The organism is Morganella psychrotolerans, assembly GCF_965118875.1.
GTDB classification, from domain to species: domain Bacteria; phylum Pseudomonadota; class Gammaproteobacteria; order Enterobacterales; family Enterobacteriaceae; genus Morganella; species Morganella psychrotolerans_C.
The window spans coordinates 57,672-173,014 of the sequence record NZ_CBCPJD010000011.1 but is presented as its reverse complement, the minus strand read 5'-3'; the positions used below and the strand labels follow the sequence as shown (position 1 = coordinate 173,014).

96 protein-coding genes, 2 riboswitches and 1 other annotated feature (2 of these 99 cut by a window edge) are annotated in these 115,343 nt (G+C 50.1%); of the genes, 65 read left to right on the top strand and 31 right to left on the bottom strand.

The features are described from left to right. The 12 genes from ACMHKJ_RS12870 to crcB form a co-directional block, all read left to right on the top strand. Positions 1 to 114 carry the final stretch of an ATP-binding cassette domain-containing protein gene (locus ACMHKJ_RS12870; protein ID WP_413494443.1) on the top strand. Its footprint begins 687 nt before the window's first position, so the window shows 114 of its 801 coding nt (coding positions 688-801); the start codon falls outside the window, past its left edge; it ends in the stop codon at positions 112 to 114. A gap of 454 nt (positions 115 to 568) precedes the next feature. Then, positions 569 to 871, top strand: coding sequence for an urease subunit gamma (locus ACMHKJ_RS12865; protein ID WP_067369547.1), 303 nt, complete (start codon positions 569 to 571; stop codon positions 869 to 871). Between the two features lie 27 nt (positions 872 to 898). After that, positions 899 to 1,321, top strand: coding sequence for an urease subunit beta (locus ACMHKJ_RS12860; protein ID WP_067369545.1), 423 nt, complete (start codon positions 899 to 901; stop codon positions 1,319 to 1,321). Positions 1,322 to 1,385: 64 nt separating this feature from the next. Further along, positions 1,386 to 3,104, top strand: coding sequence for an urease subunit alpha (locus ACMHKJ_RS12855; protein ID WP_413494441.1), 1,719 nt, complete (start codon positions 1,386 to 1,388; stop codon positions 3,102 to 3,104). A 71-nt stretch (positions 3,105 to 3,175) separates the two neighbouring features. Next, positions 3,176 to 3,841, top strand: coding sequence for an urease accessory protein UreE (locus tag ACMHKJ_RS12850; RefSeq protein WP_413494439.1), 666 nt, complete (start codon positions 3,176 to 3,178; stop codon positions 3,839 to 3,841). Positions 3,842 to 3,866: 25 nt separating this feature from the next. Beyond that, complete coding sequence (locus tag ACMHKJ_RS12845; RefSeq protein ID WP_413494437.1) at positions 3,867 to 4,553, top strand: urease accessory protein UreF; 687 nt, start codon at positions 3,867 to 3,869, stop codon at positions 4,551 to 4,553. Positions 4,554 to 4,585: 32 nt separating this feature from the next. Beyond that, positions 4,586 to 5,224: an urease accessory protein UreG gene (ureG, locus tag ACMHKJ_RS12840; RefSeq protein WP_150385044.1), complete on the top strand. Its 639-nt coding sequence runs from the start codon at positions 4,586 to 4,588 to the stop codon at positions 5,222 to 5,224. Beyond that, positions 5,221 to 6,186: an urease accessory protein UreD gene (locus ACMHKJ_RS12835; protein WP_413494435.1), complete on the top strand. Its 966-nt coding sequence runs from the start codon at positions 5,221 to 5,223 to the stop codon at positions 6,184 to 6,186. Before ureG ends, ACMHKJ_RS12835 begins: the two co-directional genes overlap by 4 nt. Before the next feature lie 93 nt (positions 6,187 to 6,279). Next, positions 6,280 to 7,272, top strand: a complete 993-nt coding sequence (yut, locus tag ACMHKJ_RS12830; RefSeq protein WP_413494433.1) for an urea transporter — start codon at positions 6,280 to 6,282, stop codon at positions 7,270 to 7,272. Between the two features lie 12 nt (positions 7,273 to 7,284). Then, complete coding sequence (locus ACMHKJ_RS12825) at positions 7,285 to 8,451, top strand: NAD-binding protein (RefSeq protein ID WP_413494431.1); 1,167 nt, start codon at positions 7,285 to 7,287, stop codon at positions 8,449 to 8,451. A 12-nt stretch (positions 8,452 to 8,463) separates the two neighbouring features. Next, on the top strand, positions 8,464 to 9,549 hold the full coding sequence (locus ACMHKJ_RS12820) for an FUSC family protein (protein ID WP_413494429.1): 1,086 nt from the start codon (positions 8,464 to 8,466) through the stop codon (positions 9,547 to 9,549). 9 nt (positions 9,550 to 9,558) lie between these two features. Beyond that, positions 9,559 to 9,942, top strand: a complete 384-nt coding sequence (gene crcB / locus ACMHKJ_RS12815; RefSeq protein ID WP_067369525.1) for a fluoride efflux transporter CrcB — start codon at positions 9,559 to 9,561, stop codon at positions 9,940 to 9,942. Positions 9,943 to 9,944: 2 nt separating this feature from the next. On the opposite strand, the gene ACMHKJ_RS12810 is transcribed toward crcB, so the two are convergent. Continuing rightward, entirely contained in the window at positions 9,945 to 10,607 is a 663-nt protein-coding gene (locus ACMHKJ_RS12810; protein ID WP_067426168.1) for a YtjB family periplasmic protein, read from the bottom strand. Between the two features lie 125 nt (positions 10,608 to 10,732). Between ACMHKJ_RS12810 and serB the strand changes: the two genes are divergently transcribed. Genes serB through nadR form a run of 3 tightly spaced genes read left to right on the top strand, consistent with a single transcriptional unit; the run spans position 10,733 to position 14,403 of the window. Continuing rightward, entirely contained in the window at positions 10,733 to 11,710 is a 978-nt protein-coding gene (serB, locus tag ACMHKJ_RS12805; RefSeq protein WP_413494427.1) for a phosphoserine phosphatase, read from the top strand. A 25-nt stretch (positions 11,711 to 11,735) separates the two neighbouring features. After that, positions 11,736 to 13,127: a DNA repair protein RadA gene (radA, locus tag ACMHKJ_RS12800; protein WP_413494425.1), complete on the top strand. Its 1,392-nt coding sequence runs from the start codon at positions 11,736 to 11,738 to the stop codon at positions 13,125 to 13,127. A 10-nt stretch (positions 13,128 to 13,137) separates the two neighbouring features. Then, positions 13,138 to 14,403 (top strand): multifunctional transcriptional regulator/nicotinamide-nucleotide adenylyltransferase/ribosylnicotinamide kinase NadR, encoded by a 1,266-nt coding sequence (nadR, locus tag ACMHKJ_RS12795; protein WP_413494423.1) that lies wholly within the window; start codon positions 13,138 to 13,140, stop codon positions 14,401 to 14,403. A gap of 491 nt (positions 14,404 to 14,894) precedes the next feature. Here the strand turns inward: nadR and ettA are convergent, their stop codons facing one another. Beyond that, complete coding sequence (gene ettA / locus ACMHKJ_RS12790) at positions 14,895 to 16,562, bottom strand: energy-dependent translational throttle protein EttA (protein ID WP_413494421.1); 1,668 nt, start codon at positions 16,560 to 16,562, stop codon at positions 14,895 to 14,897. A 622-nt stretch (positions 16,563 to 17,184) separates the two neighbouring features. Between ettA and sltY the strand changes: the two genes are divergently transcribed. Together sltY and trpR are read left to right on the top strand one after the other, a co-directional pair. Continuing rightward, entirely contained in the window at positions 17,185 to 19,107 is a 1,923-nt protein-coding gene (gene sltY, locus ACMHKJ_RS12785) for a murein transglycosylase (protein WP_413494508.1), read from the top strand. A 110-nt stretch (positions 19,108 to 19,217) separates the two neighbouring features. Continuing rightward, on the top strand, positions 19,218 to 19,541 hold the full coding sequence (gene trpR / locus ACMHKJ_RS12780; protein ID WP_067398868.1) for a trp operon repressor: 324 nt from the start codon (positions 19,218 to 19,220) through the stop codon (positions 19,539 to 19,541). Between the two features lie 211 nt (positions 19,542 to 19,752). Here trpR and yjjX read toward each other — a convergent pair whose 3' ends face one another. Then, positions 19,753 to 20,292, bottom strand: a complete 540-nt coding sequence (yjjX, locus tag ACMHKJ_RS12775) for an inosine/xanthosine triphosphatase (protein WP_413494419.1) — start codon at positions 20,290 to 20,292, stop codon at positions 19,753 to 19,755. Between the two features lie 203 nt (positions 20,293 to 20,495). On the opposite strand from yjjX, the gene gpmB reads away from it, so the two are divergent. Beyond that, positions 20,496 to 21,143 carry a 2,3-diphosphoglycerate-dependent phosphoglycerate mutase GpmB gene (gene gpmB / locus ACMHKJ_RS12770; protein WP_413494418.1) on the top strand — a complete coding sequence of 216 codons (648 nt, stop codon included), beginning with the start codon at positions 20,496 to 20,498 and terminating at the stop codon, positions 21,141 to 21,143. Positions 21,144 to 21,227: 84 nt separating this feature from the next. Here gpmB and robA read toward each other — a convergent pair whose 3' ends face one another. After that, a complete protein-coding gene (robA, locus tag ACMHKJ_RS12765) occupies positions 21,228 to 22,142 on the bottom strand; it encodes an MDR efflux pump AcrAB transcriptional activator RobA (RefSeq protein ID WP_413494416.1) in 915 nt (304 codons plus the stop codon). Positions 22,143 to 22,478: 336 nt separating this feature from the next. Here robA and creA point away from each other — a divergent pair, with 336 nt between their 5' ends. Next, a complete protein-coding gene (creA, locus tag ACMHKJ_RS12760; RefSeq protein WP_413494414.1) occupies positions 22,479 to 22,970 on the top strand; it encodes a protein CreA in 492 nt (163 codons plus the stop codon). Positions 22,971 to 23,044: 74 nt separating this feature from the next. On the opposite strand, the gene arcA is transcribed toward creA, so the two are convergent. Continuing rightward, positions 23,045 to 23,761, bottom strand: a complete 717-nt coding sequence (arcA, locus tag ACMHKJ_RS12755; RefSeq protein ID WP_067369502.1) for a two-component system response regulator ArcA — start codon at positions 23,759 to 23,761, stop codon at positions 23,045 to 23,047. Between the two features lie 650 nt (positions 23,762 to 24,411). Further along, positions 24,412 to 24,526: a sequence feature (Thr leader region), on the top strand. Positions 24,527 to 24,555: 29 nt separating this feature from the next. Between arcA and thrA the strand changes: the two genes are divergently transcribed. From thrA to thrC, 3 genes are read left to right on the top strand one after another with little or no spacing between them, the layout of a single operon-like run. Then, positions 24,556 to 27,015: a bifunctional aspartate kinase/homoserine dehydrogenase I gene (gene thrA / locus ACMHKJ_RS12750; protein ID WP_413494412.1), complete on the top strand. Its 2,460-nt coding sequence runs from the start codon at positions 24,556 to 24,558 to the stop codon at positions 27,013 to 27,015. Positions 27,016 to 27,018: 3 nt separating this feature from the next. Then, a complete protein-coding gene (gene thrB, locus ACMHKJ_RS12745) occupies positions 27,019 to 27,951 on the top strand; it encodes a homoserine kinase (protein WP_413494410.1) in 933 nt (310 codons plus the stop codon). A 9-nt stretch (positions 27,952 to 27,960) separates the two neighbouring features. Further along, entirely contained in the window at positions 27,961 to 29,253 is a 1,293-nt protein-coding gene (gene thrC, locus ACMHKJ_RS12740; protein WP_413494408.1) for a threonine synthase, read from the top strand. A 170-nt stretch (positions 29,254 to 29,423) separates the two neighbouring features. Here the strand turns inward: thrC and yaaA are convergent, their stop codons facing one another. Continuing rightward, a complete protein-coding gene (gene yaaA, locus ACMHKJ_RS12735) occupies positions 29,424 to 30,197 on the bottom strand; it encodes a peroxide stress protein YaaA (RefSeq protein WP_413494406.1) in 774 nt (257 codons plus the stop codon). Positions 30,198 to 30,523: 326 nt separating this feature from the next. Between yaaA and tal the strand changes: the two genes are divergently transcribed. The 6 genes from tal to ACMHKJ_RS12705 all read left to right on the top strand — a co-directional run bounded on the left by tal (position 30,524) and on the right by ACMHKJ_RS12705 (position 37,911). Continuing rightward, positions 30,524 to 31,477 (top strand): transaldolase, encoded by a 954-nt coding sequence (gene tal / locus ACMHKJ_RS12730; RefSeq protein WP_413494405.1) that lies wholly within the window; start codon positions 30,524 to 30,526, stop codon positions 31,475 to 31,477. A 106-nt stretch (positions 31,478 to 31,583) separates the two neighbouring features. Continuing rightward, positions 31,584 to 32,168 carry a molybdopterin adenylyltransferase gene (gene mog, locus ACMHKJ_RS12725; protein ID WP_413494403.1) on the top strand — a complete coding sequence of 195 codons (585 nt, stop codon included), beginning with the start codon at positions 31,584 to 31,586 and terminating at the stop codon, positions 32,166 to 32,168. 121 nt (positions 32,169 to 32,289) lie between these two features. Then, positions 32,290 to 33,588 (top strand): MFS transporter, encoded by a 1,299-nt coding sequence (locus ACMHKJ_RS12720; RefSeq protein ID WP_413494401.1) that lies wholly within the window; start codon positions 32,290 to 32,292, stop codon positions 33,586 to 33,588. A gap of 427 nt (positions 33,589 to 34,015) precedes the next feature. After that, complete coding sequence (gene dnaK / locus ACMHKJ_RS12715; RefSeq protein WP_413494399.1) at positions 34,016 to 35,938, top strand: molecular chaperone DnaK; 1,923 nt, start codon at positions 34,016 to 34,018, stop codon at positions 35,936 to 35,938. A 104-nt stretch (positions 35,939 to 36,042) separates the two neighbouring features. After that, a complete protein-coding gene (gene dnaJ, locus ACMHKJ_RS12710; protein ID WP_413494397.1) occupies positions 36,043 to 37,182 on the top strand; it encodes a molecular chaperone DnaJ in 1,140 nt (379 codons plus the stop codon). A 129-nt stretch (positions 37,183 to 37,311) separates the two neighbouring features. Further along, positions 37,312 to 37,911: a hypothetical protein gene (locus ACMHKJ_RS12705; protein WP_413494396.1), complete on the top strand. Its 600-nt coding sequence runs from the start codon at positions 37,312 to 37,314 to the stop codon at positions 37,909 to 37,911. Here ACMHKJ_RS12705 and ACMHKJ_RS12700 read toward each other — a convergent pair. Next, positions 37,908 to 38,750 (bottom strand): EamA family transporter, encoded by an 843-nt coding sequence (locus ACMHKJ_RS12700; protein WP_413494394.1) that lies wholly within the window; start codon positions 38,748 to 38,750, stop codon positions 37,908 to 37,910. The genes ACMHKJ_RS12705 and ACMHKJ_RS12700 overlap by 4 nt on opposite strands. Before the next feature lie 268 nt (positions 38,751 to 39,018). On the opposite strand from ACMHKJ_RS12700, the gene nhaA reads away from it, so the two are divergent. Together nhaA and nhaR are read left to right on the top strand one after the other, a co-directional pair. Continuing rightward, positions 39,019 to 40,197, top strand: coding sequence for a Na+/H+ antiporter NhaA (nhaA, locus tag ACMHKJ_RS12695; RefSeq protein WP_413494392.1), 1,179 nt, complete (start codon positions 39,019 to 39,021; stop codon positions 40,195 to 40,197). A 90-nt stretch (positions 40,198 to 40,287) separates the two neighbouring features. Further along, positions 40,288 to 41,217, top strand: coding sequence for a transcriptional activator NhaR (gene nhaR, locus ACMHKJ_RS12690; protein ID WP_413494390.1), 930 nt, complete (start codon positions 40,288 to 40,290; stop codon positions 41,215 to 41,217). A gap of 58 nt (positions 41,218 to 41,275) precedes the next feature. On the opposite strand, the gene rpsT is transcribed toward nhaR, so the two are convergent. Next, positions 41,276 to 41,536, bottom strand: a complete 261-nt coding sequence (rpsT, locus tag ACMHKJ_RS12685) for a 30S ribosomal protein S20 (protein ID WP_067398952.1) — start codon at positions 41,534 to 41,536, stop codon at positions 41,276 to 41,278. A gap of 350 nt (positions 41,537 to 41,886) precedes the next feature. On the opposite strand from rpsT, the gene ribF reads away from it, so the two are divergent. The 9 genes from ribF to ACMHKJ_RS12640 all read left to right on the top strand — a co-directional run bounded on the left by ribF (position 41,887) and on the right by ACMHKJ_RS12640 (position 55,340). Continuing rightward, the gene (ribF, locus tag ACMHKJ_RS12680) at positions 41,887 to 42,831 is read left to right on the top strand and encodes a bifunctional riboflavin kinase/FAD synthetase (RefSeq protein ID WP_413494388.1); all 945 of its coding nucleotides are present in this window, start codon (positions 41,887 to 41,889) and stop codon (positions 42,829 to 42,831) included. Positions 42,832 to 42,858: 27 nt separating this feature from the next. Continuing rightward, positions 42,859 to 45,672, top strand: a complete 2,814-nt coding sequence (gene ileS / locus ACMHKJ_RS12675; protein ID WP_413494386.1) for an isoleucine--tRNA ligase — start codon at positions 42,859 to 42,861, stop codon at positions 45,670 to 45,672. 3 nt (positions 45,673 to 45,675) lie between these two features. Beyond that, on the top strand, positions 45,676 to 46,212 hold the full coding sequence (lspA, locus tag ACMHKJ_RS12670; RefSeq protein WP_413494385.1) for a signal peptidase II: 537 nt from the start codon (positions 45,676 to 45,678) through the stop codon (positions 46,210 to 46,212). A 58-nt stretch (positions 46,213 to 46,270) separates the two neighbouring features. Then, positions 46,271 to 46,702, top strand: a complete 432-nt coding sequence (gene fkpB / locus ACMHKJ_RS12665) for an FKBP-type peptidyl-prolyl cis-trans isomerase (protein WP_413494506.1) — start codon at positions 46,271 to 46,273, stop codon at positions 46,700 to 46,702. Positions 46,703 to 46,910: 208 nt separating this feature from the next. Next, positions 46,911 to 47,861, top strand: coding sequence for a 4-hydroxy-3-methylbut-2-enyl diphosphate reductase (ispH, locus tag ACMHKJ_RS12660; RefSeq protein ID WP_413494383.1), 951 nt, complete (start codon positions 46,911 to 46,913; stop codon positions 47,859 to 47,861). Between the two features lie 305 nt (positions 47,862 to 48,166). Further along, on the top strand, positions 48,167 to 48,982 hold the full coding sequence (gene dapB, locus ACMHKJ_RS12655) for a 4-hydroxy-tetrahydrodipicolinate reductase (protein ID WP_413494381.1): 816 nt from the start codon (positions 48,167 to 48,169) through the stop codon (positions 48,980 to 48,982). 430 nt (positions 48,983 to 49,412) lie between these two features. After that, positions 49,413 to 50,552 carry a glutamine-hydrolyzing carbamoyl-phosphate synthase small subunit gene (gene carA, locus ACMHKJ_RS12650; RefSeq protein ID WP_413494378.1) on the top strand — a complete coding sequence of 380 codons (1,140 nt, stop codon included), beginning with the start codon at positions 49,413 to 49,415 and terminating at the stop codon, positions 50,550 to 50,552. 15 nt (positions 50,553 to 50,567) lie between these two features. Then, on the top strand, positions 50,568 to 53,795 hold the full coding sequence (gene carB / locus ACMHKJ_RS12645; protein WP_413494376.1) for a carbamoyl-phosphate synthase large subunit: 3,228 nt from the start codon (positions 50,568 to 50,570) through the stop codon (positions 53,793 to 53,795). Between the two features lie 204 nt (positions 53,796 to 53,999). Beyond that, entirely contained in the window at positions 54,000 to 55,340 is a 1,341-nt protein-coding gene (locus tag ACMHKJ_RS12640; protein ID WP_413494374.1) for a YadA C-terminal domain-containing protein, read from the top strand. A gap of 348 nt (positions 55,341 to 55,688) precedes the next feature. Here ACMHKJ_RS12640 and dkgA read toward each other — a convergent pair whose 3' ends face one another. The 3 genes from dkgA to ACMHKJ_RS12625 form a co-directional block, all read right to left on the bottom strand. After that, entirely contained in the window at positions 55,689 to 56,513 is an 825-nt protein-coding gene (gene dkgA, locus ACMHKJ_RS12635) for a 2,5-didehydrogluconate reductase DkgA (RefSeq protein WP_413494372.1), read from the bottom strand. Between the two features lie 31 nt (positions 56,514 to 56,544). Next, positions 56,545 to 57,702: an alcohol dehydrogenase gene (gene yqhD / locus ACMHKJ_RS12630; RefSeq protein WP_413494370.1), complete on the bottom strand. Its 1,158-nt coding sequence runs from the start codon at positions 57,700 to 57,702 to the stop codon at positions 56,545 to 56,547. A 204-nt stretch (positions 57,703 to 57,906) separates the two neighbouring features. Then, complete coding sequence (locus ACMHKJ_RS12625) at positions 57,907 to 58,605, bottom strand: DedA family protein (RefSeq protein ID WP_413494368.1); 699 nt, start codon at positions 58,603 to 58,605, stop codon at positions 57,907 to 57,909. A 341-nt stretch (positions 58,606 to 58,946) separates the two neighbouring features. Here ACMHKJ_RS12625 and exbB point away from each other — a divergent pair, with 341 nt between their 5' ends. Beyond that, positions 58,947 to 59,888, top strand: a complete 942-nt coding sequence (gene exbB, locus ACMHKJ_RS12620; protein WP_413494366.1) for a tonB-system energizer ExbB — start codon at positions 58,947 to 58,949, stop codon at positions 59,886 to 59,888. A 6-nt stretch (positions 59,889 to 59,894) separates the two neighbouring features. Further along, a complete protein-coding gene (exbD, locus tag ACMHKJ_RS12615) occupies positions 59,895 to 60,317 on the top strand; it encodes a TonB system transport protein ExbD (protein WP_413494364.1) in 423 nt (140 codons plus the stop codon). Positions 60,318 to 60,347: 30 nt separating this feature from the next. On the opposite strand, the gene ACMHKJ_RS12610 is transcribed toward exbD, so the two are convergent. Together ACMHKJ_RS12610 and ACMHKJ_RS12605 are read right to left on the bottom strand one after the other, a co-directional pair. Next, positions 60,348 to 61,523 (bottom strand): multifunctional CCA addition/repair protein, encoded by a 1,176-nt coding sequence (locus tag ACMHKJ_RS12610; RefSeq protein ID WP_413494362.1) that lies wholly within the window; start codon positions 61,521 to 61,523, stop codon positions 60,348 to 60,350. A gap of 25 nt (positions 61,524 to 61,548) precedes the next feature. After that, positions 61,549 to 62,166 carry a TIGR04211 family SH3 domain-containing protein gene (locus tag ACMHKJ_RS12605; RefSeq protein WP_413494505.1) on the bottom strand — a complete coding sequence of 206 codons (618 nt, stop codon included), beginning with the start codon at positions 62,164 to 62,166 and terminating at the stop codon, positions 61,549 to 61,551. Positions 62,167 to 62,394: 228 nt separating this feature from the next. Between ACMHKJ_RS12605 and ACMHKJ_RS12600 the strand changes: the two genes are divergently transcribed. The 3 genes from ACMHKJ_RS12600 to hldE all read left to right on the top strand — a co-directional run bounded on the left by ACMHKJ_RS12600 (position 62,395) and on the right by hldE (position 67,772). After that, positions 62,395 to 63,360, top strand: a complete 966-nt coding sequence (locus ACMHKJ_RS12600) for a CYTH domain-containing protein (protein WP_413494360.1) — start codon at positions 62,395 to 62,397, stop codon at positions 63,358 to 63,360. A gap of 51 nt (positions 63,361 to 63,411) precedes the next feature. Further along, on the top strand, positions 63,412 to 66,240 hold the full coding sequence (gene glnE / locus ACMHKJ_RS12595; protein ID WP_413494503.1) for a bifunctional [glutamate--ammonia ligase]-adenylyl-L-tyrosine phosphorylase/[glutamate--ammonia-ligase] adenylyltransferase: 2,829 nt from the start codon (positions 63,412 to 63,414) through the stop codon (positions 66,238 to 66,240). A gap of 104 nt (positions 66,241 to 66,344) precedes the next feature. Continuing rightward, entirely contained in the window at positions 66,345 to 67,772 is a 1,428-nt protein-coding gene (gene hldE, locus ACMHKJ_RS12590) for a bifunctional D-glycero-beta-D-manno-heptose-7-phosphate kinase/D-glycero-beta-D-manno-heptose 1-phosphate adenylyltransferase HldE (protein WP_413494358.1), read from the top strand. 46 nt (positions 67,773 to 67,818) lie between these two features. Here hldE and ubiK read toward each other — a convergent pair whose 3' ends face one another. Next, complete coding sequence (gene ubiK, locus ACMHKJ_RS12585; protein WP_413494357.1) at positions 67,819 to 68,079, bottom strand: ubiquinone biosynthesis accessory factor UbiK; 261 nt, start codon at positions 68,077 to 68,079, stop codon at positions 67,819 to 67,821. A 141-nt stretch (positions 68,080 to 68,220) separates the two neighbouring features. After that, positions 68,221 to 68,369: riboswitch (FMN riboswitch) on the top strand. Between the two features lie 155 nt (positions 68,370 to 68,524). Here ubiK and ribB point away from each other — a divergent pair. Both ribB and ygiD read left to right on the top strand, forming a co-directional pair. Then, the gene (gene ribB, locus ACMHKJ_RS12580; RefSeq protein ID WP_067426231.1) at positions 68,525 to 69,178 is read left to right on the top strand and encodes a 3,4-dihydroxy-2-butanone-4-phosphate synthase; all 654 of its coding nucleotides are present in this window, start codon (positions 68,525 to 68,527) and stop codon (positions 69,176 to 69,178) included. 331 nt (positions 69,179 to 69,509) lie between these two features. Then, positions 69,510 to 70,289 carry a 4,5-DOPA-extradiol-dioxygenase gene (gene ygiD / locus ACMHKJ_RS12575; RefSeq protein ID WP_413494354.1) on the top strand — a complete coding sequence of 260 codons (780 nt, stop codon included), beginning with the start codon at positions 69,510 to 69,512 and terminating at the stop codon, positions 70,287 to 70,289. A 71-nt stretch (positions 70,290 to 70,360) separates the two neighbouring features. Here ygiD and ACMHKJ_RS12570 read toward each other — a convergent pair whose 3' ends face one another. The 3 genes from ACMHKJ_RS12570 to tolC all read right to left on the bottom strand — a co-directional run bounded on the left by ACMHKJ_RS12570 (position 70,361) and on the right by tolC (position 73,940). Then, positions 70,361 to 71,521 (bottom strand): glutathionylspermidine synthase family protein, encoded by a 1,161-nt coding sequence (locus ACMHKJ_RS12570; protein ID WP_413494352.1) that lies wholly within the window; start codon positions 71,519 to 71,521, stop codon positions 70,361 to 70,363. A gap of 6 nt (positions 71,522 to 71,527) precedes the next feature. Next, positions 71,528 to 72,211: a DUF1190 family protein gene (locus ACMHKJ_RS12565; protein ID WP_190973111.1), complete on the bottom strand. Its 684-nt coding sequence runs from the start codon at positions 72,209 to 72,211 to the stop codon at positions 71,528 to 71,530. Positions 72,212 to 72,578: 367 nt separating this feature from the next. Continuing rightward, a complete protein-coding gene (tolC, locus tag ACMHKJ_RS12560; RefSeq protein ID WP_413494350.1) occupies positions 72,579 to 73,940 on the bottom strand; it encodes an outer membrane channel protein TolC in 1,362 nt (453 codons plus the stop codon). Positions 73,941 to 74,158: 218 nt separating this feature from the next. Here tolC and nudF point away from each other — a divergent pair, with 218 nt between their 5' ends. From nudF to ftsP, 7 genes are all read left to right on the top strand, one after another. Continuing rightward, positions 74,159 to 74,797, top strand: coding sequence for an ADP-ribose diphosphatase (gene nudF / locus ACMHKJ_RS12555; RefSeq protein ID WP_413494349.1), 639 nt, complete (start codon positions 74,159 to 74,161; stop codon positions 74,795 to 74,797). Positions 74,798 to 74,905: 108 nt separating this feature from the next. Continuing rightward, on the top strand, positions 74,906 to 75,739 hold the full coding sequence (gene cpdA / locus ACMHKJ_RS12550; RefSeq protein WP_413494348.1) for a 3',5'-cyclic-AMP phosphodiesterase: 834 nt from the start codon (positions 74,906 to 74,908) through the stop codon (positions 75,737 to 75,739). Beyond that, positions 75,739 to 76,320, top strand: a complete 582-nt coding sequence (gene yqiA / locus ACMHKJ_RS12545; protein ID WP_413494346.1) for an esterase YqiA — start codon at positions 75,739 to 75,741, stop codon at positions 76,318 to 76,320. Before cpdA ends, yqiA begins: the two co-directional genes overlap by 1 nt. A gap of 91 nt (positions 76,321 to 76,411) precedes the next feature. Beyond that, entirely contained in the window at positions 76,412 to 78,307 is a 1,896-nt protein-coding gene (gene parE / locus ACMHKJ_RS12540; protein ID WP_413494344.1) for a DNA topoisomerase IV subunit B, read from the top strand. 42 nt (positions 78,308 to 78,349) lie between these two features. Continuing rightward, entirely contained in the window at positions 78,350 to 80,611 is a 2,262-nt protein-coding gene (parC, locus tag ACMHKJ_RS12535) for a DNA topoisomerase IV subunit A (RefSeq protein WP_413494342.1), read from the top strand. Between the two features lie 79 nt (positions 80,612 to 80,690). Further along, positions 80,691 to 81,437: a 1-acylglycerol-3-phosphate O-acyltransferase gene (locus tag ACMHKJ_RS12530; protein ID WP_413494341.1), complete on the top strand. Its 747-nt coding sequence runs from the start codon at positions 80,691 to 80,693 to the stop codon at positions 81,435 to 81,437. 227 nt (positions 81,438 to 81,664) lie between these two features. Continuing rightward, the gene (ftsP, locus tag ACMHKJ_RS12525) at positions 81,665 to 83,092 is read left to right on the top strand and encodes a cell division protein FtsP (RefSeq protein ID WP_413494339.1); all 1,428 of its coding nucleotides are present in this window, start codon (positions 81,665 to 81,667) and stop codon (positions 83,090 to 83,092) included. 64 nt (positions 83,093 to 83,156) lie between these two features. On the opposite strand, the gene ACMHKJ_RS12520 is transcribed toward ftsP, so the two are convergent. Further along, positions 83,157 to 83,912: a nucleotidyltransferase domain-containing protein gene (locus tag ACMHKJ_RS12520; RefSeq protein ID WP_413494337.1), complete on the bottom strand. Its 756-nt coding sequence runs from the start codon at positions 83,910 to 83,912 to the stop codon at positions 83,157 to 83,159. Between the two features lie 5 nt (positions 83,913 to 83,917). After that, on the bottom strand, positions 83,918 to 84,160 hold the full coding sequence (locus ACMHKJ_RS12515; RefSeq protein ID WP_413494335.1) for a hypothetical protein: 243 nt from the start codon (positions 84,158 to 84,160) through the stop codon (positions 83,918 to 83,920). 171 nt (positions 84,161 to 84,331) lie between these two features. Here ACMHKJ_RS12515 and folA point away from each other — a divergent pair, with 171 nt between their 5' ends. Then, positions 84,332 to 84,826 (top strand): type 3 dihydrofolate reductase, encoded by a 495-nt coding sequence (gene folA, locus ACMHKJ_RS12510; protein WP_067369388.1) that lies wholly within the window; start codon positions 84,332 to 84,334, stop codon positions 84,824 to 84,826. 93 nt (positions 84,827 to 84,919) lie between these two features. Here the strand turns inward: folA and apaH are convergent, their stop codons facing one another. From apaH to lptD, 6 genes are all read right to left on the bottom strand, one after another. Further along, the gene (gene apaH / locus ACMHKJ_RS12505) at positions 84,920 to 85,750 is read right to left on the bottom strand and encodes a bis(5'-nucleosyl)-tetraphosphatase (symmetrical) ApaH (RefSeq protein ID WP_413494333.1); all 831 of its coding nucleotides are present in this window, start codon (positions 85,748 to 85,750) and stop codon (positions 84,920 to 84,922) included. 6 nt (positions 85,751 to 85,756) lie between these two features. Beyond that, entirely contained in the window at positions 85,757 to 86,134 is a 378-nt protein-coding gene (gene apaG / locus ACMHKJ_RS12500; RefSeq protein WP_413494331.1) for a Co2+/Mg2+ efflux protein ApaG, read from the bottom strand. 10 nt (positions 86,135 to 86,144) lie between these two features. Continuing rightward, complete coding sequence (rsmA, locus tag ACMHKJ_RS12495; protein ID WP_413494329.1) at positions 86,145 to 86,957, bottom strand: 16S rRNA (adenine(1518)-N(6)/adenine(1519)-N(6))-dimethyltransferase RsmA; 813 nt, start codon at positions 86,955 to 86,957, stop codon at positions 86,145 to 86,147. Beyond that, positions 86,954 to 87,952: a 4-hydroxythreonine-4-phosphate dehydrogenase PdxA gene (gene pdxA / locus ACMHKJ_RS12490; protein ID WP_413494327.1), complete on the bottom strand. Its 999-nt coding sequence runs from the start codon at positions 87,950 to 87,952 to the stop codon at positions 86,954 to 86,956. Before pdxA ends, rsmA begins: the two co-directional genes overlap by 4 nt. Continuing rightward, positions 87,936 to 89,234 carry a peptidylprolyl isomerase SurA gene (surA, locus tag ACMHKJ_RS12485; protein ID WP_413494326.1) on the bottom strand — a complete coding sequence of 433 codons (1,299 nt, stop codon included), beginning with the start codon at positions 89,232 to 89,234 and terminating at the stop codon, positions 87,936 to 87,938. The genes pdxA and surA overlap by 17 nt, the downstream gene beginning before the upstream one ends. A gap of 191 nt (positions 89,235 to 89,425) precedes the next feature. After that, complete coding sequence (gene lptD, locus ACMHKJ_RS12480) at positions 89,426 to 91,795, bottom strand: LPS assembly protein LptD (protein ID WP_413494324.1); 2,370 nt, start codon at positions 91,793 to 91,795, stop codon at positions 89,426 to 89,428. A gap of 179 nt (positions 91,796 to 91,974) precedes the next feature. Between lptD and djlA the strand changes: the two genes are divergently transcribed. After that, positions 91,975 to 92,793, top strand: coding sequence for a co-chaperone DjlA (djlA, locus tag ACMHKJ_RS12475; RefSeq protein ID WP_150385053.1), 819 nt, complete (start codon positions 91,975 to 91,977; stop codon positions 92,791 to 92,793). Positions 92,794 to 93,049: 256 nt separating this feature from the next. On the opposite strand, the gene rluA is transcribed toward djlA, so the two are convergent. The 6 genes from rluA to thiB all read right to left on the bottom strand — a co-directional run bounded on the left by rluA (position 93,050) and on the right by thiB (position 102,617). Further along, positions 93,050 to 93,700 (bottom strand): bifunctional tRNA pseudouridine(32) synthase/23S rRNA pseudouridine(746) synthase RluA, encoded by a 651-nt coding sequence (gene rluA / locus ACMHKJ_RS12470; protein ID WP_413494501.1) that lies wholly within the window; start codon positions 93,698 to 93,700, stop codon positions 93,050 to 93,052. A 57-nt stretch (positions 93,701 to 93,757) separates the two neighbouring features. Then, on the bottom strand, positions 93,758 to 96,664 hold the full coding sequence (rapA, locus tag ACMHKJ_RS12465) for an RNA polymerase-associated protein RapA (RefSeq protein WP_413494499.1): 2,907 nt from the start codon (positions 96,662 to 96,664) through the stop codon (positions 93,758 to 93,760). Positions 96,665 to 96,877: 213 nt separating this feature from the next. Next, a complete protein-coding gene (locus ACMHKJ_RS12460) occupies positions 96,878 to 99,250 on the bottom strand; it encodes a DNA polymerase II (RefSeq protein ID WP_413494498.1) in 2,373 nt (790 codons plus the stop codon). 81 nt (positions 99,251 to 99,331) lie between these two features. Then, positions 99,332 to 100,030, bottom strand: coding sequence for a thiamine ABC transporter ATP-binding protein ThiQ (thiQ, locus tag ACMHKJ_RS12455; RefSeq protein WP_413494322.1), 699 nt, complete (start codon positions 100,028 to 100,030; stop codon positions 99,332 to 99,334). After that, positions 100,027 to 101,637 carry a thiamine/thiamine pyrophosphate ABC transporter permease ThiP gene (thiP, locus tag ACMHKJ_RS12450; RefSeq protein ID WP_413494320.1) on the bottom strand — a complete coding sequence of 537 codons (1,611 nt, stop codon included), beginning with the start codon at positions 101,635 to 101,637 and terminating at the stop codon, positions 100,027 to 100,029. Before thiP ends, thiQ begins: the two co-directional genes overlap by 4 nt. Further along, positions 101,613 to 102,617 carry a thiamine ABC transporter substrate binding subunit gene (gene thiB / locus ACMHKJ_RS12445; protein WP_413494497.1) on the bottom strand — a complete coding sequence of 335 codons (1,005 nt, stop codon included), beginning with the start codon at positions 102,615 to 102,617 and terminating at the stop codon, positions 101,613 to 101,615. The genes thiP and thiB overlap by 25 nt, the downstream gene beginning before the upstream one ends. 81 nt (positions 102,618 to 102,698) lie before the next feature. Next, positions 102,699 to 102,806: riboswitch (TPP riboswitch) on the bottom strand. A gap of 524 nt (positions 102,807 to 103,330) precedes the next feature. Between thiB and rppH the strand changes: the two genes are divergently transcribed. The 10 genes from rppH to ptrA form a co-directional block, all read left to right on the top strand. Then, the gene (gene rppH / locus ACMHKJ_RS12440) at positions 103,331 to 103,864 is read left to right on the top strand and encodes an RNA pyrophosphohydrolase (protein WP_150385055.1); all 534 of its coding nucleotides are present in this window, start codon (positions 103,331 to 103,333) and stop codon (positions 103,862 to 103,864) included. A gap of 9 nt (positions 103,865 to 103,873) precedes the next feature. Beyond that, positions 103,874 to 106,120, top strand: coding sequence for a phosphoenolpyruvate--protein phosphotransferase (gene ptsP / locus ACMHKJ_RS12435; RefSeq protein WP_413494317.1), 2,247 nt, complete (start codon positions 103,874 to 103,876; stop codon positions 106,118 to 106,120). A 100-nt stretch (positions 106,121 to 106,220) separates the two neighbouring features. Further along, positions 106,221 to 107,102 (top strand): prolipoprotein diacylglyceryl transferase, encoded by an 882-nt coding sequence (gene lgt / locus ACMHKJ_RS12430; protein WP_413494315.1) that lies wholly within the window; start codon positions 106,221 to 106,223, stop codon positions 107,100 to 107,102. Further along, positions 107,099 to 107,893 (top strand): thymidylate synthase, encoded by a 795-nt coding sequence (thyA, locus tag ACMHKJ_RS12425; protein ID WP_067369361.1) that lies wholly within the window; start codon positions 107,099 to 107,101, stop codon positions 107,891 to 107,893. Before lgt ends, thyA begins: the two co-directional genes overlap by 4 nt. Positions 107,894 to 108,031: 138 nt before the next feature. After that, the gene (locus ACMHKJ_RS12420; protein WP_413494313.1) at positions 108,032 to 108,622 is read left to right on the top strand and encodes a peptidase; all 591 of its coding nucleotides are present in this window, start codon (positions 108,032 to 108,034) and stop codon (positions 108,620 to 108,622) included. Between the two features lie 2 nt (positions 108,623 to 108,624). Next, positions 108,625 to 109,206 carry a prepilin peptidase-dependent protein gene (locus ACMHKJ_RS12415; protein ID WP_413494311.1) on the top strand — a complete coding sequence of 194 codons (582 nt, stop codon included), beginning with the start codon at positions 108,625 to 108,627 and terminating at the stop codon, positions 109,204 to 109,206. Further along, the gene (locus tag ACMHKJ_RS12410; RefSeq protein WP_413494309.1) at positions 109,181 to 109,696 is read left to right on the top strand and encodes a YgdB family protein; all 516 of its coding nucleotides are present in this window, start codon (positions 109,181 to 109,183) and stop codon (positions 109,694 to 109,696) included. Before ACMHKJ_RS12415 ends, ACMHKJ_RS12410 begins: the two co-directional genes overlap by 26 nt. Beyond that, the gene (locus ACMHKJ_RS12405; protein WP_413494308.1) at positions 109,689 to 110,057 is read left to right on the top strand and encodes a prepilin-type N-terminal cleavage/methylation domain-containing protein; all 369 of its coding nucleotides are present in this window, start codon (positions 109,689 to 109,691) and stop codon (positions 110,055 to 110,057) included. The genes ACMHKJ_RS12410 and ACMHKJ_RS12405 overlap by 8 nt, the downstream gene beginning before the upstream one ends. Continuing rightward, positions 110,032 to 113,433, top strand: coding sequence for an exodeoxyribonuclease V subunit gamma (gene recC / locus ACMHKJ_RS12400; protein WP_413494307.1), 3,402 nt, complete (start codon positions 110,032 to 110,034; stop codon positions 113,431 to 113,433). Before ACMHKJ_RS12405 ends, recC begins: the two co-directional genes overlap by 26 nt. Beyond that, positions 113,426 to 115,343, top strand: the 5' portion of a protein-coding gene (gene ptrA, locus ACMHKJ_RS12395) for a pitrilysin (protein ID WP_413494305.1). The gene runs 965 nt beyond the window's last position; the window shows 1,918 of its 2,883 coding nt (coding positions 1-1,918); it begins with the start codon at positions 113,426 to 113,428; its stop codon lies beyond the right edge, outside the window. The genes recC and ptrA overlap by 8 nt, the downstream gene beginning before the upstream one ends.

The window sequence follows — 115,343 nt, the reverse complement described above, 5'->3', positions numbered from 1 at the left end:
TCACAGGCATTACTCAGCGGAGAAGGCAGTCCCTGGCTGCAATCCTTATGGGATGCATTACCGGAGCACCGTTTTCTGAATGGTGCAAAACAGAACCGGCAGTGGCACCAATAATAATGACCGGCGATCCGGATGCAATAATATGCTTTATTTTATCCGGATATGAGTATTGCTGTTTTATTCGCTGAAAATCAGCGGAACGTAAAATTTTACATTTAAATACAGTAACAAATATTTATTCTCTTATATGCGGTCACGGATGCGCCGTATAATCTGAAAAGGAATCAAAACCTCGTTTTCTTATAAGGAGAACAGCGGTGAATGATTTATTTTTATTATTAATTAAGTAGTTACATATTTCACTATCTGTATTTCCGGTTGTGCGTACGCGCATGTCCGGCGGTCAGTGATGTGTTACGCCTGAAAGGTAAGATATTTTTATTTCCGGCGGATATACACTGAAACAAAAAACGGAAACTACGGTGATACGGAGAAATCAATCATTCCGCTCCCGTGTTTTTATGGCGTTGTTTTTAATAGCCGGTTTTCAATCCATTGTGGAGGCACTATGCAATTAACCCCGAGAGAAGTTGAAAAACTAATGATTTATACCCTGGCCGATGTCGCACAGCGACGCCGGGACCGGGGCGTAAAACTGAATTACCCGGAAGCCGTCGCGATTATTACGGTGACTGCCCTGGAAGGCGCCCGTGATGGCAAAACAGTGGAAGATGTGATGAAGGAAGCTGCCACGGTTCTGACCAGAGCCGATGTGATGGAAGGCGTTGATGATTTGATCCCGAATGTTCAGGTTGAGGCCATTTTTACAGACGGCAGCCGCCTGGTCACTGTTCATAACCCAATCAAGTAAACGCATAAAAAAGTGAGGTTTCTGATTATGAGCAATACAAAACAACCGACGCCATTAGGCGGAGTCATTTTTGCGGATACCCCGATTGAATTTAATACCGGCAAACCGGAAACAAAAATTAAGGTTCGCAATACCGGTGACCGCCCTATCCAGATTGGCTCACATTTTCACTTTTTTGAAGTCAACCATGCACTGGAATTTGATCGCGAAGCGGCTTACGGCAAGCGTCTGAATATTTCATCAACGACGGCTATCCGTTTTGAACCGGGCGATGAAACCGAAGTGTCACTGATTCCTTACGGCGGCAAACAGACGGTTTACGGGTTTAACAACCTGGTGGACGGCTGGACCGGAACAAATGTCAACAGCAGCGAACGTCCGGCAAAAGTGATTGCACTGAACAATGCGGTTGCCCGGGGTTTCAGCCATAAAGCGCAAGAGAAAAAGTAATTCTCCGTACTTATGATTTCCCGGCTGTGATGCGAAAGCATCCTGAATAGAAAAGGAACATGTTATGCCACAGATCTCCAGACAAGAATATTGCGGTTTGTTCGGACCGACAACAGGGGACAAAATCCGCCTGGGTGATACCGATCTCTATATCGAAATTGAAAAAGACTTACGCGGCTACGGCGAAGAATCTGTCTATGGCGGGGGGAAATCCCTGCGTGACGGGATGGGCGCAAACAACACCCTGACCAGTGACAATGGTGTACTCGATCTGGTTATCACTAACGTGACAATTGTTGATGCCAAATTAGGTGTTATCAAAGCAGACGTTGGTGTGAAAGACGGCAAAATAGTCGGTATCGGTAAGAGCGGAAACCCGAATCTCCAGGACGGTATTACCCCGGGCATGGTTGCCGGTGTGTCGACAGATGCAATCTCCGGCGAGCATCTGATCCTGACGGCTGCGGGTATTGATACGCACATCCACCTGATTTCACCACAGCAGGCGTATGCAGCGCTGTCCAACGGCGTTACCACCTTCTTCGGCGGTGGTATCGGGCCGACAGACGGCACCAACGGGACAACCGTTACCGCAGGGCCGTGGAATATCCGCGCCATGCTGCGCTCACTGGAAGGTCTGCCGGTCAACGTCGGGATGCTCGGCAAAGGTAACTCGTTTGCCCGTGATCCGCTGGTTGAACAGATTATTGCCGGTGTTGCCGGTCTGAAAGTTCACGAAGACTGGGGTGCGACGTCCAACTCACTGCGTCATGCCCTGCGCGTGGCTGATGACTATGATATCCAGGTCTCCGTCCACACCGACAGCCTGAACGAAGGCGGCTATGTGGAAGATACCATCGAGGCCTTTGAAGGCCGTACTATCCACACATACCACACCGAAGGCGCAGGCGGCGGTCACGCCCCTGACATTATCAAAGTGGTCAGCCAGCCGAACGTGCTGCCTAGCTCAACGAACCCTACACTGCCGTACGGGGTCAACAGCCAGGCAGAACTTTTCGACATGATTATGGTGTGCCATAACCTGAACCCGAACGTGCCTGCGGATGTCTCTTTTGCAGAAAGCCGTGTGCGTCCGGAAACTATCGCTGCAGAAAACGTCCTGCACGATATGGGGGCAATCTCCATGTTCTCCAGTGACTCTCAGGCGATGGGACGTGTTGGTGAGAACTGGCTGCGCATTGTCCAGACTGCAAATGCGATGAAAGCATCTCGCGGTAAACTGCCGGAAGATGCGGCGGGGAATGATAACTTCCGTGTACTGCGCTATGTGGCAAAAATTACGATCAATCCGGCTATTGCGCAGGGGATCAGTCATGTGCTCGGATCGATTGAAGTGGGCAAAATGGCAGATCTGGTGCTGTGGGATCCGCGTTTCTTTGGCGCCAAACCAAAACTGGTTATCAAAGGCGGCATGATCAACTGGGCGGCAATGGGTGATCCGAATGCCTCTCTGCCGACTCCGCAGCCGGTCTTCTATCGTCCGATGTTCGGTGCGATGGGTAAAACCCTGCAGGATACCTGTGTGACCTTTGTATCTCAGGCGGCGCTGGATGACGGCGTGAAAGAGAAAGCAGGTCTGGAGCGTCAGGTTATGGCGGTTCAGGGATGCCGGACAACCTCTAAACGTGACCTGGTCCGTAACGGTGAAATGCCGGATATTGAAGTAGACCCGGAAACGTTTGCCGTGAAAGTGAACGGGGAGCATGCAACTTGTCAGCCGATTTCGGTGGCAGCGATGAACCAGCGCTATTTCTTCGGTTAACAACGTCAGGCTTGATTGACACCCCCGGCAGGCAGATATCTGCCTGCCGGGCATAATAAAAAGGTAATTTCATGATCCTCATTGAGCACATTCTCGGTAACGTCAGAAAAGAAACGGCGTGGGCTGAAAAAGCGAATGATATGACGGTGGATATGCTGATTCTTGATCAGCGGGAAGCTCAGAAAAGCCGCTGCCGTAAACATACCCAAAACGGGCTGGATCTCGGGATCGCATTAGATCGCAATGTTCTGCTGTCTGACGGCGATGTTATCTATACCGATGATGCAACAAATACCATGGTGGTGGTTCAGATTGATCTGCGCGATGTGATGGTTATTGACCTTCAGCGCCTGCAGGGCAGTACGCCGTCAGAGCAAATCCGCATCAGTTTCGAACTGGGACATGCGCTCGGCAACCAGCACTGGAAAGCCGTGATTAAAGAAAACAAAGTCTATGTTCCGCTGACCGTCAGTGAAAAAGTGATGGAGTCGGTCATGCGCACTCATAATTTTGGCAATGACACATTTGCATTTGTAAAAGGCGAAACCATTCTGCCGATTCTGACAAATTCAGAGTCCCGTCTGCTGTTCGGCGGGGCCGAAGAAACAGATATCCATGTGCATGTTGCTCATCATCCGCGTCACGATCACAACCATGATCACGGGGACGGGCACAGTCACGATCATAATCACGATCATGGTCACGGGCATGACCACGATCATGACCATAAGCACTGATCAATCAGACGGGAGGGTAAGTAAGATGAAAGCGTCTGATCTTATCCGGATCATGCAGTTCGGTGATTCTGCACTTCCTGTCGGTGCCTTTACCTTCTCAAACGGGGTGGAATCGGCGATCCAGACAGGCGTTGTGCACAATGCAGAAACGCTGAAAGGCTTTGTCCGCACAGCACTGAAACAAGCAGCAAATGGTGACGGCATTGCCGTTGTCGCGGCACACCGCGCAGTAATGGCAGAGGATAACGAGGCTATTATGCAGGTGGACAGGGCGGTAAATAACCGCAAACTAAATGAAGAAGCCCGCCTGATGGCAACGCGGATGGGCAAAAAACTGGCAGAAATATCTATCCATATTTTTGATAATCCGACTATTTCCTGGTGGCTGGCACAGATTAAAAGTGGTGCTACGCCGGGAACGCTGCCGGTCACCCAGGCGATGGTGATGGCCGTGCAGGGGATCGGTGAGCGAGAAGTGGTGGTGATGCACCAGTACGGAATTGCGATGACTATCCTCAGTGCGGCAATGCGCCTGATGCGGATCACTCACTTTGAAACACAGCATATTTTATTCGAACTGAACAACGACATTGAGGCGTTTTGTGATATCGCAGCCTGCGGAGACATTGAACAGATGTCCTCGTATGTGCCGGTCATTGATGTCCTTGCAGCGGTTCATACCAAATCTTTTGTCCGCCTGTTTATGAACTAACAGGCGGCTGACTTATTTTTAGGGAGTTATTCATGAAAAAAATGACACGGATCGGAATCGGTGGCCCGGTAGGATCAGGCAAAACAGCAATTATTGAAGTGATCACTCCGATCCTTATTGAACGCGGGATCAAACCCTTAATCATCACTAACGACATTGTGACCACAGAAGATGCAAAACAGGTTAAACGCACACTGAAGGGGATCCTCGACGAAGAAAAAATCCTCGGCGTGGAAACCGGCGCTTGTCCGCACACTGCGGTGCGCGAAGATCCGAGTATGAACATTGCCGCTGTGGAAGATATGGAAGAACGCTTCCCGGACAGTGATGTCATCATGATTGAGAGCGGCGGCGACAACCTGACGCTGACCTTCAGCCCGGCGCTGGCGGACTTTTACATCTATGTTATCGATGTGGCTGAAGGTGAGAAAATTCCGCGTAAAAACGGTCCGGGACTGGTACAGGCGGATATCCTCGTCATCAATAAAATCGACCTTGCGCCATATGTCGGTGCAAGTCTTGATGTGATGGAAAGCGACACTAAAGTGGTGCGCGGCAACCGTCCTTATATCCTGACCAACTGCAAAACCGGTGAGGGTATTGTTGAGCTGGTGGATATGATCATGGATAAATTCCTGTTTACACATCAGGTGGCAGGAGCAAAAGCATGACACAACTGAGGGCTGAGATTACCGGGACGCCAACACGTCTGCGGGCTCATCTCTTAGGGGAAAAGGCGCCGGAAATGGGGCCTTACCAGGATGAGCCGAAGCAGATGCAAAGTGGTGCGATCGGAAAGAGCGGTTATCTGAAACTGCGGTTTGCCAAACGCGAATACCGCAGCGAACTGGCGGAAATGGAACGCCGGGTCCCGTCTCTGGTACAGCGGGCGCTGTACTGGGACGAACTGATGCCGCAAATGCCGTGTGTAACCATGATTTCAACCTCCGGTTGCCTGTTACAGGGCGACCGGCAGGCGCTGGATCTGATTGTGGAGGAGGGCGCGTGTGCGCATGTCACTACGCAATCCGCCACTAAAATCCACATGATGGAAGCGAACTACGCCACCCAATATCAGAATGTGGTGGTGGAAGCGGGCGGCTATCTGGAGTTTCTGCCGGATCCGATAATTCCGCACCGTACGGCGCGTTTTATTACAGACACGCACATTACGATTGATCCGACGGCAACCCTGATCTATTCCGAGATCCTGATGTCCGGGAGAAAATATCACCATCCTGACGAGCAGTTCGGGTTTGATATTTTCTCCTCAAAGATCCGGGCACAAGATCCTGACGGAAAAGAGTTATTCGTTGAAAAATATGTGCTGGAGCCTAAAAAAGAGCCGCTGAATGTAGTGGGTGTGATGGGTGGGTTTGACGTGTTCGGTAATGTTATTTTACTGACACCGAAAGAGCATCATGCCCGGATACTGGAGCGTCTGGAAGCGCGTTATAACACAGATGAAGAGGTTGCGTTCGGGGCAACACAATTACCCAATGAATGCGGATTGGTGTTTAAAGTGCTGGGCGTGGACAGCCCGAAAACTAAAGAAGCGGTCCGTTACTTCTGGCAGATAGCCCGGGAAGAGATCCTGGGCGTAACACTGCAAAAGCCGTTCTTGTGGCGCTGAAGCGTCATATGATGATATCGGTGGTTACTCAGGGGATTGATTGTGGTGGTCATAATCAATCCCTTTATATGATTCACTTTCGGGAGCAAAACTATGGCAGATTCAACAATCAGCCTGAACGGCTGGAATAAACTGGCGGGCTCCAATCCTGTCATCCATTTTATTGATATTACGTTGCGTGGTTGCGCGCAGGTGATGTTTCAGAATAACCCGCTGACCGGATTATTCTTTTTTGCAGCCATTTTTACCGGCGCTTACAGTGAAGGTCTTCCGGCGGTCGCCTGGGGCTGTCTGCTGGGAACAGTTGTATCGACGCTGACGGCGTATATCAGCAAGCTGGATACCGGCTCACTGAGTGCCGGGCTATATGGCTACAACGGCTGTCTGGTCGGGGTGGCGTTGCCGACTTTCCTGGAAAATACCCCGTTTATGTGGGCATCTATAGTTCTCGGCAGTATTGTCGCGGTGATCGCGACTATCTCCCTGACGGATTTTCTGAAAAACTGGAAAGTTGCTGCACTCACCGCACCTTTTGTGCTGGTGACCTGGACTATCCTGCTGGCAAGTTACAGTTTCTTCGGGATTAAAGGCGTCAGTCTGCCTGCACCTGCATTACCGGATCAGTATGTCGCGCCGATTGCCGGTATTCCGTACTCTGACCTTATCCCGGATATCTTCCGTGGTGTATCGGAAGTATTCCTGCTGAGCAGTATTACTGTCGGTGTGCTGTTTGTTATCGGGCTTGCGGTAAGCTCTCTTTGGGCGGCGGTATTTGCTGTGCTGGGATCGTTGCTGGCCTTTGGTGTTGCCTCCTTCCTGAAAGCAGATTTCGGCAGTGTTCATACCGGACTTTACTCTTTCAGTGCCGTATTAACGGCGATCGCACTGGGATCGACCTTTAATAAACCCAGTTTCAAAGTGCTGGTCTATACCATCGTGGGCGTGATTTTTACAGTTTTTGTGCAGGGGGCACTGGACGTGGTATTAACACCATTCGGGATCCCGACACTGACAATGCCGTTTGTCCTGGCATCCTGGCTTTTTCTTGTGCCTAATCAGGATATTATGCCGGAACACCGTCAGTAGAAGGGGAGAAATATGCTGATTAATAAATTGATGGCAGGGGCGCGCGGATTGCTGAATCTGAGAGTGATCCTGTCGTTACTGCTGTTGGCTGACGGAATAATGATTCTGTCGCCGGTTCTGTTTTCCTACACCGGCGATATTGCCTGGCAGGATGGCGGTTTCACGGCGTGGCTGCAATCCCTCGGATTTATGAAGCTGCTGGATATTCCCCGCTTTATTATGGGATTGCTGCTGGTGCTGCTGTCACTGCTGATGCTGACCGGGGCGCGTATCGCGTGGCTGTTCTCCCTGTTCATTCTGCTGATAATGTCGCTGCTGGATCTGGGACTGGCGCGTGAATACTCAGGGCAGGGCTATTTTTCTCTGGCACTTTTGATTGCTGCCGGCTGCCTGTGGCGGAAATTCCCGCTTCACAGTCTGACCAGCGCCGGGGTTGTTGCGATAAGCAGCGTTATCCTGCTGGTGGTCTATTCCGTGTTCGGCACACTGTATCTCGGTAACGAGTTCCAGCCTCATGTGACGGATATCTCCTCGGCGTTCTATTTTGCTCTGGTCTGTATGACAACCGTCGGATTCGGGGATATTATCCCGATCAGCACAGAAGCGCGGATGTTTACCCTGACGGTGGTTGTTTTCGGGATCACTATCTTTACCACATCCATTGTCTACATTGTGGGTGTTGTTCTGCGCGGCACGCGTGAGATTGTCAAAAAGAGGTTGTTACACATGAAAGAGCACTATGTTGTCATCGGCGCGAACCCGCTGGCGGTCAATCTTTATAAAGGGCTGAAAAAACGCGGACTGGAAGCGGTTGTTATCTGTACGGCTGATCAGAAAACGCATTTCCCGGACGGCACGATTGCCGTGATCGGTGACGGCGCGGATGCTGCCACACTGGGCAGCGCCAATGTAAAAGATGCGCGCTGTGTTATGGCGGTCAGTGACAGTGATGCGGACAACACATTTACCTTGCTGGCAGTGAAACAGCTTGCCGGGGAAGGCGTGAAAACAGTGACAATTGTGAATCAGGAAGAGAACCGCGGCAAAATGCGCCTGCTGCATGCGGATATGTCATTCTCCCTGTCACAGCTTGGCAGTGAAGTGCTGATGAAAATGCTGTGCGGTGAAAATATTGATAACAATGTGATGGCTGATATTTTATTAGCCAAAACGCCGTAAGCAGATCTGCCGGTGAAACATAAACATAAAAACATTAATCTGAGCCACGGGATTTCCCGTGCTCAGTCATTCTTTTATACCAGATTTAAGCAGTTGCACGGCATGCGTATCGCACTGGCCTTTACACTGACGTTTCTGGTGTTCAGAGAAATGCACAGCGATAAACTTGATTACATCATCATGACACTCATTTCTATCCTGATGCCGATGCCGTACTGGGGAAATGTGTTGATCCGCTCCATGCAGCGCACCCTCGGGACCATTATCGGTTCACTGGCCGGGATGTTGCTGCTGTATACGGAAACCCACTCTTTCCCGCTGATGCTGGCGCTGGCGACAGTCGCGATGTTTATCTGCGGGTTGATAGCGCTGGGTAAAAATATGTATGTGGGAATGCTTATCGGCATGACCATCAGTATTGTTGCCACCGCCCCGGTCGGGGATATGGACTCTGCACTAATCCGCTCGGCACAGACGGTCGGCGGTTCTGTCCTGGCGCTGGTTTTCTCTGCTATCCTGCCGCTGAAAGGTTTTGTTTTCTGGCGTATGAATATCAGTAAAATTCTGCATGACACGGCACGGCTTTATGATGAGCACATTATGAAACTGACCGTCACTGATCCGGATAAGTGGGATAATCAGCTCAAAGACACATTGTCCACCTTACTTGCCTGTAACACCTATATTGCACCGTCGGCAAAAGAAACCCATGTGCCGGCGGCGACATTTTCTGCCATCCATGGGCGGATCAGGCGGCTGGTGGCGATCCTCGAACTGCTGACCGATACATTCAGCAAAAATTATTTCAGCCATGCACTGAATACAGAAAATCCGTACATTGTGCAGTTGCAGAAAAGCAACAGTGCAATAATGAAGATCCTCGCGGATATTTTTGTGCAGGGGAAAGATAATGATAAACTTGCACACCTTCAGGCGCTGCGGGCGACCACACATGAACTGCACCAGAAAATTAATGCACAGCCGGAAAGTAACACATCCGATGCGATGATGGTCGGGATGAGTGTGGAAGTGATCAAGCTGCTGGATGAGATATGTGGCCTGGTACAAATTGATATTTCAAAGCAGATACTTAAATAAGGTTTTTTTATGTTGAATGTGATCCTCAGTATTTCCGCAGGATCAGTGCTCGGCGGCCTGGGGCGCTGGGTGTTGAGTAATAAATTTAACCCGGTTCTGGCAATGATGCCGCTGGGAACGTATCTTGCGAATATTATTGCCGGTTACATTATCGGGCTGGCGGTGGCCTTTTTCGCCTCACACCCGACGTTGCCCGCAGAATGGCGCTTGTTTATTGTCACCGGTTTTTGCGGCGCGCTGTCTACATTCTCCACCTTCTCGCTGGAAATCGTCCAGGCGTTCCAGGCCGGGCGCATTCACCACGGTATGGCAGAGATTGTGCTGCATGTGGCAAGCTCCCTGCTGATGACTTACCTCGGCCTGCTCACCTGGCAGATGCTACAGCAGCGGTAGCGTTACTCTTTCTTATCTTCCGGCTTCTTCTCCGGGGTCTCTTCATCATTTTTCAGATTGGCGGTCAGGAGATAGAGTGACTGCTGCCAGCGGCTTGGTGTCAGTTGCAGCAGGTTATTGGCCAGCACAAAACCAATCGCCAGCGCCAGCAGTAACATCACGCGCAGCAGGTTGGTGGTATTATCCACCTGCGTGGATTCTGTCGCCAGGCGGTGGGTGTCGATAGTCAGGCGCAAAAAGCCTTTCGGCCCGTTTTTACCCGGAATGGTAGCGACAATCTGATGATTGAAATAGCTGCCTGCTTTCTGTCCGTCCAGCGCCAGCCGGTCGCGGACTGTAATATTTTCGCCGGTTGTGGCTATCTGAACCCCGTCATCCTGATACACTGTGGCATCCAGAATGCGGCTGTTAGTTGTCAGTTGCGCTAAATTTGCCGTGATCTGTTTCTTATTGAGAACTTTCCCGTTATCGTCTATAGCATCGGAAAGGTTAAATGCCACTTGTTGTGCCAGCGAATAGGCCAGTTCATTAAACTGTTCCATCGACGATTGCTGATGCACGCGGCTGAAATAGGAAACGCCCTGTAACAGGCAGACCATCAGGGCGAGACAAATCAGAATAATAGCTGTCTTATGCAGCCGGAATGTTAACTTCGTTTTGGCCATTTTTTATCCGTTTTTCTGTTGTCGTCATCATATTGCCAGAAGCGATGCTGTCAGGATAGCCGGAAACCAACATTTTTGTCCGCTACCATCATGAATATTATCAGAGATTATAGGAGTATCTGTTGATGTCGACGAGTCTGACCTACTGTTATTTGCCGAATGAAATCCATAAGTGGCCGGGTCTCCCGCTCTCTCTGAGCGGCGACGAAGTGATGCCGCTGGATTACCGGGCGGGTGACAGCGGCTGGCTGTTATACGGGCGCGGGCTGGATAAAGCGCGGATTAGCGACTTTCAGCATCGTCTGGGTGCGGCTATCGTGGTGGTGTCATCATGGCGGATCGATGATTACCAGGTGGTGCGGATAGCGGGTAGTCTGAGCGGACGCATTAAGCGTGTGGCGGATGAATTTCAGATGGATGTCGTACCATTAGGCAATATCCCGAAACTGCGTTCACCGGGCTTACTGATGATGGATATGGACTCCACGGCGATTCAGATTGAATGTATTGATGAAATTGCCCGCCTGGCAGGGGTCGGTGATGAAGTCGCTGATGTTACAGAAAGAGCCATGCTGGGTGAACTGGATTTCAGCGAAAGCCTGAAAGCGCGTGTCGGCCTGCTTGCCGGCGCGGACGCCAACATTTTACAGCAGGTTCTGGATAATCTGCCGCTGATGCCCGGGCTGACCAGTCTGGTGCGTAAACTCCAGGCAATGGACTGGCATGTGGCTATTGCCTCCGGCGGATTCACCTTTTATGCCAATCACCTGAAAGACTCTCTGCGCCTGATTGCGGTGTATGCTAATCAGCTGGAGGTCAAAGACGGCAAACTGACCGGAAAAGTGAAAGGTCCTATAGTGGATGCAAAATACAAAGCTCAGGCGCTGCTCAAACTGGCCGCGTTTCTTAATATTCCGGTTGAGCAGACAGTGGCGATTGGTGATGGCGCTAATGATTTGAAAATGCTGAAAAAAGCGGGTCTCGGTATTGCGTTTCATGCCAAGCCGAAAGTCTATGCGCGGGCAAAAGTGGCTATTCGTCACGCCGATTTAATGGGGGTGATGTGTACCCTGAGTGGCGGACTTAAACACGAAGAACGTTAATTAATCAGTTATTACGGGGTCACGAGTGGCAAAACCAGCAAAACGCGCCTTTGTCTGTAATGAATGCGGGGCAGATTATCCCCGCTGGCAGGGGCAGTGTACCGCGTGTCAGGCGTGGAATACCATCACGGAAATCCGGCTTGCGGCCGCCTCCTCTTCCTCTGCGGCGCGGGCAGAGCGCCTCAGTGGTTATGCGGGGCAGGGTGGGATCAGTAAAGTTCAGAAGCTGTCTGATATCAGCCTGGAAGAGCTGCCGCGTTTCTCTACCGGCTTCAAAGAATTTGACCGCGTTCTGGGCGGTGGTGTGGTGCCCGGCAGTGCGATTCTGATCGGCGGGAATCCCGGAGCCGGGAAAAGTACCCTGCTGTTACAGACCATGTGCCAGCTCGCGTCACAAATGAAAACCCTGTACGTCACCGGGGAAGAGTCCTTACAGCAGGTCGCTATGCGCGCGCATCGTCTCGCGTTGCCGATGGACAACCTCAATATGCTGTCAGAAACAGCGATTGAACAAATTTGCCTGATCGCAGACCAGGAACAGCCTAAACTGATGGTGATCGACTCCATCCAGGTGATGCACATGGCAGATATCCAGTCGTCACCCGGCAGTGTGGCACAGGTGCGTGAAACAGCGGCTTACCTGACGCGCTTTGCCAAAACCCGGGGCGTGGCAATTATCATGGTGGGTCATGTGACCAAAGACGGCTCACTGGCGGGGCCTAAAGTGCTGGAGCACTGTATTGACTGTTCGGTGATGCTCGACGGTGAATCGGATTCACGCTTTCGCACATTGCGCAGCCACAAAAACCGCTTTGGTGCGGTGAATGAGCTGGGTGTTTTCGCCATGACTGAGCAGGGGCTGCGTGAGGTGAGTAATCCCTCCGCAATTTTCCTGAGCCGGGGTGATGAAATTACCTCCGGCAGTTCGGTGATGGTGGTCTGGGAAGGAACACGTCCGCTGCTGGTGGAAATTCAGGCGCTGGTAGATCACTCGATGATGTCAAATCCGCGTCGCGTGGCTGTGGGTCTGGAGCAAAACCGGCTGGCTATCCTGCTGGCGGTATTACACCGCCACGGCGGGTTGCAGATGTCTGATCAGGATGTCTTCGTCAATGTGGTCGGCGGGGTGAAAGTGACAGAAACCAGTGCGGATCTGGCATTGCTGCTCTCACTGGTGTCGAGTTTTCGTAATCGTCCTATCCCGCGTGATGTCGTTATTTTCGGGGAAGTCGGGCTGGCAGGGGAAATCCGGCCGGTACCGAGCGGGCAGGAACGTATTGCTGAAGCCGCCAAACACGGATTTAAACGGGCGATTGTGCCGAATGCCAACTGTCCGAAAAACCCACCGGCGGGCATGCAGGTCTTCGGCGTGAAAAAACTGGCAGATGCATTATCCGTTCTGGATGAGCTGGAATAGAGAGGCGTGAATGACTGATTTTTCCTATCTGAAGCACGCCATTAAACAGGCGGGTCTGACACTGCAACAACTGGCAGACCAGTGCGGTGTGACCAAAGGCTATCTCAGCCAGCTGATTAATAACAAAATCAAAAGCCCGGGCGGACAGAAAATGGCAGATCTGCACAGTGCGCTGGGGCTGGATTATCCGCTGCAAAAAAAACGTGTCGGCGTGGTGTTTGGTAAATTTTACCCGCTGCACACCGGACATATCTATCTTATCCAGCGGGCATGCAGTCAGGTGGATGAGCTGCATGTGATCCTCTGTCATGATGAACCACGTGATAAAGCCTTGTTTATCAACAGTTCCATGTCACAGCAACCGACAGTCAGTGATCGCCTGCGCTGGTTGTTGCAGACGTTTAAATATCAGAAAAATATCCGCATCCACTCCTTTGATGAACATGCTTATGACCCGTATCCTCACGGCTGGGAGCACTGGAGTCAGGGGGTGTGTCAGTTTATGCAGGAGAAAGGAATTGCCCCTGACTTCATTTATTCAGGTGAAAAAGCGGATGTTCCGCGCTACCGCGAATCGTTTGGTATTGAAACGGTACTGATCGATCCGGAACGCAGCTTTATGAATATCAGCGGACGGCAAATCCGCCGGGCGCCTTTCCGCTACTGGGATTACATTCCGACAGAGGTTAAACCTTTCTTTGTGCGCACGGTTGCGGTGCTCGGCGGGGAATCCAGCGGAAAATCCACCCTGGTCAACAAACTGGCAAATATGTTTAACACCACCAGTGCATGGGAATACGGACGTGATTATGTTTTTTCCCATCTGGGCGGGGATGAAATGGCGCTGCAATATTCAGACTATGATAAAATTGCATTAGGTCATGCGCAATACATTGATTTTGCTGTTAAATATGCGAATAAAGTCGCGTTTGTAGATACTGATTTTGTTACAACTCAGGCATTTTGCCGGCGCTATGAAGGCAAAGATCATCCGTTCGTTCAGGCACTGATTGCTGAATACCGTTTTGATCTGGTTATTCTGCTGGAAAATAACACGCCGTGGGTGGCGGATGGCTTACGCAGCCTGGGCAGTGATAATGATCGCATGGCGTTTCAGACACTGCTTATCGGGATGCTCAGAGATAACGGTATCAAATTTGTGCATGTGACCTCTTCCGATTATGACACCCGTTTTCTGGAGTGTGCGGAGCTGGTACAGCGTCTGCTGATGCTGGATACCCCGGAAGTCCGGGATGGTGATCGGACGAATAGTTGATGCAGATAACAGTTTTGCTTCAATATTGATTTTTTTATCCGATTTCCGGGCAGGATTTTTTTCCCCGTCTATACTGAAATCATAAGGACAAAACACATCGTCCGACAGAATTCAGGGTCACAAAGGGAGGAAAGATGAAGAGTAAAGGATCCCTTTACTGATTGCGCGGCGCAGTTGAATTATCACGCGCTGAATGTTGTAGAAAGCGGTAAACGTCAGTATTAAGTAGTTAGTGAATCAGCTTTTATTGCACCATAAATATCAGGTTTAACGTAATACCCGTTACAAAGTAGTATCTATATCTTTAAGTTATCCAACCCCGATGCCGCGCAATCTTTACTGCGCGGCATTTTCAATAGTGATACCGGCACGCCGTAATCTCTGTTTATTAAGCACTGTGCATCAGATATGCAGTCTCTTGCGTGGTTGACGTTTCCGGAATATAAAAAAGCCGCGCCATTTTATGGCGCGGCTTTTCCGGGAACATCCGGTTATTTAGTCATTCGCTTGTACTTCATCCGGTGTGGCTGAAGTGCAGCTTCGCCGAGTGTCCGTTTTTTGTAGTCTTCGTATTCGCTGAAGTTACCTTCAAAGAATTCCACTTTCCCTTCATCCTGATAATCGATGATATGAGTGGCGATACGGTCAAGGAACCAGCGGTCATGGGAAATAACCATGGCGCAGCCCGGGAACTCCAGCAGGGCATTTTCCAGCGCCCGCAGGGTTTCGATATCCAGGTCATTGGTTGGTTCATCGAGCAGTAACATGTTTCCGCCGACCTGCAACAGCTTCGCCAGGTGCAGACGGCCACGTTCACCGCCGGATAACTCACCCACGCGTTTACCCTGGTCAACACCTTTGAAGTTAAAGCGTCCGACGTAGGCACGGCTCGGGATCTCCGTTGTGCCGACACGCATGATATCCTGCCCGCCGGATACTTCTTCCCAGACGGTTTTCTTATCATCCATGGCGTCACGGAACTGATCGACAGACGCGATAGTGACAGTATCACCCAGTGAGATCGTGCCTGAATCCGGTTGTTCCTGACCGCTTATCATACGGAACAGCGTCGATTTACCCGCGCCGTTTGGTCCGATAATCCCGACAATCGCACCTTTCGGCAGAGAGAAACTCAGGTTATCGATCAGGGTGCGGTCATCGTAAGATTTACTCAGATTTTCCACTTCCAGCACTTTGTCACCCAGACGCGGACCAGGCGGAATAAAGAGTTCGTTGGTCTCGTTGCGTTTCTGGTATTCGACACTGTTCAGTTCATCAAAGCGGGCCAGACGCGCCTTACCTTTGGACTGACGGCCTTTCGGATTCTGACGGATCCACTCCAGCTCTTTCTCGATAGATTTACGGCGGGCGGCTTCAGATGAAGCTTCCTGTGCCAGGCGCGCATCTTTCTGCTCCAGCCAGCTGGAGTAGTTACCTTCCCACGGAATACCTTCACCGCGGTCAAGCTCGAGTATCCAGCCTGCGACATTATCCAGGAAATAACGGTCATGGGTAATTGCCACAACAGTGCCTTCATAGTCATGCAGGAAACGCTCCAGCCAACCAACAGATTCAGCATCCAGGTGGTTGGTCGGTTCATCCAGCAGCAGCATGTCCGGTTTTTCCAGCAGCAGACGGCAGATTGCCACACGGCGGCGTTCACCCCCGGACAGATTGGCAATTTTGGCATCCCATGGCGCTAAACGCAGGGCGTCTGCCGCACGTTCCAGCTGGTTATCCAGGTTATGGCCATCATGTGACTGAATAATCGCTTCCAGCTCACCCTGTTCTTTGGCAAGCTTGTCGAAATCCGCATCAGGATCTGCATACAGAGCGTACACTTCATCCAGACGGGTCAGCGCATGTTTTACTTCTCCGACCGCTTCTTCAACTGCTTCGCGGACAGTATGTTCAAGATTCAGTTTCGGTTCCTGCGGCAGGTAACCGATTTTCAGTCCCGGCTGCGGGCGGGCTTCGCCCTCAATGTCGGTATCGATACCGGCCATGATGCGCAGCAGCGTTGATTTACCGGCACCGTTAAGGCCGAGAACACCAATTTTTGCACCGGGGAAGAAACTCAGTGAAATATTTTTCAGTATATGACGCTTCGGTGGCACGATTTTGCCGACGCGGTGCATCGAATAGACGTATTGAGCCAATGTGTATACCTTTTTGAAAAATAATTAAATTATTTAATAGTTTGTGATATATCGGGCATCTGTGGGGCACTATGATTTCTGAGGCGGGATTTTAGCATGGTTCGGTGTACTTCTCATCGTCAGTCAGTGTTATTCAGGTCACGCTGTGACGATCCCGCGTTTACCGTAAAAAAAAAGACGACCGGAGTCGTCTAAGTATGTTCACGATTTATATAGTTTTATAGGTAGTATTTTGGACACCGGCTACCGGCGAAATAACCCGCTCGATTACCCATATCCGAAATTATTTAATATATGTAACGCTAAGAATTATTTCTACTATATATCAAAAACAGTCCCTATGCCAGATGATAACGCTGCCATAGAGATAATATACCATTTTTTATCATAACGAGAATGCATAATAAGAATAATCAGAAGTATATTCTGCAACCATCGGGTAAATAAACATACAACTCCTGGTTTCTGTTTCTGATAACTAAAATTACGTGCCTGTGTAATATTATTCGGCAGCAAGGTATTATTTATTTAATACATTCCCTGCACTTACTGTATTTTTTATGGTCAAACGGCTAAGAGAATGCCTGAGCAGGTAACCGGTAATTAAGGAGACGGGAAGATGATGAGGAAAAGTGTATGGCCGGGCGTGGCAGCCCTTGGTGTACTGATGCTTTCAGTACCGGCATTCGCGGACTCGCTGGGTGAACAGCGCATACGCTATCAGGCTGTTAAGACCGCCTGGGATACCAATGATATGGCAGAGGTCGAACGCCTGATGCCGATGCTGAAAGAGTATCCGCTTTATCCGTATCTGGAATACCGCGAACTGACACAGGATATGAGCCTGCTGACCAGCAATCAGGTCAATACATTTACAGCGACTCATCCTAACCTGCCCTCTGCGGCAAGCCTGAAAAATAAATTTATCAGCGAGCTGGCGAAACGTAATGACTGGCAGGGGCTGGTCAGTTTCAGCACCACGGTGCCGAAGCCGGTCGGCGCGAAGTGTGATTATTATTATGCGAACTGGCAGACCGGTAACCGGCAGGTTGCGCTGGACGGAGCAAAATCTGTCTGGCTGTCCGGTAACTCGCTGCCGGCAAACTGCGACAAATTATTTGATGTCTGGGAGCAGACCGGCGGGCTGACACCGGAACGGGTGCTTGAGCGCATCAGTCTGGCGCTGAAGTCCGGCAATACTTCCATGGTCAGTTATCTGGCAAAACGGTTACCGCCGCAATATCAGACTATCAGTAACGGATTGATTGATCTGCAAAAAAATCCTGCGTCTGTTGTGACGTTTGCACAAATCAACCCGACCGGTTTTACGCGCCAGGCAACTATCTCTGCTTTTTCTGCCTATGCCCGAAAATCACCTGATGCAGCCCGTATGAATCTGAGCGGTGTGGCCCGCGCCCAGAAAATGAATGACAGTGAGCGTCAGCAACTGAAAGATGCGATCGCGTGGCAATACATGGGCGATGCAACAACAGAACAGGCTGCATGGCGTGATGATGTTATTCAGGAGACGGACTCTGTCACATTACGTGAGCGTCGGGTGCGTCTGGCACTGGGAAATGCCGATGATCGTGATTTAGATCGCTGGCTGACCCGGTTACCGGCAGAGGCTCAGCAAAAAGAAGAGTGGCAATACTGGCGCGCTATTCTGCTGGAAAAAGGCGGAAATAAAGCGGCTGCAGATGCCATTCTGGATAAAATTACACAAGGGCGCGGTTTCTATCCGATGGTGGCGGCTCAGCACCTGGGCAAACCTTATGTCATGCTGATTAATGCCGCAGACAAACCGGACTACACCATCAGTAACCAGGCGGAAGTGCAGCGCGTCAGTGAGTTACTGTACTGGCAGCTGGAAGGACAGGCGAGAACTGAATGGCTGAACCTGGTGGATAGTCAGCCACCAGCGCGTAAAGCCCAGTTGGCTCGTTATGCACTCGAACAGGGCTGGGCGGATCTGAGTGTTCTGGCAACAATTAACGGCAAGTTGTGGGATCATCTGGAAGAACGTTTCCCGCTGGCGTGGCTGAGTGAGTTTGATGAATTCACACAAAATAAAAGCATCACCAAAAGTTATGCGATGGCAATAGCGCGTCAGGAAAGTGCCTGGAACCCGCAGGCACGTTCACCGGTCGGCGCGACGGGTCTGATGCAACTGATGCCGGCAACAGCAAGCCACACAGTAAAACAGAGCGGAATTACCGATTACAGCAATACCAGCCAGTTGGTGAACCCGCGTAAAAATATCGAGATTGGTACGGCGTATCTGGACAGTGTCTACAGCCAGTTTGGTCAGAACCGGATTCTGGCGAGTGCCGCCTATAATGCGGGTCCGTCCAGGGTTAACCGCTGGCTGAGTAACAGTGGCGGACGACTGGATGCGGTGGCATTTGTGGAAACCATTCCGTTTGCTGAAACCCGGGGTTATGTGAAGAACGTGCTGGCATTTGATATTTTTTATCAAAACTTCCTGAAAGGTCAGACACCTGCAGATGTTCTTACACCTTCTGAAAAATCAATGCGTTATTGATCGCTTTTTCTGCCCGGTACAGCAGGAGACAGTTGTACCGGGCGTGTGTTATCCTGTCTGTACTAGTTAATGAGTATATTTTTGTACTCCCGGTCAATATGGGGTAACACATGACGGCAGAACACCTTCAGGACAGTGCGTCCGATGAGAACAGTGACTGGCAGCGCTTTGTCCGGTTATTGCGTAACGCATATTCGCAGGATATTGAATCCCATATTTTTCAGCTTCTTTTTACGCCTGATGAGCGCACTGCTCTCGGCACACGTGTCCGTATTGTGGAAGAATTGCTGCGCGGTAAAATGAGCCAGCGCGAGCTGAAAAATGAATTAGGTGTGGGGATTGCTACAATCACCCGCGGCTCCAACAGCCTGAAATATGCACCGGAAACAGTCAAAGCCTGGCTGGAACAGGAACTGATGACAAAAAAAGGGTGAGTAATTCCCCTTTATTCTCCCGCCGGTAGTGTGTCGGGATCCTGAACGGTGAAAAAAGCAATTTTGAGATAAATCAGCGTGAAGGTGAAATCGCGTATTGGGTCGGTGTCCCGTATCGGGGACAGGGGCTGGCACAGGAAGAGTGGCTTGCACAACAATAAAGGTGTGAGAAAAGTCGCCGGGCCGGTTGTCACCGGTCCGGTTTTTTTATTTATTTTTCTTCTTTTTTATTCAGTGATTTGTAGATTTCGTGCTGAATAGGGACGAGAGCCAGGATGGTTGCCTGCTCATACACGCTGGTGCGGGTAAGTGCGCCGCCTGTGAAGAAACCAATCGCGCCGCCTTTTTGTTTAATATCTTCCACGCCGGTCAGATCCGCCATTTCATCGCCAAGCTCGCGGCCTTCACGGATCCCCGCCAGAATTTTTTCGGGCAGCATCAGGCTGGCTGAACGGGATTCGCCCCGCAGTTGCTGGTGTTCAATGACAATCCAGGCAAAGGTCATATCGCCGTCAATACCTGCTTCAACGCCGACCCAGAAATCTGCTTCCGGTCTTACCTGGCGGGCCGCATTCACACGCTGACGGGCTCCGGTACGGGTTTCTGTATTCCCGATGGGTTGCTGTGGCACACTGCTGTCCACATTTACATCTTCAATATCAAAATTTCCGTTCCCTAAAACCACTTCAAAAGCGGCACGGATTGCCTGAATTTTAGCCGGGTTAGTCGTCGCTGCGATAATATGAAACATGATAATTAAACTACCCACGTTATTTTGTTTGGCGCAGTATAGCGAATATTGGTGGCTTTCCGCAGTATTTTTTACCCCCCGCATGGCGGGCGGCACCGGCGGGGCTATCTGTTTGCGGGATAAAGCGTGATCCCGTGAATACTTTTACGGTATGGTATCGGGGTAATCAGACTTCCACACAGCAAGAGCAGAGATTGATAGTTATGACACAGGTATTTCTTGTCCGTCACGGTGAAACCGAATGGAATGTTCAGCGCCGTATCCAGGGGCATTCCGACAGCCCGTTAACGCAAAGTGGTATTGATCAGGCCGGTCAGGTTGCCGCGCGTCTGAAAAATGAAGGGATCACGCATATTATTGCCAGTGATCTGGGCCGTACACAACAGACTGCGCAACTGATAGCAGATGCCTGCGGCTGTGATGTGATTACAGATCCGCGCCTGCGTGAGCTGAATATGGGGATTCTGGAAAAACGTCAGATCCATACTCTGAATACCGAAGAAGAGGGTTGGCGTCAGAGCTTGCTCAACGGCGCAGAAGAAGGACGCATTCCTCAGGGGGAGTCACTCACTGAGCTGGAAAGCCGGATGCGTGCTGCCCTGGAAAGCACCCGTTACCTGCCGGAAGGCAGCCGGGTTTTGCTGGTCAGTCACGGTATTGCGCTGGGCTGCCTGATTGGCTCGGTGATGGGGCTGCCGCCTTACGCGGAGCGTCGTCTGCGCCTGCGCAACTGTTCATTGTCTGTACTGGAATACCAGGAAAGCCCGTGGCTGGCAGATGGCTGGGTGGTAGAGACTGCGGGGGATACCACGCATCTTACCCTGCCGGCGCTGGATGAAGTGCAACGCTGAACAGACAGATAATATAACTGATGCCGCTCCCGGAGGAACAGATACCGCACGGGGCGGCATGTGTTCAGCGGGGTCAGGGGGCAATTACTGCGGATCGTGCCTGACAGGAATATAGTATTTAAACTCTTCAATATGGTTGCGCGGATCAGCTTCATCGATATCCGTTGCATTCACAACATCCGTATCTTTTCTCAGCTTGTAACGCTCAATATCATAGCCTCTGCGGCGGGTGATCCCCAGGCGCGGCACGCATTGTCCGTAAATCGTGAAGAGAAACTCCTGCATTGCACCACGGTAAGGAATGCCGTTAAACGTAAAGCAGAGATATTCACCGCCCGGCATCTCCAGCTCACGGAGATTTTCCTGTGTTGTGAATGCGGCAGACTCTTTATCCACAGCCGTGGTATAGCTGACGCTCTGCTCATCTTCTTTATCCGGATTGCGGGACGTGCTGTACAACCCGTAAACATAGTCCGGAATGGTTTTTGCCGCAGAAATATAGCGCAGCCAGAACTCCTGACGCATGTGCGTACAAGCGGTAGCCCAGTCTTCCAGACGATGCGAGCAACTGTTTTCTATCCCCACAACGGTACGCGGCGGGAATGTCACAAATTCATACTCCGGCATAGGGACATCGTTGAGCAAAATAGCAGAACAAATACCATCAGAGCACCATTCGTCAAGACGGCGATACAGCGCAGGTGTTTTATTAAACTGTTTCTTGAATGCACGGGTGAAGGTTTGCTGTGAGTCAAAACGATACTGAAGTGCGATATCTAAAATCGGACGTGAGGTCAGACGCAGTGCAATAGCTGCGCGTGACAGGCGGCGGGCGCGGATATAAGCCCCGATAGCTTCGCCGGTAACATCCTTGAACATGCGTTGTAAATGCCACTTGGAGTAGCCTGCCTTCGCTGCAACGTGGTCGAGAGAAAGCGGCTGATCTAAGTGCTCATCTAACCAACGGAGTAAATCACGAATGATGCTGGTCTGATCCATACATCTCCCTTATTGGATTGATGACGTTAGAAAATTATACTCGTCATACTTCAGAATGCCCGGATGTTGACTGCGCTCAGCTACCCGGGTCACATAGTTTATCTATATGCTTTCCGGTTATCTTCGCTTGTCGCCTACATGCATTCCGAATCATTCAGAGTATATATAACGGATTAATATTCTAACCTGAGTAATTATCAGTGGGATAATCATTTACTCATTATTACTTTTGGCCGGAGAATATTTTAAGAGTGCTGTGACTATCATAAAACGACAATATGAATTATCTTTGAAATCATACATTTTTCAAATGATTTTCTCGGACTATCAAAAATTATGAATCAGACGAATAAGTCACTACTGGGTATTATTACAGCTATTTCATTGAGTACGTTATCCTTTTTGAGTCATGCCGAAGAGATTGGCTCGGTGGATACCGTATTTAAAATATTTGGTCCTGACCACAAAATTGTGGTGGAAGCGTTTGATGACCCGGATGTGGAAAATATCACCTGTTACCTGAGCCGGGCGAAAACCGGTGGATTTACAGGCGGACTGGGACTGGCTGAGGATACCTCAGATGCCGCAATTTCCTGCCAGCAGGTCGGACCGGTCACGGTCAGTGATAAAGTGAAAAAAGGTAAGAAAGACAAAGGGCAGGTTGTTTTCCAAAAACGAACATCTATGGTATTCAAGAAGTTACAGGTTGTTCGTTTTTATGATGAGAAACGTCACGCACTGGTCTATCTTACCTACTCAGATAAAGTCGTTGACGGCTCACCAAAGAATGCGCTGAGTGCGGTACCGATTATGCCGTGGAATAACTGATAACAGACGTAACAAAGCCCCGGTGTCGCAGTACGACGCCGGGGCTGATATTACGTTACTGCTGTGGCAGAAGATTACTCTTCGAGATCACCACAGAACCGGTAACCTTCGCCGTGGATCGTGGCGATAATTTCCGGGGTATCCGGTGTGGATTCGAAATGCTTACGGATACGGCGGATGGTGACATCCACAGTCCGGTCATGCGGTTTCAGTTCACGGCCAGTCATTTTTTTCAGCAATTCAGCACGGGTCTGAATTTTGCCCGGGTTTTCGCAGAAGTGCAGCATGGCACGGAATTCACTGCGCGGGAGCTTATACTGCTCACCGGTCGGTCCGATTAATGAACGACTGTTAATATCCAGTTCCCAGCCATTAAACTTGTAACTTTCCACACTGCGGCGCTCTTCACTACCACCGGACAGATTCATGGTCCGTGAGAGTAAGTTGCGGGCACGGATAGTCAGTTCACGCGGATTAAACGGCTTGGTAATATAGTCATCAGCACCAATTTCCAGACCGAGAATTTTATCGACTTCATTATCACGGCCGGTTAAGAACATTAATGCCACATTTGCCTGTTCACGGAGCTCGCGCGCCAATAACAGACCATTTTTTCCCGGGAGGTTGATGTCCATGATAACCAAATTGATATCATGGTCTGACAGTACATTATGCATCTCTGCACCATCAGTGGCTTCATGTACAACATAACCCTCTGCTTCAAAAATACTTTTCAGAGTGTTACGTGTGACGATCTCATCTTCAACAATTAAAATATGCGGGGTTTGCATAATAGTCGCTACCTAAATCACTTAGAATTATAAGAAATTGGATTATCTGCCCGGGCTTTCTGTGTCGGTGTAGTTTTGGTTATGTCTGACACGAAACCTGTGAACAGAAAAAAATCTGGTTCAGACCGCGTTTTTACAATCACTCAATTCAAAAAGTAAAGAATTGAAACGATTCGTACCAATATTAGTCTATTAACACCAATATAACAGCAACCCATTCATTTACCATCTGGAAAACTAACCTTTGTTGATACATATCAAAATCAATTGTAGCACGTTAACACATTCTTCAATTGTTAATTGCCGGTTTTAATGATTGTCAAATAAATAGAGATACAATGTTAACCATTATATCTGACTTGTCTGATTATTGTACATTTTTCTCCCGGGTAAACAGCGAAAAATGCAACCTGCGCAAGAAAAGTTAAAAAAAACAAAAAATCCTCATCATATGAAATTAAATTCCGGCTTATGTGTAAATGACAGTGCGAATTTACCGGAATCTCTTTTTAATATGTTATGCGACCGGACTCTGATAGTCTGATTTTTCAGGTTATTCAGAAGAATAATTTGACATCAACCCGCCTTTCCTTTAACCGTAATAGGGTAAATCAGATAATGGACAGACAGGAACTCAATGCGTAATCACAGCCTCAATATGATTATTATTACGACCACCACCACCATTACCACCGGCGGTGCGGGCTGACGCATATCTGAATCACGAAAAAAGCCCGCACAAAAAATTGTGCGGGCTTTTTTTTTGGACTAAAAACGGCAGGAGCAGGTGACACATGCGTGTACTTAAATTTGGCGGCACATCCGTGGCAAACACGGAACGTATGCTTAACATCGCGGGAATTGCAGAGAAAAAACTCGCACAGGGACAGGTTGCACTGGTGCTTTCCGCACCGGCAAAAATAACTAATTATTTAGTGGCGATGGTAGAGCAGACCGTCAGCGGCCAGGACGCACACACGCTGGTACATGACGCAGAATCTATTCTGAACGGCATTCTGGACGGGCTGAACGCCACTGTTTCCGGGTTTGAGTATGCACGTCTGAAGGGGGAAACTGAGCAGGAAATCAGCCGCATCAAACAGGTTCTGCACGGGGTATCACTTCTGGGGCAGTGTCCGGACAGTATCAACGCCAATATGATCAGCTGCGGTGAGCGGTTTTCTATTGCGGTTATGGCATCACTGCTGAAAGCCCGCGGGCACAAAGTGACTGTTATCGACCCGGTGATGAGTCTGCTGGCGGTCGGTGCGTATCTTGAATCGACAGTTGATATCAATGAATCCACCAAACGCATAGCGGCGCTGAATATTCCAGCGGATCATATTGTTCTGATGGCGGGGTTCACGGCAGGGAATGAGCAGGGTGAGCTGGTTGTGCTGGGGCGCAACGGCTCTGATTATTCTGCCGCTGTGCTGGCGGCCTGTTTGCGTGCCAAATGCTGTGAGATCTGGACAGATGTGGATGGTGTTTATACCTGCGACCCGCGCTTTGTTCCGGACGCCCGGCTGTTGAAAGGCATGTCTTATCAGGAAGCAATGGAACTCTCTTATTTCGGTGCAAAAGTACTGCATCCCCGCACTATTGCACCGATTGCGCAATTTCAGATCCCGTGTCTGATTAAAAATACCCTTAACCCGCAAGCGCCAGGCACACTGATTGGTGATGGTCAGCGTGATGACAGCACGCCGGTGAAAGGGATCACCAACCTCAATAATATGGCGATGTTTAATGTCTCCGGCCCGGGCATGAAAGGCATGGTCGGGATGGCGGCGCGCGTATTTACAGTGATGTCGCGACGCAATATCTCAATTGTCCTGATCACGCAGTCTTCGTCAGAGTACAGCATCAGCTTTTGTGTGACTCAGAAAGACAAAGTCCGCACTCAGCAGGCGCTGGAAGAGGAATTTTATCTTGAGCTGAAAGAGGGCGTGCTGGAGCCCCTGGATGTGCTGGATAACCTGGCGATTGTCTCTGTGGTCGGGGACGGTATGCGCACGCTCAAGGGAATCTCCGCCCGTTTCTTCTCGGCACTGACCCGCGCCAACATCAATATTATCGCGATTGCACAAGGGTCATCCGAGCGTTCGATTTCTGCGGTGGTGGATAACTCCCTTGCCGCATCGGGTGTCCGTCTTTGTCACCAGATGCTGTTTAACACGGACCGCATTGTTGAAGTGTTTGTGATCGGTACCGGCGGGGTCGGCAGTGCGCTGCTGGAGCAGATCTACCGCCAGCAATCGTGGCTGAAAGCCCGCAATATCGACCTGCGGGTGTGCGGGATAGCCAACTCGAAAGCGATGCTGACAAATATGCGCGGCATTGATTTGCAGGACTGGCGTCCGGCGCTGGCGCAGGCGAAAGAGCCGTTCAGCCTCAGCCGCTTGATTCGCCTGGAAAAAGAGTACCATTTTCTCAATCCGGTGATTGTGGATTGTACTTCGAATGAGGAGATTGCTCTCCAGTATTCAGCTTTCCTGAAAGACGGATTTAATGTGGTCACGCCGAACAAAAAAGCTAACACATTATCCATGGATTACTACCACGAATTACGCCGGGCGGCGGCACAATCAAAGCGCCAGTTCCGTTATGACACTAACGTCGGTGCAGGACTGCCGGTTATCGAAAACCTTCAGAACCTGCTGAGTGCGGGGGATGAATTAGTGCAGTTCAACGGCATTCTTTCCGGTTCTCTCTCTTTTATTTTCGGGATGCTCGATGAAGGAATGTCGCTTTCAGCCGCGACGGCTATCGCCAAAACAAAAGGCTTTACAGAGCCGGATCCCCGCGATGACCTCTCCGGCATGGATATCGCGCGTAAGCTGCTGATCCTCGCCCGTGAAACCGGTCTTGCGCTTGAGCTTTCTGATATTCAGGTGGAATCTGTCCTGCCGCCGGACTTTGATGCCACAGGTGATGTGGATACGTTTATGGCAAATCTGCCTTCTCTTGATGCTGCCTTTGCTGATCGTGTGGCGAAAGCAGCAGAAGCCGGACGTGTTTTGCGCTATGTTGGCGTGATTGATAACGGCTGCTGTCAGGTGAAAATCATGGACGTGGATGGTAACGATCCGCTGTATAAAGTGAAAAACGGCGAAAACGCGCTGGCATTCTACACCCGCTATTATCAGCCTATCCCGCTGGTGTTACGCGGCTACGGAGCAGGTAATGATGTGACAGCCGCCGGGATTTTTGCCGATGTGTTGCGCACAATGTCATGGAAACTGGGAGTGTAACGGGTGATTAAAATTTATGCACCGGCGTCAATCGGGAATGTAAGTGTGGGGTTCGATGTGCTGGGTGCGGCAGTGTCTCCGGTCAGCGGAGAACTGCTCGGTGACTGTGTGTCTGTTGCAAAAGCCACGCAGTTTTCACTGACAAACAGCGGGCGGTTTGTCAAAAAACTGCCCGATAACCCGAAACACAATATCGTTTACCAGTGCTGGGAGCGTTATTGTGAAGTACTCGGGGATATATTACCTGTGGCGATGACGCTGGAAAAAAATATGCCGATTGGCTCCGGGCTTGGCTCCAGTGCCTGTTCCGTTGTCGCCGCGCTGGTTGCGCTGAATGATTACGCCGGCAAGCCGCTGGATGATATGACGCTGCTGCGCCTGATGGGCGAGATGGAAGGTCGCATCTCCGGCAGTGTGCATTATGACAATGTCGCGCCGTGCTTCCTGGGAGGATTGCAGCTCAATATTGAGACACCGGACAGTGTCAGTCAGGCGGTGCCGTGTTTTGACAATTGGTACTGGGTGATGGCGTATCCCGGCATTAAAGTCTCCACAGCCCAGGCGCGGGCAATTTTACCGGCGGCGTATTCCCGGTCTGACATTGTGGATCACGGGCGCAATCTGGCGGGGTTTATCCACGCCTGTCACACCGGGCAGGCGGATTTGGCCGCATCCATGATCCGCGATGTGGTTGCTGAGCCGTACCGCCGGCAGTTATTACCGAATTTTGATGCTGTGCGCACACAGGTTATGTCCTGCGGTGCGAAAGCCTGCGGGATCTCCGGTTCCGGGCCGACACTGTTTGCTGTTTGTGACAACAAAGCGGCAGCAGAGCAGGTCGCAGATGTGTTTACCACGCAATATCTGCAAAACAGCGAAGGATTTGTTCATCTGTGCCGCCTGGATCTCGCGGGCGCACGACAAGTAAGCGCATAAGGTTAAAAAATGGAACTGTACAATTTAAAAGACGAAAGCGAGAAAGTCAGTTTTGCGCAGGCGGTAAAACAAGGCCTGGGGCGTGGTCAGGGGCTGTTTTTCCCGCGTGACCTTCCGTTCTTTGACTCTGAGTCGATGGATAATCTGCTGGCAATGGATTTTGTCAGCCGCAGTGTGGTTATTCTGCATGCGCTGATTGGTGATGAAATTCCCCGGGAAGAGCTGGATACGCGTGTCCGCGCCGCGTTTGCTTTCCCGGCACCACTGAAACAGGTGGAAAGTGATGTGAGCTGCCTGGAACTGTTTCATGGCCCGACCCTGGCGTTTAAAGATTTTGGCGGGCGCTTTATGGCGCAGGCGCTGGCAGCGGTTGCCGGTGATAAACCCGTTACTATTCTGACCGCAACCTCCGGCGATACCGGGGCTGCTGTGGCGCATGCCTTTTATGGTCTGAAAAATGTGCAGGTGGTGATCCTTTATCCGCAGGGGAAAATCAGCCCGTTACAGGAAAAATTGTTCTGCACACTGGGTAAAAATATTCATACGGTAGCCGTGCAGGATGATTTCGATGCCTGCCAGGCGTTGGTAAAACAGGCATTTGATGATGAAGAACTGAAACAGGTGCTGCATCTCAATTCGGCGAATTCAATTAATATCAGCCGTCTGCTGGCGCAGATTTGCTATTACTTTGAAGCGGTGGCACAGGCTCCGGCAGAAAAACGCGGCGAACTGGTCTTTTCTGTCCCGAGCGGAAATTTCGGCGACCTCACCGCAGGGGTTCTGGCGAAAGCAATGGGATTGCCGGTGAAGCGTTTTATCGCCGCCACTAATGCTAATGACACGGTGCCGCGCTATCTGGCGGACGGACAGTGGAAACCGGCGGTGACTGTCGCAACGCTGTCTAATGCGATGGATGTCAGTCAGCCGAATAACTGGCCGCGGATTGAAGCACTGTTTGCGCGTCAGGGCTGGTCATTGCGTGATTTGCGTTCCGGTGCGGTAAATGATGATGAAACACGTGAAACAATGCGCGAACTGGCGGGGAAAGGGTATATTTCTGAACCGCATGCCGCCATTGCGTATCGCTTGCTGCGTAAAGATTTACAACCCGGGGAATACGGTATTTTCCTCGGCACGGCACATCCGGCAAAATTTCTGGAAAGTGTGGAAGCCATTCTTGACCAAAAACTGCCGTTACCGGCAGAGCTGGCTGAGCGGGCTGATTTGCCGCTGCTGTCTGCGGTATTACCGGCTGATTTTGCAGCACTGCGGGACTATTTAATGAAGACAGTGAAACCGTAACCCTGACTATTATTAATAAAGTGATGATGACGGGTAAGTAAACAAAAAGTATGCAGCGCCATGGATGGTGCTGCTGAGCGTACCCGCGTCATCCTTTCGTCCATAGCTGCGTTGGCAGTGTTCAGTAGCCCGGGTTACATGCGAATGTATGCTCCCCGTATCAGCAGTAATTACTGCTCCGGGCGGGTAAATACCAGCTCCCGTTCTGTGGACTGATGTTCATTAAAGCGGTAACCATCCAGATCAAAATCAGGCAGTTGTGACGGCTGCGTCAGGCGGTTCTGAATAATAAAGCGGCTCATCAGCCCGCGCGCTTTTTTTGCGTAGAAACTGATCACTTTGTATTTGCCGTTTTTCTCATCGAGAAAGACCGGTTTAATCATTACCGCATCCAGTTTCTTCAGATTCACGGCTTTGAAATACTCATCAGATGCCAGGTTCACCAGAACATTATCACCTTGCGCTGCCAGCGCCTGATTGAGATTCTCAGTGATGAGATCGCCCCAGAACGTATAGAGATTATTTCCGCGCGGATTGGCCAGTTTTGTGCCCATTTCCAGGCGGTACGGACGCATTAAATCCAGCGGGCGCAGCACACCGTAAAGTCCCGAGAGCATCCGCAGATGCTGCTGGGCAAAATCAAAATCCGCCTCACTGAAAGTGTCCGCCTGCATGCCGGTGTAGACATCCCCTTTAAAGGCAAGGATCGCCTGGCGCGCATTTTCCGGTGTGAAATCCGGCTGCCATTCACCGAAACGGGCGGCGTTCAGACCGGCGAGTTTATCGCTGATATGCATCAGAGAGCCGATATCCGCCGGGGTCAGTTTGCGGCAGGTTTGCATCAGTTCTTCTGATTGTGCGAGCAGCTCAGGCTGTGTATAGCGCTGCGTGGTCAGCGGGCTGTCATAATCGAGCGTTTTGGCAGGGGAAATCGTCAGCAGCATAATAGTCGGCTCCGGTCTGTTTTCATCATTATGCGGTCTACTCTATCAAAAAAAATGCGGCAACGGGCAAATCACAGCAATAGCCGGAAAGGGGATCTGTGCAGATTAGATGAAATTATCATAATTACAGATGGTTAGATAAAAACAGTCACTGATGATGCGGATTTTCCTTGCTTGCGCAGCAGGCTGACCGTGATATTATCAAACGCAGTTGCGGCATATTGCCATCTATACCCGTCATACTTCAGGATGCACTGGCTTTGCTTGTCGCCGACATGAATCCCGAATTATGTAGAGTATCTTCTGACATAAGATGAGAGACGAAAATGACCGATAAATTGACTTCCCTGCGTAATCTGACCACGGTCGTGGCCGATACCGGTGACATTGCAGCAATGAAGCTTTACAAGCCTCAGGATGCCACCACAAACCCATCTCTGATCCTCAACGCAGCGCAAATTCCTGAATACCGTCAGTTAATTGACGAAGCGGTAACCTGGGCGCGCGGGCAGAGTGATTCACGTGAACAGCAGATTATCGATGCCGGTGATAAGCTGGCGGTAAATATCGGTCTGGAAATTCTCAAACTTATTCCCGGCCGTATCTCAACAGAAGTGGATGCCCGTCTCTCTTATGACACTAAGGCGAGTATCGCCAAAGCAAAACGTCTGATCAAACTGTATAATGATGCCGGTATCAGCAATGACCGTATCCTTATCAAGCTTGCCTCTACCTGGCAGGGTATCCGCGCGGCAGAACAGCTGGAAAAAGAAGGTATCAACTGTAACCTGACACTGCTGTTCTCCTTTGCCCAGGCGCGAGCCTGTGCGGAAGCGGGTGTGTATCTGATCTCCCCGTTTGTTGGTCGTATCCTCGACTGGTACAAAGCCAACGGCGATAAAAAAGAGTTCACACCGGCAGAAGATCCGGGCGTGATTTCTGTCACTGAGATCTACAATTTCTACAAAGAGCACGGCTACAAAACCGTGGTTATGGGCGCAAGCTTCCGTAACTCAGGCGAAATCCTGGAACTGGCCGGTTGTGACCGTCTGACCATCGCACCTGCTCTGCTCAAAGAGCTGTCAGAAGCGACCGGGGCTGTTGAGCGCAAACTGGAGTACAAAGGTGACGTTAAAGCGCGCCCTGCGCCACTGACTGAAGCTGAATTCTACTGGGCTCATCACAGTGATCCTATGGCAACTGAAAAATTGGCGGACGGTATCCGTAAGTTTGCAGTAGACCAGGGTAAACTGGAAAAAATGATCGCCGATCTGCTGTAATATTTGATTAACAGCATGATTGTGAGAGGCAGCCGGTTGGCTGCCTTTTTTGTTTCCGGCACCAATGTTATGCTGGCGCCGGAGTCAAAATGACGCAGAGGTAATTATGAATAATGTGTTGCGCATCGGTCTTGTCTCGGTTTCTGACCGCGCATCCGGTGGTATTTATGAAGACAAAGGTATCCCGGCTTTACAGGCGTGGCTGGCGAAAACTATCACCACGCCCTTTCAGACAGAAACCCGCCTGATCCCGGATGAAGAAACGATGATCAGCCAGACACTGTGTGAGCTGGTGGATGAATTCGGTTGCCATCTGGTGCTGACAACCGGCGGCACCGGACCCGCCAGACGCGATGTCACTCCTGATGCAACGCTGGCAGTTGCCGATCGCGAAATGCCCGGGTTTGGTGAACAAATGCGCCAGATCAGCCTGAAATTTGTGCCGACCGCGATCCTCTCCCGTCAGGTGGGCGTGATCCGCAATCAGTCACTGATCCTCAATCTGCCCGGTCAGCCGAAAGCTATTGCAGAAACCCTGGAAGGGCTGAAAGATGAAAGCGGGAACGTTACCGTTTCTGGTATTTTTGCCAGTGTACCGTATTGTATACAGTTACTGGATGGTCCCTATATTGAAACTGACCCTCAGGTTGTCGCGGCATTTCGTCCTAAATCAGCCATAAAGCCACAGTAATTCAGGGTATTCAGCATAAAATAAAAAACGTTCCCCTGAGCACCTTTCTTGTCCTATGATGCGTTCACCTACTTATGTAAAGTAAAAATAACAGAAATGTAAAGACAGGAAAGGTGAACTCATGGCTCAAACGGCTCTCCGGACGCTGAACCGGCAGGATTACAAAACGCTCTCTCTTGCAGCTCTGGGCGGCGCACTCGAATTCTACGATTTCATCATCTTTATCTTTTTTGCGGTCACTATCGGGCAACTATTTTTCCCGCCGGACATTCCCGGCTGGCTGGTGCAATTACAAACCTTCGGGATTTTTGCGGCCGGCTATCTGGTGCGCCCGCTGGGCGGTATTGTAATGGCGCATTTCGGCGACCTCGTCGGGCGCAAAAAAATGTTCTCTCTCAGCATTCTGCTGATGGCGGTGCCGACGCTCTGTATCGGCCTGCTGCCGACCTATGAAACCATTGGTATTGCCGCTCCGGTACTGCTTCTGCTGATGCGGATTATGCAGGGTGCGGCTATCGGCGGGGAAGTCCCGGGGGCGTGGGTGTTTGTCTCCGAACACGTACCAAAGCACCGCATTGGTATTGCCTGCGGTACGCTGACTGCCGGGCTGACGGTCGGGATACTCCTCGGCTCTCTGGTGGCGATGATGATAGCGACGCAGCTTACTGATGCGCAGCAACTGAGCTGGGGCTGGCGTGTACCCTTTTTCCTCGGCGGTATTTTCGGTTTTGTCGCACTCTATTTACGCCGCTGGTTAGCGGAAACCCCGGTTTTTCAGGAAATGCAAAAACAGAAAGCGTTAGCGAAAGAATTACCACTGAAAACCGTGATTGCGGATCACCGGGAAGCGATAGTTATCTCAATGCTGCTGACGTGGCTGCTGTCTGCCGGTGTGGTGGTGGTGATCCTGCTGACGCCTGCGTACTTACAGACAGAATTCGGATTGGCAAAAGCGGTGGTTTCGGTTGCTAATATGACCGCGATCCTTGCGTTATGTGCCGGTTGCCTGGTTGCAGGATTCTTATGTGACAAACTGGGGGCCGCGATTGTTTTTATCGGTGGCAGTATTTTGCTGGCGGCGTGTACCGGCTATTTTTATCTGACTGCCGGTGACCCGGGAACACCACTGTCACTGACTTACGGGCTGGCTGGGTTCAGTGTCGGCGTAGTTGGCGCGGTGCCGTTTGTCCTGGTAAACAGTTATCCTGCTGAAATCCGCTTCAGCGGAATTTCATTTTCCTACAATGTATCCTATGCCATTTTTGGCGGGCTGACGCCTGTTGTGGTGACGCTCTTTCTGAAATGGACGCCTCTTGCACCGGCTTATTATATGGCGGGGTTGTCACTGATAGGTTTATTAACGGGGCTTTATATGCGTAAAGCCACAGTACACCGGCGGATGGTGGTGCTTAGTTCCTGATAACAAACCGCATTTATACTCGTCATACTTCAGGATACCCGGGTGTTGACCGCACTCAGCCAGCCAGGTCACATACTTATCTGTATGTGACCCGGCAATCGGAGCTTGCCGCCTTCCTGCATCCTGAATGACGTTGGGTATATGTTGTAATGACAACGCTGTTATTGCGGAATTTTTCAGCAATTCGTCATTTTCTTTTAAATAATCTGTTTTTTTTCTGTTTTACCCTTGATGAATGCATTTATGACCCCATCTAGTTGTCATCGGAAACTGAATCTCAGTTGAATTTCTTTTAGCGTTGCGGATGTCCTGTACCGTCAGGGGAGAATCCGGGTCAGGATGGCGAAAATTTTTTCTTGAAAAGTGAAAATCGAACCTCATATATATCGTAACGTAAGACAGAACAGAATTATTCGGAGGCGTTTAAATGGGTAAAATTATTGGTATCGACTTAGGTACAACTAACTCTTGTGTTGCTGTTATGGATGGCAACAAAGCGCGTGTACTGGAGAATGCGGAAGGCGATCGCACAACACCGTCAATCATTGCGTATACCGCCGATGGCGAAATTTTAGTCGGACAGCCGGCAAAACGTCAGGCTGTGACTAACCCGCAAAATACACTGTTTGCTATCAAACGACTGATTGGTCGTCGTTTTAATGAAGAAGAAGTCAGCCGTGACATGAATATCATGCCGTACAAAATTGTCGAAGCAGATAACGGTGACGCATGGGTGGAAGCGAAAGGCCAGAAAATGGCACCACCACAGATTTCAGCTGAAGTGCTGAAAAAAATGAAGAAAACCGCTGAAGACTATCTCGGCGAGCCGGTAACTGAAGCAGTTATCACCGTTCCTGCATACTTTAATGATGCGCAGCGTCAGGCAACAAAAGACGCAGGGCGAATTGCAGGTCTGGATGTAAAACGTATTATCAACGAACCAACTGCGGCAGCGCTGGCTTATGGCCTTGACCGTGAAGTCGGTAACCGTACTATCGCGGTATTTGACCTTGGTGGTGGTACATTCGATATCTCTATCATCGAAATCGATGAAGTTGATGGCGAAAAAACCTATGAAGTGCTGGCAACGAACGGCGACACTCACTTAGGTGGTGAAGACTTCGACAGCCGTATGATCAACTATCTGGTTGAAGAATTTAAGAAAGAGCAGGGTATCGACCTGCGTAACGACCCGCTGGCAATGCAGCGTCTGAAAGAAGCTGCCGAGAAAGCAAAAATTGAGCTTTCTTCCGCTCAGCAAACAGACGTTAACCTGCCGTACATCACGGCGGACGCGTCTGGTCCTAAACACATGAACATTAAAGTGACCCGTGCAAAACTGGAGTCGCTGGTTGAAGACCTGGTTAAGCGCTGTATGGAGCCGGTCAAAGTTGCATTAAAGGATGCCGGACTGTCTGTTGGTGACATCCAGGATGTTATCCTGGTTGGTGGTCAGACCCGTATGCCGATGGTTCAGAAAACCGTAGCAGATTTCTTCGGTAAAGAGCCACGTAAAGACGTGAACCCGGACGAAGCCGTTGCTGTTGGTGCGGCAGTTCAGGGTGGTGTGTTAGGCGGCGAAGTGAAAGATGTTCTGCTGCTGGATGTCACCCCGCTGTCGCTGGGTATCGAAACCATGGGTGGTGTGATGACGGCGCTTATCGCCAAAAATACCACTATCCCGACCAAACACAGCCAGGTGTTCTCCACAGCGGAAGACAACCAGTCTGCGGTGACTATTCATGTGTTACAGGGTGAGCGTAAACGTTCCGGTGACAACAAATCACTGGGTCAGTTTAACTTAGATGGCATCCAGCCTGCACCACGCGGTATGCCGCAGGTTGAAGTCACATTTGATATTGATGCGGATGGTATCCTGCATGTGTCTGCTAAAGATAAAAACAGCGGACGTGAGCAGAACATCACCATTAAAGCCTCTTCCGGTCTGAACGAAGAAGAGATCCAGCAAATGGTTCGTGATGCTGAAGCTAACGCAGAAGCTGACCGTAAGTTTGAAGAGCTGGTACAGGTTCGCAACCAGGCAGATCAACTGGTTCACGCAACCCGTAAACAGATTGAAGAAGCAGGCGACAAACTGCCGGGCGACGATAAAGTAAAAATCGAGCAGGCAGTAAGTGAGCTGGAAATTGCAGTCAAAGGCGAAGATAAAGCGGCTATCGAAGAGAAAACGAAAGCGCTGATCGAGGCTTCTGCCAAGCTGATGGAAATGGCTCAGCAGCAGGCTCAGACAGGTGCCGCTGGTGCTGATGCTGCGCAGGATGCTGGTCAGAATGATGATGTTGTCGATGCTGAATTCGAAGAAGTTGATGATAGCAAAGACAAAAAATAAGGCCCTTAGCGGGCGCGGTGATGGACAAGATTAATCACTGAAAACCCACACGGGCGTTGAGGAAACTCTGCGCCCGTGTGCGTGTGTGTTAAGGGACAAAACGGATGGCAAAAAAAGATTACTACGAGGTGTTGGGCGTCTCTAAATCAGCAGATGAAAAAGAGATTAAAAAAGCCTACAAACGCCTTGCGATGAAATATCACCCTGACCGTAATCAGGGCGATAAAGGTGCAGAAGATCAATTCAAAGAAGTTAAAGAAGCTTACGAAATTCTCATCGACAGCCAGAAGCGTGCGGCGTATGACCAGTATGGTCATGCAGCATTTGAACAAGGCGGGATGGGCGGAGGCGGACAAGGCGGCGGTTTCGGCGGCGCTGATTTCGGTGATATTTTTGGTGACGTCTTCGGTGATATTTTCGGTGGCGGACGCCGTCAGCAACGCGCATCGCGCGGGGCAGACCTGCGTTACAGCATAGAGCTGACACTGGAAGAAGCGGTTCGTGGTGTGACCAAAGAGATCCGTATTCCGACGCTGGAAACCTGTGATAAATGCCACGGCAGCGGCGCGAAAGAAGGTACAGATCCACAGACGTGTCCGACCTGTCATGGTATGGGCCAGGTGCAGATGCGCCAGGGGTTCTTTGCGGTTCAGCAGGCGTGTCCGACTTGTCAGGGACGCGGTCAGATTATCAAAGATCCGTGCAGCAAATGTCATGGTCATGGTCGTGTTGAGCGCTATAAAACCTTGTCAGTCAAAATTCCGGCAGGGATGGACAGCGGTGACCGTATCCGTCTGACCGGTGAAGGTGAAGCAGGCGAAATGGGGGCACCGGCGGGCGATCTGTACGTTGAAGTCCACGTTCGTCAGCATAATATCTTTGAGCGTGAAGGCAGCAACCTTTATTGCGAAGTGCCGATTGGTTTTTCCGTTGCGGCACTGGGCGGTGAAATTGAAGTGCCGACACTGGACGGGCGCGTTAAGCTCAAAATACCGGCTGAAACCCAGACCGGTAAGCAGTTCCGCATGAAAGGCAAAGGTGTCAGACCTGCGCGCGGCGGAATGCAGGGCGACCTGATGTGCCGTGTTGTGGTCGAAACCCCGGTTAAACTGAGCGAAAAACAGAAAGAACTGTTACGTGAGTTCGGTGAATCGGTGGAAGGCCAGAGTGGTCACAACAACAGCCCGAAAGCAAAACGCTTCCTTGACGTGGTGAAAAAATTCTTTGATGACCTGACGAAGTAAGTCAGCTTCAGATAAAAACTGAACCGGCCGGAATATTATTTCCGGCCGGTTTTTTTGTGTGATTTATACAAGCATTTATTGCCTGTTTTTTTATTCTGCTTTAACCATTTAATCGTTAAGGCAAATAACATGGAAGTCATCGGCCAGAATATATCAATCTCTGAATTAATTAAGGACACATCGACAAGGTTTGGAAATGGAGGCTTCAGCCGTTTTATCTCGGGTGTGCAAAATTCATCAGAGCAACCGTTTCACTGTACAAAAGAGCAGGCTGAAATTTTCAGAATAAATAATTTTGCCGTACTCAGGAGCCTATTCAGAGAAAGTGTTATGAGTATGGATATGACTCCGTTTAAAAATATATCAGCCGAAATTAAAGTTTATCGGGAAAGCCAGTCATCTTTCTCACGCTTCTGCCAAGGTCGCGTTCTGGATAAAATTCAGGAAAAATGTACAAATATCATGGCAATGAATGAATATTTCAGCCGATTGCCTGCGTTACACCGTGATACCACGGTGCCAGATTCTGCGGTTTACACAACTGAAGATATTACGGGAAAATATAAAGCGCAGGGACTTTTTGTGTTGCAGAGAAGCCTGACTGCCGGGAAGGATGCAGCTCCGGCAAATTATGCCAACCCGGAAATGTTAACTCAGGTAAAAATCAAGACTGGCAGTACAGTTGAACTGCTTGTATCAGGCCGGTTGTATGACAAAAAACCGGACTAACCGCCAAGTTTTATCACAATAACACCTGCGACAATGATACAGGCGGCAACTATCCGCGCCTGTGTCAGCCGCTCTTTCAGGAAAAAGGCGGAGAGCAGCAAGGCAAACAGTACGCTGGTCTCCCGCAATGAAGCTACAATCATAATCGGTGCTTGTCCCATTGCCCAAATCACGATGCCGTAACTGAATATCTGCAATATGCCACCGGTAAGCCCGGGCTTACTGTAGCGCAAAAAATTTTGTGTAAAATTATGCCGGTAGCGGGCAAACCCTAATATCAGCATCACCCATCCGTTTAATGCAAACAGCCAGAAAATATAGGTCAGGGGATCTGAACTGCTGCGCGCCCCGAAACCATCAGAAAGCGTATAACAGGCGGTAAAAAAGGCAGTGATAATGGCATAAACCAGCCCGGTACGGGCATGGGGCGGTGAACGGCGGTTGAAGGCCAGCAGAATAACGCCGGATACAATCAGCATAATACCAGCGAATGATAACCATGCCAGATGTTCACCAAACAACGCGACAGCAAAAAGGGTGGTCAGTAAAGGCGCACATCCGCGTGAGACAGGGTAAATCTGGCTGAGATCCCCGCAGGCATAAGCCCGGCTCAGGCAGACAGCATAACCGATATGAAACAGTGCGGAGAGTACCAGCCATTTCAGTGTTGCGGCGTCGGGCAATCCTAACCAGAACAGGGCAGGAACAGATACCAGACCTGAATAAATCGTCATAACGGCGATACCGAGAAACCTGTCCTGACCAAATTTTATCACCGCATTCCAGCTTGCATGGAAAACGGCGGCAAAAAGAACAGCAATAAACAGCGTGGCGGACATAAAAATAACCTGTTTTGATTCAGAGTAGGAGCAATTTGATACTAAAATATCAGCCAATATGATGAACAAAAAGGCATTCATCGCTATCATTAAGTGTTTGCTTAGTGTTAATTAATATTTTTATTTAAGATTATTCTGTGATGTAAACACTGTTTTAATCGAAAAAACCGATGTTTAAGTGATAAATAATCTACTTTTTTCGAGTTGATGATTCGCATAGTATTAACGTCAATAGTATTGATGTCGACAGTGTAAACGGAGTTAAATTATGAAAGCAATTATTCGACAGTTTTTAAGACTTGAAGCCGCGGGTGGCATACTGCTGATTATTGCCGCTCTGGTTGCATTAATAATGGCAAATACATCGCTGTCGGTCGTGTATCAGCAGTTTCTTGATATTCCGGTTGCCGTGAAATTTTCTGCGCTGGAAATTGATAAGCCATTGTTATTATGGATTAATGATGCCCTGATGGCGATATTTTTCCTTGTCGTCGGGCTGGAAGTTAAGCGGGAGCTGATGGTTGGCTCTCTGGCAGGACGCGACAAAGCAATGTTTCCGGCGATTGCCGCGCTTGGTGGCATGGTTGCCCCTGCGCTGGTGTATCTTTTGTTCAACGGGAGTGATCCCGCAGCCAGTCAGGGCTGGGCAATACCTGCGGCAACTGATATTGCCTTTGCACTTGGCGTTATGGCGCTGCTGGGTAAACGGGTGCCGACAGAACTGAAAGTCTTTCTGCTGGCGCTGGCAATTATTGATGACCTCGGCGTCATTGTGATTATTGCCTTATTTTATACCAAAACAGTGTCGCTTACGGCGTTATTGCTGGCGGCATTAATGGTTGTTGTGTTGTGCCTGATGAACTGGCGCAATGTTAACAATACAGCGGCTTATATGGTTGCAGGGCTGATATTATGGGTCTGTATTCTGAAGTCCGGCGTCCACGCCACACTGGCGGGGGTGATTGTCGGGTTCCTTATCCCGCTGCGCAGTAAAGATGGAGTACACTCTCCGTCTGAAGAGCTGGAGCATGTTATGCATCCGTGGGTGGCGTATCTTATCCTGCCACTGTTTGCGTTTGCGAATGCGGGCGTCAATGTACAGGGTATTTCAATGGATGCCTTGATGGGCGCATTGCCGCTGGGAATACTGCTCGGGTTATTTATCGGTAAACCGTTGGGGATTTTTACGGCGTGTCTGATTTCGGTAAAACTGGGCTTTGCAAAATTGCCGGAGAGGATTACTCTTAGCCATATATTTGCGGTATCAGTGTTGTGCGGGATCGGTTTTACTATGTCAATCTTTATCGCGGGACTGGCATTTGACGGACTACCGGAAGCGTTTAACACCTACTCTAAGCTGGGAATTCTGATTGGCTCCACAATGGCTGCGGTCATCGGGTTATTTTTACTTCACTCAGTGTTACCGAAGAAAACCATCCGGCAGTAATTGATTATTCACCGGCCTCCCGGCCGGTGAATATAACGGAATTTCCGTGTTAACTATCATAAAAAGATAAGGTACGTGTCGGGAAAAACTATGCGCGTCTCCCATTTAAACTACAATCACCTCTATTATTTCTGGCATGTCTGCAAAGAAGGCTCTGTGGTGGGGGCGGCAGAAGCCCTTTATCTGACACCGCAGACAATCACCGGACAAATCAAAGCACTGGAAGAGCGTCTGGACGGCAAACTGTTTAAACGACAGGGCCGGGGACTCGTCCCGTCAGAGCTGGGGCAGCTGGTGTTCCGCTATGCGGATAAAATGTTTATGCTGAGCCAGGAAATGCTGGATATTGTCACCTACAGTCGTGAATCTAATCTGCTGTTTGATGTCGGCGTCGCTGATGCCCTGTCAAAACGGCTGGTCAGTAAAGTTCTGGAAACGGCGGTTGTGGAGCAGGAACAAATTCATCTGCGCTGTTTTGAATCTACCCATGAAATGCTGCTCGAACAGCTGAGCCAGCATAAACTGGATATGATTTTGTCTGATTGCCCGGTGGATTCCACTCAGCAGGAAGGGCTGTTTTCGGTTAAGCTGGGTGAATGCAGTATGAGCTTTTTCTGCCGTCAGCCCGCGCCACAGAAGCCTTTTCCCGCCTGCCTGGAAGAGCGCCGCCTGCTGGTGCCCGGTCGGCGTTCCATGCTGGGGCGTCAGTTGCTGACATGGATCCGCAATAAAAATCTGGAAGTGGAAATTTTGGGTGAGTTTGATGATGCCGCGCTGATGAAAGCCTTCGGCATGTATCACAATGCTATTTTTGTGGCGCCATCACTCTATACCAACGGAATTTTTGCTGACAGTGACATTGTGGAACTGGGTACAGTGGATACCATCAAAGAAGAATATTACGTGATTTTTGCAGAACGGATGATCCAGCACCCAGCGGTCCAGCGGGTCTGTAATAAGGATTTTTCTGCGCTGTTCAGCGGTTTACAGTCGGTTGAGACCGGAGTTTTGCTCGATTAGACAAAAAAAAGACATAAAAAAACCGGCAAAAGCCGGTTTTTTTATGTCTGCATACAGATTACATTGCTTTGATCTGAGCAGCCAGGTTTGCCTTATGACGGGCAGCCTTGTTTTTGTGGATCAGGCCTTTAGTAGCGTGACGATCCACAAGTGGTTGCATATCATTAAATGCTTTCTGAGCAGCTTCTTTATCGCCGGTGGCGATAGCAGCGTAAACCTTCTTGATAAAGGTACGCACCATCGAACGACGACCAGCGTTATGCTGACGACGTTTTTCAGATTGAATGGCGCGTTTCTTAGCTGATTTGATATTAGCCAAGGTCCAACTCCCAAATATATTCTTCGAGGACAATACAAAGGTGGAGGAATATGCCTGCTCAACTTTATTTTGTCAATGGATTTGTGCAAATAAGCGTCGTTGTACAGCGACGCAAATGTACGTTGTGATGGGCGGGGATTTTATCAGTTTACTCTGCGGGAATACAGTCTTTCCCCCGAAAAAAGTCACGCGACAGACAACATTCTGATGAAAAAAGTATTTTTCGGTATCCCGGGAGGCGGATGTATCGCTTTTCATACAGAGAATTCACGATTCAACCGTAATAGTGGGTTAACCTCACGCGGCGGACAAGGTATAATCGATCTAATTTTGACTGTATTGAGCCTGCTATGGAGCTAATTCGCGGTACTCATAATATTCGCGCGCGACATCACGGATGCGTGCTGACTATTGGTAATTTTGATGGTGTTCATCGCGGGCATCAGGCATTACTGTCACATCTGGCACAAGAAGGGCAACGTCTGGGGCTGCCGTCGGTCGTCATGATCTTCGAGCCGCAGCCGCCGGAATTTTTTGCGCCTGATAAAGCACCGGCACGCCTGACCCGGCTGCGCGATAAGGTAAAATATCTTGCACACTACGGCGCGGACTACTTATTGTGTGTTAAATTCAATAAACAGTTTGCCTCGCTGACGCCGGAAGCCTTTATCTCACACCTGCTGGTTGAACAACTGGGTGTGAAATTTCTGGTGGTCGGGGACGATTTCCGCTTCGGAAAAAACCGGCAGGGTGATTTTGCCGGGTTATGTGAAGCGGGGAAACGTTTTGGTTTTACCGTGCGCAGCACCGAAAGTTTCTGTGATAACGGCACACGGATCAGCAGTACGGCTATCCGCCGCGCGCTGGAATGTGATGATTTAGCGCAGGCCGAAGCGCTGCTAGGGCATCCGTACCGCATCAGCGGGCGGGTGGTTCACGGCAACGAACTCGGGCGCACAATCGGTTTTCCGACAGCCAATATTCCCCTGAAACGCCTGACTGCACCGGTCAGCGGTGTTTATGCGGTGGATGTTTATGGTCTCGGACCGAAGCCGCTTCCGGGTGTGGCTAATATAGGCTCCCGCCCGACAGTGCAGGGTAAAGAGCGACAGTTGGAAGTACATCTGATTGATGCGGCAATGGATTTATACGGGCAGCATCCGGATGTGGTATTACGCAAAAAATTACGAAATGAACAGCGGTTTGCCTCGCTTGATGAGCTGAAAGCGCAAATCGCACAGGATGAAATTGCGGCAAGGGAATTCTTACAATTGCATCCCTCGTTATGTGTTTAACGGAATAATAGTGGAACTGAGAAACTGATGAGTGACTATAAAAATACCCTGAATCTTCCGGAAACAGGATTCCCGATGCGCGGGGACTTAGCAAAGCGCGAACCTGATATGCTGAAACGCTGGTACAAAGACAGTTTGTATCAGGCGATCCGTAAAGCCAAAACAGGTAAAAAAACCTTTATTTTGCATGACGGCCCTCCGTATGCGAACGGCAGCATTCATATTGGTCACTCAGTAAATAAAATTCTCAAAGATATTATTATTAAATCCAAAGGCATGTCAGGATTTGACTCCCCGTATATTCCGGGCTGGGACTGCCATGGCTTACCGATTGAACATAAAGTAGAACAGCTTATCGGCAAACCGGGCGACAAAGTCACCCCGGCTGAGTTCCGTGCTGCCTGTCGTGAATACGCGAAAGAGCAGATCGAAGGTCAAAAAGCGGACTTTATCCGCTTAGGTGTGCTGGGCGACTGGGATCATCCGTATCTGACGATGGATTTCAAAACCGAAGCTCATATTATCCGCGCACTGGCAAAAGTGATTGCCAATGGTCATCTGGTGAAAGGGGCAAAACCGGTTCACTGGTGTACGTCCTGTGCCTCTTCTCTGGCAGAAGCGGAAGTCGAATATTACGACAAAACTTCGCCATCTATTGATGTGCGCTTCCCGGCGGTTGATGCGGATGCTGTCTGTGCCAAATTCGGCGTGAGAAACGAAGGTCTGCCACTGTCACTGGTTATCTGGACCACCACGCCGTGGACATTACCGGCGAACCGCGCTATTTCACTGAATCCGGAGTTTGATTATCAGTTAGTCCGTATTAATGACGAACTGGTTATCCTGGCAGCCGATCTGGTTGAAAGCGTCATGAAACGCGCCGGTATCACAAGCTGGACTGTATTGGCTGACTGCAAAGGCAGCGACCTGGAACTGCTGCGCTTTGATCATCCGTTTATGGGCTTTGATGTTCCGGCAATTCTCGGCGACCACGTAACACTGGAAGCGGGTACCGGGGCAGTTCATACAGCGCCCGGCCATGGTCCTGACGACTATGTTATCGGTCAGAAATACGGTCTGGAAACAGCCAACCCGGTTGGTCCGAACGGCTGTTACGTGAACGGAACCTATCCGTCACTCGATGGTGTGTTTGTGCTGAAAGCCAACGACATCATCCTTGATCTGCTGAAAGAAAAAGGCGCACTGCTGCACAGCGAAAATATTTCTCACAGTTATCCGTGCTGCTGGCGTCACAAAACGCCGGTTATCTTCCGGGCCACTCCGCAGTGGTTTATCGGAATGGATATAAATGGGTTGCGTTCACAGTCACTGAGTGAAATCAAAGGCGTGAAGTGGATCCCCGGCTGGGGTGAAGCGCGTATTACCGCAATGGTGGAAAACCGCCCTGACTGGTGTATCTCCCGTCAGCGCACATGGGGCACACCAATGTCTCTGTTCGTTCATAAAGAGACTCAGGAACTGCATCCGCGTACATTAGAGCTGATGGAAGCGGTTGCCAAACGCGTGGAAGAGCACGGAATCCAGGCATGGTGGGATCTTGACCCGCGTGACCTGCTGGGCGATGACGCTGATATCTATGAAAAAGTACCTGATACCCTGGATGTCTGGTTTGACTCAGGATCAACACACTCCTCTGTGATTGACGTACGTCCTGAATTCCATGGCAATTCTGCGGATATCTATCTGGAAGGATCTGATCAGCATCGCGGCTGGTTTATGTCTTCACTGATGCTGTCTACTGCAATGAAAGGCAAAGCGCCTTACCGCGAAGTACTGACTCACGGCTTCACTGTCGATGGTCAGGGACGCAAAATGTCTAAATCCCTTGGAAATACAGTAAGCCCGCAGGATGTGATGAACAAACTGGGCGGGGATATCCTGCGTCTGTGGGTGGCATCAACGGATTACTCGGGTGAAATTGCGGTATCAGATGAAATCCTGAAGCGCTCTGCTGACTCTTACCGCCGTATTCGTAATACCGCGCGTTTCCTGCTGGCAAACCTTAATGGTTTCAATCCGGAAACCGACATGGTGAAACCGGAAGAGATGATTGTGGCAGACCGCTGGGCAGTGGGTCGTGCGCTTGCGGCTCAGAATGATATGCTTAAATCGTATGAAGCTTATGATTTTCATGAAGTTGTTCAGCGTCTGATGCAGTTCTGCTCCGTTGAAATGGGTTCATTCTATCTGGATATCATAAAAGACCGTCAGTACACCGCGAAAAGTGACGGACTGGCGCGCCGCAGTTGCCAGACCGCGCTGTATCACATTGTTGAGGCACTGGTGCGCTGGATGGCGCCGGTTATGTCCTTCACGGCAGATGAAATCTGGAATGTGATGCCGGGCAAACGTACGCAGTATGTCTTTACCGAAGAGTGGTATGACGGTCTGTTTGGTCTGAATGAACAGGAAAGCATGAATGATGATTACTGGGCAACGCTGCTGTCGGTGCGCGGTGAAGTCAATAAAGTGCTTGAGCAGGCGCGTGCGGACAAACTGATCGGCGGTTCACTTGAAGCGGCGGTGACACTGTATGCAGATGATGCATTAGCTGCGAAACTCAATACCCTGGATAACGAGCTGCGCTTTGTGCTGCTGACCTCTCAGGCAGATGTGAAACCACTGTCTGATGCACCGGAAAGTGCGGTAAACAGTGAGCTGGACGGTCTGCGCATTGGCTTTAATAAAGCCGCAGGCAGTAAATGTCCGCGCTGCTGGCATTATGCATCTGATATTGGTCAGGACAGTGCACATCCGGAACTGTGCGGTCGCTGTGTCACTAACGTAGCCGGAAACGGTGAAGAACGTAAGTTTGCCTGATAAATGAAAAAAACACTGTGTTCGACCGGATTGCGCTGGCTATGGCTCTCTGTATTGGTTCTGGTGCTGGATATCATCTCGAAGCAGCTCGTATTATCGAATTTCGGGCTGCATGAATCCTCACCGCTGATCCCGTACTTTAATCTGACCTATGTACGGAATTATGGTGCCGCATTCAGCTTCCTCGCCTCACAGGGCGGGTGGCAGCGCTGGTTCTTCACAGTCGTGGCAATCGGTATTTCCGTCACCCTGTTAGTGATGATGTACCGCACGAGTGCACGCAATAAAATCAGCAATATTGCCTACGCACTGATTATCGGCGGGGCGATTGGTAATTTACTCGATCGTCTGATGCACGGTTTTGTGGTGGATTACATCGACTTTTATGTCGGTGACTGGCACTGGCCGACATTCAACCTGGCGGACTCCTGGATTATCATCGGGGCGGGGCTGATTATCATCGAAAGCTTTATTCCGGATAGTAAGAAGCGTGCTGAACCGGAAGACAAGCCGGAAAGTAAAACCCCATCATCTGATTGATTAAGAAAATATCCGCCTTCCGGCGGATATTTTTTATACGACATAAAGAGCAATAATGATGCAGGCAGAAAAACATCACAGCGTATTACTGGATTTCACCTTAAAACTGGCGGATGGTTCCGTTGCAGACTCCACAGAAGTACAGGGAAAGCCGGCACTGTTCCGTCTGGGTGACGGTAGTTTGTCACCGGAATTGGAGCTGGAGCTGTCAGGGTTATCCGCCGGAGATAAAAAAACCTTCACATTGCCCGGTGAGACTATTTTTGGCAAACCAAGTCCGGAGCTTATTCAATTTTTTTCTCCGTCTGATTTTACAGAGACAGGCTTACCTGAAACTGGGACAATCATGCTGTTTAGTGCGATGAATGGCAGCGAAATGCCGGGACTTGTCAAATCTGTCTCGGATGAGTCTGTTGAAGTGGATTTTAATCATCCTCTCTCCGGTCAGGACATCACGTTTGATATAATTGTCCGTGAAGTCACTGCATAATTCGTATATACCCTTATTCATTCAAACTGCTGGTTCGTTGGCCGCACTCAGATAGCCGCCTGCCTGCATCCTGCATGACGTTGGGTATAGCAATAATTCACAGAGCAATAATTAGCATTACGGTCAGAGTAGCCGCTCTGGTATAGTATTGCGTAAATGTTGATTTTTTGTTTTATTACCCGTCAGGGTGATGTTCCGGAGGCTGAACGTGCGTATTTTACTGGCAAACCCACGGGGTTTTTGTGCGGGGGTTGACCGTGCTATCAGTATTGTGGACAGGGCACTTGAACTGTATGGCGCACCTATTTATGTCCGACATGAAGTCGTGCACAACCGCTATGTGGTGAATGATTTGCGTGAACGCGGGGCGATTTTTATTGAAGAAATCGCGGAAGTGCCGGACGGCGCTATCCTTATTTTCTCCGCACACGGTGTGTCGCAGGCGATCCGCCAGGAAGCCCGCTCCCGCAACCTCACTATGCTGTTTGATGCCACCTGTCCGCTGGTAACGAAAGTTCATATGGAAGTTGCCCGCGCCAGCCGTAAAGGCAAAGAAGCGATCCTTATCGGGCACGCCGGACACCCGGAAGTGGAAGGAACAATGGGACAGTACAGTAACCCGGAAGGCGGCATGTATCTGGTGGAGTCCCCGGAAGACGTGTGGAAATTGCAGGTCAAAGATGAGGAAAATCTCAGCTTTATGACGCAAACCACATTGTCCGTTGATGATACATCTGAAGTGATTGATGCCCTGAATGCCCGTTTTCCGAAGATTATCGGACCGCGCAAAGATGATATCTGCTATGCAACCACTAACCGCCAGGAAGCGGTGCGGGATCTGGCCGGAAAAGCCGATCTGGTGCTGGTGGTGGGATCAAAAAATTCGTCAAACTCCAACCGCCTTGCCGAACTGGCTGAAAGGGTCGGGAAACCATCTTATCTGATTGATTCCGCAGATGATATCTCACCTGACTGGCTGAAGGGTGTGGACACTATCGGGCTGACTGCCGGTGCTTCCGCGCCGGATGTCCTGGTACAGCAGGTGATACGCCGTTTACAGGAACTGGGCGCAGATGATGTGCGGCAACTGGAAGGCCGCGAAGAAAACGTTATCTTCGAGGTACCGAAAGAGCTGCGGGTAGATATTAAAGAAGTCTGATACGACTAAGCAGAACGCAGGTTCTGCTTTTTTTTGCCTGAAGCCGGGGAAATACAGTTTTACTGATAATCCGCGGGCAATATTGTGATTTTCTGATGATAACAGCAGGTAACTGGTAATCATCACAGACACCCGCTAATCTGCCGGTATACAGATATACATACCCAACGTCATTCAAGTTGCAGGGAGGCGGCAAGGGAAGATAGACGGAGAGCATACATTAGTATGTGACCCGGCTAGCTGAGCGCAGCCAACAAACCTGTGGTTTGAATGAATAAGGGTATAAAACAATTGAGGATAACAACATGAGTAAGTTACGGGTCGCGGTTGTCGGTGCCGGAGGCCGCATGGGACGGCAGTTAATTCAGGCGATTGCACAGAGTAATGATGTGGTGTTGGGGGCGGCATTTGAGCGCGAAGGATCATCGCTTACCGGGACTGATGCCGGTGAACTTGCGGGGATTGGACATAACGGGATCACGCTGAGCAGTGACCTGAACAGTCAGAAAGATAACTTTGATGTCCTTATCGATTTCACTCGTCCGGAAGGTACTCTGGCACATCTGGCATTCTGTACGGCACACGGCAAAGGCATGATTATCGGTACCACCGGTTTTGATGATGCAGGAAAAGCAGCTATTGTGCAGGCAGCAGAGCAGATCCCTGTCGTTTTTGCAGCAAACTTCAGTGTTGGTGTCAATTTAGTCCTGAAACTGTTAGAAAAAGCAGCCAAAGTGATGGGTGACTATACCGATATCGAAATTATTGAAGCACATCATCGTCATAAAGTGGATGCGCCATCCGGCACAGCACTTGCGATGGGTGAATCAATTGCCGGTGCACTGGGGCGTGATCTGAAAGATTGCGCGGTATATTGCCGTGAAGGCTATACCGGGGAGCGCGAGCGTCACAGTATTGGTTTTGCAACTGTCCGTGCCGGCGATATCGTGGGTGAGCATACCGCGATGTTCGCAGATATTGGTGAGCGTGTAGAGATTAGTCACAAGGCATCCAGCCGGATGACCTTTGCAAATGGTGCAGTGAGGGCATCTGTTTGGTTAAGTGATAAAAAATCAGGGTTATTTAATATGAAGGACGTGCTTAATCTTGATGATTTATAATTAGTTTTATTTTTATTTTATTGATATATCAGCAATTAAATTATGAAAATTGCTGATATTGATTTTTTGTTTATTTTTAAAGTAAGGTGTTTATTTTTATAAGATATGTCATGTTATTGTCTTTTTTTTATACCTGCTGATGCCCTTTTTTATGTTTTTTCTTCCTTTCTTTAGTTTTTTCATTAATGTCATACAAAATTCACCTTAAACCCTCTGATAAGATAATATTATTGTCATCATTGCTGATTTTTTTGTCATGATGATTAAAAGTCGATAAAAAAACATTTTTTTCTGGACAACTGCCCATTGGATCTTTAGAATGCGCCCAATTTGCCGAAATTTGATTAAAAGTTCATTCCGGCATTGCTTTATAGCCCGATTATGAATTAATATGCATTAAATATGATTTATTATTCTTCCGGAGGGTGTTTTGTTTAAGTCAGCGATCCTGGTTCTGCAAGACGGAACCACATTTCACGGGCGCGCTATCGGCGCTGAGGGAGCCGTCACCGGCGAAGTTGTTTTTAATACCTCGATGACGGGGTACCAGGAAATTCTTACCGACCCCTCTTATTCCCGCCAGATAGTCACTCTCACTTATCCCCATATCGGCAATACCGGCACTAACAGTGCTGATGAAGAATCCTCAGGTGTTTATGCTCAAGGTCTGGTTATCCGTGACCTGCCGCTGATCACCAGTAATTTCCGCAGTGAAGAGAACCTGTCTGATTACCTGAAACGCCACAATGTGGTGGCCATTGCTGATATCGACACCCGCAAACTGACCCGTTTATTGCGTGAAAAAGGCGCACAGAACGGCTGTATTATTGCCGGAGAACAACCAGACGCCGCACTGGCACTGGCAAATGCACAGAGTTTCAGCGGTCTGAACGGACTGGATTTGGCGAAAGAAGTTACTACCCGCCAGCCGTACACCTGGACTCAGGGCTCATGGACACTGGAAGGTGGTCTGCCTGCGGATAAAAACACAGATGAACTGCCGTTTCATGTGGTGGCATACGATTTCGGTGCCAAACGCAATATTCTGCGGATGCTGGTGGACAGAGGTTGCCATCTGACCGTTGTACCTGCACAGACTCCGGCAGAAGAGGTGCTGAAAATGGCACCTGACGGTATTTTCCTCTCCAACGGACCGGGCGACCCGGCGCCGTGTGACTATGCTATTGACGCTATCCGCAGCTTCCTGAAAACCGATATTCCGTTGTTCGGTATCTGTCTGGGACACCAGTTGCTGGCGCTCGCCAGTGGTGCAAAAACCATCAAAATGAAATTTGGTCACCACGGCGGCAACCATCCGGTCAAAGATCTTGAAAAGAGTGTGGTGATGATCACCGCGCAAAACCACGGTTTTGCGGTAGATGAAGCAACATTGCCGGATACGCTGCGTGTGACACATAAATCACTGTTTGACGGCACATTGCAGGGCATTCACCGCAATGATAAACCGGCATTCAGCTTCCAGGGACATCCGGAAGCCAGCCCGGGACCGCATGATGCCGCACCGCTGTTCGACCACTTTATTGAGTTGATGAAAAACGCCCGTCACTAATCAGGAGCAGAAAAAATGGCAAAACGTACTGATATTAAAAGCATCCTGATTTTAGGCGCCGGTCCGATTGTTATCGGCCAGGCGTGTGAATTTGACTACTCCGGCGCGCAGGCGTGTAAAGCGCTGCGCGAAGAAGGCTACCGTGTTGTGCTGGTGAACTCCAATCCGGCAACCATTATGACCGACCCTGAAATGGCGGACGCGACATATATCGAGCCTATCCACTGGGAAGTCGTGCGCAAAATCATCGAGAAAGAGCGCCCTGATGCGGTGCTGCCGACCATGGGCGGACAGACGGCACTGAATTGTGCGCTGGAACTGGAGCGTCATGGTGTGCTGGCAGAGTTTGGCGTCGAAATGATTGGTGCCACCGCGGATGCGATTGATAAAGCAGAAGATCGCCGCCGTTTTGACATCGCAATGAAAAAAATCGGACTGGATACTGCACGCTCCGGTATCGCACACACGATGGAAGAAGCGTTCGCGGTGACTGATGAAGTCGGTTTCCCGTGCATTATCCGCCCGTCATTTACGATGGGTGGCACCGGCGGCGGTATTGCTTACAACCGCGAAGAATTTGAAGAAATCTGTACGCGCGGACTGGATCTCTCTCCTACCAATGAATTGCTGATTGATGAATCACTGATTGGCTGGAAAGAGTATGAAATGGAAGTGGTGCGCGATAAAAACGATAACTGCATCATCGTCTGTGCCATTGAAAATTTTGATGCGATGGGTATTCATACCGGCGACTCCATCACAGTGGCACCGGCGCAGACTCTGACAGACAAAGAATATCAAATCATGCGCGATGCCTCTATGGCGGTACTGCGTGAGATTGGCGTCGAAACCGGCGGCTCAAATGTTCAGTTTTCGGTAAACCCGAAAAACGGACGTTTAATAGTTATCGAGATGAACCCGCGTGTTTCCCGCTCTTCCGCACTGGCATCAAAAGCGACCGGTTTCCCGATTGCAAAAATTGCGGCAAAATTGGCGGTCGGTTATACACTCGATGAATTATCAAATGACATCACCGGCGGGCTGACACCGGCATCATTTGAGCCGTCCATCGACTATGTTGTGACAAAAATCCCGCGTTTTAACTTTGAGAAATTTGCCGGTACCAATGACCGTCTTACCACCCAGATGAAATCTGTCGGTGAAGTGATGGCAATCGGACGCACGTTTCAGGAATCGCTGCAAAAAGCCCTGCGCGGTCTGGAAGTCGGCGCTGCCGGGTTTGACCCGAAAGTTAATCTGGATGAGCCGGATGCACTGACAAAAATCCGCCGCGAACTGAAAGAAGCGGGCGCTGAGCGCATCTGGTATATCGCGGATGCCTTCCGTGCCGGGCTGTCTGTCGATGGCGTTTTTAATCTGACAAATATTGACCGCTGGTTCCTGGTACAAATCGAAGAATTGGTTCGCCTGGAAGAGCAGGTGGCTGAAGTGGGTGTTAACGGGCTGACGCAGGAATTCTTGCGTCACCTGAAACGCAAAGGGTTTGCCGATGCCCGTCTGGCAATGCTGGTGGGTGTTGCGGAAACCGAGATCCGCAAACTGCGTGACAGCTATCAGCTCTGGCCGGTGTATAAGCGGGTGGATACCTGCGCGGCAGAGTTTGCGACAGATACGGCCTATCTTTACTCTACTTATGAAGACGAGTGCGAAGCGCAGCCGAATGATGATAAGCCAAAAATCATGATCCTCGGCGGCGGACCTAACCGGATCGGCCAGGGAATTGAATTTGACTACTGTTGTGTTCACGCCGCGATGGCACTGCGCGAAGACGGCTATGAAACCATCATGGTGAACTGTAACCCGGAAACGGTTTCCACGGACTATGACACCTCCGACCGTCTCTATTTTGAGCCGGTAACCCTGGAAGATGTGCTGGAAATTGTGCGGGTTGAAAAACCTGCCGGTGTGATTGTTCAGTACGGCGGACAAACGCCGCTGAAACTGGCGCGCAGCCTTGAAGCGGCAGGTGTGCCGGTTATCGGCACAAGTCCGGATGCGATTGACCGCGCTGAAGATCGTGAGCGTTTTCAGCAGGCGGTGGTTCGCTTAGGACTCAAGCAACCGGCGAATGCGACTGTCTCCAATATTGAGCAGGCAGTTGAACGAGCAAAAGAGATTGGTTATCCGCTGGTGGTGCGTCCTTCCTATGTACTGGGCGGGCGGGCGATGGAAATCGTTTATGACGAAACCGACCTGCGCCGCTATTTCCAGAACGCGGTGAGTGTGTCAAATGATGCGCCGGTGCTGCTTGACCGCTTCCTTGATGATGCGATTGAAGTGGATGTGGATGCTATCTGTGACGGCGAACAGGTACTGATTGGCGGCATTATGGAGCACATCGAGCAGGCGGGTGTTCACTCAGGTGATTCTGCTTGTTCTTTACCGGCTTACACACTGAGTCAGGAGATTCAGGATGTGATGCGTGATCAGGTTAGAAAACTGGCGATGGAACTGCGTGTGCGTGGGCTGATGAATACCCAGTTTGCAGTAAAAGATAACGAAGTCTACCTGATAGAAGTAAACCCGCGTGCGGCGCGTACTGTCCCGTTTGTCTCAAAAGCGACCGGTGTGCCGCTGGCAAAAGTGGCAGCGCGTGTAATGGCAGGACAAACGCTGGCACAGCAGGGCGTAACTAAAGAAGTGATCCCGCCGTATTACTCGGTCAAAGAAGTGGTTCTGCCGTTTAATAAATTCCAGGGCGTTGACCCGATTTTAGGGCCGGAAATGCGCTCTACCGGGGAAGTGATGGGCGTGGGGCGTACCTTTGCGGAGGCCTTTGCTAAAGCAATGCTTGGCAGTTCCTCATCTATGAAAAAGAAAGGCCGTGCGCTGCTTTCTGTCCGCGAAGGGGATAAAGCCCGCGTGGTGGATCTTGCAGCTAAGCTGCTGAAACAGGGCTTTGAACTGGATGCAACTCACGGTACGGCAATTGTGCTGGGCGAAGCCGGGATTAATCCGCGCCTGGTTAACAAAGTACATGAAGGACGCCCGCATATTCAGGACAGAATTAAAAACGGCGAATACGATTATATTGTGAATACAACTGAGGGTCGTCAGGCGATTGAGGACTCTAAAGTTATCCGCCGCAGTGCTCTGCGATACAAAGTGCATTATGACACCACGATGAACGGCGGTTTTGCCACAACACTGTCACTGAATATGGATCCGACAGACAGGGTTATTTCAGTACAGGAAATGCACCGCCAAATTAAAAATAAATAAAGTGATTAAGTAAAGTAAGAAACCCGCCACCGGCGGGTTTCTTACTTTATATGCTTATAATTAAATTCTATTATATTAATTATAAATTAGTCTGTTAATTATCTATTTTGCTTTTTTTTATGTTTATATTCTGTTTATTTTTATTTGTTATAAATAGGGATATATTCTATTAAAATTTATTCCTCTCACTATCAGGATAATTACATGAAAAAAAGTTTATTAGCGTTAATTATGGCCCCTTTTTTTGTCCATGCAGCAGATGTCAAAAAATATACAATAGTTAATATTCCCCCTCTGTTTTCTGAAAGTACCGTTGAATTTGCAGAGAAAAAAATAGATGGCGACCGTGCTGCCGGTGTTTCTGAATTACTGCAGATAAGTCGGTCTGTCAGGCAAGATATCAGAGAGAATTACGAATACTTAGAAGATGTTAAAAAAGAAGCTGCCGGTGAAGCAACCAAACTGGATGGAAAAATAGCCTCTGTGCGTAAATTAGCAGATAAAACCAGTCAGCAGGTCAATACCGTTATAGCAGATGTGAAGGGAAAAATTGTTCCTGAGTATATTAATACCGTATTACCGGGAATTGTTAATGATCAGGTCGGGAATCAATTATCACCTATTAATAAGCGAACGGAATCATTAGAAAGTAAGACACAGCAACTGGATACCCAACTGGATATTACCACACGCAAATCACTGCATAATAATGAACTCATCAGCACCATTCCCGGCATGATTAAAGATGAAATTGGCAAAGCATCTGAAGCACATGGCAAATATACTGACTATCATATTAATGATTTGAAAGGTTTGGTATATCAAAATCGGTTACTTTTGCAGGATGAAAAAGAAAATACCGAATCAGTAAACGTTATCACACAGGAGTTGGCTGCTACGTCAACTGCGCTGGAAAAAAACATCAATTCATTGAAATATAAAGTAGAATTTAATGAGGGAATGGCTATTAAAGCAAATTATGGAGCAGATGCTAATGAAGCCAGTATCGGAAAAAATAGTACTCAGCTTGAAAAACATAAAACGGATATTGATCAGAATAAGGCATTTATTGAATCAGCAAAAGTGGTTACAGGCGTAATTATGGATGCAACAACCCACCTGGAAGCAGACGTTGATGCACTGAATACCCGAGTGAGTAATGCATCTAAAAAAGCCAATGTAACCAATAATGTTGCCACCGGGAACAGAAAAGATATTGATCAACAGACAGTGAAAATCGAGAAAAACGCCCTCGATATGCTGAAAAACCGACAGGATTTACGCGGTCTGGAAAACGATCTGCGGGAAACTAATGAGCGTCTTGATAATGGCTTAGCTGCCAATGCGGCACTGAATGGTTTATTCCAGCCATACGGTATAGGAAAACTGAATATCACGGCAGCGATGGGAGGATACAACTCCACCCAGGCAGTAGCTGTGGGAACCGGGTACCGGTTCAACGAGAACATCGCGATGAAAACGGGTGTTTCATACACCGGTTCAAACGATGTGATGTACAACATGGCGGTTAACCTTGAGTGGTAATGCTGTGTGATGGTGACTGAATAGTCATGTTCTTTATACCCTTATTCATTCAAACTGCAGGTTCGTTGGCTGCATCCTGAATGACGTTGGATATATATACTCCTCCTTTCAAATTGGTTTTTTGGGTTGTTTTTTAATAGGCAGGTAATACTTTATAAAAATGACAGGTCTTACTGCATTTGAAATAATTGTTCCTGCTATATTTGCCATGCTTTGGGAAGCATATCAATTATTGATATATTTCCCTTTTTTTATCGGGTAAATAAATGTCTGATGTTATAATGAAAAATAAAAAAGTCATCGATAAAAATAATATCGATAACTTTTAAATTATAATTAATAATGTAATTAATTAAATTCTTTTGGTTCCGGTCCTAAGCGCGTCCCGGTATCGAGTTGCTGAACAAGAGCAAGTTCTTCTTTCTCAAGCCGGAAATCAAAGACATTAAAATTTTCCTGAATTCGCATCGGGGTGACTGATTTCGGGATAACAATCAATCCGCGATCCAAATGCCAGCGGATCACTATCTGTGCCGGTGTTTTCTGGTATTTTGCGGCGAGTGACTGAATTATCTCTGTATCGAATACACCTTCACCACCTTGTGCCAGCGGGCTCCAGGACTCCGTATGGATAGAGTGAGTCGCATTCCATGCCTGCAATTCACGCTGCTGTAAAAGCGGATGAAGCTCAATCTGATTAAGCACAGGTTTCACGCCGGTTTTATGGATAATGCGTTGCAGATGACCGACATCAAAGTTACACACGCCGATACTGCGGGTCAGTCCGGATTTTTGCAGCTCAATCAGTTGCTCCCATGCACTGACATAGTGATCGGTAGCCGGAGCGGGCCAGTGGATAAGATAGAGATCCACATAATCGAGCTGTAATTTTTTCAGGCTTTCTTCAAGTGCTTTGCGGGCGTGCTGTTGGTCACTGTTCCATAATTTTGTGGTGATAAACAGCTCATCACGGGGAACCGTTGTGGATTTCAGCGCGTCACCGACACCTTCTTCATTCTGATAAATCGCAGCGGTATCAATCAGGCGGTAGCCGGTTTCCAGTGCGGTGCTGACAGCAACGCCCACCTCATCGTTACCGGCTTTCCAGACACCTAATCCCAGTTGCGGCATTAAATGACCATCGGATAAGGTAATTAGTGCGGGTTTATTCATGTTACCTCCGGTAATAAAAGTTAAAGATGTTTCAGACAGCAGCGCGGTAGATCCGTTCACTGACCTGCGGAGTAATATCCTGCTGCTCACCTAATGCAGTCTGTCCGTGTTCTATAAGCTTTGCCACTAATTGCGGGATCTTGCTGTCATCTATCTGATAATCTGAAAAACGGGTTTTCACCCCCATTTCTTCAAAAAAGACGCGGGTAGCTTCAATCGCACACTCAATCCGGCTCTCTTCTGAACCATCAGTCAGATGCCAGATACGCTCTGCATACTGTAGTAATTTTTCCCGTTTGGTTTTGCGTTTTTCATGCAGCAGCGCCGGTAAAACAATCGCGAGTGTTTGTGCATGATCCAGCCCGTGGAGTGCGGTAATTTCATGTCCCAGCGCATGGGTTGCCCAATCCTGTGGTACACCGGCACCGATGAGTCCGCTCAGTGCCTGGGTCGCTGCCCACATCACATTGGCACGGCTGTCATAATCATCCGGATTTGCCAGCACTTTCGGACCTTCTTCTATAAGGGTCAGCAAAATACCTTCGGCAAAACGATCCTGGATTTTCGCATTAACCGGGTAGGTCAGATACTGCTCCAGGGTGTGAATAAACGCATCAACCACGCCGTTTGCCGTCTGGCGCGGCGGTAGTGTAAAGGTGGTTTGCGGATCCAGTATTGCGCATTTCGGATGTACCAGCGGATTGCCGAATGATTGTTTATCCCCTGTTTCCCGGCGGCTGACCACAGAAAAACAGTTAGTTTCAGAGCCGGTTGCCGGTAGTGTCAGAACACAGGAAATCGGCAGTGCGCTGCGGATATCCTGCCCGCCGTTTGTAACGATTTTCCACGGGTCGCCTGTATAATCCACGGCTGCGGCAATAAATTTTGTGCCGTCAATGACCGAGCCGCCGCCGACCGCGAGCAGATAATTAATGCCATTTTCACGGATATACGCGACAGCTTTTATCAGTGTCTCGTAAGCGGGATTCGGTTCAATCCCGGAGAACTCATGAATATCGTAACCATCCAGCGCCGTCATAACCTGCTCATAAACACCGTTACGCTTGATACTGCCGCCACCGTACAGCATCAGCACTTTTGCATCTTTCGGAATTTCACTGCTGAGTTTGGCGATTTGGCCTTTGCCGAAGCGAATTTTAGTCGGGGTATAAAGTGTGAAATTGTTCATTATTTCTCCGTTAATGATTGGGAAAAATGGGGCGGATAACCACTATATCCAACGTTATTCAAGATGCAGCCAACGAACCTGCAGTTTGAATGAATAAGGGTATAAGTGTAGTGTAATTCAGCACAGGTGTGATGATGAATCTTAATATACGCTGTAAATCTCAGCGGGCAGGCAGACAAAAAAGCTCCCGCAGGAGCTTTCAGATCATTTTTTGTGCGCGCGCCGGTGGCGGCGGTTAAGCAACGCGCGGCGTCTGCGGTAATGCCGGATGAACAGATACACAGAGGCAAGAATACCGACAATCAGGAAAAAAACCGGGATCAGCAGCAGTGCGGTCATTACCAGTTGTTCATGAGCTTTTACAAACGGGATCTGATTGAGCACATAACCAAACGTTGTAATGATGGCTACCCAGAGAAATCCGCTGATCCAGTTAAAAAACTGGAACCGGCGGTTCGGCAGGGTGGATAACCCGGCCAGCAACGGCAGCAGTGTGCGGACAAAACCGAGAAAACGACCAATCAGCAGGGCGTATAATCCGTGGCGGTTAAATAAGATCTCTGCTTTCTGGTGATAATTTTTCGGGATCTGTGCCATCCAGCGCCTGACGGTTTTAGTGTCACTCAGCCAGCGCCCCTGTACAAACCCGAGCCAACTGCCCAGACCGGCGGCGGCGGTCAGAATCGCCAGTGTCGGTAAAAAGTCCATCACACCTTTGGCTATCAGCGCCCCGGATAATATCAGCAGGGTATCACCGGGTAAAAAGGCGGTAGGCAACACGCCATTCTCCAGAACAATCACAGTGAAGAGAATGGCATAAATCAGCCAGATAACATCGGGGTTTGAGAGGGCTGCGAAATCGTGCGACCAGAGCGCGCTCACAATCTCGGATAAACTATGCATGAGGTTTCCTGTAAAACGAGATCCGGAACAATAATACAGATAGTGTATCGCAAAAAAAGAACAGTCGTTTGATTTGATCGGGTTTTTATTCTGATTCACTGACGGTATAAAGAGCACGAAAACCAGACCGTTTCGTCAGCGGACTGATGTAAACACTTAGCTTTCCGTGTGTAATTTTAACGGTAAATGGTTTTTTTTTGGTAAACGGTAATGATAATTACTATCAAATCGCTCAAGATTTGGTATGATCAGCGGGTTTCGTTTTTTGGGTAGCGATGAATAACATATTTTATTTTTTGCTTAAAAATAGTTCATAACAAAAGAGAGTTGAAGACCAACTGATGCGTAATCTGACCGTTTCTGTTCTATTGGCGTTAAGTTTAACCGGCAGTGCATTCGCGGATAATACTGCCACACCACCAGCCACAACAGCAAACAGCCCGGCCACCACTGTCGGACAGTCTGCTCAGACATCTGCCACCGGTAATACCACAGGCGCTGCGGTTGAGCAACCGGCCGCATCAGGTACGGTTACAGACGTTTCTGTACCGGACACCACCGGCACCCTGACAGAAGCTCCGTCAGACAATAACCGGGGTTTTGCCGCTGAACTGTCCGTTATTTCAATGTACCAGGGAGCAGACGTTATCGTTAAAACGGTAATGATCGGCCTTATTATTGCATCAATAATTACCTGGGCACTTTTCTTTTCCAAAGGGTATAACCTTATCACATCCCGCCGCCGGATCTGCCGTGAGGCTGAGGCACTGAGAGGTGCCCGCTCTCTGGATGAAGCCGCTGAAATTGCTGAAACCTTCGGGAAATACAGTATTACCGGGATGCTGGTGAAGGATGCGGTGACAGAACGTACACTGTCCGAAAAAAGCCATGATCCTGCCGGTACCAAAGATCGCGTCATTTTCCGTCAGGAGCGCATTGTCGCCGCGGTTGTCCGCCACATGGGCCGGGGCAATGGTTATCTGGCCACCATTGGTGCAATCTCGCCGTTCGTGGGTCTGTTCGGAACCGTCTGGGGGATCATGAACAGCTTTATCGGTATCGCGCACTCTCAGACCACAAACCTGGCAGTTGTTGCCCCGGGTATTGCAGAGGCACTGCTGGCTACGGCATTAGGTCTGGTTGCGGCAATTCCTGCGGTGGTTATTTATAACATTTTTGCCCGTATGATCTCGTCTTTCCGTGGCGACCTGGGTGACACTGCGGCTCACACAATTTTATGGCTGGGTCGTGACCTGGATCTGGCTGACAGCAAAGCAAGGTAATGACTGATGGCAATGCGTCTTAACGAAGACCTGGATGACAGCGGCGAATTGCATGAAATTAACGTCACACCATTCATTGATGTGATGTTAGTTCTGTTGATCATCTTCATGGTAGCGGCTCCGCTGGCAACAGTTGATATCAAAGTGAATCTGCCTGCATCAACGGCAAAACCGCAGCCGCGTCCGGAAAAGCCGGTATTCCTGACGGTGAAAGCCGATAGTCAGTTGCTGGTTGGTGAGCAGGAAGTCACAAAAGAGACACTGGCTCAGATTCTGGATCAGACCACAGAATCGAACAAAGAAACGACGATTTTCTTTCAGGCGGATAAAACCGTGGATTATGAAACCCTGATGGGCATTATGGATGCCTTACGTAAAGCGGGGTATCTGAAAGTCGGATTAGTCGGTATGGAGTCTGTGGATAAATAACGCAGACTAATGACTGAAAAGCCGCTGATTTCAGCGGTTTTTTTGTTGCCACTGATTGATAGCATCAATACGTCGGCGGGTCAGTTCTGTTTTAATTTCAGCCCCTTTAAAACCCGCATCAATAACTGGTTTGACTGCAACCTGCTGCGCGACAGTAAATGCATCAGATAACAGTTGTCCGGGCAGATAATCACCACTCTCTGGCGAAAAGCGGCTGCGGTAGTCGGCTTCACCTGCCAGTGCGAGTTGCTTAATTCGTTCTGGTTTTCGCCAGGCATCCAGGTTGTCAAACAGCGTGATAATGTCATCTGCACTAAGATGGCTGATGCGGTGGACGCAGTGATAAAAACGGCTTGAGAGCAGTGCCAGATCCCGTGCCGGGTTTGGCACCCGTAAACGTTCTGATAGCGCCTTAATTGCAGCAACGCCTCCTGTCATCCCCTGATGACTCAGATACAGACATAAGACGGCAAAGCGGATCTCTGTGCTGTCAGTCAGCGCGGTTATCTGATGTAACGTCTGTTCAGTCAGTGTGCCGTAATCTGTTTGTCCGTCAGTTTCGCGGTAGAGAGCATCCAGTTCCGGAAACAGAACCGCAAGAGCTTTACAGCGGCGCAAAACAGAAAAATAGATCTCAGGGTGTGTGCTGTTCAGCGCTTTTTCTGTCTCTTTCCAGACCCGTTCAGCCGTAAGGTGAGTCAGTTCGCCCTGCTCAGTGATGGTCGTCATTAGTGCCAGGGTTTCCGGCGCAATGGTAAAACCCAGCGCGGTAAAACGGGCAGCAAAGCGCGCCACGCGCAGAACACGTAACGGATCTTCTGTGAAAGCATCAGAGACATGACGCAAAACCCGGTTTCGCAGATCGTCTGCACCCCGGTACGGATCATACAGTGTGCCGTCAGCCGCTTGTGCAATAGCATTGATGGTCAGGTCACGCCGCTGTAAATCGTCTTCCAGCGTAACATCCGGCGCGCTGTAACAGGCAAATCCGGTATAACCGGCACCCGTTTTCCGTTCCGTGCGCGCCAGTGCGTACTCTTCCCGCGTTACAGGATGAAGAAATACCGGGAAATCCCGCCCGACCTGCTGATAGCCCTGTGCCAGCATTGTTTCCGGTGTCGCGCCGACCACAACCCAGTCTTTATCTGTAACAGGTTGTCCCAACAGGGTGTCGCGGACAGCTCCGCCGACCAGGTAAATTTCCACTATAATCTCCTGAACTGATAAGGCATCAGTTCATCCAGCGATCTTTTTTCTTCCGGCGGGGAACCATATGCGGCAGTAACAGACCCAGCAGCAGCCCCACACCGGCAACACCCCCACCGTACATAAACCATTGCAGGATAATATCGCGTTGCTTATCATCTAACTGGACACTGATAGCATCGAGTTTTTTCTTCGCGACCACGACCTGGTTACGCAGGCTGTCATTCTCTTTTTTCAGGTTATCGATGATGTCATCACTGGCGGCCACGCGGTTTTGTATATCGGAGGTCTTGTCATTCCAGGTTCCGTCGATATTGGCGAGTTTTCCGCGCAGTGTTTTTATTTCATCTTCCATTGCCGGGACCCGCTCTTTCAGGCTTGGCGTGGCACTCAGCATTTCTTTCGGCAGCCAGACATCGCGATTTTTACTGTCGCGGACCTGGACAAAACCGGTTTCATTATTCACATTAATTACGGTGACTTTTTCACCCGAATTCAGTGAACCTGCGATACGATAACGGGCACTGGGGCCACTGTGAACATAAGTGGACAGATCATCAGACACATAGCGGGTTTCTTCAGCATATGCGGTCAGGCTGCCAAGGCCCGCAAATAATAAAGGTAATAAGGCGAGTTTTTTCATCGTCATAGACTTATCATTCGTTGGTTATGAAATAGCATACTAATGAGTTAAGTGTGCGGGTGCAAACGTTAAACAGCCATGAGAACATTCTTAACGACGGTATAAACAACGGCATAACGTCTATAAACAGCAAAAAATCCGGCGGTTTTCGGCACGATAAAGGCACTTTCAACATAAATGAATGAATAAAGTGAAGATAATCATCTGAGTGAGATTACGGGGCAGCTTATGAACACTTACGAAACAGAACTTAAATTTGCAGTAAAGCCGGAGGCTATTGCCGCGGCGATAGCCGCACTGACGGTGTTTCCTCATCAGCATTTCCGGGCTGTCCGTCTGACCAACCGCTATTTTGAAACCACTGACGACACGCTGCGTGGGTGGGATATGGGCTTGCGGATCCGCGGTTGTGATACGGAATACGAAATGACACTGAAAACGGCGGGCAATGATCTCGGCGGGTTACATCAGCGTCCGGAATATAATATTCCGCTCTCCCTGCCGGAGCTTGATTTATCAGCATTGCCGGCGGATGTCTGGCCGCCGAAAACGAATGTGGCAGCATTGCAATCCGCACTCAGTACGCGTTTTTCCACAGATTTTGCCCGTGAAAAGTGGCTGCTTACTGTTAATAACAGTCTGGTGGAAGCAGTACTGGATCAGGGCAGTGTGGTGGCAGGTGATGCACAATCGCCTATCTGTGAATTTGAGCTGGAGCTGAAAGAAGGAACAGTCGGGGATTTGTTGCTGGCGGCAAAAGTACTGGCACCTCTGGCGGGCTTACGTCTTGCCGGACGCAGTAAAGCCGCGCGTGGCTACTGGCTGGTGCAGGGCTCACCAAAACCGGTGCTGCCGGAGTTATTAACGCCACCTGATCCGCTGACACCTGTTGCGGATGCGGTCACCGTGCTGATTAAACAATGGCAGAGCCTGGAAGAGGCGTGGTTGCTGGATACAGACAACGCGCTGCCTGCGTTGCAGCAAACAGTTGTACAACTGATGCGTATGGCAGATATTTATCCGGGCGCAGTCCCGGATTTTGTCCGTGACTGCCCGCTGGCAGACATTGCCGCTGCGCTCTCCGGAACTGCGGCAAACGCGTCTGATGTCTGTTTCAGTCCGGCCTGGTTGCAGTGTAAACTGGCTTTCACGCAATGGATTTTCGCACTATGGATGGCGGAACCCGCCATATAATTTACGGGTATTTTGCCCTGTAATGTGAATCTGATGACAAAAGGAACATTGATGCTGCCGCTGACTCCGGTACTCCGGCAACAGGCTGAGCGGATTTCCGCCCGGCTTGATGCAAATCTGGCCCCGTATTCTGCACAGGAAGAATGTGTTTTTGCGGGCAGTGACTTTGTGGCACAGCTGTGTATCTGCCACCCGGACTGGTTGCAGGCACTGAGAAACCAGCCGCCGCAGCCGGATGAATGGCAGAATTATGCGCACCGGCTGGCGGATGCGATGGCAGATGTCACTCAGGAAGAGGATGTTATGCGGGTGCTGCGTCTGTTCCGTCATCAGATGCTGGTGCGTATTGCATGGATGCAGATCCTGCGTCAGAGCCCGGTTCACACAACATTGCGTCAACTGAGTGAGCTGGCAGAGGTTCTGATTATCGCCGCCCGTGACTGGCTGTATCTGCGCTGCTGTGCGGAGTGGGGAACTCCGTGTTCTGCTGACGGCGAAGCCATGCCGCTGCTGATCCTCGGTATGGGTAAGCTGGGTGGTGGTGAGCTGAATTTTTCCTCAGATATCGATCTCATCTTTGCTTATCCAGAAAACGGTGTGACACAAGGTGGTCGCCGTGAGCTTGAAAATGCACAATTTTTTACCCGGCTGGGGCAAAAAATTATCAAAATGCTGGATCAACTGACTGCTGATGGTTTTGTTTACCGCGTGGATATGCGTCTGCGCCCGTTTGGTGACAGCGGGCCACTGGTGTTCAGTTTCTCTGCTCTGGAAGATTATTATCAGGAGCAGGGGCGCGACTGGGAGCGCTACGCGATGGTAAAAGCGCGTATTCTCGGGCGTGATGATCGCGGATACAGTGATGTGCTGCGTAAAATGCTGCGTCCGTTTGTTTACCGCCGCTATATTGATTTCAGTGTCATTCAGTCACTGCGCAACATGAAAAGCATGATTGGCAGAGAAGTCCGGCGGCGCGGGCTGAAAAATAATATCAAGCTGGGCGCGGGCGGGATCAGGGAAATTGAGTTTATCACTCAGGTCTTCCAGTTGATCCGTGGCGGACGGGAGCCGGGGTTACAGACACAATCACTGGCGGCAGCACTGGCTGAAATTGCACGCCTGGGGCTGCTCAGTGATGAACAGGTTGCATTGCTGCTGGATGCTTATGCGTATCTGCGGCGCCTGGAAAATCTTCTGCAGGCGATTGATGACAGCCAGACACAGACGCTGCCGGAGACAGAGCTGGACAGGGCACGGCTGGCGCACGCAATGGATGCACCGGCGTGGGCTGCGCTGGAAACGGTTCTGAATGAAAAAATGACCGGGGTGCATCATATTTTTACTGATTTGATTGGCGAAGATGATGAGGCAAGCGAGGATGAAACCGGATTACAGCCCTTTATTGCCCTGTGGGAAAGCGAACCGGAACTGATTGATATCACTGCGCTGTTTTCTCTCGGTGAAGTGCAATCGGCTCAGTTTCTGGCTGATTTACAGCTCTTCCGCCGGGATCTGGGTAAGCGGACCATCGGACCACGAGGGCGTGATGTGCTTGATCAGCTGTTACCCAAATTGCTGGCAAAACTGGCACAACAGCCGGATGCTCAGGTGATTTTACAACGGCTGACCCCGCTGCTGCTCGGCATCGTCAGCCGTACGACCTATCTGGAACTGCTGCTGGAATCCGATGTGGTGCTGACCCACGTCGTGCGCCTGTGCGCGGCATCCCCGATGATTGCGGTACAACTGGCGCGTCACCCGCTGCTGCTGGATGAACTGCTGGACCCTGCATCACTTTATCAGCCGCTGCCGCTGACAGCGTACCGCGATGAGCTGCGTCAGTACCTGATGCGGGTACCCGAAGACGATGAAGAACAACAGCTTGAAGCACTGCGCCAGTTTAAGCAGGCACAGTTATTGCGCATTGCAGCGGAAGATATCACGGGTGTCCTGCCGGTCATGAAGGTCAGCGACCATCTGACGTATCTGGCGGAAGCGATGATTGATGCTGTGGTTCATCAAGCATGGATACAGATGGTCAAACGCTACGGCGAACCGGCACATCTGACCCGCAATGGTGACAAAGGATTTGCCGTGATTGGCTATGGCAAACTGGGCGGCTGGGAGCTGGGTTACAGTTCCGATCTCGATTTGGTCTTTCTGCTGGATTGCCCTGAAGGCACGCAGACCACAGGACCGCGTGAAATCGATGCCCGCCAGTTCTACCTGCGGCTGGCGCAGCGCATTATGCATTTATTCAGCACCCGGACATCCTCGGGCGTATTGTATGAAGTGGATGCCCGCCTGCGTCCGTCCGGTGAGGCAGGGATGCTGGTCAGTACCCCGCAGGCATTTGCGGATTATCAGAAAAACAGTGCCTGGACATGGGAGCATCAGGCATTGATCCGCGCCCGCCAGGTTTATGGTGATGAGGCGATTGCCGCCGGGTTTGATGCTATCCGCCGCGAAATATTGTGCCGCCCGCGCGATAATGCGCAGCTGAAGCAGGATGTCCGTGAGATGCGTGAAAAAATGTATCAGCATCTGGGCGGGGGCGACAGTACGGTATTTAATATTAAACTGGACCCGGGCGGGATAACCGACATTGAGTTTATCGCGCAGTATCTGGTGTTGCGCTTTGCGCCGCAAACCCCGGCACTGACGCGCTGGTCAGATAACGTGCGGATTTTTGAACTGATGGCAAACTATGATGTGATGCCGGAAGCCGACGCGCAGCAACTGACCACCGCCTACACCACAATGCGCGATACTCTGCATCATCTGGCGTTACAGGAAAAATCCGGCGTGGTACCGCTGACAGAGTTTGCCGTACAGCGCCAATTTGTCCACGACTGCTGGCAGCACTGGCTCGGGGAATAAGACCCGCACAAAGGCACAGAAATTGTGATACAGGGTTTTCTGTTCAGCGGCGGGTTTGTGATAATATCAGCAATAATTTTGTTATTTATAAGGTGGAACAGGGGATGAAAGTAACACTCCCGGATTTTCAGAAGGCGGTTGTTTTAGTCGTCGGTGATGTGATGTTAGACCGCTACTGGCACGGACCGACCAGCCGGATATCCCCGGAAGCACCGGTGCCTGTGGTCAAAGTCACAGAGATTGAAGAGCGCCCGGGAGGTGCGGCCAACGTCGCTATGAATATCGCGTCACTGGGAGCAAATTCCCGCCTGGTCGGATTAACGGGAATCGATGATGCTGCCCGTGCCCTGACTGAGCGCCTCAATGAAGTGAATGTTCGCTGTGATTTTGTCGGGTTGCCGACACACCCGACCATCACTAAGCTGCGGGTGTTATCGCGTAATCAGCAACTGCTCCGTCTGGATTTTGAAGAGGGATTTGCGGATGTTGATCCGCAGCCGATGCTGGAGCGTATTGAACAGGCACTGCCGCACATTGGCGCTTTGGTGCTGTCTGACTACGCAAAAGGCGCGCTTGCCCATGTCGAAGAGATGATCGCGCTGGCGCGTAAATCAGATGTTCCGGTACTTATCGACCCGAAAGGAACGGATTTTGCCCGTTATCGTGGTGCAACCCTGCTGACACCGAACATGTCTGAGTTTGAAGCGGTCGCCGGGAAATGCACGGATAATGCAGATATTGAAGCGAAAGGTCTGAAAGTTATTCGTGATTTTGATTTACAGGCACTGCTTATCACCCGCTCAGAGCAGGGAATGAGCCTGCTGCGTCCGGGAATGCCCGCATTACATCTGCCAACATTGGCGCAGGAAGTGTTTGATGTGACCGGCGCCGGTGATACGGTGATCGGCGTACTTGCGACCTCCCTGGCTGCCGGAAAAACCCTGGATGAATCCTGTGTGCTGGCAAATGCCGCCGCCGGTGTGGTGGTGGGTAAAATCGGCACCTCGACGGTATCTCCGGTTGAACTGGAAAATGCCGTACGCGGACGCAGTGAAAACGGGTTTGGCGTAATGACCGAAAATGAGCTGCACCAGGCGGTTGCTGCGGCACGCCAGCGCGGTGAAAAAGTGGTGATGACCAACGGCTGTTTTGACATCCTGCACGCCGGGCACGTTTCCTATCTGGCTAACGCGCGCAAACTGGGCGATCGCCTGATTGTGGCAGTGAACAGTGATGCCTCCACCAAACGCCTTAAAGGTGAAAGCCGCCCGGTCAATCCGCTGGATCAGCGTATGATTGTGCTCGGCGCGTTAGGTGCTGTGGATTGGGTGGTGCCGTTTGAAGAAGATACGCCGCAGCGTCTGATTGCCGCTGTACTGCCGGATATTCTGGTGAAAGGCGGGGATTACCGTCCCGAAGAGATTGCCGGCAGTGACGAAGTATGGGCTGCGGGCGGAGAAGTGAAAGTGCTCAATTTTGAAGATGGCATTTCCACCACCAATATCATTAACGCGATCAATAAATCAAAGTAAACGACTGATCAGACAGGAGATACATGTGATGTATCTCCTGTTATTATTACTCGCCGTCTTTCGCCGACAGGCGGGTTTCTAATTCTGCCAGACGTTTTTCCATCTGAGATAGTTTCTCGCGGGTGCGCAATAACACCTGAGTTTGCACATCAAATTCTTCGCGGTTGACCAAATCCAGCTTACCGAGCTGAGACTGCAAAATAGCCCGCATTTTTTTATCGATATCTGCCCCGATTTCCCGCACACCTTTCGGCAGTGCGCTTTGCAACTGTGTGGCAATTTGTTCAATTTTTTTCGGGTCAATCATAATTTTTCCTTTATGAGCCGGAGGGTCTTAACGCTGCAAATAGTAACCCGGTACGGGATTTTGAACCAGTCTGAGTTCTCATTTTGAGCTTCCCGCAAAAATAACCGCTGGTCGGGCTTACCTGTTGGAGGTATAGTAATCCTGCTATCTCAGGGCGGGGTGAAAGTCCCCACCGGCGGTAAACATTCCATTGCGAATGAAGCCCGCGAGCGCTTCACCTCACGTGAAGGTCAGCAGATCCGGTGTAATTCCGGGGCCGACGGTTAAAGTCCGGATGGGAGAGAAATCAGCATCAGCCGGGCATTATCTGCCCGTCCGATAGCATATCCGTATACTGATCTGTACAGGTTATCGCCTGCTATGGTTAATTTTATGGTATGCATGCAACTCCTAAGACTGCCCTGGTTCTGGTAATCATTTTTAATTACGATGAGGTTTATTTACCATGAATCAGACGCTACTTTCAGATTACGGTAATCCGATTGAACGTGCAGAACGAGCCATTGAAGCTATCCGTCAGGGACGGGGTGTTATGGTACTCGATGATGAAAACCGCGAAAATGAAGGCGATATGGTGTTTGCCGCCGAAACCATGACTGTTGAGCAGATGGCACTGACCATCCGTCACGGCAGTGGCATTGTGTGTCTGTGCCTGACTGACGAACGCCGTCAGCAGCTTGACCTGCCGATGATGGTGGAAAACAACTCCAGCCAGTTTAAAACCGGTTTTACAGTAACAATTGAAGCGGCACGCGGTGTTACCACCGGCGTTTCTGCCGCTGATCGTATCACCACTATCCGTGCTGCTGTTGCCGATGGCGCAACACCTGCTGATCTGCATCGCCCGGGCCATGTGTTCCCGCTGCGTTCACAGAACGGCGGTGTATTAACCCGTCGCGGTCATACTGAGGCCTCGGTTGATTTGGCGACACTCGCAGGGCTGAAGCCGTACGGAGTGCTGTGTGAACTGACCAATGATGATGGCTCAATGGCGCGCGCGCCACAAGTGATCACCTTTGCGAAAGCACATGATATGCCGGTGGTAACAATTGATGACCTGGTGCAGTACCGCGGACAGTTAATGGCGAAAGCCGTCTGACCATTCAGCTGTAAAAGGTCAGTCATACAGGGTCAGTAACTGAACATACTGAAATTTAATAAATGCCGCTGCTGACACAGCGGCATTAATACATCGACAACGCGCGAAAAAACGTGGTTTTTCACACGTTGTGTTATCAGCCGAAAATCAATATATTGATTTTCCTGGTTTATTTTTACAACCTCTGATTGTCGTCGCCAAACCCTGCCGGTTTGTCAACGGCATTTTTTTTATCATATTTTTTGAATGACTTCATCATGATTACCCCGCGTGATTGTTTGTTAAATGGCATACACTTATCTCAGTGAACAAATTTTATGCGAGGTTAACAATGAAACGATTACCGGCTCTGTTTGTGGGTCACGGCAGCCCGATGAATGTTCTGGAAACCAACCGTTATACTGAAACCTGGCGGCAACTGGGGGAGCAACTACCGCGCCCGTCCGCTATTCTTGTGGTGTCCGCGCACTGGTATACTCAGGGTTCATGGCTGACTTCCGCTTCACACCCGCGCACTATTCATGATTTTCGCGGGTTCCCGCAGGCGTTACAGGAAACACAATACCCGGCTCCGGGATCAGCGTCGCTGGTGGAACGTGTTAAAAATCTGCTGAATGAAGATAATATCGGCGAAGATAATGGCGAATGGGGACTTGATCACGGCAGTTGGGGGATTTTAATTAAAATGTTCCCGGATGCGGATATCCCGGTGGTTCAACTGAGTATCGACGGCAGCAAACCGGCACAATGGTATTATGATACCGGACGAAAACTGGCGGCATTGCGTGATGAAGGTGTGCTGGTGCTTGGCAGCGGAAATGTGGTGCATAATCTGAGGGAAATGGACTGGCAGGATTCACAGGCGGCACCGTATCCGTGGGCGGAAAGCTTTAATACCTTTGTGCGGGATAATCTGGACAGCGACATTTTACCGCATCCGCTGATTAATGCGCTCGATCGTGAAGACGGCAAACGTGCGAATCCGTCACCGGAGCACTTCCTGCCGCTGTTGTATATTCTGGGAATGCGGGAAGGTGCCGAGCCGGTGACTGTACCGGTTGATGGGATTGAATCCGCATCACTGAGCATGTTGTCAGTTCAGGTTGGTTAACGACTTTTAATAAAAAAATCCCCGGCGGATCTGATGCGCCGGGGATTTTTGCAATAATGCACCGCAGTTTGTCAGTCAATAATAATATGTGGATAGAAACGGGAAAGATCCTGCGTTATCAGCTCTCTGTCTTCACGAATACAGATACCGGCGGATTCATCATTCACCAGCCAGCTGCCGATAAGTGTGTAGCTGTCACCGAACTTCGGCAGAGGATGGAACTGCTGAACAATCATTCCCTCTTCGCCATACGGGCCGTCAGCGGCTGCGATCTCTTTTCCGTTCTCAATAATCCGGATATTTGCCCCTTCACGGGAGAACAGCGGCTTGATCACATAGCTGTCCATCTCCGGATACGGCTTATCAGCAAAATAGGCCGGCAGCAGATTCGGATGATCCGGGAACATTTCCCACAGCAGCGGCAGCAGCGCTTTATTGGAGATAATGCTCTTCCATGCCGGCTCCAGCCAGCGTACACCGGCGTCTGTCAGCTTGGTTGAGAAAATCTCGCGCATCATAAACTCCCACGGATAGAGTTTAAACATGTTGCTGATTATCTGATCCTGAAGATCAGTAAACTCACCGCGATCGCCCAGCCCGATATCTTCGATAAACAGAAAATCGGTGGTGATCCCCGCTTCCTGCGCGCAATCCTGTAAATACTGAATTGTCCCGCGATCTTCCACAGAATCCTGACAGCAGGCCATGTGCAGATAACGGAAGCCGAACTCTTCGGCTAAGACACCAAAGCGCTCAATCAGTTTTTCCTGGATGCCGTTAAACTGATCGGCATTTTCCGGCAGATTACCGGCAGCAATCTGATCTTCCAGCCAGATCCACTGGAAAAACGCGGACTCATACAGGGATGTCGGCGTATCGGCATTGTTTTCTAACAGCTTAGGCGGATTGATACCATCGTAAGCCAGATCAAGACGTGAATAAAGAGAAGGCTGGCGGGTTGCCCATGATTCGCGCACCAGATCCCAACAGTGTTTCGGGATCTGAAAACGGGCCATCAGTTCATCACTTTGTGTGACTTTATCCACCACCTGAAGACACATCTGATGCAGTTCGTTTGTCACTTCCTCGATTTCATCGATTTGTGCCGGGGAGAACTGATAGCAGGCATCTTCTGACCAGTACGGCTCACCGTACATAGTATGAAAGTGAAAGCCGAATTCATCGGCTTTCTCACGCCAGTCCGGGCGCTCGCTAATCGGGATTCGTTTCATGGCAAATCAGCCGCCCATTGAGCGTGAAGAAGAGCTGCTGCCGGATGAGCGCTGCATTGAATTTTGTTTGGCAACACTGTCACCGAACCCGCCACGGGTCGTAGTTGTGGTGGTAGCCGGTTTTGGCGCCATCGCGGTTTTCGGTACGGATACAGAGCGTCCGCCGGTTGCGGAGCCGTAGTTTTTACCGCCTGCGTCGACAAACTTACCGTTTGCCGGGCTTGCCGCATTACGTGAGGTGAACAGTGGCTGGGATGCAGCACCGCCGCCCATCATGCGGCCCATCATATAACCGGCCATCAGCGGCATCCAGAAACCGCCGGAAGCCTGAGCAGGCTCTTGTTGCTGAGTCTGGTTATTATTTGCCAGCTCAGTGGGAACCTGAGCCTGAGTACACTGGGATTCACCGAACTCAGCCACGCAATCTTCGCGGGTTGCATATTTCGGAGCTGTTTTTACTGCTTCCTGAACGGCATTATTGTATGCGGTGGTACATTCACCCGCCTGTCCGGGGTTTGCTGTTGTGCACTGTTCTGCTGTGGTATAGAGCGCGACGGTTTCATCGGCTTCATCACAGGCAGCCAGCATCAGCACAGCGCCAACTGCGGCAGCAACAGGGGCTAAGCGGTATTGACGCCAGGTTTTACGGAAAGCGTCGCGGTTAATATTTTTTGTGCGTTTTATTGTCATTGTCGTTATATCCGGAAACGGTTTCATGAGAGGTAATTACTGACTAGGATAGGGGAAAACTGTGTGAAATTAAAGCAGTAATCTGTTTTTTGCGATTGATGCAGATTAAATAAGATTAACAGAAAAGAAAGATGCGCCGGTGAGGGTATTTTTTATGCCGGATAAATATCACTCAGGGTCATAATCCCCCGGTTCTCCGGATAAAACCTGATATTTTACCTGTTTGACTGATAAGTTATCGTTAACAGGAACAAAGCATATACCCAACGTCATTCAGGATGCAGCCAACGAACCTGCAGTTTGAATGAATAAGGGTATAAAAAAACCCGCCGGTGAGCGGGTTTCATTATGATTCAGATAAAAACGCTTAGTTGGCTGTTTTACCTGTCACGGAGGAGGGTGCCGTCGGAATGGATTTACCCAGAACCTGGTTAAGGCGCAGGACATCATCTTCATTCAGTGTACCGCGTGCCTGACCGATATAGAGCTGACTTATCAGATAATCATAACGGGCATTTGACAGACTTTTCTTCGCTTCATACAGCGTTGTGGTCGCGTTCAGTACATCAACAATGGTACGGGTACCCACCTGATAACCGGCTTCGGTCGCGTTCAGGGAGCTTTCCGCAGAGGTAACAACCTGTTTGTAGGCATTAACACTGCTGATAGACGCATTGATATTGTTGTATGACGAACGGGTAACCTGAACAACCTGACGCAGCATCGCTTCCAGTTTTTCACTGGCGGCGGTATAACCGTACTGAGCCTGATCTACCTGAGATGACACCATACCCCCGGTATACAGCGGAATACTGACGTTTACACCGATGGTGCTCTGACCCTGGTATTTATTTGGGTAACCATCATAACCGCTGCCGCTGAGATCCTGATTGGTCACACCGGTACCGGCGCTCAGTTCAACGGTCGGATAGTGTCCTGACTGCGCAAAGCTGATTTGTTCTTTCGCCAGATCACGACCCAGAGAAGCACTCAGCAGATTCAGGTTACGTTCCTGAGCTTCTTTGAGCAGCACCTCGATAGCATCCGGTGAACTGGTTTTAAACCGGTTAACATCCAGAGACGCTAAGTCACTGTAATAAATTCCGCTCACCTGACGCAGTTGTTCAATCGTATTTTCAACATCATTACGGCCGGACACTTCCTGTGCCAGAACACTGTCGTAGTTGGCACGGGCGTTCTGAACATCTGTAATTGCCACCAGACCCACATTAAAGCGCTGTGTGGTCTGATCTAACTGGCGGTATACGGCTTCTTTCTGTGACTGCACATAAGAGAGCGTATCCAGTGCGCGCAGGACATTAAAATAGGCAACAGAGGTATCAACAATCAGCTGCTGTTGTGCGCTCTGGAACGTAATATCACTGATCCCGGCTGTTTTTTCCTGCAAATCCAGCTGACGCCATTTGCTCATATCGAAAATGGTCTGAGTTAATTTCAGCTGCGCATTCAGTGTATTACTGTTTTGATTCCGGAGATCACGGTAACCGCTGCCGTATTCATAACCACCGCCTAAACCTAACTGCGGCAGTAACGGGCTGCGTGCCTCGTTAATTTTTTCAAAGGCCTGGTTACGTTCAGCTTCAGTCTGACGCAGGGTCGGGTTCGTCTCTTTCGCTTTTTGATAAACCTGGAGGAGGTCTTCAGCCTGAGTAACAGTACTGAAACCTGCCACACTCACAGCAATGAGAAGAGAAAGCAGTTTCTTCATTAGGATTCCTTTTGCACAGCGCTAATCTGTTAGTTGCTTCCCGGGAAGCTTCAAATGGCTTTAATTCTAGCAGAGTCAGCTTACTATTAAAGGTAGCCGTTTGTGCCATCCGGGTTAAATTAGATTAATTTTACCTCATTGCCCGGAAAATTTCTTTATCTCAAATGATGAAAAACTCCTTTATCATAAATAATTGATTACGCAGCGGAGAAAATAATATGGCACATGAACCAAAATTACCTTTTTCTTTTGGTAACAAGGATGTGGAGATCCTCAGTAAAAAAACAGTATTTTCCGGTTTTTTTAAGATTAATGAGTACCGCTTCCGTCATCGGTTGTTTGACGGCGGCTGGAGCCCGGAAATTTGCCGTGAAGTATTTGAAAGAGGCAATGCCGGGGTGATCCTGCCGTATGACCCGGTGCGTGATGAAGTCATTCTGATTGAGCAAATCCGGCTTCCGGCGATAGAGAGCAGCAGCACACCGTGGTTGCTGGAGGCGGTCGCGGGCATGATTGATAAACCGGGGGAATCAGCCGAAGAGGTTGTCCGGCGTGAAGCAATGGAAGAGGCCTCGGTGCACATCGGGCGGTGTACGTTTGCCCTGAGCTATTTATCCAGCCCCGGCGGCACCTCTGAGCGGATGTATGTGTATATCGGCGAAGCTGACAGTACCACCGCCGGAGGCGTGCATGGTCTGGCGCAGGAAAATGAAGATATCCGCGTGCATGTTGTCAGCCGTGAACAGGCATATCAGTGGATTGAAAAAGGTGTGATCGATAACGCAGCAACTGTCATTGCAATTCAGTGGCTTACATTGCACTATGAACGTATACGTGCAACGTGGCGGGATAAATAACCCGGATTTTTTTTTCTCAGACCGGGGAATTGTGTGCGGGATTGCAGATCTCTTCAGCTAAAACACGTTATTATTATGCGTTAGTTGTTAAAATAACAAGGACATCGATTGGAAATCCCGTTGCATTTGACCGTAGCTGACGGCGCTGCGGTCAGAATTTTACAGATTACAGATACGCACCTTTTTGCCGGTGAAACTGAGACATTGTTAGGGATCAATACCCTGTACAGTTATCACGCCGTGCTCGATGCTATCGTAAAGCAGCAACTGCCGACCGACCTGATTGTAGCGACCGGTGATCTGGTTCAGGATCAGAGCATCCGGGCCTATCAGCGGTTTACGCAGGGTGTTGCCTGTTTACCGGCGCCCTGCGTCTGGCTGCCGGGAAATCATGATTATCAGCCGTCAATGGCAAGGGAACTGGCGGACGCCGGTATTAACCCCGCCAAACATATTTTATTAGGTGAACAGTGGCAGGTGCTGCTGCTGGACAGTCAGGTGCAGGGCGTACCACATGGCGAGCTTAGTGAGTATCAGCTTGTGTGGCTGGATGAATGCCTGGCACAACATAGTGATCGTCATACGGTTGTGATGCTGCATCATCATCCGCTGGCATCCGGCTGTACCTGGCTTGATCAGCACAGCCTGCGCAATTCACATGAGCTGGCTGATGTTCTGGCGAAATATCAGAATATTGATGCGATTTTGTGCGGACACATTCATCAGGATCTGGATATGGTGTGGAACGGTATCCGCGTGCTGGCAACACCGTCAACCTGTGTACAATTTAAACCGCACTGCACCACATTTACGCTTGATACTGTGGCACCGGGCTGGCGTTATCTGGAACTGACCACGGGTGAGTTTCCGGCACTGAAAACAACAGTGCACCGCCTGGATACTGACAAATTCAGCCCTGATCTGGGCTCGGAAGGTTACTGATGGCAACGCTCCTTTATCTGCACGGTTTTAACAGCTCTCCATTGTCAGAAAAAGGAATGATGCTGAAATCCTGGCTGGCAGAACATCATCCGGAAATCCGGATGGTTATCCCGCAACTGCCCTGCTATCCGGATGAGGCTGCCCTTTATCTGGAAAACCTGATGAGCTCTCTGGCTGGTGAAAATACCGGAATTGTCGGTTCTTCTCTGGGCGGTTATTTTGCTATCTGGTTATCGCAGACATTTGATGTCCCCGCAGTAGTGGTTAATCCGGCGGTTTATCCTTTTGAATTACTTCAGAATTATTTAGGGGAGAATGTTAACCCCTATACACATGAATGCTACACGCTTGAACCCCGCCACATGCAGGATTTACGGGCGGTGTATATTGATTCACCTGAATCACCGGATTTAATCTGGTTATTACAGCAGACCGGAGACGAAATACTCGATTACCGTCAGGCAGTCACGCATCTGGTGGCGTGTAAACAAACGATTGAATCCGGCGGAAGTCACGCCTTTACAGGTTTTCCTCAGTATTTTCCTCAGATAATTAATTTCCTCGGACTCGGCAATAACTGAAAACCATGTTTTAATTTCCCTGTGACTGGTATTATCGCCAGTATCACTCACGTATTTTGTTTATTTTTTAGCTAATAGCCGATAAGCCAATATGACGCAATCATCTTATAACGCAGAGGATATCGAAGTCCTCAGTGGTTTGGAGCCTGTCCGCCGCCGTCCGGGAATGTATACGGATACGACGCGGCCGAATCATCTGGCTCAGGAAGTTATCGACAACAGTATCGATGAGGCTTTAGCCGGTCACGCTAAGTCCGTCGAGGTTATCTTACACAAAGACCAGTCGGTTGAAGTTATCGACAACGGGCGCGGAATGCCTGTGGATTTACACCCGGAAGAGAAAGTCTCCGCGGTGGAACTCATCATGACCCGTCTGCATGCCGGAGGAAAGTTCTCCAATAAGAACTATCAGTTCTCCGGTGGATTACACGGTGTTGGTATTTCCGTGGTCAATGCGTTGTCAAAACGCACCGAAGTGACAGTCCGCCGTGACGGACAGGTATATCAGATTGTCTTTGAAAATGGCGATAAAGTCAGCGAGCTGGCTGTGGTAGGACAGTGCGGCAAACGCAACACCGGAACCAGTGTCCATTTCTGGCCGGATGAACAGTTTTTTGACAGCCCGCGTTTCTCTGTTTCCCGTCTGACACATCTCCTGAAAGCCAAAGCCGTGTTGTGCCCGGGCGTTGAGATCCTTTTCAAAGATAATGTGAATGATACGCAGCAGCGCTGGTGCTATCAGGACGGGCTGACTGACTATCTGATGGAAAATGTCAACGGACTGGTCACATTACCGGACGTGGCATTTACCGGAAAGCATCATGGTGATAATGAAGCGGCGGACTGGGCGCTGCTGTGGCTGCCGGAAGGCGGCGAGCTGCTGACTGAAAGTTACGTGAACCTTATCCCGACCCCGCTGGGCGGAACGCATGCCAATGGTTTGCGCCAGGGGCTGCTGGACGGGATACGTGAGTTCTGCGAATTCCGCAATATTATGCCGCGTGGCGTGAAATTGTCTGCGGATGATATCTGGGAGCGCTGCGCCTATGTGCTGTCAGTAAAAATGCAGGACCCGCAGTTTGCCGGTCAGACCAAAGAACGGCTCTCTTCCCGCCAGTGCGCTGCATTTGTCAGCGGTGTGGTGAAGGATGCGTTCAGTCTGTGGCTTAACCAAAACGTTCAGGTGGCAGAACAGCTCGCGGAAATGGCGATTGCCAGCGCGCAGCGGCGGCTGCGGGCCTCGAAAAAAGTGGTGCGCAAAAAACTGACTTCCGGACCGGCGCTGCCGGGTAAGCTGGCGGACTGTTCTTCTCAGGATATGAATCAGACCGAAATTTTCTTTGTGGAAGGGGATTCGGCAGGCGGCTCGGCAAAACAAGCCCGCGACCGCGAGTTTCAGGCGATCATGCCGCTGCGCGGTAAGATCCTCAATACCTGGGAAGTCTCTTCCGATGAAGTGCTGGCCTCGCAGGAAGTACATGATATTTCAGTGGCGATCGGTATCGATCCGGACAGTGAAGATTTAAGCACACTGCGTTACGGTAAAATCTGTATTCTGGCGGATGCGGACTCTGATGGTCTGCATATTGCCACTTTGCTGTGTGCGCTGTTTGTCCGTCATTTCCCTGCATTAGTCAAAGCCGGTCACATCTATATGGCAATGCCGCCGCTTTACCGTATCGATCTCGGTAAAGAAGTGCATTATGCTCTCGATGAGAACGAAAAAAATGCCATTTTAGATAAATTAAGCCGCAAGCGCGGCAAACCGAATGTGCAGCGTTTTAAAGGCCTGGGTGAAATGAACCCGGGGCAGTTGCGTGAAACGACCTTAGATCCGAATACACGGCGCCTGGTTCAGCTCACTATCAGTGAGGAGAATTTTCAGGAAACATTGTCGGTAATGGATATGCTGCTGGGCAAAAAACGTGCGGAAGATCGCCGTAACTGGTTGCAGGAAAAAGGCGATCGGGTGGAATTAGATGTGTAATGTTACCCCCGTGACAGCACAAAGGTCAGAGGAACAGAGTGAATGAGTGAAATAACTCAGGACGGTGTGGAGCGCCAGCCGCTTCATAGTTTTACGGAGAACGCTTACCTTAATTATTCCATGTACGTCATCATGGACAGGGCGCTCCCTTTTATCGGCGACGGCTTAAAACCGGTTCAGCGGCGCATTATTTATGCGATGTCTGAGCTGGGACTGGGCAATTCCGCCAAATATAAAAAATCGGCCCGTACTGTCGGTGACGTACTGGGTAAATACCATCCGCACGGAGACAGCGCCTGCTATGAAGCGATGGTGCTGATGGCGCAGCCGTTCTCTTACCGTTATCCACTGGTTGACGGACAGGGAAACTGGGGTGCGCCTGACGATCCTAAATCCTTCGCCGCGATGCGTTATACCGAATCCCGTCTGTCAAAATATGCAGAAGTGCTGCTGAGTGAGCTGGGACACGGCACGGTAAACTGGGTGCCGAACTTTGACGGCACCATGCAGGAGCCGAAAATGTTACCGGCGCGCCTGCCGAACATTCTGCTGAACGGCACGACCGGGATTGCGGTCGGGATGGCGACGGATATTCCGCCGCATAACGTCCGTGAAGTGGCGAATGCGCTGCTGGCACTGATTGATAAATCGTCCCTGACCCTTGATGAAGCGATGAGCTACATCCCGGGACCGGACTACCCGACCGACGCTGAAATTATCACCAGTCCGGATGATATCCGTAAGATGTATAAAACCGGGCGCGGATCAGTGCGCATGCGTGCGGTCTGGACTATCGAAGACGGTAATGCGGTGATCACCGCATTACCGCATCAGGTTTCCGGTGCAAAAATTCTTGAGCAGATAGCGTCTCAGATCCGGGCGAAAAAATTACCGATGGTCGACGATCTGCGTGATGAATCAGATCATCAGAATCCGACCCGCCTGGTTATCATGCCTCGCAGTAACCGGATCGATCTGGATCAGGTGATGACTCACCTGTTTGCAACCACAGATCTGGAAAGAAGCTACCGCGTCAACATGAACATGATTGGACTGGATAACCGCCCTGCGGTGAAAGGTCTGGTTGAGGTTCTGACTGAGTGGCTGACTTACCGGCGCGAAACAGTACGCCGTCGTCTTAATCACCGCCTGGAAAAAGTGCTGCGCCGCCTGCATATCCTGGATGGTTTATTACTGGCGTACCTCAATCTTGATGAAGTGATTGAGATTATCCGTTCCGAAGATGAGCCAAAGCCGGTACTGATGGAACGTTTTGCACTAAGTGATACTCAGGCTGAAGCGATTCTTGAGCTGAAATTACGTCACTTAGCCAAACTCGAAGAGATGAAAATTCGTGGCGAGCAGGATGAATTAGCCAAAGAGCGTGACAAATTACAGGCGATCCTCGGTTCTGAGCGGCGTATGAATACGCTGCTGAAAAAAGAGATCGAAGATGATGCGAAGCAGTATGGTGATGATCGTCGTTCTCCGCTGAATGAGCGCGAAGAAGCAAAAGCCATGAGCGAGCATGAAATTCTGCCGTCTGAGCCGGTCACGGTTGTGTTATCTCAGATGGGATGGGTACGCAGTGCCAAAGGCCATGACATCGATCCGTCCGGGATGAGCTATAAAGCGGGAGATAATTTCCGGGGTGCCGCAAGAGGCATGAGCAATCAGCCTGTGGTCTTCCTGGACTCCACCGGGCGCAGTTATTCTCTTGATCCGCTGGAACTGGCTTCTGCCAGAGGTCAGGGTGAACCGCTGACGGGTAAACTGACACCACCACCGGGTGCCGTGTTTGAACAGGTTCTGATGAATAATGATACTCAGAAATACCTGATGGCATCGGATGCCGGTTATGGGTTTATCTGTACATTCAGTGATTTGGTGGCAAAAAATAAAGCCGGGAAATTACTGATAACCCTGCCGGATAACTCGAAAGCCATGACACCGATAGAGGTGAATGACGAGGAGAACGATCTCCTGCTGTCCGTCTCACAGGAAGGACGGATGCTGTTATTCCCTGTGGGTGACCTGCCGCAGTTATCTAAAGGTAAGGGAAATAAAATTATTTCCATTACTTCTGCGGCCGCCGCTGCCGGTGAAGACGGGCTGGCGCATCTGTTTGTTATCCCGGCAGACGCAAGTGTGACGCTGCATTTCGGTAAGCGTAAGCTGGTCATGCGTCCGGAAGAGTTACAGAAATTCCGTGCTGAACGCGGACGACGTGGTACCGCGCTACCGCGCGGGATGCAGAAAAAGATTGAGCGGGTTGAGATTGTTATTCCGGAGAAAAAAGCCTGATAACCGGATTTTGTTAGTTATCGCATTCACGGGGCAATGATGCCCCAGTTTTTCTGAACGGCCATTTTGCGGGGGACGCATGTTAGCCATTTTACGTATTATTATTGCTGTAATTTATTGTATTCTCGGGAGTATCGCGGGGATACTTATCTGTCTGACCAGCCCGCGTAATCCGAAACATGTGATGACCTTTTCTCACATGTACGGAAAACTGTCTTATGTCTTCGGGATCAAGGTTGTGTACCGTATCCCCGACAGTATCAAATCAGCCGGTACCTGTGTTTATGTCGCTAACCATCAGAACAACTATGATATGGCGACCATGTCAAACGCGGTACAGCCGCGGACTGTGACTGTCGGCAAGCGTAGCCTGATCTGGATCCCGTTCTTCGGGCAACTGTACTGGCTCTCCGGAAATATTCTGATTGACCGCACAAACCGCAGCAAAGCACACAACACGATAAGCCAGGTTGCTGATCAGATTAAAAAACGCAATATCTCGGTCTGGATGTTTCCGGAAGGCACCCGCAGCCGCGGACGCGGTATGTTACCGTTTAAAACCGGTGCATTTCATGCGGCAATTGCTGCAGGCGTTCCGGTGATCCCTGTGTGTGTGTCCACAACAGAAGGACGCATTAAACTGAACCGACGGAATAACGGTGTGGTAATAGTGGAAATGCTGCCGCCGATTGATACATCAAAGTATACCCGCGAACAAGTCCGTGAATTAGCTGAAGATTGTCGTCAGATGATGATCAACCGGGTCGCAGAGCTGGATCAGGAAGTGGCTGAAATGGATAAGGAAATGGGTATAAAGCATCACTGATATCCATAATTGTCCGGATAGAGGGAAATACCGGTCTTATTATTTTACAACTTATCATAGATAAGTTTAGGAATTGCTCTTCATTCGCTATATCATACGCTTAACACTCCGTTGTTAAGCGTATGCACTTCATTAAGATATAACACGGATCAATCTGTCTGCTCACAGGCATACGGGCGCACTTCAACATTCGTAGTAACCATGGAAACGTTTTTCCCGGAGATGTTATGACACTGAGTCGGCGTCGGTTTATTCAAGCATCCGGCTTAGCGGTGTGTTTGGGATCACTGCCCCTGTCTGTCCGTGCTGCTGATGAAGGTGGCAGCCAACCATTACCTGTTCCGCCATTATTGGAAAGTCGTAACGGACAGCCGTTATTTCTGACAATGCAGCGTACACACTGGTCGTTTAACGGCAAAAACCAGGCAACGGTCTGGGGATTCAATGGTCGTTATCTCGGTCCCACTATCCGTGTGCGTAACGGCGATGATATCAAAATGATTTACAGTAACCGGCTTTCTGAGCCTGTTGCCGTGAATGTCAGTGGTCTGCTGGTGCCGGGTACGGTGTCCGGTGGTGCTGCCCGCCTTATCTCCCCGAATACTGAGTGGTCGCCGGTTGTCCCGGTTCGCCAGCCCGCTGCTACCTGCTGGTATCACGCCAACACACCTAATCGTATGGCGCCGCATGTCTATAACGGACTGGCGGGGATGTGGATTGTGGATGATGAAGAGAGCCGCAGTTTGCCTCTGCCGAAAGAGTACGGCGTGAATGATTTTCCGCTGATAATACAGGATAAGCGCCTGGATTCATTCGGTTCACCGGAGTACCGCACAGACAGTAATGAGATGTTTATCGGTGACCGTCTGATTGTGAACGGTGCGGAAGATCCGTATCTCGAAGTCTCAAAGGGCTGGATCCGGTTTCGCCTGGTAAATGCTGCCAATACCCGCCGGTTTGAACTGAAACTCAGTGATGGTCGCCCGTTCTATATGATTGCATCCGATCAGGGACTGCTGCCGTCACCGGTCGCGGTTGAGGTATTGAGCCTCGCCCCCGGAGAGCGGCGTGAAGTGTTGATAGACATGTCGAAAACAGAAACACTGACTATCACGGCGGGGGAATCCGCAACACTGACAGATCGCTTTAAAAGCTTGTTTGAGACATCAAATACGTTGGTGAATACCAATGTTCTGACGATAAAAGCCACCGGGCTGATTTCACTGGTAACCGATGATTTACCGGCAACGCTGATTAACGATCCGACTGAAATTACAACGGGTGTCCGCAATCGTGATATTGCACTAACCATTTCACCGCCGGCAATTAACGGTGCAATGTGGGACATGAGCCGGGTGGATATACGCACGCAGCAGGGTAACTGGGAGCGCTGGATTGTCACCACTGATACACCGCAGCCGTTCCATATCAGCGGTGTCCGTTTCAAAGTGATCAATCATGATGGTCAGTCACCGGCACCGCAGGATTACGGCTGGAAAGATACGGTCTGGATTAACGGACGGACTGAGTTACTGGTGCAGATGATGCAGCCGTCTTATTCACACTTCCCGTTCTTCTATTACAGCCAGTTCCTGGAGCAGGCTGACCGGGGTGTTATCGGACAGCTGGAGATTGAAGCTGTCAGCCAGTATTAATGCCGCGTAATTACAGACGAATTTATAAAAAACCGCTGATTTTTTCAGCGGTTTTTTTATGGATTCAGCGACCTAAAAGCCGTTTTTCTTCTTCCCGAAGCCAGCGGGAAAATGTTCCGGCAACCACATTAAAGTGTGTGATTGCGGTATCCGGCTCCTCCGCCTGCCTGAGCAGAAAATTCAGTGCATGGCATTTGTCCGGATATAAACCGGCGGCTTTTTCTGCCATCAGCATCAGCGGCAGCGGATAAGTGCAGGATGAGTAATCCCGCCACAGAAGGGCGGTTGCCCGCAGGAGCCGTCTGGCAGTTTCCCGTTTTATCCGGCGGATCTCACCAAGCGGTGGTCTTTTCTCTAACTGCATAAGGTTGGTGCGCACAAGCACAGGAAAATCCCCGTTTATGCCGTGAACAATTTCCCGGTTCAGGGATACCGGAGGCAGTTTAAGAGTCAGATCCTCGCCATAAACCGGCAGACAGAAATTTGCCAGCCAGTAAGACCACACCGCCTGGTGTGCCGGTGAGGTGGCTTCAGTCAGCAGTCCGGTATCAAAACCAATTTTTGTCACGCTGTGATGACGGCTGGTTAATGCGGTATCCAGAGAGGTGAGTGTATATTTTTCAGCAGAGGTCAGTGAAGAGTTCAGTACCAGGGTCAGATCAAGGTCTGACCGCCCGGGGACGGCGCGCCCTTCTGCCACACTGCCGTATACATAAATACTGTGCAATGTCCCGGATAATGAGGTGCTCAGTGACTGCACCGCATCCTGTATGACAGCCTGAAATTCAGGCTGGAATGTATGTTTCTTATTTATTGTCATTATTATCAGCCCATGGCAACCCGGGCACCAAAACCAATCAGGACGATGCCGGGTTCTCTATTTCTGTATTTCTGAATTCTTGCCGGCCCCCGGTGTACCGGGGCACTCTGTATAATCAGCATACCAGAGTTTTTCACCAAAACCTGAATTGACATCCGGTACTTGTGTAAAAATCCCGGGATAGACACATTCCGGCGGCTGCGTTGGCAGCGGGCGGTATTTTCCATCATCAGGAAGGCATCATACATGTGGGATATCCTTGCTGAAAAAGACCTGTACACAGAGTAAAAGTATGACTCACCTGCAAGTGTGAAGATAAATAAATTATTTGTATTGATGAAACACTGAATTCAGTCGACTGTATTGAGTAGTTTACGTATAGTGGCGACAAAATTTCTCTCAGCCCTAAGGTGAAATGAATGAACATTAGCTTGATCGCCGCATTAGCTATGGATCGGGTTATTGGCATGGAAAATGCGATGCCATGGACGTTGCCTGAAGATCTGGCATGGTTTAAACGTAATACGGTAAATAAGCCGGTGATCATGGGACGGGTAACCTATGAATCTATCGGACGTCCTCTGCCGGATCGTCTCAATATTGTTCTGAGCCGAACTCCGGGCAATGATGACCGTGTTGTCTGGGCAACGTCTGTTGAAGAAGCACTGGCGATTGCACAGAAAGAAACTGACGGCGAAATCATGGTGATGGGTGGCGGTAAGGTTTACGGACAATTCCTGTCACTGGCAGACCGTATGTACTTAACGCATGTCGATGCTGAAGTCAGCGGTGATACGTATTTCCCGGACTATGAACCGGATGAATGGGATTCCACATTTATGGAATACCACGATGCGGACGAAGCCAACTCACACGGTTTCTGCTTTGAAATTCTTGAGCGCCGCAAGAGCTGATTAATCAGTTGATTCATATTTGTTGATAAATAATTTTAATAAAAAAGCAGAGCTCAGGCTCTGCTTTTCCATTTTAAATGACAGGTAAAAGCGCTATTCGTCATCATCACGCGGAGAAAATGACTCCTGCCAGAAATAGCAGCGATCTTCCCAGCGCAGCATCGTGAGTTGTCCGCCCCAGCAACATCCGGTATCCAGGGCATACACGTTACGTGGCGTACCTTTACCTTCCAGTGATGCCCAGTGCCCGAAAGCCACACTGTAATCTTCCGGTAATTTTGACGGTAGTGCAAACCAGGGCTTTAAGGGTGCGGATATCTGATCCGGCTTATCTTTGCACACCATATCCAGTTGCCCGTCCGGGAAACAATAACGCATCCGGGTCATTGCATTTGTGGAAAAACGCAGGCGCGCAAGCCCGGTCAGTGACGGTGACCAGTCATTCGGTAAATCGCCGTACATAGCATTAATAAACAGCGGATAGGTATCACTGCTGAGTACTGCTTCCACTTCCCGCGCGCACATGGCGGCTGTTTCCAGATCCCACTGCGGCGTAATACCGGCATGTGCCATCACCAGTTTTTTCTCATGATCAATTTGTAACAGGGGCTGACGACGAAGCCAGTTGATTAGTTCATCCAGATCCGGCGCACTGAGCAGGGTATTTAAATGATCACGCGGCTTATTGCGGCTGATACCTGCGAAGATCCCCAATAAATGCAGATCGTGGTTACCGAGCACCAGTTTCACACTGTCGCCTAAGCTTTTCACATAGCGCAGAACACTGAGAGAATCCGGACCACGGGCGACAAGGTCGCCGGTCAGCCACAGAGTGTCTGTTTGCGGATCAAAACTGGCCTGATCCAATAATGCGCGAAGTTCACGGTAACAGCCGTGAATATCGCCGATAAGGTAGGTTGCCATAACGGATTAATGAATAAAAGTTGCAATTGCGAGCCGGAAAACAGGAATTTCACTGATGAAATTCTCACCTTTGTGATCCACCATAGTGTAATAACCTTCCATGGTGCCCAGCGGTGTTTCCAGAACGGTTCCGCTGGTGTAACGATACTCTTCACCCGGCTCAATGACCGGTTGTTCACCAACAACGCCTTCCCCCTGAACTTCAGTCTGGCGGCCTTCGCTGTTAGTGATACGCCAGTAGCGGCTGATTAGCTGAACTGTATGACGACCCAGATTCCGGATAGAAACGGTATATGCGAAAACATAGCGCTCAGCGTCCGGCTCAGACTGGCTTTCGATATAAACACTCTGAACCTGAATACAAATTTTCGGGCCGTTATTCATTATGGATCCCCTATGAGGCGGGATTATCCGCCAGGTAATTAGCCATCAGACAATACTGCGCGACACTGATGTTTTCCGCGCGGGTTGTGTGATCAATTCCCAGCTCTGTCAGTGTATCAACAGTGAACAGATCACCCAGGCTGTTGCGGACCGTTTTACGGCGCTGGTTAAACGCTTGTGTGGCGACCCGGCTTAGTAAGGCAATATTTTTCAGCCCATAAGGGTTTTCACGGTGCGGAATAAGACGCACCACTGCGGAGTCCACTTTTGGTGCCGGACGGAACGCGGTTGGCGGAACGTCGAGTACCGGGATAACCTGGCAGTAATACTGCGCCATAACACTCAGTCGACCGTATGTTTTGCTGCCGGGACCCGCCACGAGGCGGTTAACCACTTCTCTTTGCAACATAAAATTCATGTCACTGATAGCATTGGTAAAGGTAAACAGGTGGAACATCAGCGGTGTGGAGATATTATAAGGCAGGTTGCCAAATATCCGCAGCGGCTGACCACGTTCTTCTGCCAGTGCAGTAAAATCCACGGTCATTGCATCTTGCTGAATAATAGTCAGTTTACTTTGTAAAAATGGATGTGTTGCCAGGCGCGCGGCCAGATCACGGTCAATTTCAATGACCGTCATTTTGTCCATGCGCTCAGCGACCGGCTCAGTTAATGCTGCCAGCCCGGGCCCGATTTCAACAATGGCCTGACCGTGCTGTGGGTTAATCGATGCAACAATGCTGTCGATAATAAATTGATCGGTTAAGAAGTTCTGCCCGAAACGTTTGCGGGCAAAATGCCCCTGATGGACTCGTGTATTCATTGACTGTTTTTAATCATTGTAATGGCTAAATTTAATGCGGTAATAAAGCTTCCCACATCTGCATTTCCGGTGCCTGCCAGATCAAGAGCGGTGCCGTGATCAACCGACGTCCGGATAAACGGCAGCCCCAGCGTAATATTCACCGCGCGGCCGAATCCCTGATATTTTAGCACAGGAAGCCCCTGATCGTGATACATCGCGAGCACGGCATCTGCACGATCCAGATATTTTGGCTGAAACAGGGTGTCGGCAGGCAGCGGACCTTCTAAATCAATATCTTGTGCCCGTAATTCATTGAGTGCCGGAATAATGGTATCAATCTCTTCATGACCCATGTGACCACCTTCACCTGCATGGGGGTTCAGACCACAGACGACGATGTGCGGGTGCGCAATACCAAATTTGGTACGCAGGTCATGATTGAGGATAGTGATAACTTCATGCAGACAGGTTCTGTCCACCGCACCCGGTACCTGCAAAATCGGCAGATGGGTCGTTGCCAGAGCCACACGCATCTCTTCGGTGGCAAGCATCATCACAACACGCTTACAGGCGCTGCGGTCGGCAAAAAACTCGGTATGCCCGATAAACGCAATACCGGCGTCATTGATAATGCCTTTATGAACGGGTCCTGTAACCAGTGCGCCGAATTCGCCCTGCAAACATCCGTCACAGGCCCGTGCCAGTGTGTCGGTTACATAGGCAGCGTTGGCGATATTGAGCTCACCGGCAACCACAGGGGCTCTCAGTGTGACAGGCAGAATCGTCAATGTACCGGCACGTTGCGGCTGATGCGCGGTATCAGGTGAATAAGGTTCAAGTGTGAGCGGGAGTGACAGGTTTTGTGCGCGTTGCAGCAGTAATTGCGGGTCGGCACACACAACCAGTTTTACCGGCCAGTCGCGCTGTGCCAGCGCGACTGTCAGGTCAGGACCCACCCCGGCAGGTTCGCCGGGGGTAATAACAACGGGTTTCAGACTATTTGTTACTGCCATCTAAAATTTCCACATAAGCGCCAGCGCGCTGTTCCTGCATCCAGCTCTGTAACTCTTCGCTGAATTTGCGGTTAAACAGCATCCGGTAGGCACGATCTTTCTGAGCCGCTTCGGTTTTGTCCACATTGCGGGTATCTTCCAACTGGATAAGGTGCCAGCCAAAAGAGGAACGGACAGGCTGACTCAGGTCGCCTTTTTTCAGTTTCATTAATGCGTCACGGAAAGCCGGGTCGTAAACATCAGGCATTGACCAGCCTAACTCACCACCACGCAGGGCAGAGCCCGGATCTTCAGAGAACTGTTTTGCCGCATCATCAAAGGATGTTTTGCCGCTTTTTACATCATTGGTTATCTGCTGTAATTTGCTGCGAGCCTGCTCATCCGTCATGATCGGTGATGGTTTGATCAGAATGTGACGGGCTTTAACTTCAGTCACCGAAATTGGCTGACTGTTTCCGCGCATATCATTCACCCGCAGAATATGGAAGCCGACACCGGAGCGGACAGGACCGACAATCTCACCTTTTTTAGCCGATTGCAGGCGCTCAACAAACAGACCCGGCAGTTCCTGTAAACGGCTCCAGCCCATGTTACCGCCTTTCAGTGCCTGAGGATCAGCGGAATAGGTGATAGCCAGTTTGCCGAAATCAGCGCCTTTCTGCAGTTCGCTCATAATCACAGAGACTTTTTCTTTGGCGGCATTCATCTGTGCATCTGTCGGATTTTCCGGCATCGGGATCAGAATATGGCTGATGTTCAGCTCAGAATCTGCTGAGTTCTGTGCGCTGATAAGGTTAGCTAACGCATCGACTTCCTGCGGTAAAATGACCACACGGCGGCGTACTTCGTTATTACGCACTTCTGCCATCATCATCTCTTTACGGATTTCGCTGCGGTATTTGTCATAGCTCATGCCGTCACGTTTCAGACGTTCTTTCATCTGAGCGGAAGATATGTTGTTCTGACGGGCGATATCTTCAATGGCACCATCAATAGCCTGTTCCGGGATGGTTATCTGCATCTGTCCTGCCATCTGCATCACGATATTATCCATGATGAGGCGTTCAAGAATTTGCTGACGCAGGGTTGCCTGATCCGGAACCTGCTGACCGGCATTTTTGGCATTGACGACAACAGTCTGAAGCATATTGTTTACATCACTCTCCAGAACAACGCCGTTATTCACCACAGCGGCGACTTTGTCCATCTGCTGTGGTGCTGCAAACGCGGTAGTGCTTGCCGTGAACATCAGGCCGAGAATGAGTGTTCTCCAGTTTTTCATATATATCCCATCATGTTTCGAGTAGCCGTGCTATCGCACGGCAGGTGAAAATAGTATCAGCCGATATACCCTTATTCATTCAAACTGCAGGTTCGTTGGCTGCGGTCAGCCAGCCGGGTTACATACTGATGTATGCTCCCCGTCTATCTTCCCTTGCCGCCTGCCTGCATCCTGAATGACGTTGGGTAGGGTTAAAAGGCCGGAACATACGGCAGAATACCGCGCTCAAGCATTTTTTGACTACCCAGACTGTAATTGCTGCTCAGACCACGTAATTCGACATTAAACGTCCATTTATTATCGTATTCACTGGCTTCATTTTTCCAGCCGATGATTTTACGTTCATAACCGACGTTGGCTGCCCAGCAACAGGTATTGTACTGAAGCCCGACTAACTGGCTGGCCGGTTGCTGCTCTTTGGTATCATAATAATACTGTCCGACAAATGCCCACTGCTCCGCGACAGGCCAGCTTGCAACCACACCAACCTGTGAAATACCCTGTTGGTTTGCCGGTGAGACATATTTTTCACCATATTGGGTATTCTGACGCATCGCCTGAATATAATCGCGATCCACATACCGGTAATTTAGTTGGATCAGGCGCTCTGCATCCTGACGGTACTCCATCGTAACATTGGACATCGCGACACTGCCCAGACGGCGGTCATACTGAAGGCCGGCTTTCATACCCCAGTTGTCGTTATAACGCCACATGGTGTCGCCTGCCCAGACCATTGAGCCAATTTCATCTTTTTCATCCACAACGGTTTTACTGCTGTCACCGGTTCGCGGACGTTCAAAGTAATAGATTTGACCCACAGAAACATTAAAACGTTCAACTAATTCATCATCATAAATCCGGCTGGTTACCCCGGTCGTAACCTGGTTGGCGGACGCGATGCGATCCAGACCGCTGTACATACGGTCCCGGAATAGTCCGCTGTAACTTGATTGCAGCAATGTGGAGTCGAAGTTATTGATATTATCCTGATTTTTATACGGGACATACAGGTACTGCACTCGGGGTTCTAACGTCTGGGTAAAGGCGTCGTCAAAGAACGTCGGACGCTCAAAAATCATTTTTGCATCAGTTTTAAACTGCGGCAAAACCCGGGTGACCGTTTTATCCAGATCTTTATTGGCATCTATGTCAGGAATATCCTGATCATAGTGGGTCGCCATCAGCTTGGCTTCAGTATTAAAACTTGCCCAGCCGTTAGACAGCGGCAGGTTGAGTGTCGGCTCGGCATGCAGTCGGGTGGCATCCGGTTTATTTGCGCCCACACTGGTAAAGCGGACAGCCTGACCGTATGCACGGAAATCAAAGACCCCGAGGTCGCTTTTATAGTAGTTGAGATCTAACTGCGGCTCAGCACGATACGAGGTCGCATTGTCATTATTGGTCAGGATCTGGAACTGTTTGGTGGTTACTGTGGCGTTCCAGTTTGATTTACGGATGCCGACTGCTAATTTCTGCGTGGCATAGCCGTCAGTTGAGTTACCGTATGCGGAGGTAAAGTCAGTAAAATAGCGGGAATCACTGACCTTGGTGTAATCCGATGAGAACCACCAATCCTGTGCAAATGAACCACTGTGACCCCAGTAGAGTAACCAGCGATCATCAGACTCCCGTTTTGACCACTCTTCTTTCGGTGCAGCTTTTTTGTCATCACGGTATTGCTTGTCATCCATCAGGAAGTCAAACGCAAGCGTACCGCTGCCAAGGCCGGTCAGGTAACGGAATTCGTTATCCATTTTCAGACCGCGCTTACTGAAGTAGTGCGGTGTGATAGTCGCATCGTAATTCGGTGCGATATTCCAGTAATACGGCAGGGTAAATTCCAGCCCTGACGATTTTGAATAGCTGCCGTTAGGGATAAGAAAACCGGAGCGGCGTTTATCCCCGATAGGCAATTGCAGATACGGGCTGTAAAAAACCGGGACATTGGCGATGCGGAAGCGGGCATTCCAGATTTCAGCCACTTGTTCGTCCTGGTCAATAATGACTTCTGAGCCTTTAACGCTCCAGCTGTCATTACCCGGCAGGCAAGAGGTAAAAATTCCGTTGTCGAGGATGGTATAGCGGTTTTCACCGCGAAGCTTCATCTTATCCGCTTCACCATGCCCCTGGCGACCGACCATCTGATAATTACCCTGATCAACATCAGCATCGTTATTATCGAGATTGAGCCAGGCTTTAGGCCCTTTCAGGCGGATCTGCGGATCGGAATAATGCACATCACCGGTTGCGGTCGCGATGCGTACAGGTGCTGCGGTATCTTCACCGGTTTGTGTAACTTCCACTTCATCGGCTTTCAGATTCTGGTTACCTGAACGAATATTCACATCGCCGGCATATTTTACCGCGTGCGGATATTGTCCTGACATACCTGCCGCGTTGATGTTGACAGGGAAGTCCCCGGCTTTACCATCGACAATTGGTTCATCATAAACCGGGACGCCCAGCATACATTGCTCGGCAAGAGTGGCGTGCGCCGCCTGACTATATAATGCTGCCCAGATGATGGTGGCCAGCAGGGTTGGATAACTCTTCTTCATAAGTATGTCTGCAATTCCGTCCTCGGTAGCACAGTGCCCGAACGCCAAAAGCTTAATTTACACGGAAAAAGAGCGCAGGTGAAACGCGTTTCCGTGTCTAAATGGCGTTAGGCATCGTACAGAATGGGTAGTATGATAATGCAAAATTGCGTCAAGGGCATTGTCGAATTGAGGAGTATATGCACTATTTGGGAAAAATCATCGGAATTTTATTAGGCATGATGTCCGGCGCCGGTTTTTGGGGCGTTTTTCTCGGCTTTCTTATAGGTCATGCGATTGATAAAGTCCGCTCACAACAGCGAAACGGCTCCTTTACCAACAACCAGTCCCGGCAGGCGCTTTTTTTTATCACCACATTTCAGATTTTAGGCCATCTGACCAAATCTAAAGGCCGGGTGACCGAGTCCGATATCTATCTCGCGACCGCGCTGATGGATAGAATGCAGTTGCACGGCGACTCGCGGACTCAGGCACAAAATGCCTTCCGTGAAGGAAAATCAGCGGGCTTTCCGCTGCGTGATGCACTGCGACAACTGCGCCGTGCCTGTTACGGACGTGCTGATCTGCTGCGCATGTTTCTTGAGATTCAGATCCAGGCTGCATTTGGTGATGGTGAATTGCATCCGAACGAGCGTCAGGTTCTTCTGGTTATTGCAGAAGAGCTGGGCATTGCGCGCCATCAGTTTGAAACTGTATTGGCAATGATGCAGGGGCAAATGCACCGGGGCGGACAGGGCGGATATCAGCAGTACTCTCAGCAGGGCTCTTATCGCACACAGGGTGCAGACCTTGCGGCCGCTTTCAGGGTGCTGGGTGTGCAGGAAAGCGATGACAGTACTGTTATCAAACGCGCTTACCGCAAGCTGATGAGTGAACACCATCCGGACAAACTGGTGGCGAAAGGTTTACCACCGGAAATGATGGAATTGGCGAAAGAGAAAGCACAATCTATACAAGCCGCGTATGATCTCATTAAAAAAGAGAAAGGCTTTAAATAGTGCTGCCTGTTTGTATTTTACCGGGTTAATCATTGTTATCAGTGAAGTGCCGGGCGGATCATATTCTTTTCATATAATTGCTATAAAATATAACTGTAGTTGACGATCGGCGATCACAGTTGAAAATCCACGTAAATATTTTATTAAATATGTTAAGGATATGATCCATGGCCAATACCCGTGTTCTTATCGGAGTAGCAGGGTTAGCACTTTGCCTGATTCTTGCCTCACTGAATTCGGTGACCGTGTTATTTCATTAAAAATCAGCTTCACAGATAAAATTCAGCGGCGTTCCGTGCGCCGGATGCGTGATTGACAGCGCCTGCGCATGTAATTGCAGGCGGGGCGCTGACGTTCTTGCTTCATCATGCGCATAAAAGCGATCACCCAGTATCGGGTGTCCGATTGCCAGCATATGAACCCGTAACTGATGTGAGCGCCCGGTCACCGGGGACAGTTTCATCCTGGTTGCGTGAGGTTCATATTCCAGCACTTCATAGCCGGTCTGCGCTGATTTTCCGGTTTCAAAACACACTTTTTGTTTAGGGCGATTCGGCCAGTCACAAATCAGGGGTAAATCCACTATTCCCGTTTTTTCCTCTATTCTTCCCCACACGCGGGCCAGATAGGTTTTCTTCGGCTCACGTTCACGGAATTGCCGTTTAAGTTCCCGCTCAGCGGCTTTGGTTAAGGCAACCACAATAATACCGCTGGTCGCCATATCAAGCCGGTGAACAGATTCAGCCTGTGGATAATCCCGCAGAATACGGGTCATCACACTGTCTTTATGTTCCGGCGCACGACCGGGCACGGAAAGCAACCCGCTTGGTTTATTCACCACGATGATGTGCTCATCCTGAAAGAGGATATTCAGCCAGGGATCAGCCGGCGGATTATAGGGTTCCATTAGCATGGGGTCACCAGATGAGAGGCGCCCGGCAGTCTGTTTCTGCCGGGCTGCGGGTTATTGATGTGAAACCACGATCAGGCGGATAGCATCGAGACGCCAGTTAGCTTCATCCAGGTGTGACAGGATCTGCTGACGCTCTTCTTCAATCGCATCAACTTCATCATCACGAATGTTAGGGTTCACGGATTTCAGTGCCAGCAGGCGGTTATGTTCCAGTGTCAGATGCTGATCAGCCAGTACTTTTGCTGCATCAATACACTCACGCGCCTGACCGGCAATCACGTCTTCTGACTGACGCAGAACCTGATGAACATCACTTTGCACGGCATTGACAAATTTGCTGCCGGTATGGCGGTTCAGTGCATTCAGCTGACGGTTAAAGCTTTCAAACTCCACCTGAGCGGCAAGGTTATTACCTTTAGCATCCATCAGCAGGCGAACCGGCGTTGGTGGCAGGAAGCGGGTAAGCTGAAGATTTTTCGGTGCCTGAGCTTCTACCACATAGATAAGTTCGGTCAGCAGTGTGCCGACCGGCAGGGCTTTATTTTTCAGTACTGAAACCGCACAACTGCCTGTATCACCGGACAGAATAAGATCCAGTCCGTTGCGGATAATCGGGTGTTCCCAGCTGATAAACTGGGTATCTTCGCGGGAAAGCGCCTGCTCACGTTTGAAGGTTACCGTGCAGCCATCTTCCGGCAGACCCGGAAAATCCGGCACCAGCATGTGGTCTGACGGCGTCAGGGCAATCATGTTATCGCTGCGGTCATCCTGATTGATGCCGACGATATCAAACAGATTCAGCGCAAAGGTAACCAGTTCAGTATCATCATCCTGCGCGGCTATTTGTGCGGCAATTTCATTTCCGGCTTCGCCACCGTTGGAGTGCATTTCCAGCAGGCGGTCACGACCCTGTTCCAGTTGCAGCTTGAGAACATCATGGGTTTTGCGGCATTCGGTAATGAAATCATCAAACCCGGTAAGATCTGTCGGGTTCGCCATCATGGTTATCAGCGTATCGTAATAGCGATCATAGATGGAACGACCGGTCGGGCAGGTGTATTCGAATGCATCCAGTCCCTCGTGGAACCAGCGCAACAGCACGGCCTGCGCGGTATGTTCCAGATACGGAATGCTTATCTGAATATCCCGTTTCTGTCCGATGCGGTCGAGACGCCCGATGCGCTGCTCCAGCAGATCCGGGTTAAACGGCAGGTCAAACATCACTAACTGGTTGGCAAACTGGAAGTTGCGACCTTCAGAGCCAATCTCAGAGCAGAGCAGCACCTGTGCGCCATTCTCTTCGGAGGCAAACCAGGCTGCTGCCCGGTCACGTTCCAGCAATGACAGGTTTTCATGGAACACGGCGGCGTGAATGCCTTCGCGCTCACGTAAGACCTGTTCGAGTTGCAGAGCAGTCGCCGCCTGGGCACAAATCACCAGCACTTTTTCATTGCGGTTTGCCAGAAGGAAGCCGAGCAGCCATTCCACGCGCGGATCAAAGTTCCACCAGGTGGCATTTTCGCCTTCAAATTCCTGATAAATCTGCTCCGGATAGAGCATTTCGCGTGCTTTGACTTCAGTTGTTTTTTTGCTGCCCATAATACCGGCGACTTTGATAGCCGTCTGATATTGTGCCGGTAACGGCATTTTAATAGCGTGCAGTTCACGACGCGGGAAGCCTTTCACGCCGTTGCGGGTGTTGCGGAACAATAAACGGCTGGTGCCGTGTCTGTCCATCAGCATCCGGGTCAGCTCCTGACGGGCGTTATCGCCATCTTCGCTGTCGGTATTCGCGGCCTTGAGCAGCGGTTCAATATCCTGCTCGGCGATAAGGTCATGAATTGCATTTTGCTGATCTTTGGTCAGTGGAGTGCGTTCAAGCAACACTGCCACGGCATCTGCGACCGGTTGGTATTTTTGCTGCTCGGCGACAAAAGCCGGGAAATCATGGAAACGGTTCGGGTCCAGCAGGCGCAGACGCGCAAAGTGGCTCTCCATACCGAGTTGTTCAGGGGTGGCTGTCAGCAGAAGTACTGAAGGTGTGATTTCTGCCAGTGTTTCAATAACCTGATACTCACGGCTTGGCGACTCTTCATGCCAGACCAGGTGATGTGCTTCATCCACAACCAGCATGTCCCAGCCCGCGTCACATAAATGCTCAAAGCGCGGTTTGCTTTTACGGACAAAATCCAGTGAGCAGAGCACCAGTTGTTCGGTATCAAACGGGTTATCGCTCTGGTTCAGTGCTTCGGTGTAACGGCTGTCATCAAACAGGGAAAAGCGCAGATTAAAGCGGCGCAGCATTTCGACCAGCCACTGATACTGAAGACTTTCCGGTACGACGATGAGGATGCGTTCAGCGCGCCCTGCCATCAGTTGCTGATGGATAATCATCCCGGCTTCGATAGTTTTACCCAGACCAACTTCATCTGCCAGCAGGACACGCGGTGCATGGCGCTTGCCCACTTCGTTGGCGATAAACAGCTGATGCGGAATAAGACTGGCACGGATCCCACGCAGGCCGCTGGTGGCGCGGCGGTATTCTTCGCTCAGAAATTTACGTGCGCGGTAGCGCAGTGAAAAGCGATCCATCCGGTCAATCTGACCGGCAAACAGGCGATCCTGTGGTTTACTGAATGTCAGTTTACTGTCGAGAAAGACTTCACGCAGGCAGACATTTTCTTCGCCGGTATCGGTACGCTGTCCGATATAGGTTAACAGACCGTCATTCTCTTCAACAGCGGTCACACTGAGCTGCCAGCCTTCATGACTGGTGACAGTATCCCCTTCGTTGAACATCACGCGGGTAATAGGCGCATCGGCAGAAGCATAAAGGCGGTTTTCGCCGGTAGCAGGAAAAAGAAGGGTAATCATCCGGGCGTCGACAGATACAAGAGTACCTAATCCCAGCTCGCTTTCAGTATCGCTGATCCAGCGTTGACCAAGAGTAAACGGCATATTTTTGGGCTCGATTCTATTATTCAGGGCTAGTTTGATAAATGCTGTGAATATCATTACCGGCAGCGTTACGTAATTATCACGCTGACAGAAAAACACCGGTCAGTCAGGAACTCAGCGTCTGCTGTCGTGCTCCGTCCCCGGTGTTAAAAGCAGTAAAGGGGCGCTATGTTAATCCATAAGATCCGCATCGTCACCTGTAAAATGGCAAAATTAAAACGGCATTAATAATTGCCCGGTTAACAGTGTGGTGAAGTCATCCTGCATAAACGGCAAAATGGCATCTGCAATTGGCATCAGTTGTTTATTGATATAGTGCTCATAGTCCACAGGCGCTGTCAGTATTTCCAGTGGCTGCGGTCCTGCGCGGGTAATGATATAGCTTATCCGCGCACCCCGCTGATACTGCTGCGGACGTTTCATGCGGATATTATACTCGTCTGCAATGCGTGCTGCTTTGACATGGGGCGGCACATTACGCTGATAATCTGCCAGCGGACGCCGAAGGCGTTTGCGGTAAACCAGCCGGTCATCATAGCGCCCGGCGAGTGTGTCGCGCACATAATCACGGATAAATTGCTGATACGGCATTTTATCGAAAATCAGCCGGTACAGTGTTTGCTGAAAATGCTGTGCGAGAGGTGTCCAGTCACTGCGCACGGTTTCCAGCCCGCGGAATACCAGTGTATCCCCCGCCAGCCCTGCGTAACGTTTTTTGCTGCCCTGTTCTGTGCCGCGGATAGTCGGCATCAGAAAACGGCGGTAATGTGTTTCGTATTCAATTTCCAGGGCAGATGTCAGGCCGTATTCATCATTCAGGTGATTGCGCCACCAAAGATTAATTTCCTCCACCAGTCGGCGGCCGATCAGCTCTGCATCCTCGTCACTGTGCGTGCCTTTCAGCCAGACAAAGGTGGAATCAGTATCACCATAAATTACCTGGTAGCCGAGCGATTCAATAATGGTGCGGGTTTTGCGCATAATATCGTGCCCGCGCATGGTCACAGATGAGCTCAGTCGCGGATCATAAAAACGGCATCCGGTGGCACCGAGCACGCCGCAGAAGGCATTCATAATAATTTTCAGTGCCTGTGACAGGGGTTTGTCACCATGTTGTTTGGCGACATCCCGTTCATGCCATATTCGGCTGACAATATCCGGCAGACAGTGATGTTCACGGGAAAAACAGGCGCCTTTAAAACCCGGAACGGCGGGTTCCGGTGCTGAAAGCCCTTCCACCATGCCGATGGGATCAATCAGAAACGTACAGATGATAGAGGGATACAGACTCTTGAAATCCAGCACAACAACCGAGTCATACAAGCCCGGGAGAGAGTCCATCACAAAGCCGCCCGGGATAGGTTCACCGGGTTTTTCACCCGGATCCGGTGCCACATAGCCTTTGCGGTGCATTGACGGCAGATAAAGATGCGTAAATGCCGCGACAGACCCGCCCATGCGATCCACTGCCAGCCCGGTGACGGCAGCGCGCGCCAGCAGAAACTCGGTCAGGTGAGTGTGTTCAAAAATCCGCATCACCAGGCGGCAATCCTGAAGATTGTAGCGCGCGAGCGCCGGTTTATCTTCACGAAAGCGCCGGTTGATTTCATCCATGCGGTCGTAAGGGGTATCACTGTCTTTGCCTTCACCGAGCAGTGCCTGTGAAACCGCTTCCAGACTGAAAGAAGGAAATTGCCAGGTCGCCGCTTTCAGGGCATCGATACCATCAATAATGAGTCGTCCTCGCGCACCGGCAAAAAATTGCCCCGGTTTGAAACCGTGCTCCCGCCATGAGAGCGGCGTATTATTACGACCGAAGAGCAGCGGGATCTGATACTTTTCCGCGTGCTGTTGTAATACACGCAGATCAAACTGGATCAGGCTCCAGCCGATAATCATGTCCGGATCGTGCTCTGCCAGCCACTGATTCAGGCGGTGCAGTAAGTCCGGACGGCGCGGGACATATTCCAGGGTAAAATCCGGGTTTGTCAGAGGCGTGCCGTTTTCCGGACCGAGCATAAAGACGGTATCCGCCCCGCAGCCGGACAGCCCGATAGAATAGAGATCACCGAATTCAGTTGTTTCAATGTCCAGAGAGACAATTTTCAGTGCCGGGCGGTAATCCGGGTGTGGCTTCATCAGAACATGACCATCGGGCTGCGGTTGGACCCAGACGGATGCCGTAATAAAGCGCTCCATTAAATAGCGCTCACAGGGGCGGATATCGGCTTCATAAAGATGAAGATTCATTTCGCCCAGCTGTTTTTCCAGTTGTTGTAACTTCCGGTACTGACGGCAATAAACGGCGCTGACCGCATCACGCTGAAAATCCCGCAGGGGAAGTTCCGTGAGTGTTGCACCCTGTGTATTATCAATAAACGGGCGGCTTTCTGCCAGCTCGCGGTGCGGAACAAACCCGACCGCCTGCTGTACCGGCACAGAGACATATCGCGGACCATTATCTGTCGCCAGCCAGTAGCTGACTTCAATACCGCGCGGAGTGTCTGACCAGTGGCGGGTCAGTATAAAACCGGCCTCCGCCGGTGTCGCCACCTGACGGGAGGAAGCGCTTTCCTGCCCTGTCATCACTGTTTATCCGTTCTGCTGAATAAAAAATAACTATAGCAGAGAGGTGTGATTATACACAGTGCTTATGTGCGGAACGGGTTACTTTCTGATACCGAGGATCGCGGCGGCCGGAACCTCTCCGCTGACCAGTGCAGCGGTAGAGCCGTCGTAGGCAATATGCCCGTCATCGACCACCATTGCGCGCGGGGCTATGCGGGCGGCATCATCCGGATTGTGTGACACCATCAGCAGGGTAAGCTGACGGGTTTCACAAATAGTCTCCAGCAGCGCGAGCATTTCATTGCGCAGTGCCGGGTCCAGTGCAGAAAAAGGCTCATCCAGCAAGAGTATGGGTTGTGAGCGCACCAGACACCGTGTGAGCGCGACGCGCTGGCGTTGCCCGCCGGATAGCTGAGAGGGCAGGCGGCTGAGCAGCGGCGTGAGGGAAACCTGCTCCGCAATGTGTGCCAGCTCTGTTTTCTGTTTTGTATTCAGTTTCATACCGGGGTGAAAACCCAGGGCAATATTTTGCTCAGCAGTCAGGTGTGCAAACAGATTATTTTCCTGAAACAGCATGGAAACCGGACGCATTGCGGGCGGGGTACGAGTGTGATCGCCGCCGTTGAGGCGGATAGTCCCGCTTTGGGCAAACTGAAAGCCGGCAACCAGTGACAACAGGGTACTTTTACCCGCGCCACTGGGACCGAGAATCGCCACTCTTTCGCCGGTATCAACAGTAAAATCAAATTCCATCGTTTGTTGCTGATACGGGTAATGCACCCTGTTTAAATGGATCATGGACGTTTTCCCGGTAAGCGTTCCAGCAGACTGAACAGCCCGAAACACAGTAATAATAAAAGGAGCGCGGTTACAGCAGCATCCGCATTGCGGTAAGCGCCAATTTGCTGATAAAGATAGAACGGCAATGTGCGGAAATCTTCATTACCAAACAGGGCGATAACCCCGAAATCCCCGACAGACAGTACACTGGCGAAAGCGAGCGCCTGCGCCAGCGGATTGCGCAGGGCGCGCAGTTCAATCAGCCGCAGGCGGTTAAATCCTTCAATATTCAGTGAGGTGCAGAGCGGATTATAGCGCTCGGCTAAATCGCGCATCGGGTTATCCAGTACTTTCAGGGCATAGGGGATAGCCATCAGGGAATTAGTCAAAATCACTAATCCGTAGGGGAGCGCGCCCAAATCGGTGGTGCCGGTGGTGTTATTGAGGATCAGGAAAAAACCGGTCGCCAGCACAATGCCCGGCATGGCGAGGATCAGCAGCCCGGAAAGCTCCATCGCCTGTCCGGCTCTGACGGCCCGGCGCAGGCGTAGCTCACGGCTGCTCCATAACAGCATCATGGTCAGCAGTACGCAGGTAAGCCCGGAAGCCAGCGCAATTCCCAGAGAGGTAAAGAAAGCCCGCCAGAGTGCGGGTTGTTGTAATACCCGCAGGAGTCCGGGGTTCAGTCCGTCAGCTATAATCGCAAAGAACGGCGGCAGCAAAAACAGTAAAGCGCAGAGAATAATGGCGCCGTCAGCCAGCTTACGCGGCAGAGTATCCTGCGGATTACGCCATTGCAGTGACTGGGTAAAGCCAACTGAAAAATGCCCTGAGAGCCGCTGACTGACCAGCACCAGCCCGATGCAGAAGGTAAGCTGAATAAGCGCGAGCAATGCAGCGCGTCCGATATCAAAGTCATAATTCAGTGCCTGATAAATCGCCAGCTCAATGGTTGTTGCCGCCGGACCGCCGCCGAGAGCCAGTACAGTCGCGAAGCTGGCAAAACAGAGCATAAAAATCAGTGCGGCAGTGGGCAGCAGTTGCCTGCGCAGATATGGCCACTCCACAATACGAAAATGCTGCCACTCATTCATATTCAGTTGCGCGGCAAGCTGGCGTTGCTCGGTGGCAATACTGTCGAGCTGCTGATACAGCATACGGGTTGCGAGCGGCATATTAAAAAAGAGATGCGCCAGCAAAATGCCCTGTAATCCATAAGGCGTGAAAGAATAGTGCAGACCCAAAAAATCTGAAATATGCGCCAGCCAGCCGTTACGTCCGTAAACAGACAGAATACCGAACACCGCGACCAGTACCGGCAGCACCAGCGTCATGGCGCATAAACGCAGAAACTGAATCCGTCCCGGAAAGCGCCGCCGCCACAGTGCGCGGGCAAGAAAAATCGCCGGGATCACAGAGAACACGGCGGATAAAAACGCCTGCCAGAGCGTGAAGCGGACAACATGCCACAGATAGCTGTCATCACGGATCTGCTGCCAGTCTGTCTCCGGGGCGTTAAACCACAGCGCACCAAAGGCGCTGACGGCGACCAGGATCAGAAGACCTGTCGCCAGCGCGCCCGGGATCAGATATGACGCAATTAACGGCTGACTGCGCTTTGCCATATACGGATCCACTGATTGCGTTCTTTTGCGACTTCTTTTGCATCAAATTCCAGGGTTTTCACCGGTTTCGGCATTTTGTCATAAACCGGTGGCAGTGGAATATCAATAACCGGATACATCCAGTTGGTGGTCGGCAGAGTGTTCTGGAAACCCGGCGTCAGCATAAATTGCATAAATTGTTCTGCCAGTTCAGGCTGTTTGGATGCAGCAAGAACACCCGCCATTTCTATCTGGAGATAATGCCCCTCATCAAACAGCGCAGCAGCATAGTTATCTTTTTTATCCGCCAGCATGTGATAGCCCGGTGAAGAGGTGTAGCTCAGAACGAGATCTGCCTCACCTTTGAGGAATAAGCCGTAAGATTCACTCCAGCCTTTGGTGACGGTCAGGGTTTTCTTCGCCATCTTTTCCCATTGCGCTGCCACATCTGTGCCGTAGAGTTTTTCCATCCACAACAAAAGACCAAGCCCCGGCGTGCTGGTACGCGGATCCTGATAAATAATCGTGAGTTTCTGGTCACTGTTCAGTAACTCTTTCATGCTTTTTGGCGGGTTAGGCAGAGTTTCTTTGTTGTAGATAAAGGCAAACCAGCCGTAGTCATAAGGGATAAACGTTTTGCTGTGCCATTCGACCGGTAATACCAGTTTTGACTGGTCAACATGACTCTCTTTAAACAGCCCGGTGTCTTGTGCCGCCTGCATCAGGTTGTTATCCAGACCTAAAATAATATCAGCCTGTGATTTTTTTCCTTCCATGCGCAGACGGTTGAGTAATGTCACACCATCACTTAACCCGACCAGTTTGAGTTCGCAGCCGCATTGTGCTTCAAAATTTTTCTTAATTTCCGGTCCCGGTCCCCACTCGGCGACAAAAGAGTCATAGGTATAGATAGTCAGAACCGGTTTGTTGCTATCAGCCGCAGCATGAAAAGAGATAGAGAGAAGGACGGCAATACTGCCGGCAGCAAGATTTTTTGTCAGTTTATGTAACACTTTGCGCTCCTGTAAGAGAAGGATTGGCAAAGGATCTGAGTGCAGCATTGTGGCGACAGGCAGTCCTGTCAGCAGTGGCGGCTCAAATCCCTACGCCGGTATTAACCGGATCAGGTTCCTCGGGTGTTATCTCAGCAGTGCGTATCCGAAGACCGCGCTGCACCCCGTTGAGATGGGAGTAGTGTAGTGTTTTCCCCGGGAAATACAATTATGCGCGTCATCCTTTGTCCTGTAGCTGTGTTGGCTGCACTCAGGAAACCGGGTCACATACTGGTGTATGCTCCTTTACGCGTCATCCTGCGTCCTGTAGCTGTGTTGGCTGCACTCAGGAAACCGGGTCACATACTGGTGTATGCTCCCCGGTTTCTTTCGGTTGCCGCCTTGCCACAGAACACATGATTTTGCGTAAAATTCTGTCTGGTTTTAGGGACGATTATTTAGCGTAAAATGACATCCCGCCTCAGAACAAATGATTTAGTTCAGTATGTAATATTGTATTATTTCATTCGCTTAGATATTTATTTCCGGCTGGATCACCGGTGGTGAAACCGGTCTGGAAATCCTGTCTGATTTATACCGCTGTGCAGGCACCGGGGGCAGGAGTGCGGCGGGCTGAAGGATTTTGAGTATAGAGGTTTACCCCATGGTGGGAGTGTGAAACAATTGGTTATCTTTCAGTTTTTTGTTTCCGAGGTAGTCGAGTGATTGATGATGATGGCTACCGCCCGAATGTCGGGATTGTAATTTGTAATAAGGAAGGCCAGGTTTTATGGGCCCGCCGCTATGGACAGCACTCGTGGCAGTTTCCTCAGGGAGGTATTAATCCCGGCGAATCACCGGAACAGGCCATGTACCGTGAGTTGTTTGAGGAAGTCGGTTTAACGCGTAAAGATGTGCGCATCCTGGCGGTGACGCGCAACTGGTTACGTTACAAATTACCCAAACGTTTGGTGCGTTGGGATACCAAACCGGTTTGTATCGGTCAGAAGCAGCGCTGGTTTTTACTGCAACTGCTCTGCGAAGACAAAGAGGTCAATGTTGCCTGCAGTAAATCGCCTGAATTTGATGGCTGGCGCTGGGTAACGTATTGGTATCCTGTTCGTCAGGTAGTCTCTTTCAAGCGTGATGTTTATCGCCGCGTGATGAAAGAGTTTTCTGCCATTGTAATGCCTGCCAACAGCGAAGCGACGGCTGTGCGGGCTCCGTTTCCCTATCGTCGCCGACGTCAGAATTAGGGAGAACAGATGCTGACGCGTTTACGTGAAGTGATTGAAAAAGTGGCAGCCGCCGCCGATCTCGCGGAAGCGCTGGAGCTGCTGGTTAAGGAAACCTGTCAGGCGATGGGAACAGATGTTTGTTCTATCTACCTGGCAGATAACCAGCATCACTGTTTTTATCTGATGGCAACGCAGGGTCTGAAAAAGCCCCGTGGCCATGCTGTCAGTCTCGCGTTTGGCGAAGGCGTGGTCGGTCATGTCGGTCGTCAGGCCGAGCTTATCAATATCGCGGATGTCCGCGAACATCCCGGTTTTAAATATCTCCCTCAGGTTAAAGAAGATAATCTGCGCGCCTTTCTCGGTACGCCGGTTGTCTATCGTCGCCAGTTACTTGGTGTGCTGGTGGTTCAGCAGAAAGAGAAACGCCTGTTCAGTGAGACGGAAGAGTCTTTTATTGTCACTCTGGCGATGCAGTTAGCTGTAATACTGGCACAGGCGCAAACCAAAGGATTGTTCGGGCAGTTTCGTCAGACCCGGATCCAGGCGATTCCGGTGTCATCCGGTATTGTGATGGCGTATGGCTGGGAAGATCGTTCTCAGCCGGTACTTGAGCTGGTATCCGAAGCGTCTGCGCTGGACAGCGCGCAGGAACGGTTACGTCTGAGTAAAGCGCTGGAGGATGCTACGGCGGAATGCCGGCGCATCAGCAAGCGTTTTAATTCTGCGGCTCAAAAAGAGAGCTCTGCTATTTTTGATCTCTATTCTCATCTGCTCAATGATCCGCAACTGAAAAAAGGTCTGTTCAGTATTGTGGAGCAGGGGTTTGTGGCGGAATGGGCCGTGAAAACAGTGATTGAAAAATTTGCGGCTCAGTTTGCTGAGTTACAGGACAGTTATATGCGGGAACGGGCAACCGACCTGCGGGCGCTGGGGCAGCGGTTGCTGTTTCATCTTGATGATAACTTTACCGGCAGTAATCAGTGGCCGGAGCGTTTTGTGCTGGTGGCAGATGAACTGAGTGTCAGCCTGCTGGCTGAACTGCCGCAGGAGCAGCTTGCCGGGGTTGTTGTGCGTGATGGCGCCACACACTCGCACTCTGCTATTCTGGTCAGAGCGATGGGGATACCCGTCATTATGGGAGCCGATATCCAGCCCGAACTGCTGCATAACAGGCTGCTTATTCTGGATGGCTACCGGGGTGTGGTGTATATCGAGCCGGAACCTCTGATAGCGCAGGAATTCCGCCAGATTATCGAACAGGAACAGGTCATCAGCCAACTGGCGGAAGATGAACTGAGCCGCTCTGCAGCACTGAAAAGTGGTGAGCGTATTTCTGTGCAGCTCAATGCCGGGCTCAGCCTGAAGTACGAGCAAAAGATAGTTAAAAGCATCGACGGGATTGGTTTATACCGTACGGAAATTCCGTTTCTCGTGCATAATGGTTTTCCGTCAGAAGAGGAGCAGAAAGTCCGTTATCAGGATATGCTGCAACTCTTTGCCGGTAAGCCGGTTGTTTTGCGGACACTGGATATCGGGGCTGACAAGCAATTACCGTATATGCCGATCAGCGAGGAAAATCCGTGTCTGGGCTGGCGTGGCATCCGTGTGATGCTGGATCAGCCGGAGATTTTTCTTATTCAGTTACGGGCGATGGTACGGGCGAACATCGGGCTGAATAACCTGAAAGTGTTATTCCCGATGGTCTCCGGATTGGCAGAGGTGGAAGAGGCAATCCGGTTGTTGGACCGCGCCTGTGAAGAAGTTTCTGCACTGACCGGGGAAACGGTAAAACGACCGCCGGTCGGCGTTATGCTGGAAGTCCCGTCACTGCTGTTTATGTTGCCGGAACTGAAACAATGCATTGATTTTATCTCCGTCGGCACGAATGATTTAACCCAGTATCTGCTGGCGGTTGACCGGAATAATACCCATGTTGCACCGCTGTATGATTCGCTCAATCCGGCAGTATTGCGTATGCTGAATTTTGTTCAGCAGGAAACATCCCGTCTGGGTCTTCCGGTTTCTGTCTGCGGAGAAATGGCGGCGAATCCATTAGGTGCAATGATCCTGGTTGGTTTGGGCTATCGTCAGCTGAGTATGAACGGGCGAAGTATTCCGCGAATTAAATATTTACTGCACCATCTTGATGCCGGGGCACTTAAACCGCTGCTTGCATCATTGCTGGATGCACATACGGCAGCTGAAATCCGTGCAAAAGCAGAGCTGTTTATTGAGAATCAGGGGCTGGCGCAGCTTATCCGCGGCAGTGTTTAACGGACAACAATGACGCACGGCGGCATGTTGTTCTGATAGTCCTATTTTACCGGTAAGCGGGAAGTCTTCTGCCTGCCGGGCAACCACTGTGTGAGGTACGATGAGTATTACTTATCTGGCATTTCCCGATATTGATCCTATCATTTTTTCCGTTGGTCCTCTGGCGTTGCGCTGGTACGGGCTGATGTATCTTGTGGGGTTTGTTTTTGCCATGTGGCTGGCAAACCGCAGGGCAGATAAACCGGGCAGCGGCTGGAAACGCAGTGAGGTTGAAACACTGTTATATGCCGGATTTGTCGGGGTTTTCCTCGGTGGTCGTATCGGTTATGTTCTGTTTTATAATTTCCCTCTGTTTATGGATAATCCACTTTATCTGCTTAAAGTCTGGGACGGCGGTATGTCCTTCCACGGCGGATTGGTGGGTGTAATTATTGCCATGTGGTGGTTTGCTCACCGCACAAAACGTCATTTCCTTCAGGTTTCTGATTTTATTGCACCGCTTATTCCGTTTGGTCTGGGTATGGGTCGTATCGGTAACTTTATCAATGGCGAATTGTGGGGGCGTGTCACGCTGGATACGCCGTGGGCGTTTCTGTTCCCGACATCCTATGGTGAGGATGTGAAACTGGTGGCGGCGGATCCGTCCCTGTTACCGGTGCTTGAACAGTACGGCGTGCTGCCGCGCCACCCGTCACAGCTTTATGAAATGCTGCTTGAAGGGGTAGTGCTCTTTATTATTCTTAATGTGTTTGTCCGTAAATCCCGGCCAATGGGCAGTGTGTCAGGTCTGTTCCTGATAGGCTACGGTCTGTTCCGTATTATTGTTGAGTTCTTCCGCCAGCCGGATTCACAACTCGGGTTATTCAGCGGGATCAGTATGGGGCAAATTCTTTCTGTGCCGATGATAATCATTGGTGTGTTAATGATGATATGGGCGTTTAAGCGTCCTGATAACCAAAAGAAAAGTGAAGAGGTAAAATGAAACAGTATCTGGAACTAATGCAGAAGGTGCTTGATGAAGGCACGCCAAAAGATGATCGTACCGGCACCGGTACTTTATCCATCTTCGGGCATCAGATGCGTTTCAATTTACAGGATGGTTTCCCGATGGTAACCACCAAGCGCTGTCATATCCGCTCCATCATTCATGAACTGCTGTGGTTTTTACAAGGTGATACCAATACGCAATATCTGCGTGATAACGGCGTGACTATCTGGGATGAATGGGCGGATGAAAATGGTAACCTGGGACCGGTGTACGGCAAACAATGGCGCGCATGGGGTGCGGCAGACGGCACTCAGATTGACCAGATCAAACGCGTTATTGAACAGCTGAAAAGCGATCCTGACTCCCGCCGTATTATTGTTTCGGCCTGGAATGTCGGTGAACTGGATCAGATGGCTCTGGCGCCGTGCCATGCATTTTTCCAGTTCTATGTTGCAGACGGTAAGTTATCCTGCCAGTTGTATCAGCGCTCTTGTGATGTTTTCCTGGGTCTGCCGTTCAATATCGCCAGCTACGCCTTGTTAGTACATATGATGGCGCAGCAGTGTGACCTGGAAGTCGGCGACTTTGTCTGGACCGGCGGTGATACCCATTTGTACAGCAACCATATGGAACAGACTCACCGCCAGTTAAGCCGTGAGCCGCGTGCATTACCGAAACTGATTATCAAACGTAAACCGGCATCTCTGTTTGATTATCACTTCGATGATTTTGAAATCGAAGGCTATGACCCGCATCCGGGAATTAAAGCACCGGTCGCTATCTGATTTCAGCGCGCACAGCGCACAGTAAAATCCAAATTGTTAAAGAGCGGCGGTGTCCGCTCTTTTTTATCGCTTTCGCCCCGCTATCTCCACTGCTGTTTTCCCGTCAAAATATAATCGTCGGCACAACACGAAAAAAAGATGATCGTTTTCAGTGTATGGCTGTTATTTCTTCCTGTTGCATCGCATTTATTACCGCCTTCAGTACCGGATATTGATAAACCCGCTATTTTTTCATCAGGATCAACCCGGGCAGACGCAACGATGCAGACAGAAAAAGGGATCTCACTGATGGAAATGATAATCGTGTTTTTTATTATGGCGTTACCCGTAACTATGCTGGGGGTGTCATGGGAAAATTTCAGGGAAAAACGGCATCTGACAGAGACAGCGGCACTGTTTCATCAGTATCTCAGCAGCCATAAGCTGCGGGCAACCTACCTGAATGAAACCAGGCAAATATCCATTGTTTTTGGTGATAACAGCGGCGCCTGTCATCAGGTTTCGCCGGCTGTCTGTGACAGAGAAACTGACGGATTTACACCGCTGGAGGGTGTGCGTATTGCCTCCGGTACAATCAATACAGTGTTGTTCTGGGGAACCCGGCATACCGCATCTGCCGCCAGTTTTTTGCTGGAGAACAGGCAAGGGCAGATAAAGCTGATTATTTCAGCTCCCGGGCGTATCCGGTTATGTACCCCGGGTCAGTTGTCCGGTATTCCGGCGTGTTGATAATGACCTTGTCATCACGGGGCTCTCTTCTGCTTGAGATGCTGGTCAGTATGGCAGTCAGCGCCATATTGCTGGTGACGATTACCCGGTTTTTTCCGGTTCTCTGCCGGGATGTAACGAATACATACCGGCAATATAAACTGGATAATATTATGCGTGAGACGCTGTTACGGCTGGAAAAAGATCTCCGGAGGACGGCCTTTTGCCGGGGAAACTGTCAGGGTAAACCATTACAGATAGCGGCAAAAAAGGGGGAACCGGCAAACAGTTGCGTTATCGTCGCTTATGATCTTAACCATAACAGCCGCTGGGAGCGCAATACACGGAAAACCGGCGAGCATTTCGGGTATCGCCTGAACAAAAATGCGCTGGAATGGACCCGCAATGCGCTGAGCTGCCAGGAGCCAGGATGGGAAAAAGTGACGGATAACCGGCAGATTGTTGTGACGCGTTTTTCCGTTACGCCGGTCAGCCTTCATCAGCAAAGTGGCTTACAGTTATCGTTAACACTGACCGGCAAAGAAAAACCGGTGCTGCAACGAAACGGAGAAAGCCTGATTGCAACACCCAATTATCATCCGTAACAGCGTGGGTCGGCGTGAAAAAACAATGCAGGGCAGTGCGCTGATGATGATGATCATGCTTCTGCTGGGTGTCGCCCTGATGTTGTTATCCGTCCTGCACCGGTTTTACCAGACTGAGTGGCGCAACGGACAGGATGAAATTGCCTTTTATCAGGCAGATGCCGGAGCGGCGTCTGCACTGACGTGGGGAATGACACTGCGCTGGTCCCAAAGTGAGCTTGTCAGAGAGCCGTTATATTGCAGGACAGCGGCGGACCCGGTACTGAAAAGTTGTCTCCGGCGGCTGAAGGGAAATCGTTTTTTATTACAGGGCAGTTCATTCTCGCCCTGGTTCAGACAAAATATATCTCATTATCAGCTTGTTACTGCAACGACGCAGGGTAATGAAATCACGCTGACAGCGCAGGCACAGGGATGGAGTGACTTTTGCCCTCCGGATCTGAAACCAGGTTGTGCGGGGTACAGTAAGACAGGAGAAAAAGATGAATGAGAGGGGGATGTCGTTACCGGAAGTGCTTATTTGTGCTTTTGTTTTTGCGGTATTGATGACCGGCTTATTACGTTATCATCAACTCCTTAACAGCGGAAAACACCGGCAGTATGATGATGTCAGTACAGTACGCCGGTTACATCAGATGATGCAGTTTACCGCAGATCCCGGTACATTACAGCAGATGATGAAAACAGCGTTATCTTCCCGGCGGCAATGGGAAAATAAACAGGAAAACGTGGCGCCGGGCTGTGTTTCCGTTACTATCCGTTTAGTCTCTTCCGGAGAGCGCCAGTTAACCGCCAGCCGATGGCAATGCATGCAAGGGCAGAAAAATGTTTACGATTTATCACTCCAATGATTTGGATCTGCTGAAAGATATTATCTGCCATATTATTGATACTGATAAGATTGCGGATCCATTCCGCCCGGAAACGGTTCTCGTGCAAAGTCCGGGAATGTCACAGTGGTTACAGATTGCGCTGGCGGAAAAACTGGGTATTGCGGCAAATATTGATTTCCCGCTGCCCGCAACCTTTATCTGGGATATGTTTACCCGTGTATTGCCGGGTATCCCGAAAGAGAGTGCATTCAGTAAAGGTGCAATGACATGGAAACTGATGTCTCTGTTACCGCAGCGCCTTGAGGATCCGGACTTTACCCCGCTGCGCCATTATCTGGATGATGATAGCGACAAACGCAAACTTCATCAGCTTTCAGGCCGTATCGCGGACTTATTTGACCAATATCTTGTTTACCGCCCGGACTGGCTGACCGCATGGGAAGGCGACACGCTGGTTGACGGACTGAGTCAGAACCAGGCCTGGCAAAAATCGCTGTGGCAGGATTTACAGACACTGACGCGTACGCTGGATCAACCGCAATGGCATCGTGCAAATCTTTATCAGCGTTTTATTGATGTGCTGAATCAGGGGGATCCACACATCATGGCAAATTTACCTCCCCGGCTGTTTATCTGTGGTATTTCTGCATTGCCGCCTGTTTATTTGCAGGCACTGCGCGCCCTCGGGCAGCATACCCATATTCATCTGATGTTTACCAATCCCTGCCAATATTACTGGGGCGATATTCAGAACCCGGCATCACTGCGCCGGATGCTGGCACGTAAGCCGCAAAGCTATTGGGATAAGAAGGCTGTCAGCTGGTTTAAATCTGACGACGATGCCTCTTCACTTTTTAATTTTGAAGCCGATGGTGAGCAAAATATCGGTAATCCGCTGCTGGCGTCCTGGGGGCGTTTAGGGCGGGATAATCTCTGGTTTCTGGAAGAGATTGACGATGCTCATGTTATTAAAGCGTTTGTTGACTACACGCCGGATACATTACTGACTACTGTTCAGCAGGATATTCTTGATTTGGCTGACTACAGCCGCGTGGGTAAGACGAAAGAAGAGTTCTCGGTGAGTGAAGACCGGCGGATTCTTGCAGATAACGACCGCTCACTGAGCTTCCATTCCTGTCATAGTCCTCAGCGGGAAGTTGAAGTTTTACAGGATTACTTACTTAATTTACTTGAGAATAATCCTCTGCTCACACCGCGTGACATTATTGTGATGGTAGCGGATATCGACAGTTACTCTCCGTACATTCAGGCAGTATTTGGTCATGGTAATGACAACCGCTACCTGCCATTTGCTATTTCTGACCGCAAAGCCCGTCAGGCACACCCTGTTTTACAAGCGGTATTAACCCTGCTGGAGTTGCCGCAGAGCCGCTTCACATCAGAACATGTGCTCAGTTTGCTGGAAGTACCTGCGATTGCTCAACAATTTGGTCTGGATGAAAGCGATTTGCCGCTGTTACGTCGCTGGGTCAGTGGTTCGGGTGTCCGCTGGGGGCTGGATGATGACAACATCAAATCTTTTTCATTGCCGGTTTTTGGTCAGAATACCTGGAAATTCGGTTTGGAACGTATGTTGCTCGGGTATGCTATGGCGCAGCAGGAAGGCACCTGGCGCGGGATACTCCCGTATGATGATGCATCCGGTATTGCCGCCGGAAGAGTCGGTCAGCTCGCGGCATTTATTGATACCCTGAGCCGGTGGCAGGATATTCTGAGTGAAACCCGTACACCGGTACAGTGGCGTGAAACCGGCGCTGAGCTACTTTCTGCTTTCTTTGCGGTAACGCCGGATACCGGGCCTGTGCTCAGCATGGTACTGCAACAGTGGCAGCAGGTGCTGGAGCAGGCAATAAAAGCCTGTTATGACGATGAAGTACCACTTTCCCTGATCCGTGACGAGCTCTCTCTGCGGCTGGATGATGAAAAAATCAGTCAGCGCTTTTTATCAGGTGCGATTAATTTTTGTACACTGATGCCGATGCGTTCGATCCCGTTTAAGGTTGTTTGTCTGTTGGGGATGAATGACGGTGTGTATCCGCGGAATATTCCGCCTCTGGGGTTTGATCTGATGGCAGAGCTGGCGCGTCGCGGCGACCGCAAGCGCCGGGATGATGACCGCTATCTTTTCCTTGAGGCACTGAGCTCTGCAAAAGAGCATTTATATATCAGTTATATCGGGCGTTCTATCCGCGATAACGAAGAGCGCAATCCGTCGGTCTTAGTCAGTGAGTTACTGGAATATATCGGGTTAAATTTTTGCCTGAAAAAAGACCGTCCGGAAAATTTGGATACCAGCCGGAAAGCCATTGAGAACCATCTGACTGTTTGTCATTCACGAGTTCCCTTTGCGGCAGAAAATTACCGTGAAGGCGCTGAATTTCAGAGCTTTGCGCCTCAGTGGCTGCCTGCGGCGCTGGGACAGGGACGGGCACAGGGGCAATTTAATGTGCCGGTTCCGGCTGAATCTGTGACAGATATTACACTGGAGAAGCTTTTACGGTTTTACCGCCACCCGATCCGCGCTTTTTTTCAGCAGCGTCTGAAAGTCCATTTTGATATTGAAGATGTCGCACTGCCGGAGGAAGAGCCGTTTAGTGTTGATAACTTACAGCGCTACGGGTTTAACACACAGTTGCTTGACGCGCTGGTGGACGGTGAGTCAGAAGAACAGGTGTTTACCACCCTGAAAGCCGCCGGATCGTTACCCGCAGGGGCATTTGCACAGGTTTACTGGGAAGATCAGTTACAGGAAATGGATGTACTGGCGGAAAAAGTCCGCCGGGCGCGCGCAGAATCAAAGAGTGAGTTGTTCTGCTATGGTGTGGGGCCTTATACATTAACCGGACAATTAGCGGGTGTTCAGAATGACGGATTACTGCGCTGGCGTGCCGCCGCGCTGACTGCGGTTGACGGGCTGCGCCTGTGGATTGAGCATCTGGTTTATAGCCTGAGTGACCGGCAGCAATTCAGCCGGTCGTTCGGGCGTAATGATACCGCATGGATTTTTGAACCGCTGACAGCCGCACAGGCGCAACAGTATCTGCAACCATTACTGGATGTGTTTGTTCAGGGGCTTAATGAACCATTGCCTGTTTTCATTAAGAGTGGCTGGGCATGGCTGAGCACACTGGCAGATGAAAAAAGTGGTGAACTCTCTGATGATGAAGCACTCCAACATAAAGCCGCATCGCTGCTGCTACAGACATTGCAGGGTGGTTTTCAGTTTAATGGTGAAGCAGAGGATGACTATGTGGTTCGTGCATTCCGCCATTTTGATACAGAACTTCTCGGGGTGACTAAGCAGCTTTCGCAACAATTATTTTTGCCGATGTTCCATCATCAGAAAAACAGGGAGAATCAGGCTGATGCCTAAACAACTAGTGCAGTTTATCTTTACACTGCTTTTCTTTTTTACCGGTGCGAACGCACTTGCACAGAATGCATGGCAGGTTTTACCGGATGAGATAGAAAAAAGTGAGAATGACCCGCGTCAGTATCAGGCAATTACCCTGAAAAATGACATGACTGTTCTGCTGATTTCAGACAGTGCTGCCCGCAAATCTGCGGCAGCAATCAGCCTGGCGATAGGCAGTATGGATGAGCCGCAGAGCCAGGCAGGACTGGCGCATTATCTGGAGCACATGGTACTGATGGGATCAAAACGTTTCCCTGAACCCGGAAACTTCAGTGATTATCTTGCTAAACATGGCGGAAGCCATAACGCCAGTACGGGATCGAATTACACTGACTTTTACTTTGAAGTTGAAAACAGCGCACTGAAAGGTGCCACTGAGCGCCTGGCTGATGCTCTGGCTGAGCCGCTGCTTGATCCGGTGAATGCAGATAAAGAGCGAAATGCGGTTAATGCAGAACTGACAATGGCGCGCTCCCGTGACGGTCACCGTATGTATCAGGTACGGGCTGAAACCTGGAACCCCGCGCACCCGATCTCCCGTTTTTCCGGTGGTAATCTGGATACACTGAAAGATAAACCGGGCAGTATCCTGCATGAAGAATTGCTCAAATTCTACAACACATACTATTCATCAAACCTGATGAAAGGTGTGCTGTACGGACCTGAATCCACTGAAGAGCTGGCTGTTCTTGCAAACAATACATTCGGGACAATCCCGAACCGTAAAGCGGCCATTCCGCAGATTACGGTGCCGCTTATCACTGCAGCCGAGCAACAGAAAATTATTCACTATGTTCCGGCTCAGCCTCAGAAATCCCTGGATTTTGAATTTGTTATTGATAACAACAACAAAGATTTCCGTAAACAAACAGACACTTACATTGCTTACCTGTTGGGGAGCCGCAGTGAAGGAACATTAGCAAACTGGCTGATATCAAAAGGTCTTGCAGAGAATATCAGCGCATCCGCTTCTTCTGATCTGGCGCGGAATCAGGGTATTTTTATTATCTCTGTGGCGCTGACTGATGAAGGCATGTTAAAGCGTGATGAAATCACCGCTGCGGTGTTTTCTTATCTGAATTTGATTAAAGAAAAAGGAATTAGTAAAGCCTATTTCGATGAGATAGCCCGGGTAAACGGACTGGCATTCCGTTACAACTCTATTGTCCGTGATATGGGCTATGTTGAGTCTCTGGCGAATACCATGATGGATTATCCGGTCAGTAATATCCTGAACGTCGGCTATCTTGCTGATGACTGGGATCAGGCTGCGATTAAAGCGCGGTTCAGTGATTTAACACCGGAAAAAGCCCGTATCTGGTACACCAGCCCGGATGAACCAAGCAATAAGAAAGCCTATTTTGTGGATGCGCCGTATCAGGTGGATAATGTAACCGCCGCGCAACTCGATAAATGGCGTAAGTCTGAACGTGATTTTCATTTCTCTCTGCCGGCATTGAACCCGTTCATTCCGGATAACTTTGATTTGATCAAAAAAGAGAAACAGGAAAAACCGGTACAACTGACAGACACGGCAAAATCACGTCTGTTCTACATGCCGAGCCAGTATTTTGCTGACGAACCTAAAGCGATTATTGCACTGGAACTGCGCAACAAAAATACCAACCGAACCGCGAAAGATTTTGTCACCAGTTCTGTGCTCAGCTATATCAGTGAACTGAAACTGAACCAGCTTCGTTATCAGGCCGGTGTGGCGGGAATGGGGATTAACATCAGCGATGATGATGGACTGAATATCAGCGCGGATGGCTACTCTCAGCACTTACCTGAGCTTCTGACTACCGCAATCGGGCAGTATCAGACCTTTACACCGACGGCTGCTGAACTGACTCAGGCAAAATCCTGGT

What these genes read in the sequence shown, in the direction of transcription:
- ACMHKJ_RS12865 (WP_067369547.1), top strand. Translation starts at nt 569, where the DNA reads ATGCAATTAACCCCGAGAGAAGTTGAAAAACTAATGATTTATACCCTG.
- ACMHKJ_RS12860 (WP_067369545.1), top strand. Translation starts at nt 899, where the DNA reads ATGAGCAATACAAAACAACCGACGCCATTAGGCGGAGTCATTTTTGCG.
- ACMHKJ_RS12855 (WP_413494441.1), top strand. Translation starts at nt 1,386, where the DNA reads ATGCCACAGATCTCCAGACAAGAATATTGCGGTTTGTTCGGACCGACA.
- ACMHKJ_RS12850 (WP_413494439.1), top strand. Translation starts at nt 3,176, where the DNA reads ATGATCCTCATTGAGCACATTCTCGGTAACGTCAGAAAAGAAACGGCG.
- ACMHKJ_RS12845 (WP_413494437.1), top strand. Translation starts at nt 3,867, where the DNA reads ATGAAAGCGTCTGATCTTATCCGGATCATGCAGTTCGGTGATTCTGCA.
- ureG (WP_150385044.1), top strand. Translation starts at nt 4,586, where the DNA reads ATGAAAAAAATGACACGGATCGGAATCGGTGGCCCGGTAGGATCAGGC.
- ACMHKJ_RS12835 (WP_413494435.1), top strand. Translation starts at nt 5,221, where the DNA reads ATGACACAACTGAGGGCTGAGATTACCGGGACGCCAACACGTCTGCGG.
- yut (WP_413494433.1), top strand. Translation starts at nt 6,280, where the DNA reads ATGGCAGATTCAACAATCAGCCTGAACGGCTGGAATAAACTGGCGGGC.
- ACMHKJ_RS12825 (WP_413494431.1), top strand. Translation starts at nt 7,285, where the DNA reads ATGCTGATTAATAAATTGATGGCAGGGGCGCGCGGATTGCTGAATCTG.
- crcB (WP_067369525.1), top strand. Translation starts at nt 9,559, where the DNA reads ATGTTGAATGTGATCCTCAGTATTTCCGCAGGATCAGTGCTCGGCGGC.
- ACMHKJ_RS12810 (WP_067426168.1), bottom strand. Translation starts at nt 10,607, where the DNA reads ATGGCCAAAACGAAGTTAACATTCCGGCTGCATAAGACAGCTATTATT.
- serB (WP_413494427.1), top strand. Translation starts at nt 10,733, where the DNA reads ATGTCGACGAGTCTGACCTACTGTTATTTGCCGAATGAAATCCATAAG.
- nadR (WP_413494423.1), top strand. Translation starts at nt 13,138, where the DNA reads ATGACTGATTTTTCCTATCTGAAGCACGCCATTAAACAGGCGGGTCTG.
- sltY (WP_413494508.1), top strand. Translation starts at nt 17,185, where the DNA reads ATGAGGAAAAGTGTATGGCCGGGCGTGGCAGCCCTTGGTGTACTGATG.
- trpR (WP_067398868.1), top strand. Translation starts at nt 19,218, where the DNA reads ATGACGGCAGAACACCTTCAGGACAGTGCGTCCGATGAGAACAGTGAC.
- yjjX (WP_413494419.1), bottom strand. Translation starts at nt 20,292, where the DNA reads ATGTTTCATATTATCGCAGCGACGACTAACCCGGCTAAAATTCAGGCA.
- gpmB (WP_413494418.1), top strand. Translation starts at nt 20,496, where the DNA reads ATGACACAGGTATTTCTTGTCCGTCACGGTGAAACCGAATGGAATGTT.
- robA (WP_413494416.1), bottom strand. Translation starts at nt 22,142, where the DNA reads ATGGATCAGACCAGCATCATTCGTGATTTACTCCGTTGGTTAGATGAG.
- creA (WP_413494414.1), top strand. Translation starts at nt 22,479, where the DNA reads ATGAATCAGACGAATAAGTCACTACTGGGTATTATTACAGCTATTTCA.
- arcA (WP_067369502.1), bottom strand. Translation starts at nt 23,761, where the DNA reads ATGCAAACCCCGCATATTTTAATTGTTGAAGATGAGATCGTCACACGT.
- thrA (WP_413494412.1), top strand. Translation starts at nt 24,556, where the DNA reads ATGCGTGTACTTAAATTTGGCGGCACATCCGTGGCAAACACGGAACGT.
- thrC (WP_413494408.1), top strand. Translation starts at nt 27,961, where the DNA reads ATGGAACTGTACAATTTAAAAGACGAAAGCGAGAAAGTCAGTTTTGCG.
- yaaA (WP_413494406.1), bottom strand. Translation starts at nt 30,197, where the DNA reads ATGCTGCTGACGATTTCCCCTGCCAAAACGCTCGATTATGACAGCCCG.
- tal (WP_413494405.1), top strand. Translation starts at nt 30,524, where the DNA reads ATGACCGATAAATTGACTTCCCTGCGTAATCTGACCACGGTCGTGGCC.
- mog (WP_413494403.1), top strand. Translation starts at nt 31,584, where the DNA reads ATGAATAATGTGTTGCGCATCGGTCTTGTCTCGGTTTCTGACCGCGCA.
- ACMHKJ_RS12720 (WP_413494401.1), top strand. Translation starts at nt 32,290, where the DNA reads ATGGCTCAAACGGCTCTCCGGACGCTGAACCGGCAGGATTACAAAACG.
- dnaK (WP_413494399.1), top strand. Translation starts at nt 34,016, where the DNA reads ATGGGTAAAATTATTGGTATCGACTTAGGTACAACTAACTCTTGTGTT.
- dnaJ (WP_413494397.1), top strand. Translation starts at nt 36,043, where the DNA reads ATGGCAAAAAAAGATTACTACGAGGTGTTGGGCGTCTCTAAATCAGCA.
- ACMHKJ_RS12705 (WP_413494396.1), top strand. Translation starts at nt 37,312, where the DNA reads ATGGAAGTCATCGGCCAGAATATATCAATCTCTGAATTAATTAAGGAC.
- ACMHKJ_RS12700 (WP_413494394.1), bottom strand. Translation starts at nt 38,750, where the DNA reads ATGTCCGCCACGCTGTTTATTGCTGTTCTTTTTGCCGCCGTTTTCCAT.
- nhaA (WP_413494392.1), top strand. Translation starts at nt 39,019, where the DNA reads ATGAAAGCAATTATTCGACAGTTTTTAAGACTTGAAGCCGCGGGTGGC.
- nhaR (WP_413494390.1), top strand. Translation starts at nt 40,288, where the DNA reads ATGCGCGTCTCCCATTTAAACTACAATCACCTCTATTATTTCTGGCAT.
- ribF (WP_413494388.1), top strand. Translation starts at nt 41,887, where the DNA reads ATGGAGCTAATTCGCGGTACTCATAATATTCGCGCGCGACATCACGGA.
- ileS (WP_413494386.1), top strand. Translation starts at nt 42,859, where the DNA reads ATGAGTGACTATAAAAATACCCTGAATCTTCCGGAAACAGGATTCCCG.
- lspA (WP_413494385.1), top strand. Translation starts at nt 45,676, where the DNA reads ATGAAAAAAACACTGTGTTCGACCGGATTGCGCTGGCTATGGCTCTCT.
- fkpB (WP_413494506.1), top strand. Translation starts at nt 46,271, where the DNA reads ATGCAGGCAGAAAAACATCACAGCGTATTACTGGATTTCACCTTAAAA.
- dapB (WP_413494381.1), top strand. Translation starts at nt 48,167, where the DNA reads ATGAGTAAGTTACGGGTCGCGGTTGTCGGTGCCGGAGGCCGCATGGGA.
- carB (WP_413494376.1), top strand. Translation starts at nt 50,568, where the DNA reads ATGGCAAAACGTACTGATATTAAAAGCATCCTGATTTTAGGCGCCGGT.
- ACMHKJ_RS12640 (WP_413494374.1), top strand. Translation starts at nt 54,000, where the DNA reads ATGAAAAAAAGTTTATTAGCGTTAATTATGGCCCCTTTTTTTGTCCAT.
- dkgA (WP_413494372.1), bottom strand. Translation starts at nt 56,513, where the DNA reads ATGAATAAACCCGCACTAATTACCTTATCCGATGGTCATTTAATGCCG.
- yqhD (WP_413494370.1), bottom strand. Translation starts at nt 57,702, where the DNA reads ATGAACAATTTCACACTTTATACCCCGACTAAAATTCGCTTCGGCAAA.
- ACMHKJ_RS12625 (WP_413494368.1), bottom strand. Translation starts at nt 58,605, where the DNA reads ATGCATAGTTTATCCGAGATTGTGAGCGCGCTCTGGTCGCACGATTTC.
- exbB (WP_413494366.1), top strand. Translation starts at nt 58,947, where the DNA reads ATGCGTAATCTGACCGTTTCTGTTCTATTGGCGTTAAGTTTAACCGGC.
- exbD (WP_413494364.1), top strand. Translation starts at nt 59,895, where the DNA reads ATGGCAATGCGTCTTAACGAAGACCTGGATGACAGCGGCGAATTGCAT.
- ACMHKJ_RS12605 (WP_413494505.1), bottom strand. Translation starts at nt 62,166, where the DNA reads ATGAAAAAACTCGCCTTATTACCTTTATTATTTGCGGGCCTTGGCAGC.
- ACMHKJ_RS12600 (WP_413494360.1), top strand. Translation starts at nt 62,395, where the DNA reads ATGAACACTTACGAAACAGAACTTAAATTTGCAGTAAAGCCGGAGGCT.
- glnE (WP_413494503.1), top strand. Translation starts at nt 63,412, where the DNA reads ATGCTGCCGCTGACTCCGGTACTCCGGCAACAGGCTGAGCGGATTTCC.
- hldE (WP_413494358.1), top strand. Translation starts at nt 66,345, where the DNA reads ATGAAAGTAACACTCCCGGATTTTCAGAAGGCGGTTGTTTTAGTCGTC.
- ubiK (WP_413494357.1), bottom strand. Translation starts at nt 68,079, where the DNA reads ATGATTGACCCGAAAAAAATTGAACAAATTGCCACACAGTTGCAAAGC.
- ribB (WP_067426231.1), top strand. Translation starts at nt 68,525, where the DNA reads ATGAATCAGACGCTACTTTCAGATTACGGTAATCCGATTGAACGTGCA.
- ygiD (WP_413494354.1), top strand. Translation starts at nt 69,510, where the DNA reads ATGAAACGATTACCGGCTCTGTTTGTGGGTCACGGCAGCCCGATGAAT.
- ACMHKJ_RS12570 (WP_413494352.1), bottom strand. Translation starts at nt 71,521, where the DNA reads ATGAAACGAATCCCGATTAGCGAGCGCCCGGACTGGCGTGAGAAAGCC.
- ACMHKJ_RS12565 (WP_190973111.1), bottom strand. Translation starts at nt 72,211, where the DNA reads ATGACAATAAAACGCACAAAAAATATTAACCGCGACGCTTTCCGTAAA.
- tolC (WP_413494350.1), bottom strand. Translation starts at nt 73,940, where the DNA reads ATGAAGAAACTGCTTTCTCTTCTCATTGCTGTGAGTGTGGCAGGTTTC.
- nudF (WP_413494349.1), top strand. Translation starts at nt 74,159, where the DNA reads ATGGCACATGAACCAAAATTACCTTTTTCTTTTGGTAACAAGGATGTG.
- yqiA (WP_413494346.1), top strand. Translation starts at nt 75,739, where the DNA reads ATGGCAACGCTCCTTTATCTGCACGGTTTTAACAGCTCTCCATTGTCA.
- parE (WP_413494344.1), top strand. Translation starts at nt 76,412, where the DNA reads ATGACGCAATCATCTTATAACGCAGAGGATATCGAAGTCCTCAGTGGT.
- parC (WP_413494342.1), top strand. Translation starts at nt 78,350, where the DNA reads ATGAGTGAAATAACTCAGGACGGTGTGGAGCGCCAGCCGCTTCATAGT.
- ACMHKJ_RS12530 (WP_413494341.1), top strand. Translation starts at nt 80,691, where the DNA reads ATGTTAGCCATTTTACGTATTATTATTGCTGTAATTTATTGTATTCTC.
- ftsP (WP_413494339.1), top strand. Translation starts at nt 81,665, where the DNA reads ATGACACTGAGTCGGCGTCGGTTTATTCAAGCATCCGGCTTAGCGGTG.
- ACMHKJ_RS12520 (WP_413494337.1), bottom strand. Translation starts at nt 83,912, where the DNA reads ATGACAATAAATAAGAAACATACATTCCAGCCTGAATTTCAGGCTGTC.
- ACMHKJ_RS12515 (WP_413494335.1), bottom strand. Translation starts at nt 84,160, where the DNA reads ATGTATGATGCCTTCCTGATGATGGAAAATACCGCCCGCTGCCAACGC.
- folA (WP_067369388.1), top strand. Translation starts at nt 84,332, where the DNA reads ATGAACATTAGCTTGATCGCCGCATTAGCTATGGATCGGGTTATTGGC.
- apaH (WP_413494333.1), bottom strand. Translation starts at nt 85,750, where the DNA reads ATGGCAACCTACCTTATCGGCGATATTCACGGCTGTTACCGTGAACTT.
- apaG (WP_413494331.1), bottom strand. Translation starts at nt 86,134, where the DNA reads ATGAATAACGGCCCGAAAATTTGTATTCAGGTTCAGAGTGTTTATATC.
- rsmA (WP_413494329.1), bottom strand. Translation starts at nt 86,957, where the DNA reads ATGAATACACGAGTCCATCAGGGGCATTTTGCCCGCAAACGTTTCGGG.
- pdxA (WP_413494327.1), bottom strand. Translation starts at nt 87,952, where the DNA reads ATGGCAGTAACAAATAGTCTGAAACCCGTTGTTATTACCCCCGGCGAA.
- surA (WP_413494326.1), bottom strand. Translation starts at nt 89,234, where the DNA reads ATGAAAAACTGGAGAACACTCATTCTCGGCCTGATGTTCACGGCAAGC.
- lptD (WP_413494324.1), bottom strand. Translation starts at nt 91,795, where the DNA reads ATGAAGAAGAGTTATCCAACCCTGCTGGCCACCATCATCTGGGCAGCA.
- djlA (WP_150385053.1), top strand. Translation starts at nt 91,975, where the DNA reads ATGCACTATTTGGGAAAAATCATCGGAATTTTATTAGGCATGATGTCC.
- rluA (WP_413494501.1), bottom strand. Translation starts at nt 93,700, where the DNA reads ATGGAACCCTATAATCCGCCGGCTGATCCCTGGCTGAATATCCTCTTT.
- rapA (WP_413494499.1), bottom strand. Translation starts at nt 96,664, where the DNA reads ATGCCGTTTACTCTTGGTCAACGCTGGATCAGCGATACTGAAAGCGAG.
- ACMHKJ_RS12460 (WP_413494498.1), bottom strand. Translation starts at nt 99,250, where the DNA reads ATGACAGGGCAGGAAAGCGCTTCCTCCCGTCAGGTGGCGACACCGGCG.
- thiQ (WP_413494322.1), bottom strand. Translation starts at nt 100,030, where the DNA reads ATGATCCATTTAAACAGGGTGCATTACCCGTATCAGCAACAAACGATG.
- thiP (WP_413494320.1), bottom strand. Translation starts at nt 101,637, where the DNA reads ATGGCAAAGCGCAGTCAGCCGTTAATTGCGTCATATCTGATCCCGGGC.
- ptsP (WP_413494317.1), top strand. Translation starts at nt 103,874, where the DNA reads ATGCTGACGCGTTTACGTGAAGTGATTGAAAAAGTGGCAGCCGCCGCC.
- lgt (WP_413494315.1), top strand. Translation starts at nt 106,221, where the DNA reads ATGAGTATTACTTATCTGGCATTTCCCGATATTGATCCTATCATTTTT.
- thyA (WP_067369361.1), top strand. Translation starts at nt 107,099, where the DNA reads ATGAAACAGTATCTGGAACTAATGCAGAAGGTGCTTGATGAAGGCACG.
- ACMHKJ_RS12420 (WP_413494313.1), top strand. Translation starts at nt 108,032, where the DNA reads ATGATCGTTTTCAGTGTATGGCTGTTATTTCTTCCTGTTGCATCGCAT.
- ACMHKJ_RS12415 (WP_413494311.1), top strand. Translation starts at nt 108,625, where the DNA reads ATGACCTTGTCATCACGGGGCTCTCTTCTGCTTGAGATGCTGGTCAGT.
- ACMHKJ_RS12405 (WP_413494308.1), top strand. Translation starts at nt 109,689, where the DNA reads ATGAATGAGAGGGGGATGTCGTTACCGGAAGTGCTTATTTGTGCTTTT.
- recC (WP_413494307.1), top strand. Translation starts at nt 110,032, where the DNA reads ATGTTTACGATTTATCACTCCAATGATTTGGATCTGCTGAAAGATATT.